Consider the following 83,593-nt stretch of genomic DNA (forward strand, 5'->3'; position numbering starts at 1 on the left):
GGGTCGGGGGCGGAGCCCCGGCAGCGGCGCCGCGCACGCGGGTCCGTGGACCTCCCCCGAGGGGCTACGCGCCCGGCCACGGGCCCGGGGTCGGGGTGTCTTCCTTGGGCTCCGTTTCCGTGTGGAAGAGCTTGAAGCCGCGGCGGAGGTAGTTGTCCATCGCCGTCGGGCCGTCCTGGCTGCACGTGTGGAGCCAGACCCGCCGGGTCGGCTCCAGCTCCGGCCAGCGCTCCGCGAGGGACCAGGCCCGGGCGATGCCCACCGACAGCAGGTGCCCGCCGATCCGCCGCCCCCGGAAGTCCGGCAGCAGGCCGAAGTACATGATCTCCACCACGCCGTCCGGCTGCGGGTCGAATTCCACGTACCCGGCCGGCGTCCCCCGGTCGTACGCCACCCACGTCTCCACACCCGGCCGCCCCAGCTGCTCCACCCACTGCGCGCGGGTCAGGGACAGCCGGTCCGTCCAGTGGATGTCGCCGCCCACCGAGGCATAGAGGAAGCGGCTGAATTCGGGGGAGGGGACCTCCGCCCGGGCGACGGTGACCTCCGGGCCGGGAACGGCCGCCGGAACCAGGTCCTGCGGCGAGGTCATTTCCAGGGACCAGGTGGTGAGGGTGATGGTGCTCATGCGGTTCAGGGAATCACGCCGGGTCCCGTCCGGCTCAGGCGGGCCCTGATCACCGCGGGCGCCGTGGAGTGGGGGAGCAGCGCCGCCGGGTCCTCGGGGCGGATCAGCTCCACCTCCACGTCCCCCGCGAAGCGGTACGGCCGGTGCGTCAGCACCCCGGCCAGGTGGCGCCGTACCCGCGACAGCTCCGCCCGCACCGTCACCGTCCGCGTCGGGTCGCCGAACAGCTCCGCGGAGAGCTCCGCGGCCGACCGCCCCCGCGGGGACTCCGCCAGCAGGAACAGCAGCTCCGCATGGCGCGGGCTCAGCTCCTGCGACCAGCTGCCCGAGGCCCCGTGGACCGTCGCCGAGCAGGACCCGGCCCGGCTGAGGTCGAGTACGACCCGCGCGGCCGCCGCGTCCCGGCGCTCACCGGTGACGCTCAGCAGCCACCCGCCCGGCAGCGGCTCCGCCACGCAGTCGCCGAGCTGCGGGACCCACACCCGGCCCGGCCCGAAGGACTTCGGCAGCGGGATCCGGTCCGCGGGCGCCAGCCCCGTCACGGCCGCGGTCCAGCCGTTCGCGTCCACGGCCACGGCCCGCCCCGGGATCCGGGCCAGCAGCGGCGCCGCCATGGACCGCAGCCGCTCCAGCGACTCCAGGTGCCGCACCCGCAGCTCCCGCTCGGCGAGCCGGGCCACCGAGCTCACCCACGCCAGCGTCGCCGGGTGCATGGTGGCCAGCGGCCCGCTGACGTCGACCACCCCCAGCAGCTGCCCGTCCCTGGGGTCCCGTACGGGAGCCCCCGCGCAGGTCCAGTCGTGGTGGCTGGAGACGAAGTGCTCCGCCGAGAACACCTGGACCGGCCGCCGGGCCACCAGGGCGGTGCCGACCCCGTTCGTGCCGACCACGGCCTCGTCCCAGTCGGCGCCCACCGCGAAGCCGAGCCGGTCCGCCTTGCGCAGGATCGAGGTGTGGCCCTCCCGCCACAGCAGCCGGCCCTCCGCGTCGGCGACGACCATGATGTGGAGCGCGTCGTCCAGCTCGGGCAGCAGCCCCTCGCGCAGCACCGGCAGGATCTCGCGCAGCGGCGAGGTCTGGCGCCGCTCCTCCGTCTCGGCGGCGGACAGCACCCGGGAGCGCGCGTCGCGGTCCGGGTGCACCCCGCCGGCCAGCATCCGGCGCCAGGACTCGGCGATCTCCGGCCGGGGGGCCGCCGGCGGCCGGCCGCCGCCCAGCGCGGCCGCCCGTACTCCCTTGAGCAGGCGCGCGGCATCCCGCGCGTCCATGGCCGAGATGCGCGCCACATCGACCGCGCTGCCTGCGGTGTTGGCCACCGGAACCTCCCCGTGTGGAACAGGACCTACGACGGTTGCCGCCCGGGCGGTCCGCTCGCGCCGCTTCCCCCGGCACGTCCGGCGGGCGGCTGTCGACTCACAGGTTGCAACGGTATGCAACTCTCGCCAAGTCCCGGTCGCTCGACCGAAACTGTCCGGACGCCGCTGAGCGGCGTGACAGCTCCTCCTCGGGGCTTCTCGGATCAGGGGTGGTGCCGAGTCGGCGCGGCGCCACCTCTGCTCCAGGTCAGCGGGTCCGGATCTGGGCTCGGGGCGGTTTGGGGACTTCCGCTAGCCCGGGATCCGCGCCCGTTCCACCACCGCCCCCAGATCGAGACTGTGCGGCAGCGTGCCGAAGGCCGCGCCCCAGTCACCGCCCAGCCGGGACGCGCAGAACGCGTCCGCCACCTCCGGCGGGGCCCAGCGCACCAGCAGCGAGCCCTGCAGGACCAGCGCCATGCGCTCCACGACCCGGCGGGCCCGCGCCTCGATGCCCTCCAGGTCGGCGAGCTCGGTCAGCAGGTTCTTGATGGCCGAATCCAGCCGGTGGTCGGCGCCCCGGGCCTGCCCGACCTCCTGGAGGAACGCGTTCAGAGCCTGCGGCTCCCGCTGGAGGGCCCGCAGGACGTCCAGGGCCTGGACGTTGCCCGAGCCCTCCCAGATGGAGTTCAGCGGGGATTCGCGCAGCAGTCTGGGCAGCCCGGACTCCTCGACGTAGCCGTTGCCGCCCAGACATTCCAGGGCCTCCGCCACCATCGGCGTACAGCGCTTGGTCACCCAGTACTTCGCCGCGGGCACCGCGATGCGCAGGAAGGCCTTCTCCTGCTCGGTTCCGGCGTCGTACGCGGCCGCCAGGCGCAGGGTCAGCGTGGTGGCCGCCTCCGATTCCAGGGCGAGGTCGGCCAGCACGTTGCGCATCAGCGGCTGGTCGATGAGCGGTGCTCCGAAAGCAGAGCGGTGCTCCGCATGGTGCACGGCCTGCGTCAGCGCCTGCCGCATCAGCGAGGCCGAACCGATCACGCAGTCCAGCCGGGTCGCCGCGACCATCTCGATGATGGTCCGCACCCCGCGGCCCTCCTCGCCCACCCGACGCGCCCACGTCCCGTCGAACTCCACCTCGCTCGAAGCGTTCGACTTGTTGCCCAGCTTGTCCTTCAGCCGCTGGATCGCGAACACGTTGCGCGTCCCGTCCGGCAGCACCCTCGGCACCAGGAAGCACGTCAACCCGCCGGGCGCCTGCGCCAGCACCAGGAACCCGTCCGACATCGGCGCCGAACAGAACCACTTGTGACCCGTCAGCAGGTACTCGCCCGAGGCGTCCAACGGCACGGCCGCCGTCGTGTTCGCCCGTACGTCGCTGCCGCCCTGCTTCTCCGTCATCCCCATGCCGAACAGCACCCCGGCCTTCTGACCGGCCGGCCGCAGGCCCTCCTCGTACACGTGCGAGGTCAGCCGCGGCTCCCATTCGGCGGCCAGCTCCGGATCCGTCCGCAGCGCGGGCACCGCCGCGTGCGTCATCGAGACCGGGCAGCCGTGCCCCGCCTCCGCCTGCGACCACACGAAGAACCCGGCCGCGCGGCGCAGGTGTCCGGCCGGCCGGCCCCACGCGTCGGTGAGCCCGGCGGACACGGCCTGCCCCAGCAGCCGGTGCCAGGCCGGGTGGAACTCCACCTCGTCGATCCGGTTGCCGTAGCGGTCGTGCGTCCGCAGCTCGGGCGGATTCTCGTTCGCCTGCGTACCCCACAGCTGGGCCTGCGCGGAGCCCGCCGCCCGCCCGAGGTCGCCGAGCTCCTCCCTCGCGCTGTCCAGGAGTTCGGGGTCCGCGTCCGCGAGGTGCCGCTCGACGCCCTCGCTCAGGACCCGGTCGCTGCCGTATACGTCATAGCCCACCAGGGGAGGGGCCTGGTTGCTGACTGTGTGGGTGGTGGCTGCCATGCGGATACCGTAAGGACGTGCAGCCAGCAAAAGAAACACCCGAGCGGATCCCAGGTCGGCTCCACCGGGCACGGGCCCTCTATCGCAACGTCTCCAAGCGCAAGATGGCGTGGCTGCTCCTGAAGGACACCGTGAACTCGTGCATCGAGTACCGGATCCTCGGGCTCGCGGCGGAGGCGGCCTTCTTCACACTGCTCTCGCTCCCGCCGCTCTTCCTCGGCCTCCTGGGCCTGCTCGGCTACGTCGACGGCTGGACGAACACCCAGTCCGTGGCCAGCATCGAGGAGAACATCCTGCGCGCGGTCGGCACCGTCCTGTCCGACCGGGGCGTCAACGACATCGCCCGCCCCATGCTGGACGACGTCACCGGCCGCGGCCGCCCCGACCTGATCTCGCTCGGCTTCGCCTTCGCCCTGTGGTCCGGCTCGCGCGCGGTCAACGTCTTCATCGACACCATCACCGTCATGTACGGGCTCGACGGCCAGCGCGGCATCGTCAAGACCCGGCTGCTGGCCTTCCTGCTGTACGTGGCCGCCCTGCTGATCGGCGCGATCGTGCTGCCGCTCATGGTGGTCGGCCCGGACGCGGTGGTGCGGATGGTGCCCTGGGGCACGGAAGTGATCGCGGTGCTGTACTGGCCCACCGTCACCCTGCTCTCCATCGCCTTCCTGACGACGCTCTACCACGTCTCCGTCCCCGTGCGCTCGCCGTGGATCGAGGACGTGCCCGGCGCGCTGGTGGCCCTGGCGATGTGGGTGGTGGGCTCGTTCCTGCTGCGGATCTACCTCACCAACACCGTGGAGGGGCCGACGATCTACGGCTCCCTCGCCGCGCCGGTGGCCGTCCTGCTGTGGATCGGCATCTCGGCCTTCGCGGTCCTCGTCGGCGCGGCCGTCAACGCCGCCATCGACCGCGTCTGGCCTTCGGTGGCCACGGCTGCGGCGCGCGAGGCGAACGAACGCGTCCGCGAGGCCGAGGCCGCCCGGCTCATCGCCCGGGCAGCCGCCTGGCGGGCCCTGGCCGAGGGAGAGTCGGAGGACGACGAGGACGGCGGCATGCCCTCGGAGTTCCCCGAACGCTGGTCGAACTTCCTGCCGCCCGAGGACTACCACTCGCGCCTGCGCAAGCACTGACTCGGGCCCTGGACAAGCACGGACGCGAGCACGGACGCCGGCACGGACGCAAGCACCGGCGCGGGCCGCGCTCCGGCGGCGTAGCGTGATGTCCGTGTACGAGGAACACCGCTCGCGCCTGGTCCCCGGGGCCGTGCTGTGGCGCGCCGCCGGAGCGGGCGGCGCCGCGGTGCTGCCCGACGGGTGCATGGACCTGCTGTGGGCCGACGGGCGGCTGCTCGTCGCGGGCCCCGACACCGGGCCGCACCGCGCCGGGGAAGTGGCGGGCTCCGCCTTCGCCGGACTGCGCCTCGCCCCCGGCACCGCGCCCGCGCTGCTCGGCGTACCGGCCCGGGAACTGCGCGACCGGCGGGTGGACCTGGCCGACCTGTGGCCCGGACCCGAGGTGCGGCGCCTCGCCGAGCGGATCGCCTCGTACGGGGACCCGTGCGCGGCACTGGAGCAGCTGGCCCTCGCCCGCGCCGCCCTGAGCGGACCGCCCGACCCGCTGGCCGCGGAGGTGGCGGCCCGGCTCGGCGCGGGGGAGCCGGTCGCCGCCGTCGCGGCGGCGGTCGGGCTCGGCGAGCGCCAACTGCACCGGCGCTCGCTCGACGCGTTCGGGTACGGCCCGCGCACGCTCGGGCGGGTGCTGCGGCTCCAGCGGGCGCTGGCGCTGGCCCGGCGCGGGCTGCCCCAGGCGGAGGTCGCGCACCGCGCCGGGTACGCCGACCAGGCCCACTACACCCGCGAGGTACGGGCGCTGGCCGGGACCACGCCGGGGGCCTACGCGGCGGCGAGCGCGGCGAACAGCGAGACCCCGCAGCCGTCCGGGTCCAGGACGACGGCGTAGCGCTGGCCCCAGAAGGCGTCCCACGGCTTCAGGTGGCCGGGGTGGCCCGCGGCGGTGAGCTCGGCGTACAGGGCGTCCACCTCGGCCGGGGAATCGCACAGGAAGGCCAGCTCCCGGCGGCTGCTGTGGCCGTCCGGGCGGGTCCAGGACGGGTCGATGGAGCGGATGGTGTCCTCGGTGTCCCAGGCGATCCGCAGACCCCCGGGCAGGTCCGCCTCCACGTGCGGCTGGTCGGCGGCGTCGGCCGGGACGTCCAGCCCGAGGCGGCGGTAGAAGGCGAGCGAGGCGGCCATGTCGGAGACGACCAGGCCGATCATGTCGAGTCGGGGAGTCATGCCGTCAGGTTAGGAGCGGGGACGGCCGACGGTCTTGAACGAAACGGACACGACACCAGGGGCGCGTGTGAAGGGTTCCCCTTGAGTCTCTCTTCTGTTTCCCCCTCCCCTCTCACCCCCTTCGGCTGGGACGACGCGTGGGCGGCGGAGTTCACCCCGTACGCCGAGCAGGGGCCCGGTGCCCGGCCGGGTCGTACGGGTCGACCGCGGCCAGTGCGACGTCATGACGGCGGACGGTACCGTCCGGGCCGACACCGCCTTCGTCACCCCGCACGACCCGCTGCGGGTCATCTGCACGGGTGACTGGGCGGCCGTCGAGACGGCCGGCAACCCGCGGTACGTGAAGGCGTACCTGCCGCGCCGGACCGCCTTCGTACGGTCCACCTCCTCGCAGCGGTCCGAGGGGCAGATCCTCGCCGCCAACGTCGACCACGCGATCACCGCCGTCTCCCTGGCGGTGGAGCTGGACCTGGGGCGCATCGAGCGGTTCCTGGCACTGGCGTGGGAGGGTGCCTAGCTCCGCCTGCTGCCGGTATGCCTGAAGATCTATCCCTTGTGTCCCCGCGACCGGCTCGAGGAAGGTCAGCTCTGGGGACGCTCCAGGCGACACCCGTACCAGGGGTCACGGGCTCACCGGCGGGGCCGGGTGGTGAGCCGGTGCCGTATGGGGAGGTTGCCCCCATATTCTCGGTCGTACTCTGTCGAGTCCGGCTCCAGCCGGGCGTGTGGGTGCGGCCGGGACGGCGACCCGGCCAGGGTGACCAGGGGGAACGGGGGTATCCCGGCAGCCGGGTGGTCGGGCCGAGTTGTGGGGCCGGGGCCCGCCGGGTGGGCCCCGGGCGGGACGGGCGGGGGGCGCCCGCCTGCGTGTGAAGGGTCTTCGGAGACGGTGTGACGGGAATGTGGGGGCCGGTACCCGATGTGGGTGGGCGGGCGGCCCGGCCATGCTGCTGGGGCGAGAGGTTCGTCGTATACCAACCCCAGGAGGTACCCCTATGGGTGAGCCCGTGCGAGTCAGCATCGCCGCTCTGGATCCGGTGCTGGAAGCCGGCACGAGGAGCACCTTGCTCAGCAACGGCGATGTCACGGTGATCCTGCCGGGCGAGCAGGCCGAGGTCGCCGTGGTGATCGTCGACCGGGTGACGGAACAGGTGCTCGACATCGTCCGGGCGACGCGGAGCGCGGCGCACCGGCCCGAGATCGTCCTGGTGGCCACTGATCTGACCCCCGCCGAGGCGATGCATGCCATCGCGGCGGGCGCCCGCGGCCTGCTCCGCCGTAGCGAGGCCAGCCCCGACAGGCTGGCGCGGACGGTGCTCGCCGCCGCCGGGGGCGACTGCACCGTGCCACCCGGCCTGCTGGACGGCCTGCTCGAACAGGGCGTCGGCGTCCGCGCCACCCCCGCCGACGCCGCCCCCGCCCGCTGGGCGGGCTCGGGCCTGAACGACCGTGAGCGTGCGGTGCTGCGGCTGGTCGCCGAGGGCCGGGAGACCGGCGAGATCGCCCGCGAACTGTCCTACTCACCCCGCACCGTGACGACCGTGGTGCACGACATCACCCAGCGCTTCCGGCTCCGAAACCGGGCCCACGCGGTGGCGTACGCCCTCCGGGCGGGCCTGCTGTGACGGGCACCGGGACGTTGATACGGGAGCGGCTGCGGGTGCACGTCAACGCGAGCGACTCGACCCTCCGGGACGCCGTGGTGGCGAAGCTGCGGCACGCCGGGATCGCACCGGTGGGCGAGCCCGACCGGGCGCCCGGCGCGGTGCTGGTGGCGGCAGGGGGCACGGTGGACGAAGCGATCGACGCCTGCCTGCCGGGCCTGTGGTCCGACGGCCGCCGGCTGCTGGTGGTGGCCGACGTGCTGTCGCACAACGGCGTCCTGCGGGCGGTGCGGGCCGGTGCCCGGGCGATGCTGCACTCCGCCGAGGCGACACCTTCACGCCTGGTGGCCGCCGTGCACTCCGCCCACCAGGACGAAGGTCGGCTGCCGCACAGCGTGCTGGCCCGACTGCTCAACGGCTTGGTGCTCAACAGCTCGGTGCTCAACGACTCGGTGCTCAACGACTCGGCCGTGACCGGCCCGCCCCACCCTGGTGCGCAGCCGAGGCGGGGGCCGGCCACCTCGCGGCTGACCTCCCGGCAGACCGAGGTGCTCACGCTGATGGCCGAGGGGCACGGCAACGCGGCGATCGCCCGCTCCCTCGTCTGCTCGGAACACACCGTGAAGAACGTCATCTACGAGCTGATGGCCCGGCTCCAGGTCCGCAATCGGGCCCACGCGGTGGCCCACGCCGTCCGGACCGGTCTGATCTGAACTCCGCGACCCCACCGCTCTGAAGCCCCGCTGCCCCGCACGGCCCCAGCCTGCCCGGCCGGGCCGGGCGGAGGGCAGAGACAAACGCGCAGCAGGCCAGGCGATCGACGCCTGCCGCTCCTTCCCTGGCGCCGGCCATTCTCCGGTCGGCACCCTGACTTCTGCCCGCGTCCGTCAGGCCGCGCGGCGTTTCTCGATCCGTGGAGACGAACCGGTGCGCAACGGTCGGCCGCGGGATCACCGTAAGCCGAGAGGACACCGGATGACCATCGCCGCGGACGGACCGACCGTCCCCCTTCACGAGCCGGACGAGAACGCCGACTTCAAGGTCTTCGAGGAGCTGGAGTCGGAGGTGCGGATGTACTGCCGCAAGTTCCCCGTGGTCTTCGAGCGGGCGAAGGGCGCGGAGCTGTACACCGAGGACGGACGGACCTTCCTGGACTTCTTCTGCGGCGCCGGAACCCTCAACTACGGACACAACAACGACTTCATCAAGGGCAGGCTCGCCGAGTACCTGGCCGCCGACGGCATCACCCACGGCCTCGACATGTACACCGTGGCCAAGCGCCAGTTCCTCACTGCCTTCGCCGAAGTGGTCCTGCGACCACGCGGGTTGGACTACAAGGTGCAGTTCGTCGGCCCGACCGGCACCGACTCCGTGGAGGCCGCGCTCAAGCTCGCCCGCAAGGCGACCGGCCGCTCCGGCGTGATCGCGTTCACCGGCGCGTACCACGGTATGTCGCGCGGCTCGCTCGCGGTGACCGGCAGCCGGCGGGCCCGCCGGGCCGGCGGGGTGAGCGGGCAGGACGTCACCTTCGTACCGTACGAGGACGGCCCGCAGGGCGGGTTCGACTCGCTCGGGTACATCGAGCGGCTGCTCGCCGACCCGTCCTCGGGGGTGGAGGTGCCCGCCGCGGTGATCGTGGAGCCGATGCAGATGGAGGGCGGCGTCTACCCGGCGTCGGCCGAGTGGCTGCGCGGGCTGCGGGAGTTGACTGAGCGTCATGGAATTCTGCTGATCCTCGACGAGATCCAGTCGGGCTGCGGGCGCACCGGCACCTTCTTCTGCTTCGAGGAATCCGGTATCACCCCGGACATCGTGACCCTCTCGAAGTCCATCGGCGGGTACGGCCTGCCGCTCTCCCTCACCTTGTTCCGCCGGGATTTGGACGTCTGGGAACCCGGTGAGCACACCGGCACCTTCCGTGGCAACCAGCTGGCCTTCGTGGCCGCCACCGCGGCCTGCGAGCTGTGGCGACAGGACACCTTCCACGCCGGTCTGGCCGCCGCCTCGGCCCGCCTCGACCGGTTCCGCACCGAACTCGCGACCGTCGACCCGGCCTTGAAGGTGCGCGGCAGGGGCATGGCGCTGGGGATCGACACCGCCGGAGCCGGCGGAGCGGAGCGCGCCGACCGCGTCCAGCGGTACGCCTTCGAGCACGGACTGATCGTCGAGCTCTGCGGCCGCCACGACGAGGTCATCAAGCTGCTGCCACCGCTGACCATCGACACCGCCCGTTTCGACCGCGGCCTCGATGTGCTCCGGCAGGCACTGCTGGCGCCCTGAGGGCCTGGACGGCGCCGATAGCCGCACCGCAGTCAGGGACTGCGGCCAGGGACGTGAGTCACAGAACCGAGGAGGATCCGATGCCCCACCCGCCACGCCGCCACCTGATCTCCATCGACGACCTCAGCTACGAGGACATGCACGGGATCGTGCAGCGGGGCGTCGAGTACGCTTCCGGCCGGTGCGAGGACGCCCGCCCGCTGCGGGACGCCGTCGTCGGCGTTCTCTTCCGCAAGACCTCCACCCGCACCCGGACGGCCTTCTCGGCCGGCGCGCTGCGCCTCGGCGGACAGCTGATCAGCTACGGCCCGGGGGATCTCCAGGAGAACACTGGTGAGACCGTCGAGGACACCGCCGAGGTGCTCTCCCGGATGCTCGACGTCCTGGTGGCCAGGACGGCCGGCAGCGAGGCCGAGCTGCGCGCCTTCGCCTCCCAGCAGCGGATGGCCGTGGTCAACGCGATGAGCGCCGCCGAGCACCCGACCCAGGCGCTCGCCGATCTCACCACGCTGCAGGGCCGGTTCGGGCGGATCGAGGGCCTGCGGGTGCTCTACGTCGGCGAGGGCAACAACACCGCATCCGCCCTCACCCTCGCGCTCTCCCGGTACCGCAACACCACGCTGCACTTGCGGACACCGCCCGGCTACGGCGTGGAGCAGCGCTTCCTGGACCGCGCGGCGGTGGCCGCCAAGAGCAGTGGGGCGACGGTCGACCAGCGGCACGACATGACCGGCCTGCCCACCGTCGATGTGGTCTACACCACCCGGTGGCAGACCACGGGGACGGCCAAGGCCGACCCCGACTGGCGCAGCGTCTTCGCACCGTTCCAGGTGGACGAGGCGGTGATGGCGGGCAGCCCCGACGCCGTGTTCATGCACGACCTGCCCGCGCACCGGGGCGACGAGGTGACCGCCGAGGTGCTGGACGGGCCCACGAGCATCGCGTTCGAGCAGGCCGAGAACAAGTACCACAGCGCGCGGGCCGTCCTGGAGTGGTGCGCGGGCGGCTCACGCCGGGGGTCCGTCGATGTCTGAGACCGTACTTCTGCCCGGTGGCGGGTGGCGGCTCTGGAGCCACTTCGCGCTCCGCGGGCCCGGCTTCCCGGCGGCCGGGGTGCTGCGGCTGGCGCCGGAGGGCCTGGCGGTGGCGGCGGACAAGTTCGGCGCCCGGGAGGCCCTCACGGGACCGCAGTGGGAGGGATTCGAGGAGGCGTTCGGCGAGGCCGCCGTCGGGACGGCCCGCGAGCTGCAGCAGATCGCGGCGCAGCCGGCCTTCCGCGCCGCGGTGGCCTGGCAGAACCGGGCCGTGCTGCGCACCGGGATCGCTCCCTTCCTGGCCTGGACGCCCAGTGCGGCGGGCCGCACCAGCATGCCGCGCCAGCGTGAGGAGTTGGTGGCGCACTACTGGCAGCGGTTCTGCGTGAAGAACGACACCATCGGGTTCTTCGGCCCGGTCGGCTGGGGTCGGATCGACACCGCCGAGCGCGGCATCCTGGTCGATCCCGGCGAGGGCCTGATCGCACAGTCCGAGGTGTACTTCTCCAGCTGGTCGATGGATGCGCTCGCCAAGACCATCGACACCGACCCGGCGCTGCGAGACTGGACAGCCCCGCGCCGCGTCCCGTTCGTCCGCATCGACACACAGGGCGACGGACAGAGCGTCACCCTGCCCGGCCGCCCCTCGCAGCCGATCACCCCGCCCATCCATCAGGTACTCACCCGCTGCGACGGCACCCGCACCGCCCGAGCCATCCGGCAGGAGCTCGCCGACCACCTGGGTCCGGAACAAGTCACCGCCATACTCAAGGAGTTGGTCAAGCGCCGGTGGATCGTCTGGCGCCTGGAGATCCCCGCCACCACCTACCCCGAGCAGTACCTGCGCTCGGCGCTGGAGCGCGTCGGCGACCCCGCCGTGCGCGAGCCGGCCCTGGCCAAGCTGCTGGTGCTGGAGCGCGGCCGCGACCGCGTGCACGCGGCGGGCCGGGACGCCGACGAGCTGTGCGCGGCGCTCGCCGCGCTGGAGAGCGACTTCGCCGAACTGACCGACACCGCCGCGCAGCGCGAGAAGAGCACCCGCACCGCGCCCAACCGAGCCCTGGTCTACGCCGACTGCCGCCGCTCCGCGACGGCCCGGGTCGGCACCGCCGTGTTGGGCGAACTCACGCCGCTGGAGCTCTGCCTGACCAGCGCCCGGTGGATGACCAACCGCTTCGCCGAGACCGTCGGCGGCCGGATCACCGAGGCCTTCCACCGGCTGCGCACCGAACGGGAAGTGGTGGATCTCGGCTCGCTCTGGTTCGAGTGCCTGCCCGCGCCGCACGGCGAGTCGATCGCCGATATCGACCGCATCCAGGCCGAGTTGCGTGCCCGCTGGTCGCGGATCATCGACGCCCCGCCCGGCGCCCGGCAGGTCCGGCGCTCCTCGGCCGAGATCGCGGACCAGGTCCGGGAGGCCTTCGACGAGCCCGGTGGGGGCTGGTCGCTGGCGCGCTACATCAGCCCCGACGTGATGGTCGTCGCCCAGGACCTGGCGGCCGTCGGGCGTGGCGAGTTCGAGCTGGTGCTCGGCGAGTTGCACGTCGCCATGAACACCCTCGGCGCCTCGCTCTTCGTGATGCAGCACCCGGACCGCCAGGAGCTGATCGAGGAGACCTGCACCGACTTCCCCGGCCCGCGCCTGGTGCCGATGCTGCCGAAGGAGCTCCCACTGATCAAGTGGTCGCCGCGCAGCCGTCCCGCCCTGGAGCGCCCCCAGGACTACTCCGTCGCGCTGGTCGACCACACCGCCGACCCGCTCCGTCCCCGGACGGTGTGCTCGGCCGATGTGCTGGTGGAGGAGCGGGACGGCCGGCTGGCCACGGTCCTGCCCGACGGCGCGGTCTTCGACGTGCTGGACGTGTTCAGCCACGCGCTGACCAACCGGGTGATGGACCGTTTCACCTTGCGGGCCGACGCCGACCACTCGCCGCGCGTCACCGTGGACCGGATGGTGGTGGCCCGGGAGACCTGGCGATTCACCGCCTCGGGGCTGGAGTTCGCCAGAGAGAAGAGCGAGGCCCGCCGCTTCGTCCGGGCCCGCCGCTGGCGCGAGGAGAACGAGCTGCCCCGGTACGTCTTCGTGGTGTCGCCGTCCGAACCCCGGCCGTTCTTCGTGGACTTCGACAGCCCGGTGTACGTGAACATCTTCGCCAAGGCCGTCCGCCGACTGGCGGCCAAGGACCCGGACGCCCGGCTGACGGTCTCGGAGATGCTACCGACCCCAGAACAAGCCTGGCTCACCGACGACTTGGGCAACCGCTACACCTCGGAACTGCGCTTCGTGGCCGTCGACCGGTCGGCGAGCCCGGAAGGCGGGGTCTGACCGTGGACAGCACATTCGTCGACGACATCGGCGTGCACGCCGCATGCGATCCGCTGGCCCCCGCCCTGGTCACCCCCGGCGGCGTGGTCTCCTACGGTGAACTGTTCGACCGGAGCGACCGGTTGGCCAGGGCGCTGGTCCGGCGCGGGGTGGGCCCGGAGGCGGTCTGCGCCGTCGCCGTCGAGCGCGGCGTCCAGGCCGTCGTCGCGATGGCCGCCGTGGCGCGCGCGGGCGGCGCCTTCCTCACCCTCGACGTGGATCTGCCGGGCCCGCGCCTGGCCGCCATGGTCGAGAGCGCGGGGGCCACGTTCCTGGTGACGGACAGCGCCCTCGAAGAGCGGCTCGCCCTCCCCGTCGAGGGCCCGGCCGTCCTGATCGACCGCCTCGACCCGGCAGCCGGCGAACCGGACGCACCCCTGCCGCCCGTCGAGCCGCGCACACTGGCCTACGTCAGCCACACCTCGGGGTCGACGGGCACACCGAACGCCGTCCTGATCGAGCACGGGGGCCTCAGCTCGTACCTGCGATTCGTCGCCCGCGACTACGGGTTGGGGCCGCGCACCATCGCGGTGCAGCTGGCCCCGCTCGGCTACGACGCCTCGATCCGGGACACCTTCGCCCCGCTGGCGGCCGGCGGGCGCCTCGTCCTGGTGGAGCGCTCCGCGCTGCTGCGGGCCGAGGAGTTCCTGGCCACGATACGGACCTTCCGCGTCAACACCGTGCTGAGCGCGACCCCGTCCTTCCTCACCTTCCTCACCCAGCACGAGGGCAGCGCCGATCGGCTGCGCGGCGTGAAGCTGGTGGTCTCGAGCGGGGAGTCCCTGCGGCCCTTCCTCACGGCAGGCGGCCGACGGGCGTTCACCGGCAGGCTGGTGAACCAGTACGGCCCGACCGAGTGCACCATGACCTCGACCCGGTACGACGTGCCGGCCGACCCCGAGACGGCGGCCGACCCGGTCGGCACGCCCATCGACGGGGTGACCGCCCAGCTGCTCGACACCGGGCTGCGGCCGGTGCCGGACGGGGAGGCCGGTGAACTCCACATCGGCGGCGTGGGCGTGGCCCGTGGCTACGCCGGCCGGCCCGGGCACACCGCCGACCGCTTCCGGCCCGACCCGGCCGGGCCGCCCGGAGCCCGGATGTACCGCACCGGCGACCTGGCCAGGCGGCGGCCGGACGGCACCCTGGAGTACCTCGGCCGGAGCGACCGGCAGATCAAGATCCGGGGCTACCGGGTGGACCCGGCCGAGATCGAGGGCGCGCTGCTCACCCACCCCGCCGTCACCGGCGCGGTGGTCACCGCCGACACCGACGGCAGGGGCCGGGTCTTCCTGGTCGCCCATGTCACGGGCCGGCTGGCCGAGGTCGCCGACACCGTGCTGCGCGCGCACCTGGCCGAGAGCCTGCCGCACTACATGATGCCGCGCCGGTTCGACCGGATCGAGCGCGTCCCGACCACCGGCACCGGCAAGGCCGACCGGGCTGCGCTCGGGCCGCGCGCCGCGACAGGCGTGACAGGCGTGACGGCCACGACGGCTGCGGACGGGGCCCGATGAGCAGCCTGGGCACCCGACTCGGGCTCGACGACGTGCTCGCGGCAGCCCACCGGATCTCCGCCCAGGTGCGCCGCACCCCGCTGCTGACGGTGCGTTCGCTGCCCGGCCTCCTACTGAAGGCCGAACACCTGCAGCACAGCGGCTCGTTCAAGCTGCGGGGCGCCGCGAACACCATGGTCGGGAACAGCGCCACCGAGATCGTCACCGGCTCGTCCGGCAACCACGGGATCGCGGTCGCCCGGCTGAGCGGCGCGCTGGGCGTCGGTGTCACCGTCGTGATGGCCGCCGGGGCCAGCGCGGTTAAGGAGCGGGTGATCCGCGCGCTCGGCGCACACGTCGTCCGGGTGGACGGCGGCGTCGCCGAGCGCGACCGGCACGCCCGGGAGCTCTCCGGCCGCCACGGGGCGCTCTTCGTGCCGTCCTCCGACCACGAGCTGGTGGTGGCCGGTCAGGGCACCTTGGGCCTGGAGGTCTTCGAGGACGCGCCGGACCTCGACGCGATCTACGTACCGACCGGCGGCGGCGGCCTGCTCGCGGGCGTCTGCCTGGCCGCCTCCGCCCTGACCAGACAGGTGCGGATCATCGGCGTCGAGCCGGTGGACGCCAGGCGCTACGCCCTCTCGCTCGCGGCGGGCGCCCCCGTCGAGGTGCCGCCGAGCCGGACGGTCGCCGACGGGCTGCGCGGCCAGCGGCCGGGCGAGATCCCGTACCCGATCATCCAGCGGCGGGTCGACGAGATGATCGGCGTCACCGACGAGGCGATCACGCACGCGATGGCGCTGCTGCACCGCGCGGGCGTCGAGGCCGAGCCGACCGGCAGCGTGGCGCTGGCGGGCGCGCTGGCCTCGGCCGGCCCGGCGCTGCGGGGCGGCCGGGTCGCCGTCATCGTCTCCGGCGGCAACACACCCGCCGCACTGGCCGCCCGGATCCTCCCGGCGAACCGTCCCCAGATCCACTCCGAGCACCACACCGACAACCACACTGACCAGGAGTCACCATGACCATGACGAACGCGACCAAGGTCGATGCGGCGGCGCTCCCCGAGCTGATCGCCTCCTTCTACCGCGAGACACTGGGCGACGAGAGTCTCGACACCAGCAGCGACTTCTTCGATGCGGGCGGCGACTCGCTCAGCGCCTTCCAGATCACCGCCCGACTGCAGGAGGCGATCGGCATCGAGGTCGCCGTGGCGCTGGTCTTCACCTACCCGTCGCCCGAAGACCTCGCGACGGTCGTCGCCGAGGACCTCGCGGACCTCAAAGACATCGCAGACGCCGACCGGCTCTGAAGACACCGACCGGAGGCAAGGGAGAGCAGCGGGCCATGACCGGGACAACAGTGCCGTTCGGTGACAAGTGGCAGGTGTGGGAGCAGTTCGGGCTCCGAGGGGCGGGCTTCCCGGCGACCGGGGTGCTGCGGCTGACGCCCGAGGGCCTGGCGGTGGCGGCGGACAAGTTCGGCGCCCGGGAGGCCCTCGCGGGGCCACGGTGGAGGGCCTTCGAGGAGGTCTTCGGCGAGGCCGCCGTCGGCACGGCCCGCGAGCTGCAGAAGATCGCGGCGCAGCCGGCCTTCCAGACCGCGGTGGCCTGGCAGAACCGCGCCGTGCTCGGCCGGGCGATCGCACCGTTCGTCCGCTGGGAGCCCACCGCGGCGGGCCGCACCAGCGGGCCGCGCCAGCGTGAGGAGTTGATCGCGCACTACTGGCAGCGGTTCTGCGTGAAGAACGACACCATCGGGTTCTTCGGCCCGGTCGGCTGGGGTCGGATCGACACCGCCGAGCGCGGCATCCTGGTCGACCCTGGCGAGCGGCTGATCGCGCAGTCCCGGGTCTACTTCTCCAGCTGGTCGATGGACGCGCTCGCCAAGACCATCGACACCGACCCGGCGCTGCGCGAATGGACAGCCCCGCGCCGCGTCCCGTTCGTCCGCATCGACGAACAGAACGGCGCCCAGAGCGTCACCCTGCCCGGCCGCCCCCCGCAGCCGATCACCCCGCACATCCATCAGGTACTCACCCGCTGCGACGGCACCCGCACCGCCCGAGCCATCCGACAGGAGCTCGCCGACCACCTGAGCCCCGACCAAGTCGCCGACATACTCGCAGAGTTGGTCAAGCGCCGGTGGATCGTCTGGCGCCTGGAAATCCCCGCCACCACCTACCCCGAACAGTACCTGCGGGCCTGGCTGGAGGGTATCGGCGATCCGGCACCCCGGCAGCACGGTCTCGATCTGCTCGGCGCCCTGGAGCGCGGCCGGGACAGGGTGCAGGCGGTGGGGGACGACGTCGAGGAGCTGTGCGCGGCGCTCGCCGCGCTGGAGAGCGACTTCGCCGAACTGACCGACACCGCCGCGCAGCGCGAGAAGAGCGAGAACACGGCACCCAACCGGGCCCTGGTCTACTCGGACTGCGTCCGCACCGCGACGGCCCGGGTCGGCACCGAGGTGCTCGCGGCGCTGGCCCCGCTCGATCTGCTGATGACCAGCGCGCTGTGGCTGACCTCCCGGCTGGCGGACCAGGTGCTGGGCCTGGCCGAACAGGTCTACGACCGGCTCGCCGAGGCGGCGGGCGAGGGCGGCCGGGTCGACCTGGCCGCCTTCTGGTTCGCCTGCATGCCGATCCTGCACGGTGACGCGGTCACCGGGGCGGCGGAGATCCAGGGCGAGTTCTGGCGGCGCTGGGACGGGATTCTGGGCCTGCCCGCAGCCGACGGCCGGCTCCGGGTGGCTTCGGCGGACATCGCCGACCGCGTCCGGGAGGCCTTCGGCGAGCGGGGCGCGAGCTGGACGGCGGCTCGCTACCTCAGCCCGGACGTGATGATCGCGGCGGAGGACGAGGCGGCGGCGGAGCGCGGTGAGTTCGAGCTGGTGCTCGGCGAGCTGCACGTCGCCACCAACACCCTCGGCAACTCGCTCTTCGTCAACCAGCACCCCGCGCCGGAAGAGCTGTTCGCGCAGACCGGCCGGGACCACCCCGGGCCCCGGTTGATGCCGCTGCTGCCCAAGGAGCACAAGTCGCGGCTCTCCGCCCGCGTCCGGCACTTCCTGGTGCGCCCCGAGGACTACTACGTCGCGCTGCTGGACCACACCGCCGACCCGCACCGCCCCCGGACGGTACTGAGCGCCGACGTCGCGGTGGAGCGGCGCGAGGGCCGGCTGGTCGTGGTGCTGCCCGATGGCGCGGTCTTCGACGTGCTGGACGTGTTCAGCCACGCGCTGACCACCCTGGTGATGGACCTCTGCCGACTGCTCCCGGACGCCGACCACTCGCCGCGCGTCACGGTGGACCGGATGGTGCTGGCCCGCGAGACCTGGCGCTTCACCGGCGCGGGCCTGGAGTTCGCCAGGGACAAGAGCGAGGCCCGCCGCTTCGTCCGGGCCCGCCGCTGGTGGGCGGGGGCGGAGCTGCCCAGGTTCGTCTTCGTGGTGTCCCCGTCCGAACCCCGGCCGTTCTTCGTGGACTTCGAGAGCCCCGCGTACGTGAACCTCTTCGCCAAGGCCGTTCGCCGGCTGGCCACCAAGGACCCGGAGGGCCGGCTGACCCTGACCGAGATGCTCCCGACCCCCGAGCAGTCCTGGCTCACCGACGAGCAGGGCAACCGCTACACCTCGGAGCTGCGTTTCGTGGTGGTCGAGGACTGACGGACCTTCAACAGAAGGCGGGCCGCTCCCGGCAGGACGGGGGAGGCCCGCCTTCTGCCCTGTACGCCTCCGGAAACCTGAACGACTCCGGAAGCCTGTACGCCTCCGGAAACGCCGCGGTGGCGGGGCACTCCCCCCCAGGGGTGCCCCGCCACCGCGGTGCTCGTACCGCCCGGTCGGGCCGGTGCTCAGCCGACCAGTACGTGCCCGTCGTCCGCCCGGTGGACGCGTGACCGGCGCAGGTTCTGGACGGCGAAGGTGCGCTGCAGCCAGCGGTCCCGGCCGTCGTAGTGCGGGGTGAACCCCGTCCGCCCGTGCACCGTCACCCGGTTGTCCACGATCGCGAGGTCACCGGGGGTCAGGTAGTGGGTCAGCGCGTGCTCGGCGAACAGCGCCTGCAGCTCCCGCATCGCGGCGTCGGCCCGCCGGGTCAGCGGGTCGGTGGCCGCGAAGTCCACCTGGACGTCCGGGTCCTCCGGTGCGCCGCTCAGCACCGCGTGCGGCTCCGACTCCCCCGGTGGCAGGCCGAACGAGGGCGGTGGGGCGCTGACGAACTCCGGCCGGAACAGCACCTCGCGGCTCTCGTCGCTCAGCAGCCGGGCCACCTGTCGAATGGAGGCCGTCCGCAGCCCGGCCACCCGGTCGTGGTCGGCCCGCAGGCAGAGCAGCAGGACGTAGTCCGGGCGGTGCGGGTGGAAGACGTTCTCGTTGTGGAAGGTCAGCAGCACCGATCCCTCGTTGCCCTGGAACTCCTCGTTGCCGGGCACCGGGATGACGTCGTGCACCATCGCGCCGGACTTCTCCGGCCGGAAGGAGATCGGATCGCCCAGCGCGTTGGTGACGAGCATCAGCGCGGCCGCGGCGACGGTCGCCTCCCGCTGCACCGAACCGCTCACCATCGGCGTCCCGGGGACGCGTGCCGGGTCCACCGGCAGCCCCCGGATCACGAACGCCCCGGCGGGGCCGGAGTCGCGCCGGAAGGCCGCCAGCGACTTCCGCAGCGAGACCGGCAGGTCGTGCCAGCGCCGCCCGGCCTCCCGCAGCCACGCCACGTCGTCGATCCGGCTGTCGGCCGTCGACAGCAGCGCTCCCGCCACCTCTTCGACCGCCAGCGCGTCGGCTCTGTTCAGGGTCATCCCGTCGGCATGGGTGCCGACCTCAAGGCCCATCGACATCAGTGCACTTCCTTCTGAACTTCTTGACGGTCGGTCATCTCTGCGTCTGTTGCTTCCCGGTGTCCATCAGGCGGGTGAGCACCTCGGCCACCTCGCCGACGTGCGGCGCGCGCAGGACCCCGAGGTGGTTGCCGGACACCCGGTACACCTCCAGCCCGCCGTGGGCCAGTTCGGCCCACCGGCTGGTGAAGTCGGCGAAGCTGACGCCGATCGCGACCTCGTGCTGGCCGGCGGCCAGCTCGTCACCCGCGAGCAGGTGCAGCTTCCCCGGGTAGGCCCGGTGCCGGTAGTTCAGCCGGGTCTGCAGCAACTCCCGCCAGACCCGCACGCGGGTGGGCCAGAACTCGTCTCCGGGCACCGGCGGATCGACCTCGCCGTCGTCGACGATCACGTTGAGGACGGCGTGCGCCTGCCGCTGGATCTCGTCGACCTCGTCCTCGCCGGCCACGGCGAGCCGGGCCAGCAGGGCCTCGGCCCGCAGGAAGGTGTCCATGAACTCCTGCATGTTCTCGCGCTCGTAGGTGTCCAGCGCCGGGTCCAGCAGGAGGAAGGTGACGTCCTCGCCGGCCTCGTACAGCCGCCGGGCCATCTCGGTGGTGATCTGGCTGCCGCCGCACCAGCCGAGCAGCCGGTACGGGCCGGTCGGTGCGGCCCGGCGCAGCTCGGCGAGGTTGAGTTCGGCGATCTGCTCGATGCTCTCGGGGGCGAGGCATGGGCGGGTCAGCCCGGGCCACTCGAAAACGCCCACCGGCTGGTCCTCGTCGAGGTGTTCGGCGAGTTGGGCGAACCAGTGCGCGCTGCCGGGGTGGACGCAGAACAGCGGCGGCCTCGTCCCTTCCCGGCGGAGCCAGACGATCGCGTCCGCGGTCTCCGCCCCGCCGGCCCCCGTGCCTGGCTCCCCGGTCTCGGAATCGGCCACCACCCGGGCCAGTTCGGCCACCGTCCGGTGCCGGTAGAAGTCCTGGAAGGAGAGCCGGATGCCGTGCTCGGTGCGGAGTTTGACGATCACCCGCATCACGGCGAGCGAGTGGCCGCCGAGCTCAGCGAAGCTGTCGTCGATCCCGACCCTGGGCAGGCCCAGGGTCTTGGCCCAGGCCCTGGCCAGCACGTTCTCCACCGCCGTTCGCGGCGCCCGGTAGCTGCGCGTCGAGGCCGGGCCCGCGAACTCCGGCAGCGCGGCGGCGTCCACCTTGCCGCTCGCGGTCATTGGCAGGTCGTCGAGCATCAGGTAGCCGGACGGCACCAGGTAGGGCGGCAGGGTCCGGGCCAGTTGGGCGGGCAGCCCGGCGGTGTCGATCTCGGCGCCCTCGGCCGGCACCAGGTAGGCGACCAGCTCCTTTTCGCCGCCCGGCGTGGTGTGCACCCGGACGGCGACGTCGCGGAGGTCGGCGTGGCCGCGCAGCGCGGCCTCGATCTCGCCCAGCTCGATCCGGTACCCCCGGATCTTCACCTGGTGGTCCACCCGGCCGGCGAACTCCAGCACGCCGTCCTCCCGGTACTTGGCCAAGTCACCGCTCCGGTAGAGGCGTTGGCCCGGCTCCGCCGCGTAGGGATCGGGCACGAAGCGCTCGGCGGTCAGCTCTGGGCGTTCGACGTAACCCCGGGCCAGTTGCGCCCCGCCGATGTAGAGCTCGCCCGCCACCCCGACGGGGACGAGTTCGAGATTCCGGTCCAGCACCCGCATCGTGGTGTTTGCGAAGGGCCGCCCGATCGGCAGCACACCCGCTTCGAGTTCGGCGGCCGTAGCCTCCAGGTGCGAGCAGCCGACGGTGGTCTCGGTCGGTCCGTACTCGTTGTCGACCACGGTGTCCGGTGCGTGCTCCGCCCAGCTGGAGACCATCTCCCTGGTCAGCTCCTCGCCGCCGGCGATCAGGCGGCCGGCCGCGTGGCGGACCGCCTCGGGCGACAGGGACTGATTGAGCAGGGCCAGGTGTGACGGGGTCAGCTTGAGCAGACCGAAGCCACCTCGCTCCAACTCGGCGACCAGTGCGTCGATCCCGGGTGTGCCGTCGTCCTTGGTGATGGTCACGGGCTGCCCGGAGAGCAGCGCGGGGAAGAGCGAGGTGACGGGCAGGTCGAAGGCCATCGAGGAGTACAGTGGCGCGCCGGTGCCGCCGAGCGGGGTGTAGCCGCCCAGGCACCAGGAGACGTAGTTGACCAGGTTGCGGTGCTCGATCATCACGCCCTTCGGCGTGCCGGTGGAGCCGGAGGTGTAGACGATGTAGGCGAGGCCGTCCGGTTCGGCCGTCCGGCCGAGGTTCTCCGGCGAGCGGTCGCCGAGCGGCACTTCCCCGTCCAGCAGCAGCACCCGGGCCGGGCCGTCGGCCAGCAGCTCGGCCAACTCGTTCTGGGAGAGCACCAGGGCGGCCCGGGTCTCGGCCAGCAGGGCGGCCAGCCGGGGCGCGGGGTGGCCGGGGTCGAGCGGCAGGTAGGCGGCGCCCGCCTTGAGCACGCCGAGCAGCGCGACCACCAGCTCGGGCCCCCGGCGCAGCAGGACGCCGACCCGGCTCTCCCGGTCGAGGCCGAGTGAGCGCAGGTGGCGGGCCAACCGGTTGGCCCGGGCGTTGAGTTCGGTGTAGCTGACGGTGCTGCCGTCGGCGCAGCGCAGGGCGACGGCGTCCGGGGTGCGGCCGACCTGACGCTCGAACAGCTCGTGCAGGCATTCGTACGGGTAGCCCGCGTCGGGCCCAGCTGCGAAGGAGAGCAGCCGCTGCGCCTCGGTCTCGTCGAGGGCGGTGCCGCTGGCGTCGCCGACCGGGTCGGCGGCCATCGCCGCCAGGATCCGGCGGTACATCCCGGCCAGCCGCTGCCCGTTGGCGCGGCTGATCCGGGCGGGCTGTCCGGAGACGTACAGCACGCCGGGGAAGGTCCAGACGTCAAGCCCGAACTCGTTGGGGCTGACGTCGACCACGTTCGCCGACTCGATCCTGCTGCGGTCCAGGACGTGGAAGTCGAGGTAGGTGAAGGCGACTTCGACCAGCGGTGTGCCGGCGCCCCACTCGCGCTGCATCTCCGGCAGCGGGAACCGTCGGTGCGGCCAGGCCGCGACCTCCTCGGCGAAGACCTGGGCGACCAGTTCAGCCCAGGTCGCGCCGGTCAGTTCGACGCCGAGCGGCAGGGTGTTCAGGTGCATGCCGCGCACCGACTCGCCGCCCCTGGTCTCCAGTCGCCCGTTGCAGACCAGACCGGTGTGGAACCGGTGCGAGCCGCTGATCACGCTGAGCGCCTTCAGGTGGGCGGCGAGCAGCACGCTCTTGAGCGGGGCCCCGGCGGCGGCGGCCAGCCGGCGCAGCCCGGGCTCCAAGTCCCGGAACGGGACGGTGATCAGGTACGGCAGCTCGCCCGAGCCCGGTGCGGCGGCCCAGCTCTCCGGCAGCTCGACCCGGTCGAACCGGCCGGTCCGGTCCCGCCAGAAGGCGCGGTCCGCCTCGGAGGCCAGCGAGTCCAGCTCCAACGCGATGTGGTCGGCAAAGCGGACGGTGTGGGTGGGGGTGGGGGCGGGTTCACGGCCGTCCCGGATCGCCCGGTAGTCCGCCATCACCTCGGTGATCAGCGAGTGGTGGCTCCAGCCGTCGAGGATGGCGTGGCACTCGATGAACGAGAAGGTCCAACGGTCGTCGGCGGTCAGGTGCACGTGGAAGCGGAGCATCGGGGCCCGGGTGATGTCGAACGGGGCCCTCCGGGTCTCCTCGGTGAACCGCTCGACGGCCTCCGCCGCCCCGGCCTGGCCGAGCGGGCGCAGGTCGTCGAAGCCGACCTCCACTGCGCCGGTGGTGTGCACGAGTTGGAGCGGCTCCTGATAGCCGGAGAGATCGAAGGAGGTACGCAGGATCTCGTGCCGCCGGGCCAGCAGCGCCGCCGCCGCACGCATCGCGGGGAGCGAGAACGGGGCGTCGTCGGTGAAGGGGAAGAGGGTGATGTTGTGGTACGGGCTCTCGTCCCGGTCCGAGACCATCTGGTAGACCATGGCGGCCTGCACCATGGACATCGGGTAGGCGTCGGCCAGACCGGTGGGCAGCTTCGCCCGATCCTCCGGCGAGAGCAGCGCGAACGGGGCGACCCGCCGCTCCTCGGGGCTGACCTCGGTGGCCGGCCCGGCCGACTCGGCGTACCGGGCCAGGGTCTCGACGGTCTGGTGCACCAGCAGGTTCTGCACGGTCAGTTCGATCCCGCGCGGGCGCAGCGCGCCCACCACCCGGATGGCCCGGATCGAATCCCCACCGAGGGCGAAGAAGTTGTCCCGCACACTCACCCGGGGCAGGCCGAGCACCTCGGCCCAGCTCTCCGCCATCACCTTCTCGACGGGCGTCCTCGGGGCGATGTGCTCCTCTTCCGCGAGCGCCCGGTGGGCGTCCGGATCGGGCAGCGCCCGGCGGTCGGTCTTCCCGTTGGCGGTCACCGGGAGCACGTCCAGCGGGACGAAGACCGCGGGCACCATGTAGGCGGGCAGCACCCGGCCGAGGTGGTCGCGCAGCTCCGCCACACCGGCCGGCCTGCCTGCCGTGGTGGTGTAGTAGGCGACCAGCCGCGACTCGCGCTCCCCCGGACGGCGATGGGCGAGCACCACGCTCTTCTCCACCCCGGGGTGGCCGGTGACGGCCGCCTCGATCTCGCCGGGCTCGATCCGGTAGCCGCGGATCTTGATCTGGTCGTCGGCCCGGCCGAGGAACTCCAGGCCACCGTCCACGCCGTAGCGGGCCAGGTCGCCGGTGCGGTACATCCGCGCGCCCGGCACCGTCGCGTACGGGTCCGGGCCGAACCGGTCGGCGGTCAGCGCGGCCCGGCCCAGGTAGCCGCGCGCCAGCCCCGGTCCGGAGACGTGGAGTTGGCCGGGCACGCCGACCGGCACCGGGTTGAGCTCCTCGTCCAGCACGTACACCCGCAGGTCGCCGAGCGGCCGGCCGATCGGGCTGCGGCGGGCGCCCGTGGTTTCGGCCGCAACGACCTGATGGTATGTCACATGGACGGTGGTCTCCGTGATCCCGTACATGTTGACCAGCGCCGGGGTGGTGTCGCCGAACCGGTCGAACCAGGGCGCCAGCTCGGCCACGTCCAGGGCCTCGCCGCCGAACACCACCTTCCGCAGCGAGAGCGCGTCCGGTGCCAGATCGGCGGCGTTGACGGCCTCGATCAGGCCCCGGAAGGCCGACGGGGTCTGGTTGAGCACGGTGACCCGCTCGGCGACGAGCAGGCCGAGGAAGTCCTGCGGGGAGCGCGAGGTGGCGAACGGCACGACCACGACCCTGCCGCCGTGCAGCAGGGCGCCCCACAGCTCCCAGACCGAGAAGTCGAAGGCGTAGGAGTGGAACAGCGTCCACACGTCGTCGGGTCCGAAGTCGAAGTCGGCCGCGCAGGAGGCCAGCAGGCGCAGCACGTTGCGGTGGGTCACGGGCACGCCCTTGGGGCGGCCGGTGGAGCCCGAGGTGTAGATGACGTAGGCGGTGTGGTCCGGGCCGGCCACGGGCGCCGGGTCGGTGTCCGGCCAGTCGGCCGGATCCGCCTCCGGTGCCACGGTGGTGACACCGTCACCCGGCACCTCGTCCCGGGAGACCACCACCGTCACTGCGGCGTCGTCGAGGATGTAGGCCAGCCGGTCGGCCGGCTGGCCGGGGTCGAGCGGGAGGTACCCGGCGCCGGACTTGAGCACCCCGAGCAGGGCCACCACCAGGTCGAGGCCGCGGTCGAGCCGGACACCGACCAGTGAATCCGGTGCCACGCCGATCGAACGCAGCTGGTGCGCCAGCCGGTTGGCTCTGGCGTTGAGCTCGGCGTAGGTCAGCGCCGCGCCGTCGTAGCTCGCCGCTGTCGCGTCCGGGGTGCGCTCGGCCCAGGCCTGGAACGCCTCGGGCAGCGACGGCGCGGTCGGGTAGTCGCGGGCGGCGCCGTGCCGGGCCGTCATCCGCTCGCGCTCGGCGCCGGTCAGCAGCTCCAGCCCGCTCACCCGGGCGTCCGGGTCGGCGGCGATGCTCGCCAGGAGGCGCAGATAGTGGCCGACCAGCCGCTGCGCGGTCTCCGCGTCGAACAGCGCGGTGGCGTAGTCGAGCCGGCCCGACAGCGAACCGTCCGGGCGGGTGCCCAGGGTCAGCCCCAGGTCGTACTTGGCCACGCTCCAGCCGACCGGCTCGGGCTCGGCGGCCAGGCCGGCCCGGGCGGCGGGATCCCTGGTCTCCAGCTGGAAGACCGCCTGGAAGATCGGGGTGCGGGACGCGTCGCGCACGGGCGCCAACTCGTCGACCAGCTGCTCGAACGGGGTCTCCTGGTGCTCGTAGGCGTCGAGCGCGGTCGCCCGCACCCGGGCCAGCAGATCCACGAAGGACGGCTCGCCGGAGAGGTCGGTGCGCAGCACCACCATGTTCACGAACAGGCCGATCATCCCGTGTGTGGCCACCTCGTCCCGGCCGGCCAGCGGACTGCCGACAACCACGTCGTGCTGCCCGCTGTAGCGGCCGAGCAGCAGCTGGTAGGCGGCCAGGAAGACCATGAACGGGGTCGCCCCGTGCCGCCGGCCCAGCTGGACCAGGAGCTCGGCCGACTCGGCCGGTACGGTGAAGGCGACACTGGCACCGTCGGTCGAGCGGACGGGCCCGCGCGGGCGGTCGGTGGGCAGCTCCAGCGGCTCCAGACCGGCCAGCGCGCGGCGCCAGTGTTCGAGCTGCTCGGCGAGGCGGGCGCCGGAGAGGCGCTGGCGCTGCCAGACGGCGAAGTCCGCGTACTGCACCGGCGGCGGGGCCAGCGGGGAGGGCAGACCGGCCGTGAACGCCTGGTAGAGCTGGTCGAGTTCGGTGAGCAGGATGGTCTCCGACCAGCCGTCGGAGGCAATGTGATGAATCGTCAGCAACAACACCTGATCGTCGTCGGCCAGCCGCACCAGCAGCGCCCGGAGCGGCTGCTCGGCCGCCAGGTCGAACGGGCGCGCACCGGCCTCGTTCTCCAGCTCGGCCAGCCGGTGCTCGGCCGCCTCCCGGCCGGTGCCGCGCAGGTCGAGAAGGGTGAACGTGGACGGGCCCGGCTCGTCAATCACCTGGACGGGCTCGCCGTCCCGGGTCGCGTACCGGGTGCGCAGCACCTCGTGCCTGGCGACGACCTCGTCCAGCGCGCGCCGCAGCGCCGACCCGTCCAACTCGCCGCGCAGCCGTAGCCGCAGGGGCATCAGGAACTCGGTGCTGCCGGGCTGGATCTGATCCAGCAGCCAGAGCCGGCGCTGCGCGAACGACAGCGGCAGCGCCTCGCCCCGGGCCACCGGAGTGATCCCGTCGTCCTGCGCCGCCTTCGCCAGGCCCCGCAGGCGCCGCTTCAACAACTCCGCGCGGGAGATCGAGCTCGTGCTCATCCTTCGCCTTCCTGATACCTGCCGTGGATCGACCCCGGACCCGGGCGACACTGACCGAACCCAGGCTGCACACCGGACGGCAGGCGGTAGCAGGGTCAGCGCGGCGCTCGTTCAGGCAGGCAAGACTGCGTGTGTGTGTGCCCGTCCTTCTCTGTGGCCCACCGACCGGTCCGAGCAGCATCGACGCATGACCGACAAGGTGCCGCCGTTGCTGCGCAATCGGGACTTCCTGCTGCTCTGGCAGGGTTCCGCGGTGTCGAGCCTCGGCTCGAACGTCTCCACCGTCGCCTACGCACTGCTGGTGCTGGCCCTGACCGGCTCGCCCGCCGACGCGGGCTTCACCGGCTTCGTCGCGCTGCTCCCGCAGTTGCTGTTCCAGCTGCCGGCCGGGGCACTGGTCGACCGGTGGAACCGCAAGCGGGCGATGATCTGGTGCGACGCGCTGCGCGGCCTCACCGTCGGCAGCGTCGCGGCCGCCCTGCTCGCCGGACACCTGTATCTGGCCCACGTGCTGGTGGCGGGCTTCGTCGAGGGCACCCTCACCGTCTGCTTCCGGATCGCCGCCTCGGCGGCGGTACCCAATGTGGTGCACCCCTCCCAACTCGCGCTGGCGCTCTCGCGCAACGAGGCCCGGGCGCGGGGCGCCGCCATGCTCGGCCAGCCGCTCGGTGGAGTCCTGTTCGGGCTCGGCCGGGCCGTACCGTTCCTCTTCGACGCGTTCAGCTACCTGGTGTCGCTGGGCGCACTGCTGATGATCCGGAAGGACTTCCAGGTCGAGCGCCCGGCGCAGCCCGGACGGTCAGGGCAGTTGGGGCACCTGGGCCAGCTGGGGCAGCTGGGCGCCGAGATCGGCGAGGGCGTGCGCTGGCTCTGGCGGCAGCCCTTCCTGCGGACCACCACCTTCCTGATCGCGGGCAGCAACCTGCTCTTCCAGGCCCTGTTCCTGACCGTCATCGTGAGCGCCCGGCAACACGGCGGGTCGTCCGCCGCGATCGGCGTGATGTTCGGCGTCGCCGCCGTCGGCGGTGTGGTCGGCTCGCTGGTCGCCCCCGCGCTGGAGCGCCGGCTGTCGATGAAGGTGGTGGTGATCGGAGCCAACTGGGCCTGGGCGCTGCTCGTTCCGCTACTGCTGGTCGTGCGGAACCCGTACCTGATCGGCGCGGTGTACGCGCTGATGTGCTTCGTCGGCCCGGTCTGGAACGTGGTGATCTCCGCCTACCAGCTCGCCGTGACCCCCGACCGGATCCGGGGCCGGGTGCTCGGTGCGGCGGGCGTGGTCGCGTTCGGCGCCGTCCCGCTCGGCTCGCTAATCGGCGGTCTGCTGCTGAGCCGCTACGGGGCCGACACCACGGTGTGGCTGCTGGCCGGCTGGATGGCCCTGCTCGCCGTCGTCTCCACCGTCAGCCCCGCCGTCCGCGCCGCCCCGAGCCTCACCGAGGCCACCCCCCTCGAACCTCAGCCGGCCACCGCCGGCTGAACCCGTCGGCGACGCTTCACCGTACCGACGGTGCGAACGCGGTCGACGCCGGCAGCACACCATGGCGCGACTGTTGCTCACCTGGAGTCCATCGCGGGCGGCCGCACCGAATGGATCCGGCCCGAACCACGTGATGTGGTTCGGGCCGGAGTTGCTGGTGGCGGCCTACTACTCGAAGTAGTGCGAGCCCTGGCCCGTGGCCGACCTGCAGGCGTCCCAACCTCTCGACGAGGACGCGATGGGGCGTGGCATCCATCTCCTGACGCTCAACCAGGACAGTGTGCCAACGACGCCGCCACCTTCGCCTACGCCCAGTGGATGACCGAACGGGGCGCAGAGGTACGCACCGCGCCCGTCCTGCCGCCGCGTTTGCCGATCTTCGACCGACAGGTCGCCGTGGTACCGACCGACCCCGCCAACACCCGCCTGGGCGCTCTGTGCACCCGCGAGCCGGCCGTCATCGCCACCTTGGTCGCCATGTTCGAGCAGGCCTGGGAGGCGGACGTTCCCCTCGGCACCGCCGCCGGGCGCGACACCCGGACCGGACTGGACACAACCGAGAAGCAACTGCTGATGATCCTTGCCGCCGGTCTGACCGACGAAACGGTGGCCAAGAGGCTGGGCGTTCTCCTGCGTACCATCCCGCCGGCAGATGGCCGCGCTCATGGAACGCCTCAACGCCGGCGGCCGCTTCGAAGCGGGACTCAAAGCCGCCCAACACGGCTGGCTCTGAGCTCGTCGAAGCGGCGGGCTACGCGAAGCGGGAGGCTGCGGGCCTGTGCCTTCCGGCTTCGCGCAGTTCCTCGCGCCCCTGATGGTGGTTGCCCGGTTGCCCAGTGGCGGATCCTAGCCCTGCTGGGAGAGCAGGGCCTCCACCTCCTCGTCGGAGAGTTCGGCGATCTGGGCCTCGACGGCGTCCGTCACCACTTCGGTGAGGGTGGCCACCGTGGTCGCCTCGAAGAGCCGCCGCAGGGGGATGGTCACCCCGAACACCGCGCTCAGCCGGGCCAGTACCCGGGTGGCGAGCAGGGAGTGGGCGCCGAGCACGAAGACGTCGTCGTGGACGCCGATCCGGTCGATGCCAAGCATCTCCGTCCAGACCCCGGCGACGATCTCCTCGGCGGGGTCGCGGGGCGCCACGTACGGGTGCTCGAACTCGGGGCGGTCCGGCGCGGGGGCCGGCAGGGCCTTGCGGTCGACCTTCTTGCTCGAGGTGAGCGGGAGTTCGGCCAGTGTCGTCCAGACCGACGGGATCATGTACTCGGGCAGCCGCTCGCCCGCGTACCGCCGCAGCTCGGTGATCTCGGGTGCGGTGTCGCCCTCCGGGACGAGGTAGGCGACCAGCCGGCGGTCCCTCGGACGGAGGTCTCTGGCGACCACGGCGACCGCCCGCAGGGCGGGATGCTGGGCCAACACGGCCTCGATCTCGCCGAGTTCGATCCGGAAGCCGCGCAGCTTCACCTGCTGGTCGATCCGGCCGAGGAACTCGATCGTGCCGTCGGCCAGGTACCTGACCAGGTCGCCGGTGCGGTAGAGCCGGGCGCCGGGCTCGGCGCCGAACGCGTCCGGGATGAACTTCTCCGCCGTGAGTGCTGCCCGGCGGTGGTAGCCGCGGGCCAACCGCAGCCCACCGAGGTGCAGTTCGCCGGGTACGCCGACGGGGACCGGCTCGCCGTGCGCGTCCAGGATGAACGCCCGGGTGCCGGGAACGGGCCGGCCGATCGGCATCGCCGCCTCGCCGCGGCCCGGCGGATCGGCCGGGACGGGGTGCAGCACGCAGGTGACGGTGGCCTCGGTCGGGCCGTAGTTGCAGAGGAACCGGCCCGGCAGTCCGGTGGCCGCCCAGCCGCGCGCGTCGTCGACGGTGACGACGTCGCTGCCGACGTTCATCAGCCGCAGGCCCCGCATCCGGGGGTCGTCCGGGGTGAGCCCGGCCAGCACCTCCCGGTAGTACGCCGGGGTGATCTCCATGATGGTGATCCGGTGCTCGGCGACCCGGTCGGGCAGCTCGGCGGGGCTCCAGAAGAGCGGGTCGGCCACCACCACGGTGGCGCCCGCGAGCAGGGTCGCGGCGATCTGGTCCATGGCCACGTCGAAGGTGAGCGCGGAGAGCAGCACCACCCGGTCGTCGGCCCGGATGTCGTAGGCCTCGGCGATCACCCGGCAGTGGTGGGCGTAGGAGCCGTGCTCGATCAGCACGCCCTTGGGCTGCCCGGTGGAGCCGGAGGTGTAGATCATGTAGGCGAGGTCGCCGGGCTCGGCCCGGTGCGCGAGGTCGGTGGCCGGGTGGGTGGCGATCAGGCCCGCGTCACCGTCGGTACGCACCTGCGGGCAGCCGACACCCGCCAGCCGGCCGGCGAACCGGTCGGTGGTGACGATCACGGCGACCCCGGCGTCGCGGAGCATGAACTCCAGTCGCTCCGCCGGGTGTTCGGGGTCGACCGGCAGGTACGCGCCGCCGGCCTTGAGCACCGCGAGCAGGGCCACCACCACATCCGGGCCGCGCTCCATGCAGACCGCGACCAGGCTCTCGCCGCCGACGCCGAGCGACCGGAGGTGGCGGGCGAGCCGGTTGGCGCGCTCGTTCAGTTCGGCGTAGCCGAGGGTCTCGGCGCCGAAGGCGACCGCCTCGGCGTCCGGCTGCTCGACGGCGCGCCGCTCGAACAGCTCCGGTACGCAGACGGTCTCGGCGGTGGCAGGGGCGTGGCCGTTCCCATCGTGGACCAGCCGCCGCCGTTCGGGGCCGGTGAGCATCGACGGGCGGCTCAGCGGCGCCTCGGGGTACTCGGTGACTCCGCGCAGCAGGCTCAGGTAGTGCCCGGCCATCCGCTCCACGGTGGCTCGGTCGAACAGCGCCGTCGCGTACTCGAAGAGGCCGTTCAGGCTGCCGTCGGCCCGCCGCCCGAGGGAGAGGGTGAGGTCGAACTTGGCGGTCTGCCAGGGCGCCGCGACCCGCTCCACCACGATGCCGTCGAGGCTGAGCGGGGTGCGCTGCGCGTGCTGGAGGTCGAACATCACCTGGAACAGCGGGTTGCGGGAGAGATCCCGCTCCGGCTGCAGGTCGTCGACCAGCCGCTCGAAGGGCAGGTCCTGGTGGCTGTAGGCCGCGATCACGTCCTGGCGGACCTGGTCGATCAGCTCGGCGAAGCTCGGGTCGCCGCCGAGATCGGCCCGGAGCACGACGGTGTTGATGAAGTTCCCGACCAGCTCCTCGACTTCGGGGCGGGTGCGCCCGGCGACCGGCGTGCCGACCGAGACGTCGCTCTGGCCGGTGTACCGGGCGAGCAGCAGGTGGAAGGCGGCCAGCAGGACGACGAACGGGGTCACCGAGAGCCGGCGGGCCAGCGCGTCGACGGCCTCGGTGAGATCGGCGGGCACCGCCATCGCCAGCAGCTCGCCGCGCGCGTCGCGGACGGCCGGGCGCGGGCGGTCGGTCGGCAGCTCCACCGGGGTCAGCCCGGCCAGCCGCTCGCGCCAGTGCGCCAGGTGCCGCTCCGGGCTGGGACTCTCCGCCCAACGCGCTTGCCAGGCAGCGAAGTCGGCGTACTGCACGGGCGGGCGAGGCGGCACCTCCGTACCGGCGCGGTAGGCGCGGTAGAGCAGCCCGAGATCCCGGGTGAGCACGTCGGCCGACCAGCCGTCGACAGCGATGTGATGGGCCGTCAGCGCGAGCAGGTACTCCTCCGCGCCGACCCGCACCAGCAGCACCCGCAGCGGCGCCTCCCGGTCGAGCCGGAACGGCCGCCCGGTCTCCTCCCGGAGCAGCGCCTCGGCCTGCTCGACCGCCACCGGGTACGGCAGTCGGGAGAAGTCAACCGGCGTGGTGTCGAGCGGGGCGGGCGGGTCGATGACCTGGACGGGCGAGCCGTCGGGCGCGATGTACCGCGTCCGCAGCACTTCGTGGCGGGCCATCAGTTCGTCCAGCGCAAGGGCGAGCGCCTCGGTGTCCAGCGGCCCGCGCAGGCGCAGGGCCATCGGCACCAGGTACTCCGCGCTGCCGGGTTCGAGCTGGTCCAGGAACCACATCCGGCGCTGCGCCGAGGAGGGCGGCACCGCCTCGGTGCGGGGCACCGGGGTGATCGGGCCGGCGGTGTCGGCCGCCAGCGCCTCCGGGATGGCCAGCAGCTCCGCCAGCCCGGCGACCGTCCGCCGGGTGAACACCTCGGCGACCGGCACGTCGGCCCCGAAGGCCGCGCGCAGCCGGAACACCAGCCGGGTGGCCAGCAGCGAGTGCCCGCCGAGGTCGAAGAAGTCGTCCAGCGCGCCGACCCGGTCCAGCGTCAGCACGTCGGCGAAGACGGCGGCCACCGTGGTCTCCACCGGGCCGCGCGGCGGCACGTGCTCCTCGGTCCGTCCCTCCAGCCCTGGCAGCGCCTCCCGGTCGACCTTGCCGCTGGCGGTCAGCGGCAGGGCGGCGAGGGTGCGCAGCACCGACGGGATCATGTACTCGGGCAGCCGCTCGGCCAGGTGGGCCCGCAGCCGGGCCGGCCCGGGGTCGGCGCCGGGCACGGGCACCACGTGGGCGACGAGCCGCTGCTCGCCGTAGACCCCGACGGCCGCCGCGGCGACCCCGGGGTGCTCACAGAGGACGGCCTCGATCTCGCTGGGTTCGATCCGGACCCCGCGCAGCTTGACCTGGCGGTCGAGCCGGCCGAGGTACTCCAGGCAGCCGTCCGCACGCCGGCGGACCCGGTCACCGGTGCGGTAGAGCCGCTCTCCCGGGGTCTCCGGGTGGGGGTTGGGGACGAACCGCTCGGCGGTCAGGTCACCGCGCCCGGCATAGCCCCGGGCCAGCCCGACGCCGGCGACGCAGAGTTCACCGGGGACGCCGACCGGGGCGAGCCGGCCGTCGGTGTCGAGGACCAGGGCCCTGGTGCGGTCGATCGGCCGGCCGATCGCGACGATCTCGCCGGGTTCCTCCCCGGTGTACTGCCAGGAGGTCACGTCGATCGCGCACTCGGTGGGGCCGTAGGTGTTGGTCAGGGTGACGGGCAGCAGCCCGAGCAGCCGGTCGCACAGTTCGGCGGGCAGCGGTTCGCCCGCGCTGAACACCAGCCGGAGCGCGGTGCACTCGGCCAGCCCGGGTTCCTGGACGAGTACCCGCAGGACGGACGGGACGAGCTGGAGCACCGTCACCCGGTGCTCGGCCACCGCTCGGACCATCGCCGCCGGGTCGCGCGGCACGCCGTCAGCGGCCACCACGACCGTCCCGCCGGAGACCAGCGGGGCCAGGAACTCCCACATCGCGGCGTCGAAGCCGACGGTGGTCTTCTGCAGCACCCGGTCGGCCGGGCCGAGGCCGTGCTCGCGGACGGTCCACAGCACCCGGTTGCGGATCGCCTCGTGACTGACCACCACACCCTTGGGCCGGCCGGTGGAGCCCGAGGTGTAGACGATGTACGCGGCGGAGGCCGGGTCGACGGCGGGCAGCGGCCCGGCGCTCCGCCCGGCGATCGCCTCGCGGTCCTCGTCCAGCAGCACCAGGGCGGCGGCGCTGTCCGGCAGTTCGTCGCGGATCCAGGCCTGGCTGATCAGCACCGCCGCACCGCTGTCGCGCAGCACGTGGTCGCGGCGGTGCCGGGGGTGGTCGGGGTCGATCGGCACGTACGCCGCGCCCGCCCGGTGCACCGCCAGCAGGGCGGTGACCAGGTCGGTGTCCCGGCGTAGGGCGACGGCCACCGGGGTCTCGGGGCGGACGCCGAGCTCGTACAGGTGCCGGGCCAACCTGGCTGCCCTGGCGTCGAGTTCGGCGTAGCTCAGGGTCTCGGCGCCGAACACCACGGCGGTCGCGTCCGGCGTCCGGGCGGCCTGCTCGGCGATCAGCTCGGGCAGGCAGTGCTCGGGAGCGGCGACGGCGACGGCCGGGCCGGCGACCAGGGCGCGCTGCTCGGCCTCGTTCAGGATCTCCAACTCGTCCAGCCGCGCCGACGGATCGGCGATGACAGCGGCCAGCAGCCGCCGGTAGTGGGCGCCCAGCCGCTCGATGGTGGCGCGGTCGAACAGCGCGGTGGCGTACTCGAAGCCGCAGCGCAGGTGCCCGTCCGAGTGCTGCTGGATGGAGAGCATCAGGTCGAACTTGGCGATCGGCCAGCCGATGCCGAACTGTTCGACCTCCAGGCCCGGCAGGGCGAACGCACCGGTCGCGGGCGGGCGCAGCTCGAACATCACCTGGAACAGCGGGTTGCGGGACGGGTCGCGCTCGGGCGCCAGCTCCTCGACGATCCGCTCGAACGGCATGTCGCCGTGGCCGTAGGCGGCCAGCGCCGTCCTGTGCACCCGGCCGAGCAGCTCGATGAAGGTGGGCCGGCCGGACAGATCGCCGCGCAGCACAAGGGTGTTGGCGAAGAAGCCGATCAGCTGCCCGGTCTCGGTCCTGGTCCGGCCGGAGACGGCCGTGCCGACCGCCAGGTCCCGCTGGCCGGTGTAGCGGCCGAGCAGGGCGTAGAAGACGGCCAGCAACACCACGTTCGCGGTGACGCCCCAGCGCGCGGCCAACTCGTCGACGGCCCCGCCGAGGTCGGCGGGGACATCCACCGCGACCCGATCGCCCCGCCAGTCGCGCACCCGGGGCCGCCGCCGGTCGGTGGGCAGCTCCAGCTCGGGGAGGCCGGCCAGGCGCTCGCGCCAGTGGTCGAGCACCCCGGCGAAGGCGGGCGTGCCGGCCAGGGCGCGCTGCCAGACCGCGTAGTCCGCGTACTGCACGGGCAGCGGCTCGACCGGCCAGCCGGAGTAGTGCCGGGCCAGCTCGTCGGCCAGCACGTCGATCGACCAGCCGTCCGAGGTGATGTGATGCAGCGTCAGTAGCAAGATGTGGTCCTGCTCGGCGATCCGGATCAGCGTCGCCCGGGCCGGGATCTGCGCCGTCAGGTCGAACGGCCGCGCGAGATCCTCGTGGACCAGCCGCATCGCCTCCCCGTCCTCCGGTGCCTCCAGCACCGTCACCGGGACGCGCGCGTCCCGGTCGATGATCTGGAAGGGCTCGCCGTCGTGCTCGACGTACCGGGTGCGCAGCACGGCGTGCCGTGCCGTGACCGCGTCCAGCGCGCCGAGCAGCGCCTCGCGGTCGAGCAGGCCGCGCAGCCGCAGCGCGAACGGGACGAGGTAGTCGGTGGCGCCGGGCGCCAGCCGGTCCAGGAACCAGAGCCGCTGCTGGGCGAAGGAGAGCGGCAGCGGGTCGTCATGGGAGACCGGGGTGATCGCCGCCCGGTCGGCACGCTCGGCGACGGCCAGCACATCGGCGAGCCGGGCCACGGTGCGGGCGGTGAACACCTCCGCCAGCGGCAGCTCGACGGCCAGCAGCTCGCGGAGCCGGAAGGCCACCCGGGTGGCCATCATCGAGTTGCCGCCCAGCGCGAAGAAGTCGTCGTGCACGCCGAAGTCGGTGATGCCCAGCAGCTCGGCCCAGAGCTCGGCGACGGTGTGCTCCATCGGGGTGCGCGGCCCGGTGCCGTCCTCGGTCGCGGCGGCGATCCGGTGGGCCGCCGGGTCGGGCAGCGCCCGACGGTCGACCTTGCCGCTCGGGGTCAGCGGGATCTCGGGCAGCGAGACGTACAGGGCGGGCACCAGGTGCTCGGGCAGCAGGCGGCCCAGGTGGGTGCGGAGCTCGTCCACCTCGGGCGCGGCGCCGTCGGCGGGTACCAGATAGCCGACCAGCCGGGCCTCGGTGCCGGTGCCGTGCGCGACAACGGCGGCCTCGCGAACCGCCGGGTGGGTGGTCAGCGCGGCCTCGACCTCGGCCGGTTCGATCCGGAACCCGTGGATCTTGATCTGGGTGTCACTCCGGCCGGCGAACTCCAGCTCGCCGTCCGGGCGGTGGCGCACCAGGTCGCCGCTGCGGTAGAGCCGGTCGCCGGGCACCGCGCTGAAGGGGTCGGGCACGAAACGGTCGGCGGTGAGATCGCCGCGCCGGTGGTAGCCGCGCGCCACCTGCGCGCCACCGATGTACAACTCGCCCACCACGCCCGGCAGTACCGGCCGCAGGTTGTCGTCGAGCACGTACATCCGGGTGTTGGCGATCGGTGCGCCGATCGGGAGCGCACCCGGTTCGAGGTCGGCGGCGCGGCGCACCAGCACCGAGCAGCCGACGGTCGTCTCGGTCGGGCCGTACTCGTTGAAGACCACCGTGTCGGGCGCGTGCCGCTGCCACGGCGCGAGCATGGCACCGGTCAGCAGCTCGCCGCCGACCACCAGGTGGGGGGCGGCGGTGCGCAGCGCCACGGCCGGCAACTCTCGTCCGAGGATGCCGAGATGAGTTGGCGTGAGCTTCACCAGGTCGAAGCTGTCCTCGGTCAGGGTGGCGACCAGCGCGTCGATGCCAGGGGTGCCGTCCTCGGCGGTGAGGGTGACGGTGGCGCCGGTGAGCAGCGCCGGGAAGAGCGAGGTGACGGGCAGGTCGAAGGCGACCGAGGAGTAGAGCGGGGTACCCGCGCCCTTCGACAGATAGGTCCGGGCCGCCCAGCTCACGTAGTTGACCAGGTTGCGGTGCGTCACCGTGACGCCCTTGGGCTGCCCGGTGGAGCCCGAGGTGTGGATCAGGTAGGCCAGGCTGTCCGGCGCCGCCCACTGCTCGGGCGGCGCGGCCCGGGTGCCCGTCCCGACCGGGACGACCACACCCGCCCAGCCGGCCTGTTCGAGATCCGCGCTGGTGATCAGCACACCGGCGCCAGCCGAGCCGAGCAGCTCCTCGCGGCGCAGCGCGGGATGCTCCGGGACGAGCGGCAGGTACGCGCCGCCCGCCTTGAGCACCGCGAGCAGGGCCACCACCAGGTCGGGGCCGCGCCGCAGGCAGACGCCGACCAGCGTCTCGGGGCCGACCCCGGCCTCGCGCAGCCGGTGCGCCAACAGGTTGGCCCGGCCGTCCAGTTCACGGTAATTCAGCTCACCGGACGGCCACCGCACCGCGACGGCCTCCGGTGTGCGGGCGGCCTGCTCGGCGAGCAGCTCGTGCAGGCAGCCCGCAGGCATCGGCTCGGCGGTGTCGTTGTACTTCTCCACCGTGGCGTACCGGTCCTCGGCCGAGATCAGCTCGATCCGGTCGAGCGGCGCCTCCGGTGCGGCCAGCACGGTGTCCAGCAGCAGCCGGAGGCTGTCCGCGAGGCGCTGCACCGTCGTCCGGTCGAACAGCGCGGTGGCGTACTGGAGCCGGGCGTTCAGCCGCCCGTCCGGCATCTGGTCGACGTCGAGGGCGAGGTCGAACGCCGAACCGACCAGTGGCGTCCTGACCAGCTCGACGACCAGCCCCGGCAGCACGATCGGCGCGGCCGCCGCGTTGTTGAGCGAGAATGACACCTGGAAGAGCGGATTGCGGGAGAGATCCCGCTCGGGGGCCAGCTCGTCCACGATCAGCTCGAACGGCGCGTCGGCGTGGGTCAGCGCGGACAGCGTGCTCTGCCGAACCCGGCCCAGCAGGGTCTCGAACGAGGGCCGGCCGGTCAGATCGCCGCGCAGCACCACGGAGTTGACGAACAGACCGATCAGACCTTCCGCCTCCGTCCGCGAGCGGCCCGAGACGGGGGTGCCGACGGGGATGTCGGTCTGCCCGCTGTAGCGCGCCAGCAGCGCCTGGAAGACCGCCAGCAGCACCATGAACCTGGTCACCCGGTGACCCCGGGCGAACTTGTCCACCTGGGCAACGAGTTCTGCGGGCAGCTCGAACCGTACGACGCCGCCGTCGCCCTCCCAGACCGGCAGCCGGGGGCGGTCGGTGGGCAGCTCCAGCGGGGCCATGCCGGCCAGCCGGGTGCGCCAGTAGTCGAGGCGCTCGGCCAGCCGGGGGCCGGAGAGCCGCTCGTGCTGCCACTGGGCGAAGTCGGCGTACTGGATCGGCAGCGGCGCGAGCGCGGCGGGCGCGCCGCCGGTCCGCTCGCGGTAGCCCGCCGAGAGTTCGGCACCGAGCAGGTCCCAGGAGAGCCCGTCGAAGGCGATGTGGTGGACGACGACCAGCAGCAGATGGTCCTCGTCCGCCAGCCGGGCCAGCAGCGGGCGGATCGGCAGCTCGGCCGCGAGGTCGATGGGGCGGCGCAGCTCGCGCTCGACCAGCTCACCGGCCCGGCGCTCGCGCTCCTCGGGGGCGAAACCCGTCAGATCGTGCTGCTCCCAGGCCAGTTCCGCGACCTCGCGGACCTGCTGCACGATCTCCCCGCCGAGCGACAGGCAGCGGGTGCGCAGCACCTCGTGCCGCTGCACGACGGCGGCCAGGGCGCCGGTCAGCGCGGCGGTCTCCAGGGAACCGCGGATCCGCAGCGCCAGCGGCAGCAGGTAGTCCGGGGAGCCGGGCCGTAGCTGGTCGAGGAACCAGAGCCGCTGCTGCGAAAACGACGCCATCCGAGCGGCACCCGTCCCACGGTCGGCATCCTCGAAGCTGTCGTCGCTGTCCACCGGCTACCTCCACGGATCCCCATGACGCACACCGCGTCCGTCGCGCAGCCTGCCGGGCACGGGCCCCGGGACGCCAGGGACGGACCGGCAGCGGTCGGTTGCCGGTCCTGCTGCGCGTCTGTCTCTGGTCCGGGCGCGCTGCGGCGGGCACGCTCGCCCCGTACCGAATCAACGACACACCCCGCACCGGGCACTCGTGCCGGGAGGGCGACACGCCAAGGAGGGCCGTTCATGGCCGAGGAAGACGCCGACACCCGCCCCTACCTGGTCGTGCTCAACGACGAGGAGCAGTACTCGATCTGGCTCGCCGACCGGGAGCTGCCGCTCGGCTGGCGCGCCGAGGGCACCAGGGGCAGCCGCGAGGAGTGCCTGGCGCACATCGGCACCGTGTGGACGGACATGCGCCCGCTCAGCCTGCGGCAGCGCATGGAGCAGACAGCGCGCGGTTAGCGACGATGACCACGCCTGCCCCGTCCCTGCCCCGTACGTGGGCGCGAACTCCCTGGGAACCGACTATGCGCGAATCTGACGGCGAGCCGACCGGGGTGCTCGGCACCATCGGCGGCACGCCGCTCGTGGAGCTGACCAGGCTCGACCCGTCGAGCCCGTTCCGGATGTACGCCAAACTGGAGGCCCACAACCCCGGCGGCAGCATCAAGGACCGGTCCGCGCTGGAGATGCTCCGGGACCGGATCCGCGACGGCCGGCTCGTTCCCGGGCGGTCCGTGGTGGTCGAGTCCAGCTCAGGCAATCTGGGCATCGGGCTGGCCCAGGTGTGCGGGTACTTCGGGCTCCGCTTCATCTGCGTGGTGGACCCGAGGACCAACAGACAGAACATCGCGATCATGCGGGCACTGGGCGCCGAGGTCGAGGTGGTCACCGAGACCGACCCGGCCACCGGCGAGTACCTGCCGATGCGGATCCGCCGGGTCCGGGAGCTGGTCGAGCGGATCGACCACGCCTACTGGCCGGACCAGTACTCCAACCTCCTCAACCCGCGCGCCCACCACGCCACCATGCGGGAGATCTTCGAGCAGGTGCCCGGCGGGGTGGACTACCTGTTCTGCGCGACCAGCTCCTGCGGCACCCTGCGGGGCTGCGCGGAGTACGCGCGGGCCAACCGCCTGCCGGTGACGATCGTCGCGGTGGATGCCGAGGGCAGTGTCCTCTTCGGCAACGCCCCGGGCCCCCGGCTGATCCCCGGCCACGGCGCGGCCGTCCGGCCGAAGCTGTACGGCGAGGGGCTGGCCGACGCGGTGGTGCACGTCGCCGACCTCGACTGCGTGGTCAGCTGCCGCCGGCTCGCCGCCCGCGAGTCGATCCTGGCCGGCGGCTCCTCCGGCGCGGTGGTGGCCGCGGCGCTGAGCATGCGCGACCGCATCCCGCCCGGCTCCACCTGCGCGCTGATCTTCCCCGACCGGGGCGAGCGCTACCTCGACACGATTTACGACGACGACTGGGTGACGGAACGCTTCGGCGACGTCTCCCACCTCTGGAAGGAAAGGAAGTCGACCATGGGGGTGGCACCGTGCTGATTCTGGGAGCCGGTCAGGTCCGGCAGGCCCTCGACGGAGCCGAGTCGGAGGTGGTGGAAGCGGTGCGCCAGGCGTACCGGCTGCACGAGCGGGGGCTGACCGAACTCCCGCACTCGGTCTTCCTGCGCTTCCCCGATAGCGCCCGCAACCGGATCATCGGGCTGCCCGCGTACCTCGGGGACGACACCCCCGTGGCCGGGATCAAGTGGATCTCCTCCTTCCCCGGCAACGTGGCCGCCGGGCTGGAGCGGGCCTCCGCGGCGCTCATCCTGAACTCGATGCGGACCGGGCAGCCGGAGGCGCTGCTGGAGGCCTCGGTCATCTCGGCCCGCCGCACGGCGGCCAGTGCCGCCCTCGCCGCCGCCACGCTCGCGCCCGCGGGGCCGCAGACCGGTGTCTCGCTGATCGGCTGCGGCGTGATCAACTTCGAGGTGCTGGTGTTCCTGAGCGCCCTCCTCCCGGAGCTGGACACCGTGACCGTCTTCGACCTGGACCGGAGCCGGGCCGAGTCGTTCGCCGCCCGCTGCACGGCCCGCCTGCCCGGCCTCAAGGTGACCGTGGCCGACCGGGTCGAGGACGCGCTCGCCGCCCACCGCCTGATCGCGCTCGCTACCACCGCCTCGACACCCCACCTCGCTGTCGAGTCCTGCCGCCCGGGCACCCTGCTGCTCCACCTGTCGCTGCGCGACCTCACCCCGGAGACCATCCTGGCCGGCGTCAACATCGTCGACGACGCCGACCACGTCTGCCGGGAGGCGACCTCGCTGCACCTGACCGAACAGCAGGTCGGGAACCGCGACTTCATCACGGCCTCGCTCGGCGAGATCCTGGCCGACGACGGCTACCGGCGCGACGAGACCGCCCTGACCATCTTCTCCCCCTTCGGCCTGGGCATCCTCGACCTCGCCGTCGCCGACCTCGTCCGCCGCACCGCCGACCACCTCGGCCTCGGCACCCGCATCCCGGACTTCCTCCCCGGCTAACCGATCAGGATGGGGCACCCCAGGGGGCGCGAGGCTCAGCTTGTCAACTGCGTGCGCGAAGCGGAAGACACCGGCGTGTGTCCTCCCGCCTACCGCAGTTCCCCACGCCCCCATCCTGATCGGGTACCCATCGAATCAGTCCATCCGGAGGTCGACAGCCAACCTGCACAGGGCCGCCCGGTCGGACCGCCCGGTCTTGTGGATCAGGCTCGCCAGGTGTTTCTCCACCGTGCGCGGCGAGATGGAGAGCCGCCGGGCGATGTCCTGGTTGCCGGGCCGTTCGACCAGCAGCTCGAAGACCTCGTACTCGCGCGGGGTGACGCCGTGCGCCCGCAGCTCCGCGGGTATCCGGTCCCGCCCGCCGCGCCGCTGCGCCACCCTCGCACCGGCCTGCCGGATCATCGCGCGGCAGGCCCCCACCACCGGCGGCACGTCGAGGTCGTGGAAGTGCTCCTCGGCTATCCGCAGCCACCCCACCGGGTCGCCCCAGCCGTCCGCCAGCGCCGCCTCCGCGAGCAGCCGCAGGCCCAGGTGATGGCCGGTCGGGAACAGCTCGGCGCTCTGCCGCGCCGTGCGGACGACGGCCATCGCCTCCTCCGTCCGCCCCTCGCGGCCCAGCAGCACCGCATCGGCGAGCAGCAGGAATTGCCGGTTCCAGGCCAGTTCGGCCGCCGGGGTGGCCGCCACGGCGGCGTACTCGGCCCGGCCCGCGGTGCCCGCCAGCACGGCCAGCAGCGGGCCGAGACCGTACCGGCCGCCCAGGTAGTACATGCTCGGATGCTCGTCCTCCCAGGCTACCGAGGCGGCCAACTCGGCTGTCGCCAGCGCCCGGTCCTCCTCCAGCAGCGCGCAGAAGGCCCGGCAGAGGCCGAGCAGGACGGGCGTCAGGAAGGACTCCGAACCGTCGGCCCGGGCGAAGGTCAGCAGGTCGCGCTCCATCTCCCGGCGGCGGCCCCGGTGCGCGGCGAGCGTCGCCGAGGTGAGCAGCAGGTACCGGTGCGTCCCGAGGTTGCGCATCCGCGCGCTGGCGTCGAGGCAGCGGTCGATGATCTCGCGAGCCGTCCCGAGATCTCCCCGCAGGACGGAGTTCATCGCCAGCAGGCCCTCCACCCGCTGGGTCAGCACGATCGCGCCCAACTCCCTTGCGGCGTCCCTGGCCTGTTCGAGCCTGCGGGCGTCGCCGGTCCGCATGAAGGCGTTCCCACCCAGCCGCAGCAGCGCCTCGACCCGCCAGACCGGCAGGGCGTGCTGCTCGGCCACCGCCAGCATCCGCTCCAGGCAGGCGTCCGCCGCGTCGAAGCCGCCTTCGCGCGCCAGTAGTGCCAGCAACTGCCAGGCCTGACAGGCCACCACCGGGAGTTTCTGGCGCTCCGCCACCTCGGCCGCCTCGCGGGCGAGCTGTTCGATGTCCGCCGGCCGCCCACCCTGGCCGGGGAGCAGTGCGAGGTGTGCCTCGACCACGGCGAGTGCGGCGGTCTGTTCCGGCCGGCCGGAGTCTCCGAGCAGCGCCTTGGCGGCGGCCACCTGACGGATGGTGTCCACACTGCGCTCGGCGATCACGGCCACCCAGGCCAGCCGGGTGTGCAGGGCGCCGCCGCGCTCGCTGCCGAGGGCCGCCGCGCCGTGCTGCGGCAGGGTGGCGACCAGGGCGAAGGCGCGGTCGAGCTGGCCGGATTCGGCGAGGGCGTAGAGCAGCGACTCGGTGACCTCCGTCCGGTCCGGCCCGGTGGAGAGTTCGTAACCGCGCTCCAGCAGCAGGACGGCGGTGCCCGAGGCTCCGCTGGCCAGCGCCCGACGGCCCGCCTCGGCGTAGAGCAGCGCCGCACCGGCGGGGTCGCCGCCCGCGACGAGCAGCCCGGCGACCAGCCGGCACCGATCGTCGGAGAGCGCCGGGTCGGCCGCCTGCAGCGCGGCCGCGGCCCGCCGCGCGATGGCGGCCCGCTCGGCCGGGGAGACCCCGGCCAGCAGCGCCTGGGCGGTGAGGGCGTGCCGGAAGACGTACTCGTCGGCCGCCGAGGCGTCCGGGAGTACGAAGTTGGCCCGGGCCGCGGCGTGCAGCTGGTCGAGCAGCGCCCGGTCACCGTGCCCGGTGACGAGCCGCAGGGTGGAGAGCGTGAACCGGGAGCCCAAGGCCGCTGCGAACAGCAGAAGTTCACGGGTCTGCGGGTCGAGCAGGTCGAGGCGGTGCCCATAGCCCTGGACGACCGTCGCGGGGACCGTCCCGGTCAGGTCACCGACCACCACCCAGGTCCCCTGCTCGCAGAGCGCCCCGGAGCGGACCATCTCGGCCAGCAACTCCTCGATCAGGTAAGGGTTTCCGTCGCTCCACCGGACGAGCCGGTCGACCACCGCGCCAGGCACCCGCTGATCCGGCACACCGAGGCAGCCGGCCGCGATCGCCCGGGCCCCCGGCTCGTCGAGCGGCCGGAGGGCGACGACCGAGGCGGCCCGCCGCCGCTCGGCCGCACGGGCCAGATCGAGCGCGGGCCCGGGGTCCGGCCGCAGGGTGGCCACCAGCAGCACGGGCTGGCCGGCCAGATTGTCCATCAGGTACTCGACCACGGCGACGGTCTCGGAGTCCGCGTCGTGCAGGTCCTCCAGAAGCAGGACGCAGCCCGCCTCCCGGCCGAGCACGGTCAGCAGCCGCAGCAGCGCCTCGGCGAGTTCGACCACGCTCTCGGGGGAGCCCGGGTACGCAGGATTCCGCCATTCGGGGATCAGCCGGGCCAACGCCAGCCGGTACGGCCCGAGTTCCGGGTCCGCCGGGACGCCGCTGGTCCGGAACCGCGAGTGCAGCGCCTCGGCGAGCGGACGGAACGGCGTGCCCGCACCGGCCGAACTGCCACGACCTCGCAGGACCGGCAGACCCAGACCGGCGGCCTGGTCGGCACAGTCGCCGACCAGGCGGGATTTCCCCATCCCGGCCTCGCCCAACAGAAAAACCGTGTGACCGGCCGCTCGCTGAAGTTCTGTCAGGGTTCTGTAGAACAACGCGAGTTCGGCGTCCCGGCCGATGGTGACCGGCGAAGTGGTACGCATATATGCAGGTTACTGGTTCATCCCGACGATTCGACAGCTGCGAATCCGGCCACTCGGCGCAACCGCACGGGCATCGCGACGGCACCATCCAGCAGCATGTCCAACAGGGGACCGGCACCACGCAACGGGCGCGCCGGCTCCCCTACCTCCCCACCCAAATGGTTCTGCCACAACGGTTTCTTCCACCGGGCCGACCACAATTCACCGGCTCGTCGTTGGCCGGTCACCGGCGCACCGGCCAAGCCGGCCGCCACCAGGCCTGTCGCTCCTGACTACCGGCGTTCCTCGTCGGGCACCACGGGAATGGTCACGGTCGGCCACGGGCAGTTCGTGAGCGCGACACTCTGGTGCGCGCCCAGCAGGCCGGAACGGCGCCCGAGACCGCCGCCCGCGCGCAATCTGATCTCACCGGCCGGGTGATCAGCCGCGGTGCCAGACCGCGTGCCCGGCTGCTTCCACGACTGCACCAGATCGTTGGCATTCATGATGACAGGACTTCCTTTCCGGAGGGTTGCGCCGTCGGAACCGACGGACGTTCAGAAGTCGGCGGCCGCAGGAGTAGCGCCGAAGCTGTGAGGTCTGCGAAGCCGAGCCGCAGCAGGCCGTGGCCGATCCCGGCGAGGCCGGTCAGCAGGCCCGGGGTGGGCAGGGCGGCGGGTGTGCCGCAGCGGGGACCGTGCCGGTCGAGAGCCTCCAGCAGGGCGCCGGTCCGGCGGGCCAGCGCCCGGCCGGCCTCGGGGCCGGGCGCGGCGCCGAGCAGTTCGAGGATGCCGAGTTCACCGTGGCAGAGGCTGTGACCGGGCAGCGGGCCCGCCGAGGAGACCAGCCGGACGGCGTCCGCGACGGCCGCGGCCAGCGCGGGGTCCGCCATCGCGGCCGGGCTGTCGGCCAGCGCCAGCGCGACACCCGGCAGGCCCTCGCACCACGACAGTCCGGACACCCCCTCGGCGCGCGCCGCCGCCGTCCCCGTCACCGCCGACCGCAGTGCAGCCGTGCCGGCCGCCTCGTAGCGGGCTCCGCCCCCGGCCGCCGCGAAGCCGAGCAGCGCCCAGCCCACCCCGGCCGCGCCCGCCGCGAAGCCGGGCGTCGGGGGCAACGGCCGCCCGGCCAGCCGGGCCGCGCACACCTCGGCAGCCCGCCGGGCCTCGGCCGCGCCCGTGATCCGGTGTACGGCGAGCAGCGCGGCCAGGCCGCCGGCGGTGCCGTCGCGGACCCCCTGCGTGTCCTCCGCCTCGGCGGCGGCGACCGTGAGGGCCGTCGCGGGCGCGATCCAGTCACGGATCTCGGCATCGTCCAGCTCGGTGGCCACCCGGGCGAGCGCGTAGACGATGCCGCCCAGACCCGCGAAACCCCCCGACCCGACCACGCCGAGCTCCTCGGGCCGCGCCGCGAGCCGGTCCAGCAGGCGCGGCACCGGCCGCAGCACCCGGTGGGCCGCCTCCGCGTAGTGGGATTCCCCCGTCAGCGTGGCGAGTTCAGCCAGGAAGACAGCCGGCCCCGGGTAGCCGCCCGCCAGGTCGGCGCCTGCGGGGCCGACCCGCCAGTACCGGTCGCCGAGCAGTTCGAGCGCGAGCCAGTTCGTCCGGGCCGGGCCGTGGTGGGCCCGGCCCAGCAGCTGGTCCGCGATGCCCCGGGCGGCGGCGAGCAGCCGGTCACGGGGGGCAGCGATCCGCGCCCCTGGTCCGGCGGCCAACTGCGCAACCGACTCTGCGATCGGCGTACCGGTCCCGTGGGCGGGGGCAGTGGACCGGCTCGCCATCGCCGCCCGGACGATCCACTCCTGACCGCCGAGGCTGCCGGGGCTGTCGGTGTCGGCCACGTCCCGGTCCATCGCGCGGAGCCGGTCGGCCACCCGGTCCAGACCGGGGCGTTCAAGGGCGCCGGGCAGCCGTCGGCCCGTGCCGCTCCACAGGTCCACCGCTGCGGGCCTGGTGGTGAACAGCGGGATGTCGCCCTCCCATAACTCGGCGATCTCGTCCTCCAGGACCAGCGGCCAGCCCGGGTCGCCGAGGGCGTCCGTCCCCAACAGCCGCAGGATCGCGTCCCGTTCCGCCGCGTCCCGCAGGACATCGGGGTGGGTCGACTCGGTCAGCACCATCGCGTACAGCTGGGTGCCCCGCGCCACCACCCGCACCACGTCGTCGGCGAACCGTTGCAACAGGCCCTGCTCGCACAGCAGTTCGTCCCGGCCGTCCAGGATCGCGCGCCGCCCGGCGCGGAGCCCGGCGAGCAGCGCCTCGGCGTACGCCTCGGGGTCGGCGTCCACGCCGTCCAGCCGTGGGCGGTTCGCGGCGCCGCCCAGCGCACCGACCCGGCGGACGAGCCGCATCTCGTCGGTGCCCGCCGCCGCCCAGTCCACCACCTCCACCGGCGCCCGGGCGCCCGGGTCTCCGCCCAGGCCGGAGGCGTCCAGCGCCGTCTCGTCCCCGACCAGCAGATGCGGCAACAGGCCGGTCCGGAGCACCGATCCGGTCAGTACGAGCGCCGCCGGGTCCTCCTCCGACTCCTCCTCCGCGGCCACCGGCGCCGCCGGGCCGGGCGGGTGGAAGAGGGTCTCGATGTCGACCAGGACGGGCTGGTCCGCGCACGCGATCAGGTTCTCATAGTGCAGGTCGGTGGCGTCCAGCAGGTGGACCAGGGCGAGCAGTGCGCCCTGACGGTGATAGAAGCGCTCCACTTGCGTGCCCGTTGTGCAGGGCTCGGGCGAGACGTACTCCACCCAGCCGTAGTCGGACCGGTCCAGCAGGGCCAGCGTCCGCAGCCCGGGCGTCCCGGGCCGGGCGTTGAACCAGCCGACCAGTTCGTTGAAGTGCCGGTGCGCGCCGATCGGCCGCGGCTTGTACACCACCCGCGTGCCGTCGGCGAAGCGCAGCACCGCGACGCTGCGCCCGCGCCGGTGCCCGTCGCCGGCCGTCCGGTCGACCGCGACGAGCAGCCCGGGGTCGGCGCCGTGCAGCAGGGTCGCCACCAGTTCCGCGCGGTCGGCGCCGAACCGATCGAGCAGCTCCGCCAGCGCGGCCGCGGAGTTGACACAGCTCTGGGCCAATATCCTGGCGAGTACGGGGTATTCGTTGAACAGCCCGGTCATTCCCGCCCGAGTCGAGACCGTGCCGAGGAAGGAACGGAAGCGCTCTGACCCTGTGTCGCCCGAGAGCCGCCCGCCCACTCTGGCGACATGGAGTTCCAGGACCAGCGTCCGGGCCGCCAGCCGCCCCAACGTTGCGGCGAGCCGGCCTACGAACTCGCGGACGACAGGCGCGAGTTCCACCGGTATGCGGCCGACCGCCGAAGTCAGCCGCACTCCGGCCAGCTCGGCGAACGGCGCGAGAACGGCCGCGAACCCACTCGTCCCCGGCAGGTCACCGCCCGGCGCGGACGGCTGCGCCGACATCCTGGCAAGGGCCGTCTCGGTGAACTCCGCCCACTCCGGCCGCTCTCTGCACGGCAGTTCGGCGGGGTGAAGGCCGCGCACCCACCAGGCGGACACGACTAGTCCACCTCGGTCAATGACGCGCTCGTGACGATCACAGCCAGAGAGTGTCAGCCCACAGCCAAGTGCACAAGATTGCCTGCGGATAGCAAGGACCTCCCCCGGCGGGGGGCCACCGCACCCCGGCGATCCCCCGGGCCCCGCCTCCGGACAGCGCCCGGGCCCGGCGGTCAGGAGATGGGCGCCCACCATCCGCACGTCACGGGGAAGCTTCACCAAGGTCCTCGCCCAGGATGCTGTACGACCCGCGGCCTGACGTCGGCCCCGCAATTTAACCGCTGGTGTCGTGCCTGGGGCAGGGCTATGGTTCTACTCATCCGTTCCCGAGGGAACGGTGTTGGTTCGTTGAGAAGAAGCAGGAGGTGAGGACATTGATGACTGTCATGGTGACGGGCGCTGCCCGCATTCAGGAGTTCATCGTTTCCACCCCTGTGGTCTCCGGCTGACACCCACTCGACTTCCGCGCGCAGAGCGCGCCGCCGGGGCCACCCTTTGAAGGGTTCCCCTTGTTCAACGCTTCGCTCAACGCATCTTCCACTCCTGATGCTCAGCACGTTCTCGCCGCCTACGGCTGGGACGAAGGCTGGGCGGCCGAGTTCGCTCCGTACGCTGCGCAGGGTCTGGTCCCCGGCAGGGTCGTACGGGTCGACCGTGGCCAGTGCGACGTCGCCACGCCTGCTGGCGTCATCCGGGCCGACACCGAGTTCGTAGTTCCCCGTGATCCGATGAAGGTCGTGTGCACGGGGGACTGGGTCGCCGTCGATCCCGAAGGCGGTGATCCGCGGTACGCGCGCACGATCCTCCCTCGCCGTACGGCCTTCGTGCGGTCGACGTCGTCGAAGCGTTCCGAGGGCCAGGTGTTGGCCACCAACATCGATCACATCGTCATCTGTGTGTCCCTCGCGGTCGAACTCGACCTCGGGCGGATCGAGCGGTTCCTCGCCCTCGCGATGTCCAGCTCCAGTGGTGATGCGCTGCTGCACAAGTCGGCACTCTCCTGGGAGTCGGGCGCGCAGCCGCTCGTCGTCCTGACCAAGGCGGACCTCGTCCCGGACCCGGTGTCCCTCGGGTACCTGGTCCAGGACGTCGAGACCACCGCGCCGGGCGTCCAGGTGCTCACCATCTCCTCCCTGACCGGGGAGGGCACGGACGTGCTGGCCGCCGTCGTGGCGGGCGGCACGAGCGTGCTGCTCGGCACCTCCGGTGCGGGCAAGTCCACGCTGGCCAATGCGCTCCTCGGTACGGACGTCATGGAGGTCCAGGAGACGCGCGACGTCGACGGCAAGGGCCGCCACACGACGACGACGCGCAACCTCCTCGCCCTGCCGGGCGGCGGCGTCCTGATCGACACCCCCGGGCTGCGGGGCGTCGGGCTGTGGGACGCGGAGGCGGGCGTCGGGCAGGTGTTCTCGGAGATCGAGGAGTACGCCGGGTCCTGCCGGTTCCAGGACTGCGCGCACGAGGCGGAGCCGGGGTGCGCGGTGCTCTCCGCCGTGGACGCGGGGGCGCTGCCGGAGCGGCGGCTGGAGAGCTACCGCAAGCTGCTGCGGGAGAACCAGCGGATCGTCGCGAAGACGGACGCGAGGCTCCGCTCGGAGATCCGCCGCGACTGGCGCCTGAAGTCGGCGGAGGGCCGCGCGAACTACGCGGCGAAGCGCGGCCGAGCCTGACCCCTGCCGGGGGCTCGGCGGTTCGGCTTCGGCCGCGCCGGGCCCCCGTGCCGGTGCTCGGGGCGCCGGGCTCCGGCCCGGTGCCGGGCGGCTACGTCAGGCTCCGGCCCGGGCTGCGCCCGCGGTCCCCGCGCCTGGGAGGCGGTACCGCCCGCATATCTCAGCCCCGCCGGCGATTGACGCGCGGGTGCGGGGTCAGGGCTCGAGGCCCCACGTGAAGACCCGGACCGGGTGGATGCGGATCACTTCCGGGCTGAAGTGCGGGCCCAGCGCGTGCGGGCCGACCTCCAGCGTGGCGCGCCCGCGGATCTCCACGCCCCGCACGCGCCACGGCCGGGTGCTCACCAGGTCGTCCACGACCAAGGACAGCCGCGGGTTGGCGACGAGGTTGCGCCACTTCTTCGTCGTGCCCATCGCCATCCCGCCCACCAGGATCGTCCCGTCGTCCTGCGGGAAGAACCCCACCGGGTTCGCCTGCGGCTGCCCGGCCCCGTCCACCGTCGCCAGCCGGCCCAGATGCTGCGACCGCAGGTAGGCCAGCTCCGCCTCGCTGAAACCCTTGAACTCCGTCATGCCTCACACCCTCGCAGCCGCCGCACCCCACCGCATCGGCCGCCGGCCCTAGGCCGCAGGCCTACGACCACACCACCGCGCCCGCCCACGCCCCGACCACCAGCAGGCACGCGAACAGCTCCACCAGCACGCTCGTGCCCACCGCCCGCATCACCGCGCGGACCGAGGACCACGCCTCGCCGTGGGTGCCGAGGCGCCGGCGTTCGCACAGGTAGATGCCGCCGACGAAGCCCGGCACGGCTCCCAGCACCGGCACCAGTACGAAGCCCAGGACCGCGCCCGCACCCGCGTACGCCGTCATCCGGGGGGTGACCCCGACGCCGCGCAGCCGCCTCGGCGGGAGCTGCCACTGGACCACCTGGACCACCAGCAGCAGGGCCGTCGCCGACACCAGCAGGATCCACGCCGTCCCCGACCGTTCGTGCAGCGCCCACCACATCAGCCCCGCCCAGACCAGCCAGGTCCCCGGCACGCCCGGGACCAGCACCCCGAGCACCCCGAGCAGCATCACCAGCCCCACCAGGAGCAGCTGAGGCAGATCCATCTGTTCAGCCTGCCCGACCAGGGTCTACCGGGCCACCCAGCCCCGTTCGTACGCGTGCCAGCCCAGCTGGAGCCGCGTCGTCACCCCGGACAGCTCCATCAGGCCCTTGACCCGCCGCTGTACGGTCCGCAGCCCCAGTTCCAGGTGCTTCGCGACGCTCGCGTCCGTCATCCCCGCCAGCAGCAGGGACAGGATCTCCAGGTCCGTGATGTCGGGCCCGCCGTCCCCCTCCTCGGCGTGGCCCGTGGCGCCCAGCCGCAGCGGCAGCGCCTCCCGCCACACCGCCTCGAACAGGCCCATCAGCGATTCCAGCAGCCCCGACGCGTGCACCACCAGTGCCGCCGGCTCCGCACCCCGCACGGTCAGCGGCACCATCGCCAGCGTCCGGTCCGCGATGACCAGCTTCGTCGGAACCTGCCCCGTCACGCGGATGCGTTCGCCCCGGGCGAGCGCCGTGGACGCCTCCCGGATCCCGCTCGGCGTCGTCAGCACCTCGCGCTCGATGACCACCCGGTATTCGACGCCCCGTACGGCGGCCCGCTCCTCCGCCTCGTTGTCCGTGCCCGTGACCACCTGCGGCCGGCCGCTGACCAGCGCGCACACCTCCTCCACCGCGCCCAGCTGGAGCTGGTGGAAGCGGTGCGCCACCGCGCTCGCACCCGTCACGACCTCCACCAGGTCGTGCACCGCCGGCTCGGCCGCCTCCGCCCGGTACTCCTGCGCCAGCAGCGCCGCGGCCAGCTCCGCCTGCTCCAGCTCGTGCCGCTGCTGGGTCAGCAGCGCGCCCAGCGCCACCCCGGGCGGGGCCGCCACCCAGCGGCCCGGCCGCGCCGAGGACTGCGCCGCGAGCCCGTGGCGCTCCAGGTGCCGCAGGGCCCGCTCCGTCTGCGGCACCGGCAGGGTCAGCCGGTGGGCCAGGTCGGGCACCTCCGCCGCCCCCAGCGCCACCAGCGCGCGGTACGCCGACTCCTGGCCCTCGTCGAGGCCTATCGCACCCAACATCCGTCCACCCCACCCTTTCGACCGTGCCTGGCGGGAAGCGGCCACGGCGCAAACCCGCCTCGGACATCATCGCCGCACCCCCCGCGTCTCTGCCAAGGTGACGCCACCGCAGCACCAACATCCGCTGGCCAGAAGCCATTTACGCGGCTCGTTTGCCGTGCAATGCAGTAGTTGGCCGGAATTCACCTGGGGAGAGCGATGCGCCCGATATCGCGTACGGCACTGGGAGCGGCGATCGCGGCCGTCCTGGCCGTCACCGCCGTCGGCCAGTCCACGGCACAGCCGAGCGACGGAGGGCCGGACAGGAGACCGCTCGTGGGCAGCGAGGCGGCCGGAAAGCAGTCCGCCGCGCCCGTCACGGTGACCCTGGTCACCGGTGACCGGATCGTGGTCTCCACCGACGCGGCCGGCCGCACCGCCGCCACGGCCATGCCCCGCGAGGACGGCTCGCAGCCGATCGTGCAGACCCGCCAGTCGGGCAAGGACCTCTACGTCTACCCGCAGAGCGCGGCCAAGGCCCTCGCCGCGGGCACGGTGGACGAGGAGCTCTTCAACGTCACCGGCCTGATCCGGCAGGGCTACGACGACGCGCACGCCAAGAAGCTCCCGCTCATCGCGGTCTACGACGGCTCCGTGAACCTCGCGCGCAGCGCCCCGCCCGCGCCCCGCGGCGCCGAGCGCTCCCTCGTCCTCGGTTCCATCGGCGGTGTCGCACTCGCCGCGGACAAGCAGCGGGCCGCCGACTTCTGGGCCGACGTCACCGGCGCCGCCGTGGACGCCCGCTCCCGCTCCGCCGCGCCCGGCGGGCTGAAGAAGCTGTGGCTGGACGGCAAGGTGCAGGCCAACCTGGAGCGTTCCACCAAGCAGGTGAACGCCACCGCCGCCTGGGCCGCCGGATACGACGGCAAGGGCACCAAGGTCGCCGTCCTCGACACCGGCACCGACCTGGAACACCCCGACCTCAAGGGCCGGGTCGCCGAGTCGAAGAACTTCACCGACTCCGACACCGACGCCGACCGGCAGGGCCACGGCACCCACACCATCTCCACCGTCGGCGGCTCCGGCGCGGAGAGCGGCGGCGCCAAGAAGGGCGTCGCCCCCGGCGCCGAGCTGCTCAGCGGCAAGGTCCTCAACGACGCGGGCTACGGCCTGGACTCGTGGATCATCGCGGGCATGGAGTGGGCCGTCGCGTCCAAGGCCGACGTGGTCTCGATGAGCCTCGGCGACCCCTCCCAGACCGCCTGCGACGACCCGCTCGCCGCGGCCGCCGAGAAGCTGTCCCAGCAGGGCCCGCTGTTCGTCATCGCCGCCGGCAACTCCGGCCCCGGCAACAACACGGTCTCCTCTCCCGGTTGCGCCGCCAGCGTGCTGACGGTGGGCGCCGTGGACCGCGACGACACCACGGCCGTCTTCTCCAGCCGTGGCCCGGCCGGTCTCCAGCACACCCTCAAGCCCGAGATCGCCGCCCCCGGCGTCGGCATCTCCGCCGCCAACATGGGCGGCCGCGGGGTGTACGCCTACCAGTCCATGTCCGGCACCTCGATGGCCACCCCGCACGTCGCGGGCGCCGCCGCCATCGTCAAGCAGCGCCACCCCGACTGGACCGGGCAGCAGGTCAAGGCCGCCCTCGTCGGCTCGGCCGACTCCGGTGTCCCCGGCGACGTACGGGAGACCGGCGGCGGCCGCCTCGACGTCAAGGCCGCCGTCGACGCCACCGTCACCGGCGCCCCCGCCGTGCAGGGCGGCTCGTACAACTGGCCGCAGGACCGCAGCGACCGCCGGAGCGTCGAGGTCCCGTACACCAACACGGGCACCAAGCCCGTCACCCTGAACCTCTCCGTCGAGAAGGTCACCGGCAACGACGGCTCGGCCGTCCGGAGCCAGGTCGCCCGCCCCGACAAGCGGACCGTCACCGTCCCGGCCGGCGCCACCGTCAAGGTGCCGCTCGCCCTCGACCCGACCGCGAAGCTGGCGCGCTCCCAGTACGGTGACGTCACCGGCCGCGTCGTCGCCACAGCGAACGGCGTGCACGTCTCCACCCCCTTCTCCCTCTACGTGGAGCCGGAGACGGTCACCCTGCGGGTCAAGCTCCTCGACCGCGCGGGCAAGCCGGCCGCCGGACCCTCGTCCCTGGACGTCATCGGCACCGACGACGCCAGCGGCGAGCGCCGCTTCAACGACGGCGCCGCGGACCAGGTCTACCGGGTGCGCCCGGGCTCCTACTTCCTCTCCGCCTTCGTCGCCACCCCGGACGCCGGCGACACCGCCGAGAACCCGATGGTCGACTCGCTCACCTACCTGGGGCGCCCGCAGGTGGAGGTGAAGAAGGACACCGTGGTCGTACTGGACGCCCGCAGGGCCGGGCGCCTGGGCATCGAGGGCGACAAGCCGCTGGAGGCCCGCAACACCACCCTCGGCTTCGCCCGCAGCTGGGACGACGTGTGGCTGCACGCCGGCACCGCCATGGGCGGCCGGACCATCCGCGGCTACTACGCCTCGGTCGAAGGCCGCGCCAAGGAAGGACAGTTCGAGTTCGGCAGCTACTGGCGGGCGGCCGCGCCCCTGCTCTCCGAGCTGAAGGCCGTCGGCGGTCCGGTCCTGCACCCGATCACGGCGAGCACCGGCAGCGACAACCTCGACGGGGCCGGCTCCGCGCCGCTGGTCGACGCGGGCACGGGCACCCCCGAGGAACTGGCCGCGGCCGGCGCCGAGGGAGCGGTCGTGCTGGTCAAGGCAACGGACGGGGCGCTCTACGAGGTGGCCCGCGACGCGCAGGCCGCCGGGGCCCTGGCGGTCCTCGCCTACCGCGAGACCCCGGGCCGCTGGGTCGCCTCCACCGGCTTCGGGGGCAACCTGCCCACGCTGGCCATCGAGTCCGCCGAGGGCAAGGGCCTGCTGGCGAGGCTGGCGGCGGGCAAGGTCTCGCTGTCCTGGAAGGGCGCGGCGAAGAGCCCGTACGTCTACTCCCTCGCCTTCCCCGAGACGCGGGAGGTACAGGGCAACCACACGTACAAGGTGCGTGACCGCGAGCTGGGACAGGTGGAAGCCACCTACAACTCCATGGGCGTGGCGGCCGACTTCATCGACATCGCCGGCGCGTACCGGCCCATCGGCAGCGCGGTCTACTTCGGCGGCTTCGAGACCGTCGCGGCCCCCGGCAAGCGGACCGAGTACTACACCGCCGGGGACACGGCCTGGGACCAGATCCTCTCCAGCAGCTTCCCCTGGGGGGAGTTCATGACCGGGGAGCAGCGCACGTACGCCAAGGGCGCCAAGTCCAGCGCCAGTTGGTACGACGGCGTGACCGGGCCGGTCGCCCCGCGCGACCGCGCGGGCAAGGAGACCCTGGCCGCCGAGCGGCAGGGCAACCTGATCGGCTTCGCCCCCGCCATGTGGGGCGACTTCGGCCACTACGCGCAGCCCGGCTCCTTCGGTGACATCGGCGGACTCCAGCTCAAGCGCGACGGCGAGGTCATCGGCGACAGCTGGTACCCGTTCGGGGTCTTCGAGGTCCCGGCCGGGCAGGGCCGCTACGAACTGACCCAGTCCATCGAGAAGATCGGGCCGCCGTCGCGGACCTGGCAGCGCTCCACCGCCGTCCAGACGACCTGGGGCTTCACCTCGAAGCTCGACGCCTCGGCGTACTCCCAGGGCTTGGCGATCCTCTTCCCGAGGTACGCGGCCCCGCTGGACGGCATGAAGACGGTGGCGGCGGCCGACGGGCAGACCATCGGCCTGAGCGTCACCGGGCACGCGGGCTACGCGCCCGGCGCGCTGAAGTCCGCGAAGCTGTCGTACTCGTACGACGGCGAGAACTGGACCGAGGCCCGGGTGAGCGAGCGCGGCGGCAAGTGGACCGCGACCGTGGACCACGCCGGCGCCTCCGGAAAGCCGGTCACGCTCAAGGTCGAGCTGACCGACGCGAACGGCGCTTCCGTCACCCAGACGGTAGCGCGGGCGTACGACATCCGTTAGGTCGTACGACTGAAGCGGGAAGGGTCCACCGGACGGCGGTCCGGTGGACCCTTTTCGTGCATTCCGCGGTTTCCGCCCCCCTCGGAGGCCGACAATGGGGGCATGAGTCAGCAGGGCGCGGACGACTGGTGGCAGAAGCTCTACGAGGACCCGGACCCGGGGGTGGAACCCGACCACGGGGAGGGGGCCGGGGACGGCGACACCCTGGACCACCGCTTCCGCTCGGCGGCGGTCCTGGTGACGGACCCGCCGCCCGGACCGGCGGGGCAGCCGGGCCACGTTCCGGCGCCGGACCCCGCCGTGCCCGCAGACCGGCGGCCGCCGGGCGCGGTGGTACCGGCCCCCCGGCGCGAGCCCGTCCCGCCACCGCCCCCGGTGCCGCCCGGCGACGGCGTGGCGTTGCCGCCGCCGCGGGATCCGCGGGAGGGCGGGCCGACCTGGTACGCCCTGGGGGACGTGGCGGTACCGCCCGCGCCCCCCGCGCCGGTCCCCGCATCCGCCGAACTGCCCGTGTGGCGGTGGGGGGCGGCGCCCGCGGAGCCCGGCGCGGTCGCCGAGCCGGAGCAGGCCGCCGCCCGGGCCCGGCCCGAAGCCGCGCCCGCGGCCCCGCCCGACCCCCGTGACCGGCCCGAGGTACGGCACCTGGGCGACCGCGCGCCGACCTACGCCGCCGAGCCTGGGGCCCTGGCCGCCGCCGACCCGGCCGCGCTCGACGCGCTGACCCCCGACACCGTCCTGGAGGGGGCCCGTTACGGGAGCTACACCCTGCGCGCCGCCTCCCTGCGCGGGGACTCCGCCCGCTTCCGGGGCGAGGCCCGCCGGGACTTCCTGCTCACCGCCCGCTTCGGCAGCGGCCCGGACGCCCTGGTCCTGGTCGCCCTCGCCGGGGGCGACCGCGCCGCCCCCGGGGCCGCGGCGGCCGCCGCCGAGGTGTGCCGCACGGTCGCCGCGGCCGTCGGCCGCAGCCAGGAGCGGCTCGCCGAGGACATCCGGGCCGGGCGGCGCGACGCCCTGCGCTCAGGGCTCCAGCGGCTCACCGACCGGGGCTACGGGCGGCTGCGGGCCCGCGCCGCCGAGCTGGGCCTGGAGGAGGCGGCGTACACCGCGGGGCTGCGCGGGCTGCTGCTCCCGGTGGATCCGCAGTGCCGGACCCGGGTCGCCTTCGGCGCCGGCGCGGGCGGACTGTTCCGGCTGCGCGAAGGGCGCTGGCAGGACCTGGAGCCGGCCGGCCCGGACGAGCCCGCCGTCCACCGCGGCAAGGACGCCACCGGCGCGGACGGCGGGCTCCCCTTCTTCTTCCGTGCCTCCGTGGCCCGCCCCGGCGACACCGTGCTGCTCTGTTCGGGCGGCCTCGCGGACCCGATGCGCGAGGAGGGCCTGCTCGCCGCCGAGCTCGCCGCACGCTGGTCCGAGGGGGACCCGCCCGGCCTCGCCGCCTTCCTCGCGGACACCCAGCTCCGGCTCAAGGGATACGCCGACGACCGGACGGCCGCCGCGGTCTGGGAGGCGTAACCGCCCGGAACATGCGTGGATGGAAGGCGCACACGGCAGAGCCGAACCGGAAAGGGCGCCCCCTCCATGGCCAAGCAGAACGTGGCGGAGCAGTTCGTCGACATCCTCGTACGCGCGGGCGTGCGGCGGATGTACGGAGTCGTCGGGGACAGCCTGAACCCGATCGTCGACGCCATCCGCCGGACGGGTGACATCGAGTGGATCCAGGTCCGGCACGAGGAGACGGCCGCCTTCGCGGCCGGCGCCGAGGCCCAGATCACCGGCAGGCTCGCCGCCTGCGCGGGCTCCTGCGGCCCCGGCAACCTCCATCTCATCAACGGCCTGTACGACGCCCAGCGCTCGATGGCGCCGGTCCTCGCGCTCGCCTCGCACATCCCCTCCAGCGAGATCGGCCTCGGCTACTTCCAGGAAACCCATCCCGACCAGCTGTTCCGTGAATGCAGCCACTACAGCGAGCTGATCTCCAACCCGAAGCAGATGCCCCGGCTGCTGCAGAGCGCCGTACAGCACGCCATCGGCCGCAGCGGCGTCAGCGTGGTCGCGCTGCCGGGCGACATCGCCTCGCTGCCGGCTCCGGAGAAGGCGGTCGAGCACGCGCTGGTGACCGCGCGGCCGACGGTGCGGCCCGGCGAGGGCGAGATCGAGAAGCTCGTCCGGCTGGTCGACGACGCGGACAAGGTCACGCTGTTCTGCGGCAGCGGCACCGCGGGCGCGCACGCCGAGGTGATGGAGTTCGCCGGCCGGGTCAAGGCCCCGGTCGGGCACGCCCTGCGCGGCAAGGAGTGGATCCAGTACGACAATCCGTACGACGTCGGCATGAGCGGACTGCTGGGCTACGGCGCGGCCTATGAGGCCACCCACGAGTGCGACCTGCTGATCCTGCTCGGCACGGACTTCCCGTACAACGCCTTCCTCCCCGACGATGTGAAGATCGTGCAGGTGGACATCCGTCCCGAGCACCTGGGCCGCCGCTCCAAGCTGGACCTCGCCGTCTGGGGAGACGTACGGGAGACCCTGCGCGCCCTGAACACCCGGGTGAAGGCCAAGACGGACCGGCGCTTCCTCGACCGGATGCTGAAGAAGCACGCGGACGCGCTGGAGGGGGTGGTGAAGGCGTACACGCGCAAGGTGGAGAAGCACATGCCGATCCATCCCGAGTACGTGGCCTCGGTGCTCGACGAACTGGCCGACGACGACGCCGTCTTCACCGTTGACACGGGCATGTGCAACGTGTGGGCCGCGCGCTATCTTTCCCCGAACGGCAAGCGGCGCATCATCGGCTCCTTCAGCCACGGCTCCATGGCCAACGCCCTCCCGCAGGCCATCGGGGCACAGTTCACCGATCGCGGACGTCAAGTGGTGTCGATGTCGGGTGACGGTGGTTTCTCGATGCTGATGGGAGATTTCCTCACCCTGGTGCAGTACGACCTGCCCGTCAAAGTGGTCCTCTTCAACAACTCATCCCTCGGAATGGTCGAGTTGGAGATGTTGGTTTCCGGCCTGCCCTCGTACGGAACGACGAACAAGAACCCCGACTTCGCGGCGATCGCCCGCGCGGCGGGGGCGTACGGGGTCCGCGTGGAGAAGCCCAAGCAGCTCACAGGGGCTTTGAAGGACGCGTTCAAGCACAAGGGGCCCGCCCTGGTGGACGTGGTGACGGACCCCAACGCCCTGTCCATCCCGCCGAGGATCAGTGCCGAGATGGTGACCGGTTTCGCACTGTCCGCCAGCAAGATCGTCCTGGACGGCGGGGTGGGCCGGATGCTCCAGATGGCTCGATCCAACCTCCGCAACGTACCGCGCCCGTGAGCCCGCAGGAGTGCGGATTCCCCCGGCGGGCATGCATCCCGTAGGCCTGTTCGAGAGCAATGCACACGGGAGGTACATCGCCGTGCGGGTGGGGGCGAAGAGCGGGAAGCTGTGGAGAAGGGGGCTGCCGGTGCCGCGCGAACCGTCCGAGCGGGACGGCGGAGCGGCGGACGCACGGGAGATCTCCCGCAGCGTACGCCGGGCCGATCTGAAGGCGGTGGGCGAAGTGCGCAGGGCCTTACGGGAGTTGATGCGACATCGCTGCCAGGCCGACACCGCCGAGGTGGCCGAGCTGCTCGTCACCGAACTCGTCACCAATGCCCTCGTGCACACCGATCAGGGCGCGGAGGTGTCCGCGAGCCTCGCCGCCACCCGGCTGAGGGTGGAGGTCCGGGACTACGCCGCACGCCGCCCGCGGCCGCACGTACCGTCCGCCGACGACGGTACGCACGGCCGGGGGCTGGTGCTCGTACAGGCGCTCGCCGACGCGTGGGGCGTGGACGCGCTCGCGCTCGGCAGCGGCAAGGTGGTGTGGTTCGAGCTGGACGGCGCATGCGAAGCGGGGCCCGCCTGAGTGGACAGGCGGGCCCCGCGGGGCCTTGTGGAGCGGCCGGTGTTCAGCCGAACTGCTGCTCCAGGTCCTTGAGTTTGCGCTCCAGCGAGTCGAGCCGGGGGAGCGTCTGGGTGTCGTCCTCGGCGGTGAGGTCAACCGTCCGGGGACCGCCCGCCTCAGCGGGTTCGGTTCCGTTCACGGCCTGCAGGGAGGGCCGGCGCCGAAGGGGCAGCTGTCCTGTTTCCGCTATGGCCGGCTCCGCGCCGACCGGCGCGGAGCCCGCTCCGGGGGCCAGCCCCGGCACATCGACCTGACGGGCCCGGCCCACGCGGCCGAACGCCCGGTTCTGCCGTCCCAGCGCCTTGATGTGCGCGCGGTCCAGGCGGTGCTGCTCGCGCCTTCGGTGGCGGTCCTGCTCCTTCTCCTTCTTGTCCTCGCGCACCTCGTCCACGGCCTCGTCGAGGGTGCGCACCCCCTCCAGCAGCATGAGCGACCACGCCTCGAAGGTCTCCCGGGGCGCCCGCAGCCAGCGGACCATCCGGATCTGCGGCAACGGCCTCGGGATCAGGCCCTGTTCGCGCAGCGCCGCCCGGCGGGTCTGCTTGAGGGCGCGGTCGAAGAGCACGGCCGCCGAGAGCGACATCCCGGAGAAGAACTGCGGGGCCCCGTCGTGTCCCGCGCCGCGCGGCGCGTGCACCCAGTTGAACCAGGCGGCCGCGCCCGCGAAGAGCCAGACCAGCATGCGCGAGCCGAGGGCGGCGTCACCGTGGCTGGCCTCGCGGACGGCGAGCACCGAGCAGAACATGGCGGCGCCGTCGAGCCCGAAGGGGACGAGGTACTCCCAGCCCCCGGAGAGGTTGAGGTTTTGCCGTCCGAAGCCGACCAGTCCGTGGAAGGAGAGCGCGGCGGCGACCGCCGCGCAGCAGAACAGCAGCACGTACGAGGCGGTCCCGTAGACGGCCTCCTTGCGCCGCCGCCGCTCCTCGCTGCGCTCCCAGCTGTCCTCGGCCGCGGCGGCCTTCTCGCCTTCGCGCTTGCCCCGGGCCAGCACCGCCACTGCCGCAAGTACGCCCAGGATCAGCAGGCTGCCGGGCAGCAGCCAGTCCAGCGATATGTCGGTCAGTCTCATGCGGATGTCCCTTGCCTCGCGTATGCGGCCTTCCGGGCGCCATAGTGGCGCAGCCGGTCGGCCCCGCACGCGGGTTTCGGGGCAAGTGGACGTAATCGGGGGGCGGGGCCCGCCGGATAGGGTGTTGTGATTCGAACTCTCGCTCGCAGGGGCGAGTTGAGTTCGAATACGGTCAGTCTTACGGGTGGGTTCAGCCCGCGGCGGCCGTGAGACGGGAGATCCGGTCCGCGTCACACGTGCGCGGGCAGGTGACACAGGTGTCCTCGGGGCGGATCGTGTAGAAGAGGCAGCAGGCGGCCCGGTCCCGGGTGGGGAGCTCGCGGCCACCCGGGACCGGCAGCGTGCGGAAGCCCGCGCCGCCGGTGTACGGGGCCGTGGAGCCGGGGAGCAGCAGCTCCAACTCGCGCATGGCGCGGGCCTCCTCGTCGCCGCCGAGCAGGTGGCCGACGTACCAGAGGCCCTCGACGACCTCGTCGGTCACCATGCCCCACAGTGCGCGGTGCCGACGGCGCATGCGTGGGCCGAAGCCTTCGAGTACGGGGGTGAGGTGCTCGGCCACCGCGGCCCGGACCTCGGCGCGCAGCGCCTCCTCGTCGGCTACGACCCGCGCCCCCGGGAGGGTGGCCGCGGGGTCGTCCGGCAGGCAGGCGAAGGTGTCGGGGCGGACCGCCATCCGGCCCCGGGCGCGGTGGAAGGCGACGTCGGCGGCCGGCAGCCGGGGCACGCGCCGCGACAGGAACCACGGGACGGTGATCAGCAGGCAGGCCGGCCAGGCGTACCGGTGCAGTCCGAAGCCCGCGACCACGTCCGGGCGGGGCCGGCGGCCGTGGTCCCGCAGGATCTGGGCCTCGTCCCGGGCGAGGAAGGCGTCCAGGGCCGGACCGCCGGCCGCCAGCTCGTCCGCGCCGATCCATCCCGCGCCGCGGGGGGAGGGCTCGTGCGTGGAGAGCTCGTCGACGCGCAGGCCGCCGTACGCCTGAGTCAGGCGCGCGTACGCGTCAGCCAGGGCGGGCGGGGCGGGCGGGGCGGCCAGGACGGGCATGGGGACCACCGATCAAGCGATCGTTAACAGGTAAGGCTTACCTTACCCGATCTCGATCAGGCCGTATCCTCGGAACAGGTCGAGACCTGTTGGAGGACCGAGTGCACGACACGGCCCGAGCCCGGGTACCGGCACAGACGAGGAAAGTGGTGCGCCATTCGGTGCGCGGGCAGGTTCTCGACGCCCTGCGCGCGGCGCTGCTCGACGGCGAGCTGGTGCCGGGCGAGGTCTACTCGGGCCCGGCGCTGGGGGAGCGGTTCGGGGTCTCCGCGACCCCGGTGCGCGAGGCGATGCAGCAGCTGGCGCTGGAGGGGGCGGTGGAGTGCCTCCCCAACCGCGGCTTCCGGGTGCTGACCCGGACCCCGCGGGAGCGGGCGGAGCTGGCCGAGGTACGGGCGCTGCTCGAGGTCCCGGTGATGCTGCGGCTGGCGCGTACGGCCCTGCCGGAAACCTGGTCGGACCTGCGCCCGGCGGCCGCGGCGACCGCCGAGGCGGCGGCGACGGGGGACACGGCGGGGTATGCCGACGCGGACCGGGCCTTTCACCGGGCGGTGCTGGGGCTGGCGGGCAACCAGCAGCTGGTCCAGGTGGCGGAGGAGCTCCACCGGCGGGCGCAGTGGCCCCTGCCGGGCGCTCCGCGGGTGCGGCGGGCGGATCTCGTCGCCGACGCGGAGGAGCACGCGGCGCTGCTGGATGCCCTCGAGGCGGGCGACCTCGCGGCGGTCGAGTCCCTCGTGCGCGCACACTTCCGGGGCGCCCCCGCCTGAGGGCCCGCGCGCCTCAAGAACCGGGGCTCCGCCCCGAACCCCGCGCCTCACACGCCGGCGCGGAGCGCCGTGCAGGGACGGCCGGAGAACGCGGCGCCGCAGGCCGGAGGGCGGGCTACGCCGCCGGGGACGGGGCCAGCTGGTCGGCCAGCCAGGTGGGGATGCCGCCCAGGAGGTGGAACAGGCGGCGGGCCTCCGCGCGCAGGCGGGCCGCCTCCGGCTCCGGCTCGGCCTCGGCCAGCGCGGCCAGCGCCGGGGCGGTGCCGATCAGGAAGCCGAGGTCCTCCCGGATGCGGAGGGACTCCGCGAAGCCCTTGCGCGCCTCCGCCACCTCGCCATCCCGCAGGGCCAGCGCGGCCAGGTGCCGCCAGGTGAAGGACAGCAGCAGGGTGTCGCCGTGCGCCGCCGCCCCCGCGTGCGCCCGCCGGTACGCGGGCAGCGCCGACTGCGGGGCGTCCGCGATGTGTTCCGCGACCAGCCCCCGCCGGAAGTCCAGCAGCGGCCTGGTCCGCGACCCGGGCGACAGCAGCGCCGCGGCCCGGCCCAGCGCCGAGCGGGCCTCGTCGGCCCGGTCCCGTACGCCGAGCACGGTCGCGGCGTACGCCAGCTGGCCCCGCTCGCACGCGGCCGCGCCCCGCTCGTCGTCGCTCACCGCCACCGCCTCCGCGACCCGCAGTGCGTCCTCTGCCTCGGCCCAGCCCTGGCCGGTGAACAGGCACCGCTCCACCAGCAGCGCGGTGCGCTGGACCGCGGCGCCCGCGTCGGCACCCTTGCCGACGTGTGGCGTCAGCAGAGCCGCCGCGTCGGTCCAACAGCCGCGCGAGCGCAGCCGCCATATCGCCCGCTGGAGGGGGTCGTCTCCCCCCGTAGTTCCGGCACCGGACATGGCGGTATCCGCCACATTGCCCTCCCCAAAGCAACCAAGCAGCACGTCGTCGAGCCCTGGGGCGAAATGAGAGCACGGATCGGCGGCTTCGGCCAAGGGGTCGGGTGAACTCTTTCACAAAGTCCGGACGGATCATCAGCCGCCCCGGCCGGGCCCCCGTCCGCACCGGAAGGGGATCTTCTCAGCTCATCCGCAGTGCCAGGAAGAAGTCGAGCTTGTCCTCCAGCCGGGACAGGTCCCGCCCCGTCAACTGCTCGATTCGCCCGACCCGGTAGCGCAGCGTGTTGACGTGCAGGTGCAGTCGCGCCGCACAGCGGGTCCACGAGCCGTCGCAGTCCAAGAACGCCTCCAGCGTCGGGATCAGCTCCGCCCGGTGCCGGCGGTCGTAGTCCCGCAGCGGGTCCAGCAGCCGGGCCGTGAACGCGCGGCGCACGTCGTCCGGCACGAACGGCAGGAGCAGGACGTGCGAGGCCAGCTCGTGGTGCCCGGCCGCGCAGACCCGGCCGGGGCGGGCCGCGGCGACCCGGCGGGCGTGCCGGGCCTCCTCCAGCGCCCCGCGCAGCCCCTCGGCGGAGTGCACCGCCGCGCTGACGCCCAGGGTGAGCCGGCCGTCGTCGGCCAGACCGGCCTGCAGGGGCTCCCGTACGGACGCGAGCAGCTCGTCGGCGTGCAGCGCCGAGTCCGGGCCCTTGTCCTCGCCGGTGTCCCCGGACAGGGAGGGCAGCGGTACGAGGGCGATGGCCTCGTCACCCGCATGGGCCACCGCGATCCGGTCGGACGGCTCCGGTCCCGAGACGGACGGGTCGACCAGGATCTCCTCCAGCAGCGACTGGGCCACCGGGCCGCCGGGGATGTCCCCGCCGTCCCAGTCCACCCGGGCCACGACGACCTGCCAGTGCGGGGCGGCGCCCAGCCCGGGCAGCAGCACCGGGGCCGCCACCCGCAGGCGGGCGGCGATCTCGGCGGGCGGGGCGCCCGTCTGGACCAGCTCCAGTACCTCCTGGGCGAGGCGGCGGCGCACCGTACGGGCCGCGTCGCGCCGGTCCCGCTCGACGGCGATCAGCTGGGTGACGCCCTGGAGCAGGTCCAGGCGCTCGGCCGGCCAGTCGCCGGCGTCGGCCTCCACGGCCAGCAGCCAGTCCGACAGCACGCTCTCGCGCACGTCGCGGGGGACCGCGCCGCCCGCGCCGCCGCGGCCGTGTCCCCTGATCGGGAAGAGGGAGTAGGTAATACCCTGGATGGAGATCCTGTGCGGCCCCCTGCGGCCCGTCCGGACCGCCGCGAGGTGCTCACCGGCCAAGGCCGCGCACACACCGGGGGCCAGTGGTTCGCCCGCTCCGGCGATCTGGCGGCCCGTGGGGGACAGCACCCAGGCCCGCAGATCGAGGTCCGTGGTGAGCAGATCCAGCACCACATCGGGTCCGCCCCCGGCCGGACCGGAGGTCATCAGGCGGCGATGGCGGTCGACGACGGCCGCGAGATCACCGGCGCGCTCGCCGGAAACCTGCCGCACCACGTACTCGGTGATCGTGGCGAATGCAACGTCTTCGTTCACGGCGAACAACGGCAGGCGGTTGCGCCGACAGGCTGATACCAGATCGTCCGGGATGGCACCCAGCTCCGCCTCGCCGGCCGCGAGGCCGGCGACGCCCGCGCTCGCGAGGATTCGTACGAACGGCTCGGAGTCGGCTGAATTCCGACGCCAAGCCAGGCCAGTGAGGACGAGTTCGCCCCCGGAGAGGTATCGGCTGGGATCCCTCAGGTCGGTCGTCATGACCCCGCGGACCGTCCGGTCGAGTTCTTCCTCGCCGCCCAGCAGCCGCAGCCCCAGCGCCTCGGTTTCCAGCAGTGCGCGCAGCCGCATGATGTCGCCGCCGATCTGTCTCGAATGTTGCCGTTGGAAATCGGGCAGGTCGTTGCATCCTGCCTTTCATACGAATCTACAAGACGAGGGAGGCCGCCAGCCAACTCCTTCATGGTTTCGGTGACTGCACCCGAGGGACACGGGGCTTGTGTACTGGCTCCACACCGCGTTAACAGCACGTGAACGACCAGTCGAGGGCCTAGGGGCCTCCTGGCTTGAAGTGAACGACCCGATTGAGAAGAAGAGAGCCACACATGGACTTCCTTCGCCCCGCCAGCTGGGAGGAGGCGCTCGCCGCTAAGGCCGAGTTCCCCACAGCTGTGCCGATTGCGGGTGGCACCGATGTGATGGTCGAGATCAACTTCGACCACCGTCGGCCGGAGTACCTCCTGGACCTGAACCGCATCGGTCTGCTGCGGGAGTGGGAGGTCGGCGAGGACGTGGTTCGTCTGGGCGCCTCCGTCCCGTACACGCAGATCATGGAAAACCTCCGTACGGAGCTGCCCGGTCTCGCGCTCGCCTCGCACACGGTCGCGTCTCCGCAGATCCGCAACCGCGGCGGCGTCGGCGGCAACCTCGGTTGCGCCTCGCCGGCAGGTGACTCCCACCCCGCGCTCCTCGCGGCGGGTGCCGAGGTCGAGGTGGAGTCCGTACGGGGCTCTCGCCTGATCCCGATCGACGAGTTCTACACCGGCGTCAAGCGCAACGCGCTGGCCGCCGACGAGCTCATCAAGACCGTCCACATCAAGAAGGCGGACGGCCCCCAGCAGTACTCCAAGGTCGGCTCCCGCAACGCGATGGTCATCGCGGTCTGCGCGTTCGGCCTGGCGCTGCACCCCGAGACCCGCACGGTCCGAACCGGCATCGGTTCGGCCGCGCCGACCCCGATCCGGGCGAAGGCCGCCGAGGAGTTCCTCAACGCCGCGCTCGAAGAGGGCGGCTTCTGGGAGTCCGGCAAGGTCATCACCCCGTCGATCGCCAAGCAGTTCGGTGACCTCGCCTCGGGCGCGGCCAACCCGATCGACGACGTCCGCGGCACGGCGAAGTACCGCCGCCACGCGGTCGGCATCATGGCTCGCCGCCAGCTCGTCTGGACGTGGGAGCAGTACCGCGGTTCGAACAACGGCCGCTCGCTTGAAGGGGCTGCGTAATCATGCGCGTCAATTTCACTGTCAACGGTCGCCAGCAGGAAGCCGACGACGTGTGGGAGGGCGAGTCCCTCCTCTACGTCCTGCGCGAGCGCCTGGGCCTGCCGGGTTCGAAGAACGCCTGCGAGCAGGGCGAGTGCGGTTCCTGCACCGTCCGCCTCGACGGCGTGCCGGTCTGTTCCTGTCTGGTCGCGGCCGGTCAGGTCGAGGGTCGCGACGTCGTGACCGTCGAGGGCCTGGCGGAATTCGCCAAGCAGCGTGAGGAGCACGGCCACGGCGGTGGCTGCGCCTCCGGCGGCGGCTGCGGCAGCAAGGGCGGCGTCTCCCTGGACGCGGCCAAGCAGTGGCAGGCGCACGGGCCCAACAGCGAGCTCCGCTCGCGGGCCGGCGATTCCCAGACCGGTGAGGGCGTGGAACTCTCCAACATCCAGCAGGCGTTCATCGACGCCGGCGCCGTGCAGTGCGGTTTCTGCACCCCGGGTCTGCTGGTCCAGGCCGACGCGCTGCTGGAGGAGAACTCCTCCCCGTCCGACCAGGACATCCGTGAGGCCCTGTCCGGCAACCTCTGCCGCTGCACGGGCTACGAGAAGATCCTCGACGCGGTCCGCCTCGCGGCCGCCCGTCAGTCTGAGGCGGTCTGACCATGGCCCAGAACACGCGCACGGTTCCGGCGGGTACGCCGACCAACGTCACGCAGAAGCACAACAAGGGCGGCATCGGCGAGTCCACGCTCCGCCCGGACGGCACCCTCAAGGTCACCGGTGAGTTCGCGTACTCCTCGGACATGTGGCACGAGGACATGCTGTGGGGCCAGACCCTGCGCAGCACCGTCGCCCACGCCGAGATCGTCTCCATCGACATCTCCGAGGCCCTGGCGATGCCGGGCGTCTACTCGGTGCTGACGTACGACGACCTGCCGGCCGAGATGAAGAACTACGGCCTGGAGATCCAGGACACCCCGGTCCTCGCCCACGGCCGGGTACGCCACCACGGTGAGCCGGTCGCCCTCGTGGCCGCCGACCACCCGGAGACCGCCCGCCGCGCGGCCGCGAAGATCAAGATCGACTACCGTGAGCTGCCGCTCGTCACGGACGAGGCCTCCGCCCTCGCCGAGGGCGCGCCGCTGATCCACGAGGGCCGCGACGACCACCACATCGGTCACGTCCCGCACCCGAACATCGTGCACCGCCAGCCGATCATCCGCGGCAACGTGGAAGAGGCCCGCAAGCGCGCCGATGTCATCGTCGAGGGGGAGTACACCTTCGGCATGCAGGACCAGGCCTTCCTCGGCCCGGAGTCCGGCCTCGCCGTGCCGTCCGAGGACGGCGGCGTCGAGCTGTACGTCGCCACCCAGTGGCTGCACTCGGACCTCAAGCAGATCGCCCCCGTCCTCGGTCTCCCCGAGGAGAAGGTGCGCATGACGCTCTCCGGCGTCGGCGGTGCCTTCGGTGGTCGCGAGGACATCTCGATGCAGATCCACGCCTGCCTCCTGGCCCTGGCCACGGGCAAGCCGGTGAAGATCGTCTACAACCGGTTCGAGTCCTTCTTCGGCCACGTGCACCGTCACCCGGCGAAGCTCTACTACGAGCACGGCGCCACCAAGGACGGCAAGCTCACGCACATGAAGTGCAAGATCGTCCTGGACGGCGGCGCGTACGCGTCCGCTTCCCCGGCGGTCGTGGGCAACGCCTCCTCCCTCTCGGTGGGTCCGTACGTCCTCGAGGACGTCGACATCGAGGCGATCGCGCTCTACACGAACAACCCGCCCTGTGGCGCGATGCGCGGCTTCGGCGCCGTCCAGGCCTGCTTCGCGTACGAGGCCCAGATGGACAAGCTCGCGGCGAAGCTGGGCATGGACCCGGTCGAGTTCCGCCAGCTGAACGCCATGGAGATGGGCACGGTCATGCCCACCGGCCAGGTCGTGGACGCCCCGGCGCCCGTCGCCGAGCTGCTGCGCCGGGTCAAGTCCCGCCCGCTGCCGCCGGAGCGCCAGTGGGAGACCGCCGGCGAGAACGCGGACGTCCGCGCGCTGCCCGGCGGCCTGTCCAACACCACCCACGGCGAGGGCGTCGTCCGCGGCGTCGGCTACGCGGTCGGCATCAAGAACGTGGGCTTCTCCGAGGGCTTCGACGACTACTCGACCGCCCGCGTGCGCCTCGAGGTCATCAACGGCGAGCCCGTCGCGATGGTCCACACGGCCATGGCGGAGGTCGGCCAGGGCGGCATCACCGTCCACGCGCAGATCGCCCGTACCGAGCTGGGTGTCACGCAGGTGACCATCCACCCGGCCGACACGCAGGTCGGCTCCGCCGGTTCCACGTCCGCCTCGCGGCAGACGTACATGACCGGTGGTGCGGTGAAGAACACCTGTGAGGCCGTGCGCGAGGCCGTCCTGGAGATCGGGCGCCGCAAGAACGGCTCGTACCACCCGGCGTGGGCGACGGCCGAGCTGCTGCTCGAAGGCGGCAAGGTCGTCACCGACGGCGGCGAGGTCCTCGCGGACCTGGCCGAGCTGCTGGAGGGCGAGGACGCGATCGACCTCGAGCTCGAGTACCGTCACCACCCGACCGTCCCGTTCGACCTGGTCACCGGCCAGGGCAACGGCCACGTCCAGTACACCTTCGCCGCGCACCGCGCGGTCGTCGAGGTGGACACCGAGCTCGGCCTCGTGAAGGTCGTCGAGCTGGCGACCGCCCAGGACGTCGGCAAGGCGCTGAACATGCTCTCCGTGGTCGGCCAGATCCAGGGTGGTACCACCCAGGGCCTGGGCGTCGCGATCATGGAGGAGATCATCGTGGACCCGAAGACCGCGAAGGTGCGCAACCCCTCCTTCACGGACTACCTGATCCCGACCATCCTCGACACCCCGACCATCCCGGTCGACGTCCTGGAGCTCGCCGACCCGAAGGCGCCGTACGGCCTTCGCGGCATGGGCGAGGCCCCGACCCTCTCGTCCACCCCGGCCGTCCTCGCGGCGATCCGGGCGGCGACCGGTCTGGAGCTCAACAAGACCCCGATCCGTCCGGAAGCCCTCACCGGCACCCTCTAGGACGGCACGGTCCGGGGCCGCGAGGCCCCGGACCCCCCAAGCTCTCCGGGCGGTGTGACACGGGAACGTCACACTTCCACTCCCACCGCCCGGAGTACGAAGTCCGGAGTTCGCAGTACCGCACCGCTCGCGGTCCGTTTCACCGGCAGTCCCCCCCCGCAGTAACCCCAGGGCGGCACCCATCACCCCCGGATGCCGTCGCCAGTACCGCGAAACCCCCGCAGTACCCGCAGTACACGCAGGAACATTCGCGTCGCCTCGGGCCGTCACCCCGGGTCGTGCAGCCAAACGCAGTTTCCCAAATCCCGCGTCTCCAATCTTCATGCGGGTGCCCCTTTGAACCTTGGGAGTTAGGCACCATGACCCAATCGTCCGTAGAGCCCAAGACCAGTGCGGAAGAGGCCGGCGACGGCTCTCGTCCCCCCGCCGGGCGCTCTTGGCTCGACCGGTATTTCCACATAACCCACAGAGGATCCAACGTCGGCAACGAGGTTCGTGGCGGTATCACGACCTTCATGGCGATGGCGTACATCCTCCTGCTCAACCCCCTGCTCCTCTCGGGCAAGGACGTCGCGGGTGCCTCGATGGCCACCTCGGCGATCATCACCGCCACCGCGTTCGCCGCAGCCGTCACGACGCTCCTCATGGGCTTCGTCGGCAAGGTGCCGCTCGCGCTGGCCGCCGGCCTCTCCGTGTCCGGTGTGCTCGCCTCGCAGGTGGCCCCGCAGATGACCTGGCCGCAGGCCATGGGCATGTGCGTGGTCTACGGTGTCGTGATCTGTCTCCTGGTCGTCACCGGCCTCCGCGAGATGATCATGAACGCGATCCCCCTCGCGCTCAAGCACGCCATCACCATGGGCATCGGCATGTTCGTCGCCCTCATCGGCCTCGTGAAGGCCGGCTTCGTGGGCCGGGGTCCGGAATTCGGTCCCCCCGTCCAGCTCGGTTCCGTCGGCGAACTCGCCGGCTGGCCCGTCCTCGTCTTCTGCGTGACCCTGCTCACCATCTTCATGCTGCAGGCACGCAAGGTTCCCGGCGCGATCCTGATCGGCATCGTCGGCGGAACCGTCCTGGCGGCCATCGTCAACGCCGCGGCGGACGTCGACCCGAAGGCCTGGCGCAGCGGCCCGCCGGAGCTCAGCGGCTCCGCGGTCTCGATGCCCGACTTCTCGCTCTTCGGTGACGTCTCCTTCGGCGGCTGGGGCGACGTCGGCTACATGACGGTCGGCATGATCGTCTTCACCCTCGTCCTGGCCGGCTTCTTCGACGCGATGGCCACCATCATCGGTGTCGGCACCGAGGCCAAGCTCGCCGACGACAAGGGCCGCATGCCGGGCCTGTCCAAGGCCCTGTTCATCGACGGTGCCGGTGGCGCCATCGGTGGCATCGCGGGCGGCTCCGGCCAGACCGTGTTCGTCGAGTCCGCCACCGGCGTCGGCGAGGGAGCCCGCACAGGCCTCGCCTCCGTCGTGACCGGCCTGTTCTTCGCCGCCTGCCTCTTCTTCACCCCGATCACGCAGATCGTCCCGGGTGAGGTCGCCTCCGCCGCCCTGGTGGTCATCGGCGCGATGATGATGCAGAACGCCCGCCACGTGGACTGGGCCGACAGCGCGACCTCGATCCCGGTCTTCCTGACCGTCGTGATCATGCCGTTCACCTACTCGATCACCGCCGGTGTCGCCGCCGGCGTCATCGCGTACGTCGCCATCAAGACCGCCCAGGGCAAGGCCCGTGAGATCGGCGCCTTCATGTGGGGCCTGACCGCGGTCTTCGTGGTCTTCTACGCCCTGCACCCGATCGAGGGCTGGCTCGGGGTCGCCTGACCCGGGCGGACCTGATCCGTACCCGACCCGCATCCTCCACGTATCCGATACTGGAGACCGAACCCTCCGAGGAGGCCGCAATGCTGGACATCGCCGAGGAACTGAACCGGTGGGTCGAGCAGGGACGTGACTTCGCAGTCGCCACCGTCGTGGCGGTCGGCGGGAGTGCGCCCCGGCAGCCCGGAGCCGCGCTCGCCGTCGACGGCGAGGGCACCGCGATCGGTTCGGTCTCCGGCGGATGCGTGGAGGGTGCGGTGTACGAGCTGTGCCGGCAGGCCCTGGAGGACGGCGAGACCGTCCGCGAGCGCTTCGGCTACAGCGACGACGATGCCTTCGCCGTGGGCCTGACCTGCGGCGGGATCATCGACATCCTCGTCACCCCGGTCCCCGTGGGCTCCCCCGAACGGGCGGTGTTCGCGGCGGGCATCGCCGCCGCCGCCCGGGGGGAGGCGGCGGCGGTCGCCCGGATCGCCGAGGGCCCGGCCGAGCTGATGGGCCGCGTCGTGCTCGTGCGCGGCGAAGGCGCCTTCGAGGGCGGATTCGGCGGCCACCCCGAGCTCGACCGCACCATCGCCGAAGAGGCCCGCGCCATGCTCGACGCCGGCAGGACCGGCGTGCTGGAGATCGGCGCCGACGGCCGGCTCTGCGGTGAGCCGCTCAGGGTGCTGGTCGAGTCCAGCGTGCCGCCGCCGCGGATGATCGTCTTCGGCGCCATCGACTTCGCCTCCGCCCTGGTGCGGATCGGCAAGTTCCTGGGCTACCGGGTGACCGTGTGCGACGCGCGGCCCGTGTTCGCCACGAAGAACCGTTTCCCCGAGGCGGACGAGATCGTCGTCGACTGGCCGCACCGCTACCTGGAGGGCACCGACGTCGACGGCCGCACCGTCCTGTGCGTGCTCACCCACGACGCCAAGTTCGACGTCCCGCTCCTCGAGATGGCCCTCAAGCTGCCCGTCGCCTACGTGGGCGCCATGGGCTCCCGCCGTACCCACGAGGACCGCAACAGGCGGCTGCGCGAGGTCGGCGTGAGCGAGCTGGAGCTGGCCCGCCTGCGTTCCCCGATCGGCCTGGACCTCGGTGCCCGCTCCCCGGAGGAGACCGCGCTGTCCATCGCGGCCGAGATCGTCGCCAACCGGCGCGGCGGCACCGGCGCGGCCCTGACCGGCGCGCACATACCGATCCACCCGGACGCCGCGAACACGGTCGTCAGCCGGATCGGCTCCGTCGCTTGAAGCGGTGACCGGAGCCGATGAAAGGGCGCAACCCCCGTGGGGGTTGCGCCCTTTCGCCGTGGGGTCTATTTTACCGGCCGGTAACACCAGACACACTCTCCACCCTTTCCCCACCACACCGGAGCTGAGCGGATGTTACGACCCCTGCGCACCCTTTGCGCCCTGGCCGCGGTCACCCTCGTCACCGCCCTCGCTCCTGCCGCCGCGGCCCGCTCCGGCGGCGGCGACCTGCGCGAGGTGCTGTTCGTCGGCAACAACTGGGAGGGCACCGCCGATGTCCTCGCCTCCACCGGAGACCTCGCCAAGGTGGGCCGGATCAACATCGTCCCGGACAAGGACGAGCGGATGCGGGAGATCTACCTCAACCCGATCAAGCTCGGCTACTTCCTGGGCATCCGCGCCACCGCCGGCGAGGGCCACGACCAGTTCGTGGACGACATGTACACCACCCCGGACGGCTCCGCCGTCGTCGCCTCCCGCCCCAGCTTCGCCGACGTCGTCTCGATCGACGTACGGACCGGCCGGGTCAACTGGCGCTTCCCCGTGTCCGGTTACCGTTCCGACCACATGGCGGTCTCCCCGGACGGCACGCGCGTGGCCGTCTCCGCCTCCACCGCCAACACCGTGCACGTCCTCGACATCGCCACCGGCCGTCAGGTCGGCTCCTTCGGCACCGGCGACAAGCCGCACGAGAACACCTTCTCCCGCGACGGCCGCTACCTGTGGAACAGCGCCATAGGCGATGTCACCTCCGCCCTCGACGCCCCCTGGCTGGACTGGACGAAGGGCGACCGGAAGATCACGATCGTCGACGCCCAGACCTTCCGCCCGGTCCGGACGATCGACATGCGAGAGCGGCTGAACGCCTTCGGCCGCTCGGACCTGTCCGACGCCGTTCGGCCCGTCTCCTTCAGCCCCGACGAGTCCAAGCTCTACTTCCAGGTGTCGTTCTTCAACGGCTTCGTCGAGTACGACGTCGCCGCCGACCGGATCACCCGGATCAAGACCCTGCCCCAGAACCCCGCCACCAGCACCGACCGCACCACCTGGGTCAACGACTCCCGCCACCACGGCATGTCCATGAGCCCGGACGGGGCCAAACTCTGCATCGCGGGCACCATGGACGACTACGCCACCGTCGTGGACCGCGCCACCCTCACCGAAGGGCCGCTGGTGCCCGCCGCGAAGCCGTACTGGGCCACCGTCGACGGCGACGGCACGGCCTGCGTGATTTCCGAGAGCGGCGCCGACCAGGTCACCGCCATCGACTTCGCCACCGGCACCAAGCGGGTGTCCGTGCCCGTCGGCGACCACCCGCAGCGGGTCCGGCTCGGCCACGTCCCGGCGGGCTGGACCGGCCCGGCCGCCCGGTAGCCCGTGATGGCGCCGGCGGCGAATCCGGCCACTATGAGGTGACCAGTCCGCGATGACCGATTAGTCTCCTGATCATGTTGGACATCCGTGAGGTACCCGAGGCAGACATCGACCGCGCTCTGGAGCTCGCGTACCTGGTCTTCCACGACCGCCCGGAGAAGGAGGCGCGCGAACGGCATCACGCCCTGCTCCGCCACTGCACGCGGATCGGGGCCTACGACGGGGACGCGCTGGTCGGCTTCATGGCCGCATACGATTTCCGGCTGTCGGTGCCCGGGGCGGACCTGCCCTGCCCCGGGGTCACCTTCGTCTCCGTCGCTCCCACCCACCGCCGCCGCGGCGTGCTCACCGGCCTGATGGGCGAGCTGCTGCGCGGGGCCGGGGCCGCGGGCAGCCCGATCGCCGCCCTGTGGGCCTCCGAGGCCGCCATCTACGGCCGCTTCGGGTACGGGGCCGCCACCCAGGGCGTCACCATCGAGATCGACTCCACCCGGCCGCTGGCCCTGCGCATCGACCCGGACCGCCGGCCGCTGCGGCTGGTCGACCCCGAGGACGCGCTCGCGGTGATCGGCCCGTACCACGAGGCCGCCCGCTCGGTCCGGTCCGGCCGGCCCACCCGCGACCCCGAGCGCTGGCGCGAGGCCTGGCTGTGCGAACAGGACGAGGAGGACGAGGAGTTGAGCCCGCCCCGGATCATCGTCCTGGGTGACCCGGGCGAGCCGGTCGCGGGCTACGTCCTCTACCGCACGAAGCCGGAGTCCGCCGGGAGCGAGGCGGGGCCCGTGCGCGCGCCCGGCCTGGTGCGGGTCGAGGAACTGGAGGCGGACACCCCGGCGGTGGCCGCCGCCCTCTGGGAATGCCTGGCCTCCCTCGACCTCACCGGCAGGGTCCGGGCGTGGGGCCGCCCGGCCGACGACCCGCTGCTGCACTTCGCCGCCGACCGGGACCAGGTCCGGGTCACCGGCGCCCACCCGGCACTGTGGCTGCGCCTGATCGACGTACGGGCGGCGCTGACCGCGCGCTCGTGGGCCGCGCCCGTGGAACTCGTACTGGAACTGACCGACGTACGGCTGCCCGCCAACGCCGGGCGGTACCGGCTGAAGGCGGGGCCCGCCGGTGCGGTGTACGAGCCCGCCGTGCAGGCCCCGGACCTGTCCCTGGACGTACGGGAACTCGCGGCCTGCTACCTCGGCGGGACCCGGGCCGCCGAGCTGGTCGCGGCCGGCCTGGTGGTCCAGCACACCCCCGGCGCGGCGGCGGCGCTCGACGCGGCCCTGGGGACCGGGCTGCTGCCGCACACCTCGGACGAGTTCTGAGCGGCCCCGGCCCGGCCGTCGGACGTCAGGAAGACAGCGAGATCCGGGCCGCCGACATGCCGAAGCCGGAGCCCCACACGCCCGTGGACAGCCCGTCGCCCAGCCGGTGCAGATCCTCCTCGCGGTAACGGCGGCACTTCTCGTGCCAGTTGAGGATCCCGGAGAGCCAGTCCTGCAACTCGCCCACGTACGCGTCGAGTCCGGCCCGCGCCTCGCGGTCCAGCTTCCAGTCGTCGTAGAGCAGCGGCAACTGGGTGGCGACGATGTGCTGGAACTCCTCCAGGCGCTGGGTCATCAGGGAGTGGCAGATGTGCAGCGCCTGCGGATATCCGATGTCGAAGAAGTTGCGGGTGACGAGAACGTAGTTGTGCACCTCGCCCTCGACCTCCACCTCCTTCTGGTAGGAGAAGACGTCGTTGATCAGGCAGGCGGCGTCGGCGGCCGCGTTCTCCAGGGAGCGGATGGTGCCGGAGGCGTAGATCTCGTCCGGGATGCCCCGGCCCGCCTGGCCGAGCCGGCACAGGTACATCGTGAGGTGCGAGCCGAAGGTGTGGCGGCGCATCTCGGCGTAGTCCACCGGGTCCGGGATGCGGCCCCGGATCTGGTTCTCCATCTCCCACACCCAGCTCTGCAGCATGTTCACGAGCGTGGCCCGGAACTCGGCCCGGACGGCCGGGGTCATGTCCCGGCTGGTGCGCACCCACAGGTCGGCGAGCGAACGTTCCATCGCCGTGACCGGTACGGGCTGTTCGGCGTGGTCCACCGGGATCATCGAGACCAGCCGCGCGGTGGTCGCCTTGGCGGCGTGCAGGTTCTTGGCCTGGGCGAAGACCACCGGGTAGTAGTCGTCCCCGTACGTTCCCCAGGTCAGCCAGCACGCGTTGAGCAGCAGCGCCTCGGCGGTGGCATCGGGGTCGATGCCCGCGGAGCAGAGTGCGAAGTCGTAGCCCCGCAGCTTCTGCTCGTTCCAGATCGCGGAGCCGGGGTCGCCGGGCTGCGGGTCGAGCAGGCCCATCCGGCGGGACCAGTCGATCGAGCCCTCGCGGGCGGATTCGAGGTGCGGGCTGAGCGAGAGCGTGAACGGCATGTGGATGTCGGGGATGACGGACGGGCCGGTGTGCTCGAACGGGACGTGGGTGTAGGACCGCCGGCGCAGGTCCATGGCGCGGGGGGCGAGGAGGGAGCGGAGGTCCAGGGCGGTGGTGCCGAGCCCGGACGGCAGGAAGGGCAGCGAGAGCGGCGCGGTGGCGCGGGCCTCCTTGTTCATGTAGCGGCTGGAGACCATGTGCCATTCGTGGCCGCCGGACTGCCAGTCCTGCAGGCCCTTGGCGTAGGCGAGGACGGCGGCGATCTCCGCCGGGTTCATCGCGTGGTCGGCGAAGAGATGGGGGAGTTCACCGAGGGCGGTCTGCTCGAACTGCTGGAGGCGGGAGGTGAGCAGATCGTTGGAGGCGTCGGCGGCCTCCTGGGTGGTGCAGCCGAGGAAAGTCTCCAACACCAGGATGGCGTTGGACAGTTCGCCCTCGTCGGCGACCTCGCGCTGGTAGGAGAAGATGTCGTTCCTGATGTGCACGGCGTCGGAGAAGGCGTCGCGCAGTACGCGGAGCGGGCGCGAGTGCGCGACGCGCGCCGGGACTTCGGCGGACACGTACTCGATGAGGCCGGCCGACCAGGGGGCGCCGCCCACCTTGCGGCGCATCTCGATGTACTCCAGGGGGTTGGCCACCCGCCCGATGTTGATGTTGGCGAGCTCCCACATCGACTCGTTGAGGAGGTTCTTCGTGGACTCGGAGAACCGTTCCCTCCAGTCCATCGACATCGCCGGCACGGTCCGCGCCCACAGGTCGGCGAGTCCGGCCTCGACGGGGTTGGTGGCCTCGGGGAATCCGCCGGCCAGGTCCATCGGCATGAAGGCGGCGAGCCTGTCCAGGTAGGCCTTGGCGCCGTCGCGGTCCTGGGAGCGTTTGTACATCTCCAGGAAGTGGTCGTCGAAGAAGAACACCCACACGTACCAGTCGGTGACCAGGGACAGCGCCTCGCTGTCGCAGTCGGGGTGGGTGTACGAGCACAGCAGGGCGTAGTCGTGCGAGTCGAGGTCGCTCTCCTCCCAGACGCCGGAACCCTTCAGCATCCCGAAGTCGCGCGCCCACTGCTTGCTGTGGACCCGCGCGTCCTCGAGGTGGGGGTTCAGTCGCGCCGGATAAGGTACATAGAAATCCGGCAGTTGGAACGGCTGCGTCACGGCGGGGTCGGCCTTTCGTCTGTCTGTCTCGCTGGAGGGCGGAGGGCCGTGACAACGGCCCCCCGGCACGAGATCAGCAGTGCCCTACCCCTGGCGCCCTGGGGATATGGGGGAGTTCACCGCTTCAGGTGACGCGGGCGCGGTTTCCCGGCGCGCGGGGCCGGCGGGGGATATGCGTCAGTCGGCACAGACGGCCGTGTGGCCGGCCAGCACCGCTCGGGTCCCCGCGAAGACCGCCCGGGCCGTCGCCCCGGGGCCCTGGGACAGCAGGGCGTCGGACATCACCTCGGCCGAGACGGTGGTCTTCACGCCGTGCTCGGCCAAGAGCGTCAGCAGGTCCTCAGCGGCCCGGGTGCGGCTGCCCGGAACGAGGCGGCGGTGCAGGGACTCCTGCCGCATGTCGGCCAGCGGATCGGGGCCCACGTCGCACAGCTGGACCGTGAAGATCCGCCCGGGCGGCACGGCCGCGAGGTCGGCGGCCGAGGTCGCACCGCGCACCCAGTGCCAGACGTCCAGCACCAGCCCGGCGTTGGGCCGCGCGGTCCGGCGTACCAGCTCCCAGGCGGTGGGCAGGTCGGGGACCGCGCCGAACGGCATGTACTCCAGCGCGATCCGCAGCTCGCCGGCCCGCTCGCACAGCGCCGCGAAACCGTCGGCCATGACCTCCATGGGCGTCGGCTCGAACAGGCCGGAATTGATGTGGTCGGCCCCGAAGGCCCGGGCGATGTGGAAGGCGGTCTCCTCCTTCGGCGAGGGTATTTCCGCGCCGCCGACCGGAGCCCAGTCGCTGAGGAATTCCACCTCGCTGAGGGCGATCCCGTGTTCGTCGAGAATCGCCTGCATGGCGCTGTCGTCGAGACCGGTGCGGCGGGCTTCCCGATAGGCCTCGACACTGAGGCCGACGGCCTGGAAACCCGCCGAGGCGGCCGCCTGGATCCGTTCCCGGAAAGGGGCCTCGCCCAGGGTCAGTGAACTGATCGTCAGTGGACGGATAACGACAGCTCCCCTCTTCGGTGCCTTCGTTTCAACGCCTAGGATTCGACGGTCTTGCGCCGGTCGAAGTCGGGGTAGAACGTCCGCAGCAGGCGGAATGTCTCGGAGAAGTCGAGCTGGCCCGGGGCGGAACTGCTCCCGATGAAGGAGTAGGTGATCGGGGAGCCGAGAGCGGGGAAGAAGACCCGCGAGACGGCGCCGACCGGGCCCATGGCGATGACGATCAGCCGGGTCTCGGCGCCCGCCTTCAGCAGGAGGGAGGCGAGACGCTTCACATCGCTGTCGGAGGTCACCATCGTGGAGACCTTGACCACGTCGGCGCCGGCGTTCTTCGCTTCGGCGATGACGGTTTCGAGTTCCTCGGTCCCCGGCGTGAACGCGAAGTTGTGGTACGAGACGATCGCCAGGGTGTCGTTCTCGTGGGCGGCGGAAATGACGTCAGCCAGAATTCCGCGGGACGACAGCTCGATGTCCACCGCCTGGACCTCGGGGGCGACGGCGCGGAACAGGCCGAGGCGCTCCTCTTCCGTGCCGCTCCACTCGCCGCCTTCGTGGGTGGAGCGCAGCGTGGCCAGGATCGGCATGGACTTGAACGTGCGCACCTGCTGGAGGACGTGGTCCGGGTCGGTGCGCGAGAACCTGTCGACGCGCAGTTCGGCCACGTCGACGCCGGCGGTCTTCGCCTCGTGCGCGAGCCGCTCGGAGTCGTCGTCCCCGAAGCTCACGGCGACGAGAGGAATCCCGGCGTCTAGCAGGTCCCGCATGGTGTTCATTTTCCCGTCACAGCCTTTGCAATTCGAATTTAAATCCGCCCCCTTCGGCGACCTGGATGGCAGCGCCGATGAGGGAGGAGTCGGGAGCGGTCACCGCACGTTGGATGACATCACTTCCGAATGTTTCCCTGCACAGGGTTTCTGGGAAACCATTCATGAATGTGCGGAGGTAATCATTCGATCGGGCGATCAGTCCGGGTACTTGCGAGATACCTGATCCGACGCGAACCGTGGCGAACGGGGAGGAGTATACAAGGTTTGCGCAGGCCCGCGCAATATATCTCGCCTGGAGGTCCCATGCATCGTGATGCGCGGGAAGCTCGTCCGCGGGCACCTGCCAACGGCCGAAAATTGCCCGCCCGGAGGCGAGTCCCTGGAAACAACTCCCGTGAAATCGGCAGCTGCCTTGATATGTGTCGTCGGTTTCCCGCGGCAGCTGGATGTGGCCGAGCTGCGGGGGATCGTCCCGGGTCCCGGGATCGGAGGCGGCGGCTCCCGGGGGCGGGCAAAAGGCTCCGCCGATCCCCGTTCCGATCGAGAGATAGACGAAACCGGCCGATGCGGGGGTCTGATGGCGCGATTCCGCCGATACGGCGGCGGCGACGTCGAAGTCGAAGTGCACGGGCACCCGGAATCGCCGGGACAGTAGCGCGGGCAGGTTCACGTCGGACCACTGGGGTTCGGAACTTCCGACGATCGCACCGAACTCCTCGCGCCGCAGATCTGTCTCCAGCGGGCCGAAGACGGAAAGTCCGATGCCGGTGACGCGGTGGCGCGCGAAGAGCCGGGCAATATGGGATTCCAAGGCTGCCAGGGTGTCCGTGGCCGTCGTGACGGCAATGCGGTGCCGCTCGACTTCCCGCAGCGACCCGGTGAAGACGCCGATGAGGAATTTGGTCTTCCCGGCGTCGACCGCGATGAGAACGCTGTTCTCCGGCATTACGGCTGGGGCTCTTCGTGAACGAGGACCTGGCCCGGTTGCCGGCTCCAGTTCTCGAAGAGCTCGAAGAGGTGCTCGGTCCGGGAGCTGCGGCCGTAGTAGCGGTATTCAAGTGATTTGTCGGCCAGCCGCCCCGTGCGCAGATCCCAGGAAGGGAAGGTGACGAGCAGATGGGAGCGGCCTATCGCGAGACCCAGCAGAAAGGGAAAGGAGGGATAGCGCCAGATCTCCAGCCCGGACTTTCCCCGGCACAGCGCCTTGAGGCGCTCCACCGTCTCGGCTTCCTCGCGCTCCCAGTGGGCCGGGAATTGCGAGCTGTCGGCCAGCGAGAAATCGATCGACCGCATCGTGATGTTCAGTCTGTTCGGGTTCTGCTGTACGAGGTCCCTGAGCAGCGCGGTCGTGAACGTACCGCCGGTGAAGGCGAGGATCTCGATGTCGATCACCCGCTGTGACGGCTCCTTGGCGACGATCTCGCGGATGAAATCGACGGTGCCGCTCACGTCGTCCGGGAATTTGATGCCGGCCTCGGTCGCGCCGATGCCGTTCTGGATCACCCGGGTCAGGCGGTCCTCATCGCGTTGGCGAATGGGGCGGAGCACGACGAAGAGGACGGGGAACACCACGAGCGCGGTGATGATGTTGGGGAGGCAGGCCCTGATGAAATCGACGACCGCGTCCGCCTTTTCCGGCGGCGGAAGCAGGAAATAGATGACGGTGAGGGCGACCAGGGTGACGACGGCGAGCACCAGTTTGAGCCATTCGACCGCCGTCTCGTTCTCATCCTCCTGCTGCCCCCGCATTGCCCGCCCCATTCAGAAGATCCCCCCGTGTCGGCAACCGCAACAATAGCCAGGCGCACGGTAGTTGGCTACGGCGGGATGTCCCAGGTGGCAGCCCTGGCGGGAGGGCGGGCCGATGTCCCGGCGCGCGAGGGCCGGGGTGTCGGAGCGCGGGATGTTTGTCCGATTGTTCTATGTTTGCCCCATCAGTACATTTCGACGTTCCGGGAGGACATCATGGCGATCGATCTGGACAAGGTGTTGGACAAGGCCTGGGCCGACAAGCCGCTCGTGGAGGTGCTCGGCGCGCCCGTGGCCGCGCTCAAGGGAGTCACCGACAAGGACGGTGCGCTCTTGCAGGAGGCGTTCGGGGTGAAGACCGTCGCCGACCTCGGGAAGCTGAAGTACGTGCGCTGGGCGCAGGCGCTGGTGGCGCTGGAGCACAGCGTCAAGTAGCCCGTGGCGGCCGACGGCGCCCGACCCGAGGTGCGATGGGCCGGGCGCCGGTGGCAACGGCAGCCGTGAGTGCAGGGCCTCGGCGCCTCAGTCCTGGGCAGCCAGCTCCTGCACGGCCTGCAGGCTCGGGGCCTGCCGGAGGGAGCCGGGGACGATGTGGCTGGCCTTCGCCGGGTCCGAGTCCCTGACCATCTCCGCGAGCGCCGCCGTCGGGGCGATGCCCCGGAGCTTGGCCTCGTGGAGCCGGGAGACCCACATGACGCCGAGGTTGAACGCGGCGTCGCCGCCGGCCGGGCGGACCTTCCAGCCCGCCGCGTCGTCCTCGTCGTTGGCCCAGACGTAACCGATGACATTGCCCTGCCGGTCCGCCGCGGCCACGTACTGGACCGGCCGGTCCGTGGCCTTCGCGTACCGCGGCGGGCTCGCCGTCTCCCTGAGCTGGAGGTCCTCGGTGGTCCGGGGCTGGGGAGTCGGGCGCGTTTCCCCGCTCATGATGGTGCCTTTCGTTTGCTAGAACCGGGGCAGGACTTCTCCGTAGACCTGCACCTGTCCATTCTCCATGAACACCCGGGTCACCCGGTACGTCGTACCGCGCCCGAGCAGCAGCTCGCGCTCGCCCTGGCCGAACTTTCCGACGTTCTCGACCCACAGGGCCGGAGTCCCCTTGGGGACCCGGAGGTGGAGGATGGCCTCCTTGCCCGCGAAGGCGGACACCGGGTGGTTGCCGAGCGACGTGGACATGTAGGCCGGGTCCCCGTACTCCTTGCCCAGCATGTCGAGCGGATCGTCGAGCTTGAGGTGGCTGATCCCGGTACCGCGGACCACCATCACGTCCTCCGGCACGGGGTGGCCGGCGAGCGCCGAGTCCACCTCGTCGATGTTGTGCTGGACGTACGAGCTCCACTTGGCGGAGTCGCCTCGCAGGTACCCGTTCATCTCGTTGTACGTGGCCCAGCCGTCCGCGTGCGGGGCGGGGTGGCTGTAGTTGGGCTCGTCGGTGTAGTCCCAGACCGCCTTCTGGCGGGCCGGCGGCATGTCGTCCGCGTAGTGGTTCCAGTACGCCTGGCCGTACGAGATCGCGTCGGTGTCCCGTGCGAAGGGCACCGTGTTGTCGGTGAGCTCGGCGAGCGCGACCTGGTGACGCTGGGCGTTCGTGAGTCCGGCCCAGTCGTCGACCGACACGTGCGGGGTGTACTTGAAGGGTTCCCCCGCGTCCCCGGTGCCCGGACGGTCCGTGCCGTGGTGGCCGGCGCCCGTGCCCGCGTCGTCGGCGCCGTGCAGCGGGTCGCCCGCGCCGCCGTGCGGAGTCGGCGGGTCCACGTGCCCGCCGTGGTCGGCGTGCGCGGCGTCGTCACCGGCGTGGGCCGCGTCGTCGGCGTGCGAGACGGCGTCGTCCGCGTGGCCGGGGCCGTACGGGCCGTCCGGCGTGTGCGGGGCGGTACCGGGCAGGTCGTGCCCCGCGCCGGACGGCAGGTGCTCGCCGGGCAGGTGACTGCCCGGGCCGGCCGGTACGTGGCTCCCCGGGCCGGTCGGGACGTGGCTGCCCGCGCCGGTCGGGACCGGGTCGAAGGCGGCGGGCGCGGGGCCGAAGGATCCCGCCGGGGTCGGGTGGGCGACGCCGGTCGGCACCGAGTCGGCGACGTGCGCCGCGCCCGGCAGGCCGTCGCCGATGTGGGCGCCGGCCATGACGGGCTGCTGGATGGTCCACGACTTGGGCAGCTGGGTCCCGGGGACCATCTCGTGCGGAGCCGGTACGTGGCTGCCCGCGCCGGCCGGAACCGGGTCGAAGGCGGCGGGCGCGGGGCCGAAGGATCCCGCCGGGGTGGGGTGGGCGACGCCGGTCGGCACCGAGTCGGGCACGTGAGCGGCACCCGGCAGCGTCCAGGACTTCGGCAGCTCGGTGCCGGGGACCATCTCGTGCGGGATCGGGGTCGTCTCTGCGATGCCGGTCGGGGCGAACAGATTGCCGTTGGGGTCCAGAACGCGGCCGTCGGGCAGCTGCACCGAGCCTTCGGGGAAGGACGGCAGGTCGATCTTGCCGATGCCCTTGAAGCCGGCCATGACGTCGCCGATCTTGGAGATGCCGGCGCCGGCGCCCTTGAAGACGTACGTCATCGG

General features: G+C 72.5%; 53 protein-coding genes and 1 pseudogene. 30 read left to right on the forward strand and 24 right to left on the reverse strand.

All coding sequences use genetic code 11. The features are described 5' to 3' along the window. Nucleotides 1-64 precede the first annotated feature (64 nt). The 3 genes from ACFWB8_RS15985 to ACFWB8_RS15995 form a co-directional block, all read right to left on the reverse strand. Complete coding sequence (locus tag ACFWB8_RS15985) at nucleotides 65-628, reverse strand: GNAT family N-acetyltransferase (RefSeq protein WP_385226375.1); 564 nt, start codon at nucleotides 626-628, stop codon at nucleotides 65-67. A gap of 5 nt (nucleotides 629-633) precedes the next feature. Then, nucleotides 634-1,896 carry a GAF domain-containing protein gene (locus ACFWB8_RS15990; RefSeq protein ID WP_385226476.1) on the reverse strand — a complete coding sequence of 421 codons (1,263 nt, stop codon included), beginning with the start codon at nucleotides 1,894-1,896 and terminating at the stop codon, nucleotides 634-636. A gap of 339 nt (nucleotides 1,897-2,235) precedes the next feature. Further along, nucleotides 2,236-3,879: an acyl-CoA dehydrogenase family protein gene (locus tag ACFWB8_RS15995; RefSeq protein WP_385226377.1), complete on the reverse strand. Its 1,644-nt coding sequence runs from the start codon at nucleotides 3,877-3,879 to the stop codon at nucleotides 2,236-2,238. 17 nt (nucleotides 3,880-3,896) lie between these two features. On the opposite strand from ACFWB8_RS15995, the gene ACFWB8_RS16000 reads away from it, so the two are divergent. Both ACFWB8_RS16000 and ACFWB8_RS16005 read left to right on the forward strand, forming a co-directional pair. Beyond that, nucleotides 3,897-5,012 carry a YihY/virulence factor BrkB family protein gene (locus tag ACFWB8_RS16000; protein WP_385226379.1) on the forward strand — a complete coding sequence of 372 codons (1,116 nt, stop codon included), beginning with the start codon at nucleotides 3,897-3,899 and terminating at the stop codon, nucleotides 5,010-5,012. A gap of 88 nt (nucleotides 5,013-5,100) precedes the next feature. Beyond that, complete coding sequence (locus tag ACFWB8_RS16005; protein WP_385226381.1) at nucleotides 5,101-5,841, forward strand: helix-turn-helix domain-containing protein; 741 nt, start codon at nucleotides 5,101-5,103, stop codon at nucleotides 5,839-5,841. On the opposite strand, the gene ACFWB8_RS16010 is transcribed toward ACFWB8_RS16005, so the two are convergent. Continuing rightward, a complete protein-coding gene (locus ACFWB8_RS16010; protein ID WP_385226383.1) occupies nucleotides 5,775-6,176 on the reverse strand; it encodes a VOC family protein in 402 nt (133 codons plus the stop codon). The genes ACFWB8_RS16005 and ACFWB8_RS16010 overlap by 67 nt on opposite strands. Nucleotides 6,177-6,257: 81 nt before the next feature. Here ACFWB8_RS16010 and ACFWB8_RS16015 point away from each other — a divergent pair. From ACFWB8_RS16015 to ACFWB8_RS16060, 10 genes and pseudogenes are all read left to right on the forward strand, one after another. Beyond that, nucleotides 6,258-6,684, forward strand: a pseudogene (locus ACFWB8_RS16015) (GTPase RsgA); the annotation flags it as partial. 487 nt (nucleotides 6,685-7,171) lie between these two features. Then, nucleotides 7,172-7,801, forward strand: a complete 630-nt coding sequence (locus tag ACFWB8_RS16020; RefSeq protein WP_385226385.1) for a response regulator transcription factor — start codon at nucleotides 7,172-7,174, stop codon at nucleotides 7,799-7,801. Then, nucleotides 7,798-8,493, forward strand: coding sequence for a response regulator transcription factor (locus ACFWB8_RS16025; RefSeq protein WP_385226387.1), 696 nt, complete (start codon nucleotides 7,798-7,800; stop codon nucleotides 8,491-8,493). The genes ACFWB8_RS16020 and ACFWB8_RS16025 overlap by 4 nt, the downstream gene beginning before the upstream one ends. Before the next feature lie 262 nt (nucleotides 8,494-8,755). Beyond that, nucleotides 8,756-10,060 carry a diaminobutyrate--2-oxoglutarate transaminase gene (ectB, locus tag ACFWB8_RS16030; RefSeq protein ID WP_385226389.1) on the forward strand — a complete coding sequence of 435 codons (1,305 nt, stop codon included), beginning with the start codon at nucleotides 8,756-8,758 and terminating at the stop codon, nucleotides 10,058-10,060. A gap of 80 nt (nucleotides 10,061-10,140) precedes the next feature. Next, nucleotides 10,141-11,094 carry an ornithine carbamoyltransferase gene (locus tag ACFWB8_RS16035; RefSeq protein WP_385226391.1) on the forward strand — a complete coding sequence of 318 codons (954 nt, stop codon included), beginning with the start codon at nucleotides 10,141-10,143 and terminating at the stop codon, nucleotides 11,092-11,094. Continuing rightward, on the forward strand, nucleotides 11,087-13,420 hold the full coding sequence (locus ACFWB8_RS16040) for a lantibiotic dehydratase (RefSeq protein WP_385226393.1): 2,334 nt from the start codon (nucleotides 11,087-11,089) through the stop codon (nucleotides 13,418-13,420). The genes ACFWB8_RS16035 and ACFWB8_RS16040 overlap by 8 nt, the downstream gene beginning before the upstream one ends. Nucleotides 13,421-13,422: 2 nt before the next feature. Further along, entirely contained in the window at nucleotides 13,423-14,976 is a 1,554-nt protein-coding gene (locus ACFWB8_RS16045) for an amino acid adenylation domain-containing protein (protein ID WP_385226395.1), read from the forward strand. Next, nucleotides 14,973-15,977, forward strand: a complete 1,005-nt coding sequence (locus tag ACFWB8_RS16050; protein WP_385226397.1) for a threonine/serine dehydratase — start codon at nucleotides 14,973-14,975, stop codon at nucleotides 15,975-15,977. The genes ACFWB8_RS16045 and ACFWB8_RS16050 overlap by 4 nt, the downstream gene beginning before the upstream one ends. Beyond that, nucleotides 15,974-16,264, forward strand: coding sequence for a phosphopantetheine-binding protein (locus ACFWB8_RS16055; protein ID WP_385226399.1), 291 nt, complete (start codon nucleotides 15,974-15,976; stop codon nucleotides 16,262-16,264). Before ACFWB8_RS16050 ends, ACFWB8_RS16055 begins: the two co-directional genes overlap by 4 nt. A 35-nt stretch (nucleotides 16,265-16,299) precedes the next feature. Continuing rightward, a complete protein-coding gene (locus tag ACFWB8_RS16060) occupies nucleotides 16,300-18,615 on the forward strand; it encodes a lantibiotic dehydratase (protein ID WP_385226401.1) in 2,316 nt (771 codons plus the stop codon). Nucleotides 18,616-18,803: 188 nt separating this feature from the next. Here ACFWB8_RS16060 and ACFWB8_RS16065 read toward each other — a convergent pair whose 3' ends face one another. Together ACFWB8_RS16065 and ACFWB8_RS16070 are read right to left on the reverse strand one after the other, a co-directional pair. After that, nucleotides 18,804-19,790, reverse strand: a complete 987-nt coding sequence (locus tag ACFWB8_RS16065; RefSeq protein WP_385226406.1) for a TauD/TfdA family dioxygenase — start codon at nucleotides 19,788-19,790, stop codon at nucleotides 18,804-18,806. 34 nt (nucleotides 19,791-19,824) lie between these two features. After that, a complete protein-coding gene (locus tag ACFWB8_RS16070; protein WP_385226408.1) occupies nucleotides 19,825-27,120 on the reverse strand; it encodes an amino acid adenylation domain-containing protein in 7,296 nt (2,431 codons plus the stop codon). A 187-nt stretch (nucleotides 27,121-27,307) separates the two neighbouring features. Here ACFWB8_RS16070 and ACFWB8_RS16075 point away from each other — a divergent pair, with 187 nt between their 5' ends. Then, nucleotides 27,308-28,597: an MFS transporter gene (locus tag ACFWB8_RS16075; protein WP_385226410.1), complete on the forward strand. Its 1,290-nt coding sequence runs from the start codon at nucleotides 27,308-27,310 to the stop codon at nucleotides 28,595-28,597. Between the two features lie 846 nt (nucleotides 28,598-29,443). Here ACFWB8_RS16075 and ACFWB8_RS16080 read toward each other — a convergent pair. Further along, entirely contained in the window at nucleotides 29,444-38,974 is a 9,531-nt protein-coding gene (locus tag ACFWB8_RS16080) for an amino acid adenylation domain-containing protein (RefSeq protein ID WP_385226413.1), read from the reverse strand. Nucleotides 38,975-39,205: 231 nt separating this feature from the next. Between ACFWB8_RS16080 and ACFWB8_RS16085 the strand changes: the two genes are divergently transcribed. The 3 genes from ACFWB8_RS16085 (at nucleotide 39,206) to sbnB (ending at nucleotide 41,492) form a co-directional block, all read left to right on the forward strand. After that, nucleotides 39,206-39,424: an MbtH family NRPS accessory protein gene (locus ACFWB8_RS16085; protein ID WP_327412338.1), complete on the forward strand. Its 219-nt coding sequence runs from the start codon at nucleotides 39,206-39,208 to the stop codon at nucleotides 39,422-39,424. A gap of 65 nt (nucleotides 39,425-39,489) precedes the next feature. Beyond that, nucleotides 39,490-40,509: a 2,3-diaminopropionate biosynthesis protein SbnA gene (gene sbnA, locus ACFWB8_RS16090; RefSeq protein ID WP_385226416.1), complete on the forward strand. Its 1,020-nt coding sequence runs from the start codon at nucleotides 39,490-39,492 to the stop codon at nucleotides 40,507-40,509. Then, a complete protein-coding gene (sbnB, locus tag ACFWB8_RS16095; protein ID WP_385226418.1) occupies nucleotides 40,503-41,492 on the forward strand; it encodes a 2,3-diaminopropionate biosynthesis protein SbnB in 990 nt (329 codons plus the stop codon). Before sbnA ends, sbnB begins: the two co-directional genes overlap by 7 nt. A gap of 135 nt (nucleotides 41,493-41,627) precedes the next feature. On the opposite strand, the gene ACFWB8_RS16100 is transcribed toward sbnB, so the two are convergent. From ACFWB8_RS16100 to ACFWB8_RS16110, 3 genes are all read right to left on the reverse strand, one after another. Next, on the reverse strand, nucleotides 41,628-44,531 hold the full coding sequence (locus tag ACFWB8_RS16100; RefSeq protein ID WP_385226420.1) for an AAA family ATPase: 2,904 nt from the start codon (nucleotides 44,529-44,531) through the stop codon (nucleotides 41,628-41,630). A gap of 272 nt (nucleotides 44,532-44,803) precedes the next feature. Further along, entirely contained in the window at nucleotides 44,804-45,016 is a 213-nt protein-coding gene (locus ACFWB8_RS16105) for a hypothetical protein (protein WP_385226422.1), read from the reverse strand. After that, complete coding sequence (locus tag ACFWB8_RS16110; protein ID WP_385226424.1) at nucleotides 45,013-48,018, reverse strand: type 2 lanthipeptide synthetase LanM family protein; 3,006 nt, start codon at nucleotides 48,016-48,018, stop codon at nucleotides 45,013-45,015. The genes ACFWB8_RS16105 and ACFWB8_RS16110 overlap by 4 nt, the downstream gene beginning before the upstream one ends. 509 nt (nucleotides 48,019-48,527) lie before the next feature. Here ACFWB8_RS16110 and rsgA point away from each other — a divergent pair. Further along, nucleotides 48,528-49,691 carry a ribosome small subunit-dependent GTPase A gene (gene rsgA / locus ACFWB8_RS16115; RefSeq protein ID WP_385226426.1) on the forward strand — a complete coding sequence of 388 codons (1,164 nt, stop codon included), beginning with the start codon at nucleotides 48,528-48,530 and terminating at the stop codon, nucleotides 49,689-49,691. A gap of 195 nt (nucleotides 49,692-49,886) precedes the next feature. Here rsgA and ACFWB8_RS16120 read toward each other — a convergent pair whose 3' ends face one another. The 3 genes from ACFWB8_RS16120 to ACFWB8_RS16130 all read right to left on the reverse strand — a co-directional run bounded on the left by ACFWB8_RS16120 (nucleotide 49,887) and on the right by ACFWB8_RS16130 (nucleotide 51,810). Further along, entirely contained in the window at nucleotides 49,887-50,264 is a 378-nt protein-coding gene (locus ACFWB8_RS16120; protein WP_385226428.1) for a PPOX class F420-dependent oxidoreductase, read from the reverse strand. Between the two features lie 61 nt (nucleotides 50,265-50,325). Next, nucleotides 50,326-50,808 (reverse strand): DUF456 domain-containing protein, encoded by a 483-nt coding sequence (locus tag ACFWB8_RS16125; RefSeq protein ID WP_385226430.1) that lies wholly within the window; start codon nucleotides 50,806-50,808, stop codon nucleotides 50,326-50,328. A gap of 24 nt (nucleotides 50,809-50,832) precedes the next feature. Then, a complete protein-coding gene (locus ACFWB8_RS16130) occupies nucleotides 50,833-51,810 on the reverse strand; it encodes a helix-turn-helix domain-containing protein (protein WP_385226432.1) in 978 nt (325 codons plus the stop codon). Nucleotides 51,811-52,008: 198 nt separating this feature from the next. Here ACFWB8_RS16130 and ACFWB8_RS16135 point away from each other — a divergent pair, with 198 nt between their 5' ends. The 4 genes from ACFWB8_RS16135 (at nucleotide 52,009) to ACFWB8_RS16150 (ending at nucleotide 59,680) form a co-directional block, all read left to right on the forward strand. Then, entirely contained in the window at nucleotides 52,009-55,785 is a 3,777-nt protein-coding gene (locus ACFWB8_RS16135) for a S8 family serine peptidase (RefSeq protein ID WP_385226434.1), read from the forward strand. A 102-nt stretch (nucleotides 55,786-55,887) separates the two neighbouring features. After that, nucleotides 55,888-57,297 carry a protein phosphatase 2C domain-containing protein gene (locus ACFWB8_RS16140; RefSeq protein WP_385226436.1) on the forward strand — a complete coding sequence of 470 codons (1,410 nt, stop codon included), beginning with the start codon at nucleotides 55,888-55,890 and terminating at the stop codon, nucleotides 57,295-57,297. Between the two features lie 66 nt (nucleotides 57,298-57,363). Continuing rightward, complete coding sequence (locus ACFWB8_RS16145; protein WP_385226438.1) at nucleotides 57,364-59,106, forward strand: pyruvate dehydrogenase; 1,743 nt, start codon at nucleotides 57,364-57,366, stop codon at nucleotides 59,104-59,106. A 130-nt stretch (nucleotides 59,107-59,236) separates the two neighbouring features. After that, nucleotides 59,237-59,680 (forward strand): ATP-binding protein, encoded by a 444-nt coding sequence (locus tag ACFWB8_RS16150; RefSeq protein ID WP_385226440.1) that lies wholly within the window; start codon nucleotides 59,237-59,239, stop codon nucleotides 59,678-59,680. 43 nt (nucleotides 59,681-59,723) lie between these two features. Here the strand turns inward: ACFWB8_RS16150 and ACFWB8_RS16155 are convergent, their stop codons facing one another. Next, nucleotides 59,724-60,788, reverse strand: coding sequence for a DUF2637 domain-containing protein (locus ACFWB8_RS16155; protein ID WP_385226442.1), 1,065 nt, complete (start codon nucleotides 60,786-60,788; stop codon nucleotides 59,724-59,726). Between the two features lie 190 nt (nucleotides 60,789-60,978). Further along, nucleotides 60,979-61,830, reverse strand: coding sequence for a (2Fe-2S)-binding protein (locus ACFWB8_RS16160; RefSeq protein ID WP_385226444.1), 852 nt, complete (start codon nucleotides 61,828-61,830; stop codon nucleotides 60,979-60,981). 86 nt (nucleotides 61,831-61,916) lie between these two features. Here ACFWB8_RS16160 and ACFWB8_RS16165 point away from each other — a divergent pair, with 86 nt between their 5' ends. Then, nucleotides 61,917-62,597: a GntR family transcriptional regulator gene (locus ACFWB8_RS16165; RefSeq protein ID WP_385226478.1), complete on the forward strand. Its 681-nt coding sequence runs from the start codon at nucleotides 61,917-61,919 to the stop codon at nucleotides 62,595-62,597. A 115-nt stretch (nucleotides 62,598-62,712) separates the two neighbouring features. Here ACFWB8_RS16165 and ACFWB8_RS16170 read toward each other — a convergent pair whose 3' ends face one another. Further along, entirely contained in the window at nucleotides 62,713-63,498 is a 786-nt protein-coding gene (locus ACFWB8_RS16170; RefSeq protein ID WP_385226446.1) for a hypothetical protein, read from the reverse strand. Nucleotides 63,499-63,664: 166 nt separating this feature from the next. Next, nucleotides 63,665-65,347 carry a PucR family transcriptional regulator gene (locus tag ACFWB8_RS16175; protein WP_385226448.1) on the reverse strand — a complete coding sequence of 561 codons (1,683 nt, stop codon included), beginning with the start codon at nucleotides 65,345-65,347 and terminating at the stop codon, nucleotides 63,665-63,667. A gap of 254 nt (nucleotides 65,348-65,601) precedes the next feature. On the opposite strand from ACFWB8_RS16175, the gene ACFWB8_RS16180 reads away from it, so the two are divergent. The 7 genes from ACFWB8_RS16180 (at nucleotide 65,602) to ACFWB8_RS16210 (ending at nucleotide 75,289) form a co-directional block, all read left to right on the forward strand. Then, nucleotides 65,602-66,498 (forward strand): FAD binding domain-containing protein, encoded by an 897-nt coding sequence (locus ACFWB8_RS16180; protein WP_385226450.1) that lies wholly within the window; start codon nucleotides 65,602-65,604, stop codon nucleotides 66,496-66,498. Between the two features lie 2 nt (nucleotides 66,499-66,500). After that, complete coding sequence (locus ACFWB8_RS16185) at nucleotides 66,501-67,136, forward strand: (2Fe-2S)-binding protein (RefSeq protein WP_385226452.1); 636 nt, start codon at nucleotides 66,501-66,503, stop codon at nucleotides 67,134-67,136. A 2-nt stretch (nucleotides 67,137-67,138) separates the two neighbouring features. Next, nucleotides 67,139-69,544: a xanthine dehydrogenase subunit D gene (gene pucD, locus ACFWB8_RS16190; RefSeq protein ID WP_385226454.1), complete on the forward strand. Its 2,406-nt coding sequence runs from the start codon at nucleotides 67,139-67,141 to the stop codon at nucleotides 69,542-69,544. Nucleotides 69,545-69,903: 359 nt separating this feature from the next. Further along, nucleotides 69,904-71,367, forward strand: coding sequence for an NCS2 family permease (locus ACFWB8_RS16195; RefSeq protein ID WP_385226456.1), 1,464 nt, complete (start codon nucleotides 69,904-69,906; stop codon nucleotides 71,365-71,367). Between the two features lie 80 nt (nucleotides 71,368-71,447). Then, nucleotides 71,448-72,599 carry an XdhC family protein gene (locus tag ACFWB8_RS16200; protein ID WP_385226458.1) on the forward strand — a complete coding sequence of 384 codons (1,152 nt, stop codon included), beginning with the start codon at nucleotides 71,448-71,450 and terminating at the stop codon, nucleotides 72,597-72,599. A 132-nt stretch (nucleotides 72,600-72,731) separates the two neighbouring features. Further along, nucleotides 72,732-73,973: a YncE family protein gene (locus tag ACFWB8_RS16205; RefSeq protein ID WP_385226460.1), complete on the forward strand. Its 1,242-nt coding sequence runs from the start codon at nucleotides 72,732-72,734 to the stop codon at nucleotides 73,971-73,973. 74 nt (nucleotides 73,974-74,047) lie between these two features. After that, entirely contained in the window at nucleotides 74,048-75,289 is a 1,242-nt protein-coding gene (locus ACFWB8_RS16210) for a GNAT family N-acetyltransferase (RefSeq protein WP_385226462.1), read from the forward strand. Between the two features lie 25 nt (nucleotides 75,290-75,314). Here ACFWB8_RS16210 and ACFWB8_RS16215 read toward each other — a convergent pair whose 3' ends face one another. From ACFWB8_RS16215 to ACFWB8_RS16235, 5 genes are all read right to left on the reverse strand, one after another. After that, on the reverse strand, nucleotides 75,315-77,531 hold the full coding sequence (locus ACFWB8_RS16215; RefSeq protein WP_385226464.1) for a germacradienol/geosmin synthase: 2,217 nt from the start codon (nucleotides 77,529-77,531) through the stop codon (nucleotides 75,315-75,317). A gap of 177 nt (nucleotides 77,532-77,708) precedes the next feature. Next, complete coding sequence (locus ACFWB8_RS16220; RefSeq protein WP_385226480.1) at nucleotides 77,709-78,623, reverse strand: sugar phosphate isomerase/epimerase family protein; 915 nt, start codon at nucleotides 78,621-78,623, stop codon at nucleotides 77,709-77,711. Beyond that, nucleotides 78,563-79,288, reverse strand: coding sequence for a type I 3-dehydroquinate dehydratase (aroD, locus tag ACFWB8_RS16225; RefSeq protein ID WP_385226466.1), 726 nt, complete (start codon nucleotides 79,286-79,288; stop codon nucleotides 78,563-78,565). The genes ACFWB8_RS16220 and aroD overlap by 61 nt, the downstream gene beginning before the upstream one ends. Before the next feature lie 16 nt (nucleotides 79,289-79,304). After that, nucleotides 79,305-80,237 (reverse strand): ROK family protein, encoded by a 933-nt coding sequence (locus ACFWB8_RS16230; RefSeq protein WP_385226468.1) that lies wholly within the window; start codon nucleotides 80,235-80,237, stop codon nucleotides 79,305-79,307. Further along, nucleotides 80,237-81,040 (reverse strand): hypothetical protein, encoded by an 804-nt coding sequence (locus tag ACFWB8_RS16235; RefSeq protein WP_385226470.1) that lies wholly within the window; start codon nucleotides 81,038-81,040, stop codon nucleotides 80,237-80,239. Before ACFWB8_RS16235 ends, ACFWB8_RS16230 begins: the two co-directional genes overlap by 1 nt. Before the next feature lie 213 nt (nucleotides 81,041-81,253). Between ACFWB8_RS16235 and ACFWB8_RS16240 the strand changes: the two genes are divergently transcribed. Further along, the gene (locus ACFWB8_RS16240) at nucleotides 81,254-81,475 is read left to right on the forward strand and encodes a hypothetical protein (protein WP_385226482.1); all 222 of its coding nucleotides are present in this window, start codon (nucleotides 81,254-81,256) and stop codon (nucleotides 81,473-81,475) included. Nucleotides 81,476-81,562: 87 nt separating this feature from the next. Here ACFWB8_RS16240 and ACFWB8_RS16245 read toward each other — a convergent pair whose 3' ends face one another. Then, the gene (locus ACFWB8_RS16245; RefSeq protein ID WP_385226472.1) at nucleotides 81,563-81,967 is read right to left on the reverse strand and encodes a hypothetical protein; all 405 of its coding nucleotides are present in this window, start codon (nucleotides 81,965-81,967) and stop codon (nucleotides 81,563-81,565) included. Nucleotides 81,968-81,985: 18 nt separating this feature from the next. Beyond that, nucleotides 81,986-83,593: ADP-ribosyltransferase (locus ACFWB8_RS16250; RefSeq protein ID WP_385226474.1), on the reverse strand; the 1,608-nt coding region annotated here is incomplete at its 5' end.

The sequence above is a fragment of the Streptomyces sp. NPDC060031 genome (assembly GCF_042736805.1).
GTDB lineage: Bacteria > Actinomycetota > Actinomycetes > Streptomycetales > Streptomycetaceae > Streptomyces.

Excerpts from the sequence above, each read along its gene's own strand:
- ACFWB8_RS16245 (WP_385226472.1), bottom strand. The coding sequence starts at position 81,967 with ATGAGCGGGGAAACGCGCCCGACTCCCCAGCCCCGGACCACCGAGGAC.
- pucD (WP_385226454.1), top strand. The coding sequence starts at position 67,139 with ATGGCCCAGAACACGCGCACGGTTCCGGCGGGTACGCCGACCAACGTC.
- ACFWB8_RS16175 (WP_385226448.1), bottom strand. The coding sequence starts at position 65,347 with ATGCGGCTGCGCGCACTGCTGGAAACCGAGGCGCTGGGGCTGCGGCTG.
- ACFWB8_RS16200 (WP_385226458.1), top strand. The coding sequence starts at position 71,448 with ATGCTGGACATCGCCGAGGAACTGAACCGGTGGGTCGAGCAGGGACGT.
- ACFWB8_RS16055 (WP_385226399.1), top strand. The coding sequence starts at position 15,974 with ATGACCATGACGAACGCGACCAAGGTCGATGCGGCGGCGCTCCCCGAG.
- ACFWB8_RS16120 (WP_385226428.1), bottom strand. The coding sequence starts at position 50,264 with ATGACGGAGTTCAAGGGTTTCAGCGAGGCGGAGCTGGCCTACCTGCGG.
- ACFWB8_RS15985 (WP_385226375.1), bottom strand. The coding sequence starts at position 628 with ATGAGCACCATCACCCTCACCACCTGGTCCCTGGAAATGACCTCGCCG.
- ACFWB8_RS16035 (WP_385226391.1), top strand. The coding sequence starts at position 10,141 with ATGCCCCACCCGCCACGCCGCCACCTGATCTCCATCGACGACCTCAGC.
- ACFWB8_RS16075 (WP_385226410.1), top strand. The coding sequence starts at position 27,308 with ATGACCGACAAGGTGCCGCCGTTGCTGCGCAATCGGGACTTCCTGCTG.
- ACFWB8_RS16155 (WP_385226442.1), bottom strand. The coding sequence starts at position 60,788 with ATGAGACTGACCGACATATCGCTGGACTGGCTGCTGCCCGGCAGCCTG.
- ACFWB8_RS16205 (WP_385226460.1), top strand. The coding sequence starts at position 72,732 with ATGTTACGACCCCTGCGCACCCTTTGCGCCCTGGCCGCGGTCACCCTC.
- ACFWB8_RS16195 (WP_385226456.1), top strand. The coding sequence starts at position 69,904 with ATGACCCAATCGTCCGTAGAGCCCAAGACCAGTGCGGAAGAGGCCGGC.
- ACFWB8_RS16010 (WP_385226383.1), bottom strand. The coding sequence starts at position 6,176 with ATGACTCCCCGACTCGACATGATCGGCCTGGTCGTCTCCGACATGGCC.
- ACFWB8_RS16210 (WP_385226462.1), top strand. The coding sequence starts at position 74,048 with ATGTTGGACATCCGTGAGGTACCCGAGGCAGACATCGACCGCGCTCTG.
- ACFWB8_RS16100 (WP_385226420.1), bottom strand. The coding sequence starts at position 44,531 with ATGCGTACCACTTCGCCGGTCACCATCGGCCGGGACGCCGAACTCGCG.
- ACFWB8_RS16085 (WP_327412338.1), top strand. The coding sequence starts at position 39,206 with ATGGCCGAGGAAGACGCCGACACCCGCCCCTACCTGGTCGTGCTCAAC.
- ACFWB8_RS16070 (WP_385226408.1), bottom strand. The coding sequence starts at position 27,120 with ATGAGCACGAGCTCGATCTCCCGCGCGGAGTTGTTGAAGCGGCGCCTG.
- ACFWB8_RS16125 (WP_385226430.1), bottom strand. The coding sequence starts at position 50,808 with ATGGATCTGCCTCAGCTGCTCCTGGTGGGGCTGGTGATGCTGCTCGGG.
- ACFWB8_RS16160 (WP_385226444.1), bottom strand. The coding sequence starts at position 61,830 with ATGCCCGTCCTGGCCGCCCCGCCCGCCCCGCCCGCCCTGGCTGACGCG.
- ACFWB8_RS16005 (WP_385226381.1), top strand. The coding sequence starts at position 5,101 with ATGTCCGTGTACGAGGAACACCGCTCGCGCCTGGTCCCCGGGGCCGTG.
- ACFWB8_RS16020 (WP_385226385.1), top strand. The coding sequence starts at position 7,172 with ATGGGTGAGCCCGTGCGAGTCAGCATCGCCGCTCTGGATCCGGTGCTG.
- ACFWB8_RS15995 (WP_385226377.1), bottom strand. The coding sequence starts at position 3,879 with ATGGCAGCCACCACCCACACAGTCAGCAACCAGGCCCCTCCCCTGGTG.
- ACFWB8_RS16140 (WP_385226436.1), top strand. The coding sequence starts at position 55,888 with ATGAGTCAGCAGGGCGCGGACGACTGGTGGCAGAAGCTCTACGAGGAC.
- ectB (WP_385226389.1), top strand. The coding sequence starts at position 8,756 with ATGACCATCGCCGCGGACGGACCGACCGTCCCCCTTCACGAGCCGGAC.
- ACFWB8_RS16235 (WP_385226470.1), bottom strand. The coding sequence starts at position 81,040 with ATGCGGGGGCAGCAGGAGGATGAGAACGAGACGGCGGTCGAATGGCTC.
- ACFWB8_RS16135 (WP_385226434.1), top strand. The coding sequence starts at position 52,009 with ATGCGCCCGATATCGCGTACGGCACTGGGAGCGGCGATCGCGGCCGTC.
- aroD (WP_385226466.1), bottom strand. The coding sequence starts at position 79,288 with ATGCGGGACCTGCTAGACGCCGGGATTCCTCTCGTCGCCGTGAGCTTC.
- ACFWB8_RS16040 (WP_385226393.1), top strand. The coding sequence starts at position 11,087 with ATGTCTGAGACCGTACTTCTGCCCGGTGGCGGGTGGCGGCTCTGGAGC.
- ACFWB8_RS16145 (WP_385226438.1), top strand. The coding sequence starts at position 57,364 with ATGGCCAAGCAGAACGTGGCGGAGCAGTTCGTCGACATCCTCGTACGC.
- ACFWB8_RS16065 (WP_385226406.1), bottom strand. The coding sequence starts at position 19,790 with ATGTCGATGGGCCTTGAGGTCGGCACCCATGCCGACGGGATGACCCTG.
- ACFWB8_RS16105 (WP_385226422.1), bottom strand. The coding sequence starts at position 45,016 with ATGAATGCCAACGATCTGGTGCAGTCGTGGAAGCAGCCGGGCACGCGG.
- ACFWB8_RS16180 (WP_385226450.1), top strand. The coding sequence starts at position 65,602 with ATGGACTTCCTTCGCCCCGCCAGCTGGGAGGAGGCGCTCGCCGCTAAG.
- ACFWB8_RS16230 (WP_385226468.1), bottom strand. The coding sequence starts at position 80,237 with ATGCCGGAGAACAGCGTTCTCATCGCGGTCGACGCCGGGAAGACCAAA.
- sbnA (WP_385226416.1), top strand. The coding sequence starts at position 39,490 with ATGCGCGAATCTGACGGCGAGCCGACCGGGGTGCTCGGCACCATCGGC.
- ACFWB8_RS16050 (WP_385226397.1), top strand. The coding sequence starts at position 14,973 with ATGAGCAGCCTGGGCACCCGACTCGGGCTCGACGACGTGCTCGCGGCA.
- ACFWB8_RS16185 (WP_385226452.1), top strand. The coding sequence starts at position 66,501 with ATGCGCGTCAATTTCACTGTCAACGGTCGCCAGCAGGAAGCCGACGAC.
- ACFWB8_RS16060 (WP_385226401.1), top strand. The coding sequence starts at position 16,300 with ATGACCGGGACAACAGTGCCGTTCGGTGACAAGTGGCAGGTGTGGGAG.
- ACFWB8_RS16130 (WP_385226432.1), bottom strand. The coding sequence starts at position 51,810 with ATGTTGGGTGCGATAGGCCTCGACGAGGGCCAGGAGTCGGCGTACCGC.
- ACFWB8_RS15990 (WP_385226476.1), bottom strand. The coding sequence starts at position 1,896 with ATGGACGCGCGGGATGCCGCGCGCCTGCTCAAGGGAGTACGGGCGGCC.